Annotated in this window: 107 protein-coding genes, 1 tRNA gene and 1 pseudogene (2 of these 109 running past the window's edge); 40 read left to right on the forward strand and 69 right to left on the reverse strand. The window is 64.2% G+C overall.

Annotated elements, in window-relative coordinates; genetic code table 11:
- From pilV to topA, 13 genes are all read right to left on the reverse strand, one after another.
- Positions 1–308 carry the beginning of a shufflon system plasmid conjugative transfer pilus tip adhesin PilV gene (gene pilV, locus FHW81_RS24540; RefSeq protein WP_031801641.1) on the reverse strand. Its footprint begins 1,021 nt before the window's first position, so only the first 308 of its 1,329 coding nucleotides appear in the window; it begins with the start codon at positions 306–308; the stop codon falls past the left edge of the window.
- A gap of 4 nt (positions 309–312) precedes the next feature.
- Entirely contained in the window at positions 313–1,254 is a 942-nt protein-coding gene (locus tag FHW81_RS24545) for an ATPase, T2SS/T4P/T4SS family (RefSeq protein WP_003134125.1), read from the reverse strand.
- Positions 1,251–1,781, reverse strand: coding sequence for a type 4 pilus major pilin (locus tag FHW81_RS24550; RefSeq protein ID WP_003099765.1), 531 nt, complete (start codon positions 1,779–1,781; stop codon positions 1,251–1,253). Before FHW81_RS24550 ends, FHW81_RS24545 begins: the two co-directional genes overlap by 4 nt.
- 21 nt (positions 1,782–1,802) lie before the next feature.
- On the reverse strand, positions 1,803–2,882 hold the full coding sequence (locus tag FHW81_RS24555) for a type II secretion system F family protein (RefSeq protein WP_089030134.1): 1,080 nt from the start codon (positions 2,880–2,882) through the stop codon (positions 1,803–1,805).
- Entirely contained in the window at positions 2,882–4,462 is a 1,581-nt protein-coding gene (locus FHW81_RS24560) for a GspE/PulE family protein (RefSeq protein WP_003149523.1), read from the reverse strand. The genes FHW81_RS24555 and FHW81_RS24560 overlap by 1 nt, the downstream gene beginning before the upstream one ends.
- Before the next feature lie 8 nt (positions 4,463–4,470).
- On the reverse strand, positions 4,471–5,004 hold the full coding sequence (pilP, locus tag FHW81_RS24565; RefSeq protein ID WP_023119720.1) for a type IV pilus biogenesis protein PilP: 534 nt from the start codon (positions 5,002–5,004) through the stop codon (positions 4,471–4,473).
- The gene (gene pilO2 / locus FHW81_RS24570) at positions 4,994–6,319 is read right to left on the reverse strand and encodes a type 4b pilus protein PilO2 (protein ID WP_089030133.1); all 1,326 of its coding nucleotides are present in this window, start codon (positions 6,317–6,319) and stop codon (positions 4,994–4,996) included. Before pilO2 ends, pilP begins: the two co-directional genes overlap by 11 nt.
- Before the next feature lie 3 nt (positions 6,320–6,322).
- Positions 6,323–8,032, reverse strand: a complete 1,710-nt coding sequence (locus tag FHW81_RS24575; protein ID WP_020751093.1) for a PilN family type IVB pilus formation outer membrane protein — start codon at positions 8,030–8,032, stop codon at positions 6,323–6,325.
- The gene (locus tag FHW81_RS24580; protein ID WP_089030132.1) at positions 8,032–9,156 is read right to left on the reverse strand and encodes a TcpQ domain-containing protein; all 1,125 of its coding nucleotides are present in this window, start codon (positions 9,154–9,156) and stop codon (positions 8,032–8,034) included. Before FHW81_RS24580 ends, FHW81_RS24575 begins: the two co-directional genes overlap by 1 nt.
- An 86-nt stretch (positions 9,157–9,242) precedes the next feature.
- Complete coding sequence (locus FHW81_RS24585; RefSeq protein ID WP_089030131.1) at positions 9,243–11,216, reverse strand: DEAD/DEAH box helicase; 1,974 nt, start codon at positions 11,214–11,216, stop codon at positions 9,243–9,245.
- Positions 11,213–13,102, reverse strand: coding sequence for a hypothetical protein (locus tag FHW81_RS24590; RefSeq protein WP_031654200.1), 1,890 nt, complete (start codon positions 13,100–13,102; stop codon positions 11,213–11,215). Before FHW81_RS24590 ends, FHW81_RS24585 begins: the two co-directional genes overlap by 4 nt.
- 680 nt (positions 13,103–13,782) lie before the next feature.
- Entirely contained in the window at positions 13,783–14,529 is a 747-nt protein-coding gene (locus FHW81_RS24595; protein ID WP_228381725.1) for a hypothetical protein, read from the reverse strand.
- Between the two features lie 13 nt (positions 14,530–14,542).
- On the reverse strand, positions 14,543–16,462 hold the full coding sequence (gene topA, locus FHW81_RS24600) for a type I DNA topoisomerase (protein WP_023119716.1): 1,920 nt from the start codon (positions 16,460–16,462) through the stop codon (positions 14,543–14,545).
- Positions 16,463–16,779: 317 nt separating this feature from the next.
- Between topA and vapB the strand changes: the two genes are divergently transcribed.
- Genes vapB through FHW81_RS24620 form a run of 4 tightly spaced genes read left to right on the forward strand, consistent with a single transcriptional unit; the run spans position 16,780 to position 17,865 of the window.
- Entirely contained in the window at positions 16,780–17,010 is a 231-nt protein-coding gene (vapB, locus tag FHW81_RS24605) for a type II toxin-antitoxin system VapB family antitoxin (protein ID WP_031628173.1), read from the forward strand.
- Positions 17,010–17,420, forward strand: coding sequence for a type II toxin-antitoxin system tRNA(fMet)-specific endonuclease VapC (gene vapC / locus FHW81_RS24610; protein ID WP_003134109.1), 411 nt, complete (start codon positions 17,010–17,012; stop codon positions 17,418–17,420). The genes vapB and vapC overlap by 1 nt, the downstream gene beginning before the upstream one ends.
- 15 nt (positions 17,421–17,435) lie before the next feature.
- A complete protein-coding gene (locus tag FHW81_RS24615) occupies positions 17,436–17,633 on the forward strand; it encodes a hypothetical protein (RefSeq protein WP_023104169.1) in 198 nt (65 codons plus the stop codon).
- A 13-nt stretch (positions 17,634–17,646) separates the two neighbouring features.
- Positions 17,647–17,865 (forward strand): hypothetical protein, encoded by a 219-nt coding sequence (locus FHW81_RS24620; RefSeq protein WP_023104170.1) that lies wholly within the window; start codon positions 17,647–17,649, stop codon positions 17,863–17,865.
- Between the two features lie 65 nt (positions 17,866–17,930).
- Here FHW81_RS24620 and crpP read toward each other — a convergent pair whose 3' ends face one another.
- The 5 genes from crpP to FHW81_RS24645 form a co-directional block, all read right to left on the reverse strand.
- On the reverse strand, positions 17,931–18,128 hold the full coding sequence (gene crpP, locus FHW81_RS24625; RefSeq protein ID WP_079391506.1) for an ICE-associated protein CrpP: 198 nt from the start codon (positions 18,126–18,128) through the stop codon (positions 17,931–17,933).
- 180 nt (positions 18,129–18,308) lie between these two features.
- Positions 18,309–18,503: a hypothetical protein gene (locus FHW81_RS24630; protein WP_034063955.1), complete on the reverse strand. Its 195-nt coding sequence runs from the start codon at positions 18,501–18,503 to the stop codon at positions 18,309–18,311.
- 103 nt (positions 18,504–18,606) lie between these two features.
- Positions 18,607–19,095: a single-stranded DNA-binding protein gene (locus FHW81_RS24635; RefSeq protein ID WP_023104171.1), complete on the reverse strand. Its 489-nt coding sequence runs from the start codon at positions 19,093–19,095 to the stop codon at positions 18,607–18,609.
- 13 nt (positions 19,096–19,108) lie between these two features.
- Positions 19,109–19,642 (reverse strand): DUF3158 family protein, encoded by a 534-nt coding sequence (locus FHW81_RS24640; RefSeq protein ID WP_023104172.1) that lies wholly within the window; start codon positions 19,640–19,642, stop codon positions 19,109–19,111.
- A 5-nt stretch (positions 19,643–19,647) separates the two neighbouring features.
- On the reverse strand, positions 19,648–20,376 hold the full coding sequence (locus FHW81_RS24645; protein WP_089030130.1) for a PFL_4669 family integrating conjugative element protein: 729 nt from the start codon (positions 20,374–20,376) through the stop codon (positions 19,648–19,650).
- A gap of 198 nt (positions 20,377–20,574) precedes the next feature.
- Between FHW81_RS24645 and FHW81_RS24650 the strand changes: the two genes are divergently transcribed.
- Complete coding sequence (locus tag FHW81_RS24650) at positions 20,575–20,931, forward strand: hypothetical protein (RefSeq protein ID WP_217941763.1); 357 nt, start codon at positions 20,575–20,577, stop codon at positions 20,929–20,931.
- A 65-nt stretch (positions 20,932–20,996) separates the two neighbouring features.
- On the opposite strand, the gene FHW81_RS24655 is transcribed toward FHW81_RS24650, so the two are convergent.
- Genes FHW81_RS24655 through FHW81_RS24700 form a run of 10 tightly spaced genes read right to left on the reverse strand, consistent with a single transcriptional unit; the run spans position 20,997 to position 27,777 of the window.
- A complete protein-coding gene (locus FHW81_RS24655) occupies positions 20,997–22,322 on the reverse strand; it encodes an STY4528 family pathogenicity island replication protein (RefSeq protein ID WP_034063948.1) in 1,326 nt (441 codons plus the stop codon).
- Between the two features lie 2 nt (positions 22,323–22,324).
- A complete protein-coding gene (locus tag FHW81_RS24660) occupies positions 22,325–23,080 on the reverse strand; it encodes a DUF2857 domain-containing protein (RefSeq protein ID WP_034063945.1) in 756 nt (251 codons plus the stop codon).
- Positions 23,081–23,107: 27 nt separating this feature from the next.
- On the reverse strand, positions 23,108–24,844 hold the full coding sequence (locus FHW81_RS24665; protein WP_089030128.1) for a ParB family protein: 1,737 nt from the start codon (positions 24,842–24,844) through the stop codon (positions 23,108–23,110).
- Positions 24,841–25,089 (reverse strand): Arc family DNA-binding protein, encoded by a 249-nt coding sequence (locus tag FHW81_RS24670; RefSeq protein WP_019396767.1) that lies wholly within the window; start codon positions 25,087–25,089, stop codon positions 24,841–24,843. Before FHW81_RS24670 ends, FHW81_RS24665 begins: the two co-directional genes overlap by 4 nt.
- Before the next feature lie 2 nt (positions 25,090–25,091).
- Positions 25,092–26,108, reverse strand: a complete 1,017-nt coding sequence (gene yejK / locus FHW81_RS24675; RefSeq protein WP_425213070.1) for a nucleoid-associated protein YejK — start codon at positions 26,106–26,108, stop codon at positions 25,092–25,094.
- Entirely contained in the window at positions 26,108–26,341 is a 234-nt protein-coding gene (locus FHW81_RS24680) for a hypothetical protein (protein ID WP_003103841.1), read from the reverse strand. Before FHW81_RS24680 ends, yejK begins: the two co-directional genes overlap by 1 nt.
- A complete protein-coding gene (locus FHW81_RS24685) occupies positions 26,334–26,828 on the reverse strand; it encodes a hypothetical protein (protein ID WP_126587553.1) in 495 nt (164 codons plus the stop codon). Before FHW81_RS24685 ends, FHW81_RS24680 begins: the two co-directional genes overlap by 8 nt.
- Positions 26,821–27,078 (reverse strand): hypothetical protein, encoded by a 258-nt coding sequence (locus FHW81_RS24690; protein WP_049305835.1) that lies wholly within the window; start codon positions 27,076–27,078, stop codon positions 26,821–26,823. The genes FHW81_RS24685 and FHW81_RS24690 overlap by 8 nt, the downstream gene beginning before the upstream one ends.
- A complete protein-coding gene (locus FHW81_RS24695) occupies positions 27,075–27,602 on the reverse strand; it encodes a hypothetical protein (protein ID WP_089030097.1) in 528 nt (175 codons plus the stop codon). Before FHW81_RS24695 ends, FHW81_RS24690 begins: the two co-directional genes overlap by 4 nt.
- On the reverse strand, positions 27,592–27,777 hold the full coding sequence (locus FHW81_RS24700) for a hypothetical protein (RefSeq protein ID WP_089030096.1): 186 nt from the start codon (positions 27,775–27,777) through the stop codon (positions 27,592–27,594). Before FHW81_RS24700 ends, FHW81_RS24695 begins: the two co-directional genes overlap by 11 nt.
- A 177-nt stretch (positions 27,778–27,954) precedes the next feature.
- On the opposite strand from FHW81_RS24700, the gene FHW81_RS24705 reads away from it, so the two are divergent.
- Positions 27,955–28,401 (forward strand): hypothetical protein, encoded by a 447-nt coding sequence (locus FHW81_RS24705; protein ID WP_003117028.1) that lies wholly within the window; start codon positions 27,955–27,957, stop codon positions 28,399–28,401.
- A 438-nt stretch (positions 28,402–28,839) separates the two neighbouring features.
- Here FHW81_RS24705 and dnaB read toward each other — a convergent pair whose 3' ends face one another.
- The 10 genes and pseudogenes from dnaB to FHW81_RS24755 all read right to left on the reverse strand — a co-directional run bounded on the left by dnaB (position 28,840) and on the right by FHW81_RS24755 (position 40,615).
- Complete coding sequence (gene dnaB / locus FHW81_RS24710; RefSeq protein ID WP_089030094.1) at positions 28,840–30,183, reverse strand: replicative DNA helicase; 1,344 nt, start codon at positions 30,181–30,183, stop codon at positions 28,840–28,842.
- Entirely contained in the window at positions 30,180–30,404 is a 225-nt protein-coding gene (locus FHW81_RS24715) for a hypothetical protein (protein WP_023104179.1), read from the reverse strand. The genes dnaB and FHW81_RS24715 overlap by 4 nt, the downstream gene beginning before the upstream one ends.
- Positions 30,388–31,095 carry an HNH endonuclease signature motif containing protein gene (locus FHW81_RS24720; RefSeq protein ID WP_089030093.1) on the reverse strand — a complete coding sequence of 236 codons (708 nt, stop codon included), beginning with the start codon at positions 31,093–31,095 and terminating at the stop codon, positions 30,388–30,390. The genes FHW81_RS24715 and FHW81_RS24720 overlap by 17 nt, the downstream gene beginning before the upstream one ends.
- Positions 31,092–31,793, reverse strand: a complete 702-nt coding sequence (locus FHW81_RS24725) for a DUF2786 domain-containing protein (RefSeq protein ID WP_089030092.1) — start codon at positions 31,791–31,793, stop codon at positions 31,092–31,094. The genes FHW81_RS24720 and FHW81_RS24725 overlap by 4 nt, the downstream gene beginning before the upstream one ends.
- A pseudogene (locus FHW81_RS24730) lies at positions 31,793–32,332 on the reverse strand (Lar family restriction alleviation protein); the annotation flags it as partial. The pseudogene FHW81_RS24730 and the gene FHW81_RS24725, both read right to left, overlap by 1 nt.
- On the reverse strand, positions 32,304–32,822 hold the full coding sequence (locus tag FHW81_RS24735; RefSeq protein ID WP_217941751.1) for a hypothetical protein: 519 nt from the start codon (positions 32,820–32,822) through the stop codon (positions 32,304–32,306). The gene FHW81_RS24735 and the pseudogene FHW81_RS24730, both read right to left, overlap by 29 nt.
- The gene (locus FHW81_RS24740; RefSeq protein WP_089030089.1) at positions 32,819–33,556 is read right to left on the reverse strand and encodes a hypothetical protein; all 738 of its coding nucleotides are present in this window, start codon (positions 33,554–33,556) and stop codon (positions 32,819–32,821) included. Before FHW81_RS24740 ends, FHW81_RS24735 begins: the two co-directional genes overlap by 4 nt.
- A gap of 1 nt (position 33,557) precedes the next feature.
- Positions 33,558–34,418, reverse strand: coding sequence for a ParA family protein (locus tag FHW81_RS24745; RefSeq protein WP_023104184.1), 861 nt, complete (start codon positions 34,416–34,418; stop codon positions 33,558–33,560).
- A 365-nt stretch (positions 34,419–34,783) separates the two neighbouring features.
- The gene (gene tpsA4, locus FHW81_RS24750; protein WP_023090844.1) at positions 34,784–38,929 is read right to left on the reverse strand and encodes a two-partner secretion system exoprotein TpsA4; all 4,146 of its coding nucleotides are present in this window, start codon (positions 38,927–38,929) and stop codon (positions 34,784–34,786) included.
- A 48-nt stretch (positions 38,930–38,977) separates the two neighbouring features.
- Entirely contained in the window at positions 38,978–40,615 is a 1,638-nt protein-coding gene (locus FHW81_RS24755) for a ShlB/FhaC/HecB family hemolysin secretion/activation protein (RefSeq protein WP_020989303.1), read from the reverse strand.
- A 548-nt stretch (positions 40,616–41,163) separates the two neighbouring features.
- On the opposite strand from FHW81_RS24755, the gene zapE reads away from it, so the two are divergent.
- Positions 41,164–42,255 carry a cell division protein ZapE gene (zapE, locus tag FHW81_RS24760; RefSeq protein WP_049284759.1) on the forward strand — a complete coding sequence of 364 codons (1,092 nt, stop codon included), beginning with the start codon at positions 41,164–41,166 and terminating at the stop codon, positions 42,253–42,255.
- 39 nt (positions 42,256–42,294) lie between these two features.
- On the opposite strand, the gene FHW81_RS24765 is transcribed toward zapE, so the two are convergent.
- The 4 genes from FHW81_RS24765 to FHW81_RS24780 form a co-directional block, all read right to left on the reverse strand.
- A complete protein-coding gene (locus tag FHW81_RS24765; protein ID WP_003112837.1) occupies positions 42,295–43,602 on the reverse strand; it encodes an NAD(P)/FAD-dependent oxidoreductase in 1,308 nt (435 codons plus the stop codon).
- A 63-nt stretch (positions 43,603–43,665) separates the two neighbouring features.
- On the reverse strand, positions 43,666–43,836 hold the full coding sequence (locus FHW81_RS24770; RefSeq protein WP_003094672.1) for a DUF3094 family protein: 171 nt from the start codon (positions 43,834–43,836) through the stop codon (positions 43,666–43,668).
- A 25-nt stretch (positions 43,837–43,861) separates the two neighbouring features.
- On the reverse strand, positions 43,862–44,311 hold the full coding sequence (locus FHW81_RS24775; RefSeq protein ID WP_023084741.1) for an MOSC domain-containing protein: 450 nt from the start codon (positions 44,309–44,311) through the stop codon (positions 43,862–43,864).
- Positions 44,308–44,937: a DUF1780 domain-containing protein gene (locus tag FHW81_RS24780; RefSeq protein ID WP_003094668.1), complete on the reverse strand. Its 630-nt coding sequence runs from the start codon at positions 44,935–44,937 to the stop codon at positions 44,308–44,310. Before FHW81_RS24780 ends, FHW81_RS24775 begins: the two co-directional genes overlap by 4 nt.
- Positions 44,938–45,069: 132 nt before the next feature.
- Here FHW81_RS24780 and FHW81_RS24785 point away from each other — a divergent pair, with 132 nt between their 5' ends.
- The 4 genes from FHW81_RS24785 to FHW81_RS24800 all read left to right on the forward strand — a co-directional run bounded on the left by FHW81_RS24785 (position 45,070) and on the right by FHW81_RS24800 (position 46,963).
- Positions 45,070–45,495: a GNAT family N-acetyltransferase gene (locus tag FHW81_RS24785; RefSeq protein WP_003103865.1), complete on the forward strand. Its 426-nt coding sequence runs from the start codon at positions 45,070–45,072 to the stop codon at positions 45,493–45,495.
- Entirely contained in the window at positions 45,492–45,962 is a 471-nt protein-coding gene (locus tag FHW81_RS24790; protein WP_019486073.1) for a hypothetical protein, read from the forward strand. Before FHW81_RS24785 ends, FHW81_RS24790 begins: the two co-directional genes overlap by 4 nt.
- On the forward strand, positions 45,959–46,648 hold the full coding sequence (locus FHW81_RS24795) for an energy-coupling factor ABC transporter permease (RefSeq protein WP_003103868.1): 690 nt from the start codon (positions 45,959–45,961) through the stop codon (positions 46,646–46,648). The genes FHW81_RS24790 and FHW81_RS24795 overlap by 4 nt, the downstream gene beginning before the upstream one ends.
- A gap of 105 nt (positions 46,649–46,753) precedes the next feature.
- A complete protein-coding gene (locus FHW81_RS24800; RefSeq protein WP_020750398.1) occupies positions 46,754–46,963 on the forward strand; it encodes a hypothetical protein in 210 nt (69 codons plus the stop codon).
- 36 nt (positions 46,964–46,999) lie between these two features.
- On the opposite strand, the gene yacG is transcribed toward FHW81_RS24800, so the two are convergent.
- The 5 genes from yacG to pilB are packed head-to-tail and all read right to left on the reverse strand — an operon-like array spanning position 47,000 to position 51,599.
- On the reverse strand, positions 47,000–47,200 hold the full coding sequence (gene yacG / locus FHW81_RS24805) for a DNA gyrase inhibitor YacG (protein WP_003094656.1): 201 nt from the start codon (positions 47,198–47,200) through the stop codon (positions 47,000–47,002).
- Positions 47,197–47,808 carry a dephospho-CoA kinase gene (gene coaE, locus FHW81_RS24810; RefSeq protein ID WP_003112838.1) on the reverse strand — a complete coding sequence of 204 codons (612 nt, stop codon included), beginning with the start codon at positions 47,806–47,808 and terminating at the stop codon, positions 47,197–47,199. The genes yacG and coaE overlap by 4 nt, the downstream gene beginning before the upstream one ends.
- Complete coding sequence (gene pilD, locus FHW81_RS24815) at positions 47,805–48,677, reverse strand: type IV prepilin peptidase/methyltransferase PilD (protein WP_023084740.1); 873 nt, start codon at positions 48,675–48,677, stop codon at positions 47,805–47,807. The genes coaE and pilD overlap by 4 nt, the downstream gene beginning before the upstream one ends.
- On the reverse strand, positions 48,678–49,895 hold the full coding sequence (locus tag FHW81_RS24820; protein WP_003161763.1) for a type II secretion system F family protein: 1,218 nt from the start codon (positions 49,893–49,895) through the stop codon (positions 48,678–48,680).
- Positions 49,896–49,898: 3 nt separating this feature from the next.
- A complete protein-coding gene (pilB, locus tag FHW81_RS24825; protein WP_003107297.1) occupies positions 49,899–51,599 on the reverse strand; it encodes a type IV-A pilus assembly ATPase PilB in 1,701 nt (566 codons plus the stop codon).
- A gap of 230 nt (positions 51,600–51,829) precedes the next feature.
- Here pilB and FHW81_RS24830 point away from each other — a divergent pair, with 230 nt between their 5' ends.
- From FHW81_RS24830 to FHW81_RS24840, 3 genes are all read left to right on the forward strand, one after another.
- Entirely contained in the window at positions 51,830–52,294 is a 465-nt protein-coding gene (locus tag FHW81_RS24830) for a pilin (RefSeq protein WP_023090842.1), read from the forward strand.
- A 157-nt stretch (positions 52,295–52,451) separates the two neighbouring features.
- Positions 52,452–53,765, forward strand: a complete 1,314-nt coding sequence (locus FHW81_RS24835; protein ID WP_023090841.1) for an O-antigen ligase family protein — start codon at positions 52,452–52,454, stop codon at positions 53,763–53,765.
- Positions 53,766–53,817: 52 nt separating this feature from the next.
- Positions 53,818–53,893 (forward strand) — tRNA-Thr (locus tag FHW81_RS24840).
- A gap of 52 nt (positions 53,894–53,945) precedes the next feature.
- Here FHW81_RS24840 and nadC read toward each other — a convergent pair.
- Positions 53,946–54,794, reverse strand: a complete 849-nt coding sequence (nadC, locus tag FHW81_RS24845; protein WP_003122081.1) for a carboxylating nicotinate-nucleotide diphosphorylase — start codon at positions 54,792–54,794, stop codon at positions 53,946–53,948.
- Between the two features lie 285 nt (positions 54,795–55,079).
- On the opposite strand from nadC, the gene FHW81_RS24850 reads away from it, so the two are divergent.
- From FHW81_RS24850 to FHW81_RS24875, 6 genes are all read left to right on the forward strand, one after another.
- Positions 55,080–57,335, forward strand: coding sequence for a DUF1631 domain-containing protein (locus tag FHW81_RS24850; protein WP_411311238.1), 2,256 nt, complete (start codon positions 55,080–55,082; stop codon positions 57,333–57,335).
- A 150-nt stretch (positions 57,336–57,485) separates the two neighbouring features.
- A complete protein-coding gene (gene ampD, locus FHW81_RS24855) occupies positions 57,486–58,052 on the forward strand; it encodes a 1,6-anhydro-N-acetylmuramyl-L-alanine amidase AmpD (protein ID WP_016562336.1) in 567 nt (188 codons plus the stop codon).
- Positions 58,049–58,885, forward strand: coding sequence for a regulatory signaling modulator protein AmpE (ampE, locus tag FHW81_RS24860; RefSeq protein ID WP_003104909.1), 837 nt, complete (start codon positions 58,049–58,051; stop codon positions 58,883–58,885). The genes ampD and ampE overlap by 4 nt, the downstream gene beginning before the upstream one ends.
- Positions 58,886–59,074: 189 nt before the next feature.
- Complete coding sequence (locus FHW81_RS24865) at positions 59,075–61,096, forward strand: methyl-accepting chemotaxis protein (protein ID WP_023090839.1); 2,022 nt, start codon at positions 59,075–59,077, stop codon at positions 61,094–61,096.
- Positions 61,097–61,547: 451 nt separating this feature from the next.
- A complete protein-coding gene (locus FHW81_RS24870) occupies positions 61,548–62,711 on the forward strand; it encodes a type III PLP-dependent enzyme (RefSeq protein WP_003094617.1) in 1,164 nt (387 codons plus the stop codon).
- A gap of 115 nt (positions 62,712–62,826) precedes the next feature.
- Positions 62,827–63,252, forward strand: a complete 426-nt coding sequence (locus FHW81_RS24875; protein ID WP_003094613.1) for a VOC family protein — start codon at positions 62,827–62,829, stop codon at positions 63,250–63,252.
- A gap of 55 nt (positions 63,253–63,307) precedes the next feature.
- Here FHW81_RS24875 and FHW81_RS24880 read toward each other — a convergent pair whose 3' ends face one another.
- From FHW81_RS24880 to FHW81_RS24890, 3 genes are all read right to left on the reverse strand, one after another.
- Positions 63,308–65,110, reverse strand: a complete 1,803-nt coding sequence (locus FHW81_RS24880) for a phosphoethanolamine transferase CptA (RefSeq protein WP_003104902.1) — start codon at positions 65,108–65,110, stop codon at positions 63,308–63,310.
- 122 nt (positions 65,111–65,232) lie between these two features.
- Positions 65,233–66,048: a tetratricopeptide repeat protein gene (locus tag FHW81_RS24885; protein WP_003116242.1), complete on the reverse strand. Its 816-nt coding sequence runs from the start codon at positions 66,046–66,048 to the stop codon at positions 65,233–65,235.
- A gap of 2 nt (positions 66,049–66,050) precedes the next feature.
- Positions 66,051–66,731, reverse strand: a complete 681-nt coding sequence (locus tag FHW81_RS24890; protein ID WP_003145945.1) for a Fe2+-dependent dioxygenase — start codon at positions 66,729–66,731, stop codon at positions 66,051–66,053.
- A gap of 217 nt (positions 66,732–66,948) precedes the next feature.
- Between FHW81_RS24890 and piuD the strand changes: the two genes are divergently transcribed.
- Entirely contained in the window at positions 66,949–69,249 is a 2,301-nt protein-coding gene (gene piuD, locus FHW81_RS24895; RefSeq protein ID WP_003104896.1) for a TonB-dependent siderophore receptor PiuD, read from the forward strand.
- Between the two features lie 215 nt (positions 69,250–69,464).
- Positions 69,465–72,017 carry a PepSY domain-containing protein gene (locus tag FHW81_RS24900; protein WP_023090838.1) on the forward strand — a complete coding sequence of 851 codons (2,553 nt, stop codon included), beginning with the start codon at positions 69,465–69,467 and terminating at the stop codon, positions 72,015–72,017.
- A gap of 179 nt (positions 72,018–72,196) precedes the next feature.
- On the opposite strand, the gene lpxO is transcribed toward FHW81_RS24900, so the two are convergent.
- Entirely contained in the window at positions 72,197–73,096 is a 900-nt protein-coding gene (lpxO, locus tag FHW81_RS24905) for a lipid A hydroxylase LpxO (RefSeq protein WP_003094463.1), read from the reverse strand.
- Positions 73,097–73,225: 129 nt separating this feature from the next.
- Here lpxO and FHW81_RS24910 point away from each other — a divergent pair, with 129 nt between their 5' ends.
- The 3 genes from FHW81_RS24910 to FHW81_RS24920 are packed head-to-tail and all read left to right on the forward strand — an operon-like array spanning position 73,226 to position 75,581.
- Positions 73,226–73,981, forward strand: a complete 756-nt coding sequence (locus FHW81_RS24910) for a 5-oxoprolinase subunit PxpA (RefSeq protein ID WP_003112852.1) — start codon at positions 73,226–73,228, stop codon at positions 73,979–73,981.
- The gene (gene pxpB / locus FHW81_RS24915; protein ID WP_003161747.1) at positions 73,978–74,655 is read left to right on the forward strand and encodes a 5-oxoprolinase subunit PxpB; all 678 of its coding nucleotides are present in this window, start codon (positions 73,978–73,980) and stop codon (positions 74,653–74,655) included. The genes FHW81_RS24910 and pxpB overlap by 4 nt, the downstream gene beginning before the upstream one ends.
- Positions 74,652–75,581, forward strand: a complete 930-nt coding sequence (locus tag FHW81_RS24920; protein WP_017148534.1) for a biotin-dependent carboxyltransferase family protein — start codon at positions 74,652–74,654, stop codon at positions 75,579–75,581. Before pxpB ends, FHW81_RS24920 begins: the two co-directional genes overlap by 4 nt.
- 4 nt (positions 75,582–75,585) lie before the next feature.
- On the opposite strand, the gene FHW81_RS24925 is transcribed toward FHW81_RS24920, so the two are convergent.
- Positions 75,586–76,059: an Lrp/AsnC family transcriptional regulator gene (locus tag FHW81_RS24925; RefSeq protein ID WP_003094456.1), complete on the reverse strand. Its 474-nt coding sequence runs from the start codon at positions 76,057–76,059 to the stop codon at positions 75,586–75,588.
- A 141-nt stretch (positions 76,060–76,200) separates the two neighbouring features.
- Here FHW81_RS24925 and FHW81_RS24930 point away from each other — a divergent pair, with 141 nt between their 5' ends.
- A complete protein-coding gene (locus FHW81_RS24930; RefSeq protein ID WP_003161451.1) occupies positions 76,201–76,833 on the forward strand; it encodes a LysE family translocator in 633 nt (210 codons plus the stop codon).
- Between the two features lie 32 nt (positions 76,834–76,865).
- On the opposite strand, the gene FHW81_RS24935 is transcribed toward FHW81_RS24930, so the two are convergent.
- The 8 genes from FHW81_RS24935 to psdR all read right to left on the reverse strand — a co-directional run bounded on the left by FHW81_RS24935 (position 76,866) and on the right by psdR (position 86,619).
- Positions 76,866–77,837 carry a peptide ABC transporter ATP-binding protein gene (locus FHW81_RS24935; RefSeq protein ID WP_003094452.1) on the reverse strand — a complete coding sequence of 324 codons (972 nt, stop codon included), beginning with the start codon at positions 77,835–77,837 and terminating at the stop codon, positions 76,866–76,868.
- Positions 77,837–78,811, reverse strand: coding sequence for an ABC transporter ATP-binding protein (locus FHW81_RS24940; protein WP_003112857.1), 975 nt, complete (start codon positions 78,809–78,811; stop codon positions 77,837–77,839). Before FHW81_RS24940 ends, FHW81_RS24935 begins: the two co-directional genes overlap by 1 nt.
- 52 nt (positions 78,812–78,863) lie before the next feature.
- Complete coding sequence (locus FHW81_RS24945; protein ID WP_003105451.1) at positions 78,864–79,775, reverse strand: ABC transporter permease subunit; 912 nt, start codon at positions 79,773–79,775, stop codon at positions 78,864–78,866.
- An 11-nt stretch (positions 79,776–79,786) separates the two neighbouring features.
- On the reverse strand, positions 79,787–80,797 hold the full coding sequence (locus FHW81_RS24950; protein WP_003105448.1) for an ABC transporter permease subunit: 1,011 nt from the start codon (positions 80,795–80,797) through the stop codon (positions 79,787–79,789).
- Between the two features lie 67 nt (positions 80,798–80,864).
- Positions 80,865–82,460, reverse strand: coding sequence for an ABC transporter substrate-binding protein (locus FHW81_RS24955; RefSeq protein WP_003094445.1), 1,596 nt, complete (start codon positions 82,458–82,460; stop codon positions 80,865–80,867).
- A 49-nt stretch (positions 82,461–82,509) separates the two neighbouring features.
- The gene (locus FHW81_RS24960) at positions 82,510–83,964 is read right to left on the reverse strand and encodes an OprD family outer membrane porin (RefSeq protein ID WP_003120938.1); all 1,455 of its coding nucleotides are present in this window, start codon (positions 83,962–83,964) and stop codon (positions 82,510–82,512) included.
- 224 nt (positions 83,965–84,188) lie between these two features.
- Positions 84,189–85,790 (reverse strand): ABC transporter substrate-binding protein, encoded by a 1,602-nt coding sequence (locus tag FHW81_RS24965; protein ID WP_003116233.1) that lies wholly within the window; start codon positions 85,788–85,790, stop codon positions 84,189–84,191.
- A 265-nt stretch (positions 85,791–86,055) separates the two neighbouring features.
- Entirely contained in the window at positions 86,056–86,619 is a 564-nt protein-coding gene (psdR, locus tag FHW81_RS24970) for a transcriptional regulator PsdR (RefSeq protein WP_003094433.1), read from the reverse strand.
- Positions 86,620–86,786: 167 nt separating this feature from the next.
- On the opposite strand from psdR, the gene mdpA reads away from it, so the two are divergent.
- Positions 86,787–88,004, forward strand: coding sequence for a metallopeptidase MdpA (gene mdpA / locus FHW81_RS24975; RefSeq protein ID WP_003107426.1), 1,218 nt, complete (start codon positions 86,787–86,789; stop codon positions 88,002–88,004).
- Between the two features lie 67 nt (positions 88,005–88,071).
- On the opposite strand, the gene FHW81_RS24980 is transcribed toward mdpA, so the two are convergent.
- From FHW81_RS24980 to FHW81_RS24990, 3 genes are all read right to left on the reverse strand, one after another.
- Positions 88,072–89,670, reverse strand: a complete 1,599-nt coding sequence (locus FHW81_RS24980) for an ABC transporter substrate-binding protein (RefSeq protein ID WP_003107427.1) — start codon at positions 89,668–89,670, stop codon at positions 88,072–88,074.
- A 93-nt stretch (positions 89,671–89,763) separates the two neighbouring features.
- Positions 89,764–91,377: an ABC transporter substrate-binding protein gene (locus tag FHW81_RS24985; protein WP_003161454.1), complete on the reverse strand. Its 1,614-nt coding sequence runs from the start codon at positions 91,375–91,377 to the stop codon at positions 89,764–89,766.
- A 252-nt stretch (positions 91,378–91,629) separates the two neighbouring features.
- Positions 91,630–92,340, reverse strand: coding sequence for an SIMPL domain-containing protein (locus FHW81_RS24990; protein ID WP_003094423.1), 711 nt, complete (start codon positions 92,338–92,340; stop codon positions 91,630–91,632).
- 276 nt (positions 92,341–92,616) lie between these two features.
- Between FHW81_RS24990 and FHW81_RS24995 the strand changes: the two genes are divergently transcribed.
- The 8 genes from FHW81_RS24995 (at position 92,617) to FHW81_RS25030 (ending at position 104,905) form a co-directional block, all read left to right on the forward strand.
- Positions 92,617–93,885 carry an ATP-binding protein gene (locus FHW81_RS24995; protein WP_003094421.1) on the forward strand — a complete coding sequence of 423 codons (1,269 nt, stop codon included), beginning with the start codon at positions 92,617–92,619 and terminating at the stop codon, positions 93,883–93,885.
- Between the two features lie 25 nt (positions 93,886–93,910).
- Complete coding sequence (locus FHW81_RS25000) at positions 93,911–94,471, forward strand: response regulator transcription factor (RefSeq protein WP_003106283.1); 561 nt, start codon at positions 93,911–93,913, stop codon at positions 94,469–94,471.
- A gap of 162 nt (positions 94,472–94,633) precedes the next feature.
- Complete coding sequence (locus FHW81_RS25005; protein ID WP_171893921.1) at positions 94,634–95,443, forward strand: YfaP family protein; 810 nt, start codon at positions 94,634–94,636, stop codon at positions 95,441–95,443.
- Between the two features lie 38 nt (positions 95,444–95,481).
- Complete coding sequence (locus tag FHW81_RS25010; RefSeq protein ID WP_003161455.1) at positions 95,482–97,251, forward strand: DUF2138 domain-containing protein; 1,770 nt, start codon at positions 95,482–95,484, stop codon at positions 97,249–97,251.
- On the forward strand, positions 97,248–97,886 hold the full coding sequence (locus FHW81_RS25015) for a DUF1175 domain-containing protein (protein ID WP_003112865.1): 639 nt from the start codon (positions 97,248–97,250) through the stop codon (positions 97,884–97,886). The genes FHW81_RS25010 and FHW81_RS25015 overlap by 4 nt, the downstream gene beginning before the upstream one ends.
- A gap of 26 nt (positions 97,887–97,912) precedes the next feature.
- Positions 97,913–102,463 carry an alpha-2-macroglobulin MagD gene (gene magD / locus FHW81_RS25020; RefSeq protein WP_031637182.1) on the forward strand — a complete coding sequence of 1,517 codons (4,551 nt, stop codon included), beginning with the start codon at positions 97,913–97,915 and terminating at the stop codon, positions 102,461–102,463.
- On the forward strand, positions 102,460–104,109 hold the full coding sequence (locus tag FHW81_RS25025; RefSeq protein ID WP_079385683.1) for a YfaQ family protein: 1,650 nt from the start codon (positions 102,460–102,462) through the stop codon (positions 104,107–104,109). The genes magD and FHW81_RS25025 overlap by 4 nt, the downstream gene beginning before the upstream one ends.
- Positions 104,110–104,113: 4 nt before the next feature.
- Positions 104,114–104,905: a YfaP family protein gene (locus FHW81_RS25030; protein WP_003112868.1), complete on the forward strand. Its 792-nt coding sequence runs from the start codon at positions 104,114–104,116 to the stop codon at positions 104,903–104,905.
- Between the two features lie 124 nt (positions 104,906–105,029).
- On the opposite strand, the gene FHW81_RS25035 is transcribed toward FHW81_RS25030, so the two are convergent.
- From FHW81_RS25035 to gatC, 5 genes are all read right to left on the reverse strand, one after another.
- Positions 105,030–105,416, reverse strand: a complete 387-nt coding sequence (locus tag FHW81_RS25035) for a carboxymuconolactone decarboxylase family protein (RefSeq protein ID WP_003094405.1) — start codon at positions 105,414–105,416, stop codon at positions 105,030–105,032.
- 31 nt (positions 105,417–105,447) lie between these two features.
- Complete coding sequence (locus tag FHW81_RS25040) at positions 105,448–105,825, reverse strand: septal ring lytic transglycosylase RlpA family protein (RefSeq protein ID WP_003116225.1); 378 nt, start codon at positions 105,823–105,825, stop codon at positions 105,448–105,450.
- A 59-nt stretch (positions 105,826–105,884) separates the two neighbouring features.
- Positions 105,885–107,345: an Asp-tRNA(Asn)/Glu-tRNA(Gln) amidotransferase subunit GatB gene (gatB, locus tag FHW81_RS25045; RefSeq protein WP_228383337.1), complete on the reverse strand. Its 1,461-nt coding sequence runs from the start codon at positions 107,343–107,345 to the stop codon at positions 105,885–105,887.
- Positions 107,346–107,436: 91 nt separating this feature from the next.
- A complete protein-coding gene (gene gatA / locus FHW81_RS25050) occupies positions 107,437–108,891 on the reverse strand; it encodes an Asp-tRNA(Asn)/Glu-tRNA(Gln) amidotransferase subunit GatA (protein ID WP_003094399.1) in 1,455 nt (484 codons plus the stop codon).
- Between the two features lie 15 nt (positions 108,892–108,906).
- Positions 108,907–109,194, reverse strand: coding sequence for an Asp-tRNA(Asn)/Glu-tRNA(Gln) amidotransferase subunit GatC (gene gatC / locus FHW81_RS25055; protein WP_003094397.1), 288 nt, complete (start codon positions 109,192–109,194; stop codon positions 108,907–108,909).
- Positions 109,195–109,433: 239 nt separating this feature from the next.
- Between gatC and mreB the strand changes: the two genes are divergently transcribed.
- From mreB to rng, 5 genes are all read left to right on the forward strand, one after another.
- Positions 109,434–110,471, forward strand: coding sequence for a rod shape-determining protein MreB (gene mreB / locus FHW81_RS25060; RefSeq protein WP_003094393.1), 1,038 nt, complete (start codon positions 109,434–109,436; stop codon positions 110,469–110,471).
- A gap of 31 nt (positions 110,472–110,502) precedes the next feature.
- A complete protein-coding gene (mreC, locus tag FHW81_RS25065; protein ID WP_071534557.1) occupies positions 110,503–111,543 on the forward strand; it encodes a rod shape-determining protein MreC in 1,041 nt (346 codons plus the stop codon).
- Positions 111,543–112,037 (forward strand): rod shape-determining protein MreD, encoded by a 495-nt coding sequence (gene mreD, locus FHW81_RS25070; protein WP_003094389.1) that lies wholly within the window; start codon positions 111,543–111,545, stop codon positions 112,035–112,037. Before mreC ends, mreD begins: the two co-directional genes overlap by 1 nt.
- A gap of 89 nt (positions 112,038–112,126) precedes the next feature.
- Complete coding sequence (locus FHW81_RS25075) at positions 112,127–112,732, forward strand: Maf family protein (RefSeq protein WP_003110021.1); 606 nt, start codon at positions 112,127–112,129, stop codon at positions 112,730–112,732.
- 33 nt (positions 112,733–112,765) lie between these two features.
- Positions 112,766–113,341, forward strand: partial view of a ribonuclease G gene (gene rng, locus FHW81_RS25080; RefSeq protein ID WP_012614526.1) — the 5' portion only. Its footprint extends 882 nt past the window's final position; only the first 576 of its 1,458 coding nucleotides appear in the window; the start codon lies at positions 112,766–112,768; its stop codon lies off the right edge, out of view.

Genomic DNA, 113,341 nt, shown 5'->3' on the forward strand with positions numbered 1-113,341 from the left:
TATTGCTGGCCGTAGATGTTGGTGTCGCGGAAGCCTGCGGGCAGGTAACGGGTGTTGCGCAGCATCGGGACGGTGATCACCGCCGGGGCCGTGGCGCCGGCGCTGGCCAGAACCGTGCTGAAGTTGTCCTTCAGGTACTTCTCCGCTGCCTTGGCCACCTGCTGTTGCTGCTGGGCCGCGTGCTGCTCGTCCAGGCCGTCCAGGTAGCTCATCAGGACCGATATGCCGCCGGCGGTCGCGATGGCGATCACGACCAGGGCGATCATCAGTTCGATCGAGATGAATCCACTGCTGCGCTTACTCCTCATGGTGTTATCTCCACAGGCTTTGCCGGGACTGGCGAGCTTGGTCGTCCTGCAGCAGATGAGCCTCCTTTCGGCGGATCTTGTCGCGCATGGACGGGCCGTCGTCGCCGGTGAACAGCAGTGGCTCGGCGGTCAGGCGGCGCGAGGAGCCATCGCTCTCCAGCGCTTGGCAGATCACAGCTTGGATGCCTTCGGCAACCACGTCGTAGGCGTTTCTCGCCAGTGGCTGGGCGAGCGTCACCAAGCGCTCGATCGCCTGGTGACAGCTTTTCGCGTGAATGGTGGCGATCACCAGGCTGCCGGTCAGAGAGGCCTTGCAGGCCTGGTAGGCGGTGTCCTCGTCGCGGATCTCGCCAATCAGCACCAGGTCGGCGCCGGCCCGCAGCGTGCGCAGCAGGGCCTCGCTGTATCCGCCTGAGCGCCGTGAGGTTCTGACCTGGATGCAGCGGCCGAGCCCATGCTGACCGCTGAGGTTGGTTTCCTGCGGGTCCTCGACGGCGCAGCCTACCCCGCCCAACTCCTGCAGGCGGGCCAGGAGCAGAGAGGCGGCGGAGCTGGTCTTGCCTGTCGCCATCTCGCCGCAGAACAGGACCAGGCCCTGCAACTGCGGATCCATCAGTGCGGAAACCACTTCGCTCGGATAGCCGATCTCTTGGAACTCCCGCAATTGGGCGCTCGACCGGCGCAGCACGAAGACGCTGCCACTGAAAGCGTCCTCGAGGAGGGTGACGCGAAGCAGAACGCCGTCGACGACGATGGCGAACTCCGGATCCTGCAACTCCTCCAGCGTTTGCCTGCAGATCTGGAGCAGTTCCTGGGCGTGCGACTCCCACTCGCGAGGCACTTCGACTCGGCGCGCGCCGGCGCCGGCCAGGCCTTTCACGTCGGCGAAGCCTTCACCGAGGTAGAGGTCGACGAACTGAGCCTGGATGATCGGGTTCACACTCACGAACTATAGGTCCAGGTAATGCTGTTGCTGTCGCTGCTGCAGGCCTGGGTCGCGGCTGCGGTGGTCACTTCTCCGGTGATCGCGGATCCGCTGTTGATCTTGGTCTGCTCGAAGGTGTTCTTCGCGATCTTGGTGGCCAGCGTGATACAGGCGTCCTGGGGCAACTTGCTGGTGGTGATCGAGAAGCCCATCCCGGTGGACGAGACAGTGACCGATCCGCCGTAGACGTTGTAGACGACGCCAGAAGAGACACTCATGTTCTTCGGCACGCCGTTGATTGCGATCAGGCTCGGGATCAGGTTGGTGCCGCTGGAGCCGTAGCCCGAAGAGGTCTTCAGGGCCCGCGCGTTAGCCGCGATAACGCTGATGTTGCGCTGTTCCTCGTTGGCGTTGGACGAACTGAACATCCCAGCCGCTGCGGCCAGGCCCAGGCCGACCCCGATGGCGATGATGATCAGCACGATGATCATCTCGATGGAAACGAAACCGCCCTGCGTCGGACGGGAAGTGCGTTGCGTAGTGCTCATGGAGCGCTCCTTGGTGAGGTTTCAGTGGTTCATGGATTGGATGAGCTGCTGTGCCTGGTAGGCGCCGAGCAGGACCAGGATCATCAGCGCGCCGATGAAGATCAGGGCGAAGTTCTTCACCAGCCCGGCGGCCAGCTCGATCTGCTTGAGGCTGGTCTCCTGCCAGCGGCGGCTGAACTTGACCAGCGCTTCGGAGAAGCCTCCCCGGTTGGCGAGGATGCACAGGTACTGGATGGCCTGTCGGTCGGGGAAATCGTGACCGGCGCTGCGAAGGGCAACACCCAAGTTCTGGCCCAGGCCCACGCCGTAGCGGGCGGCTTCCAAGCGCTGCTTCAGCCAGGGCGGGGAGATCTTGATCATGCTGGCCAGGCTGTCGTAGGGGCGTATGCCGGCGTTGAGCATGACAGCCATGTTCAGCAGGAAGGTGGTGCCCTGGAGCGTGCGGTAGATGGACCAGGGCGGCAGCGTCCGGTCCAGCCAGACCCGGCCTTTCCAGCGGTAGGTCGGCAACGTGACGATGACCACCACCGTGAGGGTGATGACGGCGACCAGAACGTAGATACCAGGTCCTGTGACGAAGCTGGCAATGGCGTTGAGCGTGGCGAGCGGGCCGGTCCAGGTGACTGGGTCGGAGAGCCTGGCCAAGCTGGGGACCATGCGATAGGCCACGATGCACAGCAGGAACACCATCATGGCGGACAGCGCCGAGGGGTAGAGCAGCGCCTGCCAGATGGTGGCGCGGATCCTGGCCTGGGCCTCGACCAGGGAGACGGCATCGCCCATGGCCTGAACCAGGTTGCCGCTCATCTCGCCGGCCTCGATCAGCGCTCGCTCCTGGGCGGGGAGATAGAGCGCCATGGCGGTGGCCAGACGCTTGCCGTTGGACAGCCCCATCAGCGCTTCGCGACTGGCGATGGCCACCGGATGAAACGGATGCTGCCCCTCATGAGCGAAGATCTTGTGCACCTCTGCCACAGCGTCCTTCAACGGGACTCCGTTTTCGAGGAGGGTGGACATGCTTTCGTAGAACTGCAGGCGTTCCTTGCGGCCGAACTGCTTGCTGTAGACGGCGAACTGCAACTGCTCCCAGAAGCCCCCCATCAGCACGCCTCCTGCGAGTAGAAGCTGTCGTCGAGCAGATGCTCATCGAAGTCGAGTGGCCCAATGAAATCCTCGACCATCTGCGGGTCAAAGATGCCCTCGTTGATGCGGCGGATGGCGTGGGCGTGCTTGGTGATGCCCTGCATGGTCTTGACCCAGTAGTTGCGTGCCTCGGCTGGGCCGCCTTTGGCGAACACACGCATGAAGGCGAGGGTGGGCAGCACCACCTCGGCGACGATCGAGCGGCCGTTGACCCCGGAGCCACGGCAGGCCTGGCAGCCAGGCCCCTTGACATGCACCTGGGAAACATCGGTCAAGCGTCGGACCCGTTCGACCAAGTCGGGCGCGAGTTGGTCTTGGTGGTCTTGGAAGCGCAGCTTGCAGCGGGGGCAGAGCTTGGGCAGCAGGCTCTGGTTGATCAGGCCGGTCAGCAGGGCCGGATCGAACAGCAAGCCGGGGTCGACGCCCAGGTCCTTCAGGCGCTGGACAATGCCGATCGCGCTGTTGGTGTGCAGGGTCGACCATAGGCCGTGCCCGGTCATCGCACCACGGAACGCGGCGACAGCGGCGAAGAGGTCGCGTACTTCGCCGATCATCATGTAGTCCGGATCTAGGCGCATGCCGTTGGCGATGCCCGCGGCCCAGGCCTGGCGTTCTGCGTCTGGGTCGGTGGCGTCGTAGACCAGTGGGGTCTGGTTGATGCCTTCGCCGCGAATGCGGTATTCCGGCGGATCCTCGATGGTCAGGATGTGCTTGGATCCGCCATGGAGCTTGTCGAGGCCTTCCATGGTGACCTTCAAGGTCATCGACTTTCCTGACCCGGTGGGGCCGGACAGGATGTTGATGCCGTAGGGCATACGCATCATGCGATCGAACAGTGCGTTCTGCTCGGGCAGGTAGCCGAGCTGCTCCAGGCTGTCGAGGCCGGTGTCGTCGTAGAGCAGCCGCAGGATCATCAAGAACCCCCCGGCACGCGGGCGGGTAGCGATCCGGGCACCGAACAGGTTGAGCTTCTCGACGAAGGTCTGGCTCATCCGCGCATCCTGGTCCAGTTGCGGCTTGAAAAGTGGCTCGGCCACGTCGCACATGGATTGGTAGATGGTGGCGCAGAGTTCGTGCAACTCCTGGCTGCGGAACTGCTCGACGGTCTTCAGCAGGCCGTCGACGCGGAAACGGATCTTGCTGCCGGTGCCGGCGGGACTCACGACGAAATGCACGTCACTGGCGCGCAGCTCAGTGGCCTTACGAATGATCTTGACCACGCGCTCCTGCATCTGGGTGGCGCGCTGGCCATCGCTATCGACCAGGCCGTCCATGGCGACGGCGCGGTAAAGCTGGTGAATGGTCTGCAGGTCGGTGAGGTTGAGCTGGTATCGGAAGCCACGGCGATCGAGACGGTCGATGAACGACAGAACGTGTATGTCGTTCTGGTGGCTCTCCGATAGATAGAGCGTGCCGTCGGCGGCCAGGGCCATGATTTCCTGCAGGTGCTTCGATACCTCCCATTCACCACCGTCGGCGGTGAGCAGTTGGGTCACCATGGAGGGCTGCGCAAGCGCGGCAATCTGAAGGTTCGTCATGGCGGTGCCTACTGAATGAACGGCTGCGGTACAGCCCCGGGCAGCGCCGGCGGAACCGAGGCGCCTTGGGCCGTAGAGGAGGCTTGGGAGGGGGCAACGCTGGAGAAGCCCACGGGCACGCGGTTGCCGTCCTTGTCGGTGAGCACGACCTGGTCCAGCGAGATTGACTCGACGCGGTAGTTGCCCGGCAGCTCCGCGCCGCTGGCGGCGTCAACCTCGTACCCGCCCGGGAACAAGAACGTGGCAGTCATCTTGCCGCCGGCGCCGTAGATGGTCCGCACCACTGGCGGAACCGGCTGCGTGATCGTCGGCGCCGCCGCCGGCACCGGCATGGCGAATGTCTGCCCCTGGGCGCTGACGACCTGGCCGGTTTCGCCTTTGCCTTCCAATTGCCGCTGCGCCGTGGCCAGGCGCACCTTGGCCTCGGTGAGGATGGCCTGGGCCTGGATCTCCGCAAGTTCGCCAACGGTGCCAGCGCAGGCCTGGCCGGACGCGAGGAGGAAGAGCACGGCCACGGCCATGCCGATCGGCTCAGTTCGCATAGATTTCTCCTGTGACAGTCCAGTCCAACCGGCTGTCCTTGAGCGTGGTTTCGAGGTTGGTGATGCGGACACCGGCAGCGTTCAGCCCCTGGAAGGTCAGGTCTGCCGGGAGCCGGGTCTGGGCGCTGAAGGTGAATTTTTTCCAGGAAGGCAACACAACTTGCTGTTCAGTCGCAGCTTCCGCGCCAGGGAGGGGCGGAGTTGTTTCCTGGCTGATCGACAGCTTGGGCTCGACCCCTTGACGGTACAGGTGGCTGGTCAGCGCCTGCAGAACGTCGTCCGCCGGCAGTAGCGGCTCATCACTGCCGATGGCGACCTTCAGATCGACCTTCAGGGCCGCGGTGTTGCCGTTGTCGATGACGAAGGCGGGGCGGTCGGCGAACAGGTGCTGGCTGGCCGCTGTCAGGTCGGCTGCCGTGCTGTTGCCGGTACGGTGGTAGGTGGCGACCAGGACCCTGCCGTCGCACTTGCTGGATTCGAAGAGCCAGCCCTGGATCGACAGCGACAGTACCCCCGTTGCCTTGCTACAGGCGCGTAGCATGTCCTCGAGGTCAGGCATGAGCGTCCAAGGCTTCTGTAATGACGCCAGGTCCAGCGGCTGCTTGGCCTGGGCGTTCTTCTCGGCCAGCTCGGCGAGGCGCCTCTGCTCCTCGAGGAGCGCGGCTTGCCTGGCGAGCTCTTCCTGGTGGGCATTCCATAGGTAGTAGGCGGTTAGCGACCCACCTACCACGCAACCGAGCAGGGCCACTGCCGTCCACTCCCTGGCGGACAAGCCGAAGGTGAGTTGCCGGAGGCGGTAGTCGCGCCGCAGGCGCTTCGGCGCGAGCAGTTCCTCGATGTCGAAGTCCTTGACGGGGAAATCGAACCCTTCGGGAACGAAGACCTGTGCGTTTCGCAGCACGCCGCGCGTAGAGAGCTTCCTGACCCGGTCCCGGGCCTCGTCGAGGCTGGTGACCACATCCTGCCCGGGGACAATCGCGCCATCGAGCGTGGCGACCAGCGCGTAGCGGTCCTCCTCGACTTTCCAGCAGGCCAGGAAGTCGCCGTCGAACTGGCCTGAAAGCGCCGAGGCCAGGGAGTACATGCCCTTGACTGCGCCTTGCGACTTCGAAACGAAGCCGGCCTGGATCACCGTCGGCGAATGGCGGATGGCAACGATGTCCAGATGCTCTTCCTTGCCCAGCTTGCGCGCTTCCTTCATGTACTGCCGCTGGCTGGACAGCGGCCGCCAGAACAGGCCGCTGACGAACTTGTTGCCGTGGTAGCTCAGGATCGAGACGTCTGGTCCACGGCTGCCGAGGTCAGGCTTCTCCATGGTTCAGCCCAGCACGACGGGGGTGATCAGCACCACGATGACCTCGCGCTTGGTATTGCGGGTCAGCCCGCCGCCAAGCCCGAAGAACCCAGCGTCGCCGGTGCCGACCTTGTTGGTGTCCTCGGTGGTCTGGTCGAAGCCGGAGAGTACCAAGGTCTCGCCGCTGCGCAGGCGTACCTTCTGGTCGAACAGTTGTATGTCGTAGCTCGGGAACTGGGCTTTGGAGTCCCCGCTGGTCTGCATTTCGAACGTCGGCCGGGAGGTCATGTTGATGTTGATCTTCAGCAGCATCTCGCCGCTTTCCATCACGAACGGCAGCAGGCTCATGTTGTAGCCGCTGGTCACGGCGCCCGGGATCAGCGAGGTGGTACTGCCGACCTGGGCGACGTTGGAGATCTGGCTGGAGGCCAGGTAGCTGTCGTAGCGGCCGATCTGGATCGGCGCCGACTGGAGGTTGAGCGTGGTCACGGACGGGGAGCGGACAGTCGAAACGCGGCCCTGCTGGGCCAGCGCCTGGACCATGGCTTTGGAGCCAGCCCAGGCGCTGTTGGCGGTATCCAGGATGCTCACGGAGCCGGAGATCGCACTTTGGTCGATGCCCGGCATGGTGTTCTTCAGGCCGATGCCCCACTTGTTGTTGAGCGACTTGTAGACCAGGTTCCAGTCGATCCCCAGTTGATCCTTGTCGGTGAGGGCGACCGAGAGCACGTTGACGTTCAGCAGCACCTGCTTGGTGATGCTCTCGTTCTCCCGGTTGACCAGCTGCTGGACACGGTTGAGGACCTCTGGACGGTCGGTGACGGTCAGGGTGCCCGTGGCACGCGACAGCGACATGCGTCCCATGCTCGGCGTCAGCATCGAGTTGATGCTGTTCTCGATGTCGCTGAGGATCGATGTCTTCAGCTCCGAGCTGGTGGTCTGCTTGCTGCCGGAGTCGCCGCTGATGCCGGAGCTGCCATTCTGTCCGGTGGATCCGGAGCCGTCCCCGCTGATGCCGGCGGCCGTCGTCATACCGGAACGCACGGTAGAGTCCACCGTGTTGACGTCGTCGAAGGCGTAGATGCGGAAGGTCCGCGTGTCCAGGTAGTAGAACTCGACCCGTTTCTCGGTTGGGTTGTAGCGCCAGGACACGCCAGCGCGGGCGGCGATGAGATCGAGGAACCCGCTGACTTTGCCGTTCCATTTGATGTTGTACAGAGACCGCGGGCCGTAGGACCCGAAGCTCGACCCCATGCTGCCGCCGGCACCGAGCGACATGCCGTTGGCGACGGAGGCAGGAAACAGCATGGTGGCCATGTCCTGGCCGCCTTGGATGGGCGGCGGGGCGTTGCTCGCGCGCTGCTGAGGTTGTAGAGCGAAGGCGGCCGGGTTCAGCGCGTCGGGCGTGATACTGACCGCCATGTGGCATTGGTTGATGACTTCCTGGGCGGCCTCCTGCAGCGACGCTGCGCCTGCAGGGCGCCACGTCACGATGCAGTCACTGGACAAGGTGTGCGAAACGCTTAGGGGTTTCGTGCTGACCCAGGGTTTGTCGGAGAACACCACCGTATCGCGCCGATCCGGTCGGGTGTTGCGCACCTGGGCGGCGATCGATGACGCGGAGTCTGCCGTGGCTTCGACACGATCAGCCGACTCGTTCACCCGCGTGACTGAGCAACTGGCCAGTGCGGGGATCAGGAGGCAAGGCAAGAGGTTCTTCAGGGGGGCACGCATCAGTTCTTGCGCTCCTTGATGATGATCAGGGACTGCGGGCGGCTGGCGTTCACCAGGAAGGGCCGTTCGGCAGCGTCATACAGTGGGAACAGCTCGGATACCGCGTCCTCGAAGGAGCCGTGGAAGGTCAGGGGAGCTTCGATCGGATAGTTGAGATCCTGCGGCTCCCAGCGGACGGTCCAGCGTGCGCGCTTTGCCCAAGCTTCCAAGGTGTCGCGCAGGGTTGATCCCGTCTCGGCTGACCAGGCCTGTGCCAGCGGCCGGCTCGGTTCCGTCGGCGTGAGCACCTTGACCGGTGGGGCGGAAGCCATGGTGGGTGGAGTGGGCGGCGTGGACTTCACGGCGGAGGCCGCAGGCTTGGTCGGTGCCGAAGCCGCGGGAGGAGAAGAGGGGTGGCCATCCTTGGCCGGTGCGGCTGGGGGGAGCACAGTGGTGGATTCAGGCTTCTTGGCCGGAGCGGGGCTGGTTGTGATCGGCGCTGGTGTCGGCACCGAGGCGACCACGACGGGCGACTCCAGCGTGCTGACTTTTTCCGTGGAGGAGGGTTGCGCTACCGCCGCCGGAGTTGGGGCAGCGGGCTTCGCATACAGTTGCTGGACCGGTTTCGGCCTCGGCGCCGGGGGAAGTTGATAGCCCGGGCGCAGCACGAAGCAGACCTGCCGCGCGACCTCGTCGACCTTAACCTGCCAGGCTGGGCCGGAGAGGACCTGGAGGGTGTTGCGCAGGGTCATCGGGCCGAGCTTGTACTGAGCCGCCGGCAGTGGCCGGGTGTAGAGGATGTTCACATGACCGGCGTCTGCCGGGCACAGCGAGTAGCCCGAGCGGCTCATCACGTACTGCATGGCGTCCTTGACGCTCGGGTTCATGCTCGACGGGATGGTTACGTCGATGATCTGGGCCATCAGGTCGCGTTGACCGGCATCAGGCTGGGTGCTGATCAGGGTGTAGCGCCCGTAGCGCACTACGGGCTCTTTCTCCGGCTGCACACCGTTTGGGTACAGGTCCGGAGAGAGCAGGTCTGGATTGCGGCTGCTGTCGAAGGCTGGCCTGGCCGGCTCGGCCTTGTGGGTCGTGCAGCTGGCGAGCAGCAGGCACAGCGTGAGAGTGGTCAACTGCCTGGTCATTGAGGCCCCCTTTGATGATGGGCACACAGTGGCAGGCCATTCGCCGTGCTTCAGCAGGAAATACTCGGCGGAGGATCAGGGCTTTTTTATCCAGTTAGGCTTGCGGCTAAAAGCGCGCGGTTTCCGTCGACCTGCTCGGGCTCGATGAGATCCTGGGCAACCTGGCGTTTCGCGTTGAGCAGTTGCCACAGTTGCTCGTCGATCGTGGCCTCGACCAGTGGGATTTTCACCACGACCATGCGGAGCTGGCCGTTTCGGTACGCGCGGTCTTCGGCTTGTTCCTGCTGACCGGGAGTCCAGGGCAGGCCGAGGAAAAACACGTAGTTCGCCGCAGTGAGGTTGTTGCCCGTGCCTGCGGCCGCCGTAGTGCAGATGAACACCCGGCAGTCGGGATCCTGCTGGAAGCGATCGATCGCCTTCTGCCGCTTGGTGAGCGAGTCATTGCCCACCAGCGTGACGCAGCCGAGCCCGGCCTGCTCGCAGAGTTCCTTCAGCGCAGCCACGGTCGGCTTGAACTCGCAGAACAGGATCACCTTGTCCTCTGCGTCGAGCTCGCTTAACAGGTCCATCGCCACGCGCACCTTCACCGTTTCCAGGTAACGCCGCAGCGCGCCGAGTCGCGCGAAGACCGGTCGGTCCTCGAGGCGCAGCACGTCGTATTGCTGGCGTTCCTCGGTGGAGAGGGCCACCTTCAGTAACTGCCGCTGCTTTCCCTTGAGGCTGGGCAGCACGTCTTTGCGCCTGCGCAGCATCCAGTCACCCAGCTCCGCCCGCAGACTCTGGCGGAACTCCGGGTTGCCGGCGAAACGGTCGCAGAACTCTTTCAGCGGCAGTTGGCCGATGGGGTGGCCTGAGAGGCGCAGCAGGGTGTGCAGCTCGGTCTCGCGGTTGAGCACCGGCGTGCCGGTAAGCAGGTAGCGGTTCGGCACTTGGGCGGCAATGTCGAAACCGTACCGCGTGCATTGCGCCGTCGGTTCCTTCATCCGCTGCGCCTCGTCGATGACCATCACGGCGAAGCGCGAAGCGTTGGCAACGAAGGGGCTCAACTGCTCGTAGTTGACGAGGATCCACTGCGCCTCTGGGGTGTCCTGCTGGATGGCCACGGTGGCCGAGGGATAGACCTCCTGGATCTCCCGCTGCCAATTGATCAGCAGGGTGGCCAGGGTGATGACCAGAATTGGTCTGCCCGCCGCGCGGATCGAAGCGGCAATGACCGCCTGGCGGGTCTTGCCCAGTCCCATGTCGTCGGCCAGTAAGGCGCTGGTCCTCTGCAGCAGATGAGCGATACCGTCAGGCTGGTGGGCCAGTAGTGAGTAGCCCTGAAGCGCCGCCTCGATATCAGCCGAGCTGTACTCGGTGCGCTCGATCTCCGGCACCGCGGCGAGGTAGATGTCAGAGGCTGACTCGTCCTCCTGGGATCGCGCTGCCGGTTCCTGCTGTGGACCGCCGATGCTCATGCTGGGCAGCTCGGTCGACGGCGCGAAGCTGCCGTCGCTGAGCAGCTCCTGGACAGTATCCAGAATCTCGAATTGTTCCTCGACGAGGCCAAGCTCCAGGATCAGGTTGCTGCGAAGCAGCTCAGGTGTGGCGTCGATGCGCCAGGAGCTCGATGGGCGCAGGAACACCCCGCGCATCCGCCGAGCCACCGCCACCACACCGGGATGGAACTCGCCTGACAGTAGGACGCCTCCCTCGGCCAGGGGCGCGATGCGCATCAGCATCCCCCAGGTGAAGGCCTGTCGGTCAAGCGAGGCCTGCGCGGATTCGACCAAGGAGCTGAACTCCCGCCAGGACTGGGAGTGAAGGCCTCCAGCGAGCTCGGCGAGACGGTTGTACAGAGTGTCCAGTTCAGGCAGCAGTTTGCCCTTGGGGACCCGCCAGTAGCGGTGCAAAGGATGCTCCCGGGCGCTGATGAAGAAGCCGGACAGCTCCAGCAGCGCGCGGTTGCTGCCTGCGATGTAGGGGATCTTCAAGCCAAAGTCGTAGCCGTCGAAGATAGCTCGCTGCAGAAGCGTCGAAGGTGTCGCGGAGGTACGGTTAATCAGGCGTGGACGGTTCATCGGTCTTCCAACCGAGTGAGCAGCCACTTCGCCGTGGCTTCGGCGAGGCCCGCCTTCCAGCGACCATTGGCGAAGCGCGTCATGTGGACGGTCATGTCGGGCCAGTTCAGGTTCGTCGCTATGGCTCCAGAGCGAATTCGTTCCATGAACCAGCGGTATGCCTGGCCGGCAGGCGAGTCGGTCGGCACGGGGGAATTATCGAATTCGCGCAGTTGCACCGTGGAAAGGTGCTTGGGACTCCAGGGCCTACCTATAGGCTCGCCATGCTCACGCCTGAGCTCCAATTCGGCAGAGGCCAGCGGACGACCAGCCTCACGTATTGAGAGCAGTCGGCAGTCTCCTCGGTAGGCGGCCTGGTCGTAGCTATCGATGCAATGTGCCAGAGCGATATGTTCGGCATAGAGGTCGGCAGGGCAGCGGAGCTCGACGATCTGCAGGCCATTAGGGCAATCGATAAGGCCGACAGACAGCATTCCCTCCCAGGTGGTGTACTCGTCGGTGTCGACCAGATCGGGCAGGCTGCTCTGCACTGCGGCACGCAGCTCCCTCTGGACCTGGTGGTAGTCGTCCACCAGGTTGCCAGCCTGTCGGTAGGTACAATGACCCAGATACGCTTTCAGGGCGCTGCGCGCCTGCCGAACAACCTGTGAGTTCCCCTGGTCGAGGGCGGAATAGAACTCCTTGATGTCGCTCAGCCGTGCAGTGATTTCAAACCATGCCGGATCCTGCCAATCCGACGGGCAGCCGTTGAAGAGACGGTTGTAGTCGGGCTTGGCGTTGTGAATTTGCCAGGGGATCGCATTGTAGGCGGCATAGAATGCTGTCCATTGAGCGCGAGTGATCGGCCGCCGGTTACCTAGCGATGCAGCCAGTAGGAGAGCATGCCATCCCGAATATCGGCCTTCCCGTTTGCGATGGAAGAGAGCGCCTCCCGCACGGCCGGGACTGACGTGACTAAGAAATCGAATCGAGGCCCGTGGCGCCTGAAATAGCCAGGCGAAAAAGTTGATGACCGAGATCCCTTCGTCCGCGACCTGCCCAAGAATACGGCCCATATCGAGGTAAAAACCGCATGGCATGGCGGCGGCCTGCGGTCGTTCACTATCAATCAGGGAAAAGGGGCAAGGAAGGTAATGGTGGATGCTCTCGCCGTTGTCATTGGTCGTCGTGTGAGGCCAGACTCCCTCCTCGCAATCCACCAGTAGCGGCGTCAAGACCGGCTGAGCCTTCAGCATTTGCAGCCGGCGCACCTGGTTGCCTTGAGCCAGCCAGTTGTAGAGCTGGGGCGAGAGGCACCGAACCGAGCGGATGGCGAACAGCAGGTCTTGGTCCAGGACCTGTCTGAAGGTTCGCAAGACCGCTCCGATCTGCTTCAAGTAGAACTGGTGCCTTGGCGCGTAGTAGCGCTTGTTGCTGTGGCTCGGATACACGAGGCGATGTTGAAGTCCGAGATCGTCCCTGGCCATCTGTGTGGCTAAATCGTGCGCTCGCTTTGTGTATGAGCTGAGTACAGCAACTGCGTCGTCGAACTTCTGAAGGCGCTGTAGCAGCTTCAACGCCCCTGCCGGGGACGGCGTGCTTGCCGGGACACGATGGGCAGGCTTGCACTCCCACGCACCGATCAGTTGACCGTCGAACACCTGGAGTAGTGGCCCTGCACGCATGATGGTGTAACGCACACCGTTGTCAGCAGTGACGGTGATGCACCAGCACCTGGTCGTAGAGGTGCTGCGCAGGTAGTGACGGATGAACTTGGTTCGAGCTGTCCCTGCGAGGGAGAAATGCGTTGCCCAGGTGTTGGCGACGGCGAGCTGCCGCTCGCTGTAGCGGGCCAGGGATGGATCCTGTAGCGGCCCGCTAGGGGAGGCGTTGTCGAGTGGTGCCACGCGCATGCTCCTTTGTAAGCGAGCAGCACTGTGGCTGGTCGGTGTGCTACGGATCGATGGGAAATGTTCGGCCCACGCGAGCTGTATTTCTTTTTTCTAGAAAATTTGGAATATTAAGAAGGCGCTGGGAGTACTAGTTTGTCTCGCCCATATGCGGCATAATAGTTAGGGTTTTGTTAGGGTGGCTGTTCCTGCTTGTAAGATAGGCTGTTGGTTTCAGAATGGTCTGATGGATCTATATGTATATTTCTAGCACTAAAGCATCTATGCAGCACGGGAATGGCTTCGAGATTCTACGTACTCATGTAGAGGGGAAAGAAGTTTCTATACATGTGGCCTGCTCGATTAGCGGAGTGTCCGTGGTGTCGCGTAGTCATCTGCCTGACATGGCTATATGTATTTTACGGGCCGACGAGGTGGAATGTGTTTTGCTGGAAAGTCTCTCTATAGCTGCGGCTGATAATTTCTTGTTGGTCATGTGTGGCGACAATAATATCTACCAAAAGGTACTGTCGATTCTAGGGGCGGCTCCAAGAATTGGATTTTTTATTGCGTAGTTAGTCTTTGATTAAATGTTGTTCTATATGCGTTTGGGGCTTGAGATAGGGGGCGGCTACTGAGGAAAGGTACTGTCAGTGGAATATCCCAAGACGCGAATTGCATGCTTGGAAGGCAGTTGCTCACCCTGAGATAAGTAGTTTCAACCGAGCTTTCCAACCCAATGGTTGTCCCACAGACGGCTTTCCCCGCATGAGGTCGATGAGTTGCTCTCGCGCCTGGGCTTCGTTTAGAGATATTTGCTCCTGGGTTTTGAGGTCCAGCCAATTCAATGTTGTCTGGTAGGTATCCATCTTCCAGCCAGCAGTATCTTCCCGGCCCAACTGCACACGTTCCGGATGAATTTGCACAGGCAGACCCTGTAGCAGGATCTGTTGCCGAAGTTGCCCGTACAGGCGGTAGAAGCTGTCGTTGACCTGGTAGTGGTTGAGCGTCACGTCGTGAAGCTGGCTTTTCTGCTGTTCGGCCAGGAAGAATCGGGCAATACAGGTGCGGTGGTTGCCGTCGGAGCCGACGTAGAAGCTCAAGCCATCGAGCGTGTTGTAGTGGATCGCGGGCCTGCGCTCCGTTGGCTGCAGGTAGTAGCTCGGGTTGTCCAGCAAGGCCTGCAGGTTTCGCTGCATTCGCTTGCCGCCAGTGAGGAAGTCGAGCCAGGACTTTCCTTGGTAATCCCAGTGGTCCGTACCCACGACGCGGAACACATTGATCGATCCCGTCTCGGTCCAGTAGTGGCTTTGAAGGAAGGCGTGCTTTTCCTGAGGGTAGGCTTCCTCCCATGACAGCAGGACTTCAGAGGCCCAAGCTGGCGGTTGCTCGACTTGCCTGCGCACAAAGTCGAAATTGAGGTTCCTGTCGGTGCTGGTTTGCATGTTCATGTATTACCTATAGCCCGCGCGGGTTGTCGAAGTCAGGTTGGCCGTTCTTGGTGGGGTAGCTGACCTTGCACCCTGTGGTGCGAAAGCCGCTGCAACCCCAGAAGTCGAAGCCGCCCTTGCCGGCTTTCTTGCGGTGGACCAGGGGCAGACCGCACTTGCCGCAAAGGAAGTCGCTGGTCGGCGCCGAGGAGATATTGGTGGTGGAGCTTGCGCGTGGTTCGTCCTGTGCGCTGGGGAGCGCGCGGAGTGTCTGCAGCTCTGTCTGTAGTAGCTGGTAGAACTGCTGGACCACGTTCATGTAGGTATCCTCGCTGTTGGCGATCCGGTCCAAGGCGACCTCGAGGTTGCGGGTGAAGTCGAGGCTGAGGAAGCTGAAGTTGTGCTCCAGGAGCGCGATGGTGGCCTCGCCCAGCTCGCCGGGGACCAGGCTTCGCCCCTTCATCTGCACCTGGCCCTTGTCGATGATGTTCTTCACGATCGAGGCGTAGGAGGATGGCCGACCAATCCCGCGGCGCTTCATCTCGCCCACCAGACTGGCGTCGGTGAATCGCTTGGGAGGGGTGGTTTTCTTCTCCAGGATCTCGCCGCTGTAGACCTTGAGTATCTGGCCTGGCTCCAGCGCCGGAATGGGGTTTGAGGGCGTTTCGTTCTTCTGCTCCTCGGCGTCATCGCCCTGCAGCAGTTTTCTCCAACCAGGCACGTTCAACAGCTTCCCTTTGGCGCCGAAGCACAGCGGCTTTTTGTCGGGGCCGACGCCCAGGAGGGTGATGGTTCTCACTGCGTACACGGCAGCTTCGATCTGGCTGGCAAGCGCGCGGACTCGAATGAGCTGGTACAGCGCCTGCTCATCAGCAGTTTCACCGGCGGTAGCGGCCATCCAGTCGGTAGGGGTGATGGCGGGATGGCCTTCCTGGGCGTCTTGGTCCGCTTTGAACATCCGCTGTTGCTCTACACACTTCAGCCCCAATGCCTTGGCGACAGCACGGATATCCGGCATGGAGTCCTTCGAAATATTCGGGTTGTCCGTCCGGTGGTAGGTGATGAGCCCCTGTTCATACAGCCGCTGGGCGATCTTCATCGTCTTGTCGGGTGACCACTTCAGCGCATTCCCGGCGGCCATCTGGAGCGAGGAGGAGATGAAAGGTGGCGGAGGCGTATCGGTTTCTTCGCCATCGATGCAAGTCTCGACGATGACATTACGTGTAGCCCCCACCAGTTCTGCGAGTTGACGATCCTGGAGATACGGGAACTCCTTGCTGGCAAACACGGGCACTGGATCCCATTCCGCCGTCCAGGTACGGCCGTCGCTGGGCGAAACGAAGGTCAGTTCCACCCCGAAGTGTTTGATTGCTGTGAAGGCGCGGATCTCCCGCTCTCGCAGGACCACCAGGTACACCGCGACGGACTGCACGCGCCCGGCGGTGGTTGGCCTACCCATCACGCGCCGCAACTCTGGCGTGACCAGATACCCCACCAGGCGATCGATGACGCGACGGCATTCCTGCGAGGCGACCTTCGGGAGGTCCAGGCGACGCGGCGAGCTGAGTTCGGCGCTGATGCATGACTTGGTGATTTCTTTGAAGGCAACGCGCTTGTAGTTCTTGATCCCGGCAGCCTGGAGGATGTGCCAGCCAATGCTTTCGCCTTCGCGATCCGGGTCGGATGCGACGTAGATCTCCAGAGCTTTCTGCCGCAGCTCCTTCAGCCGTGCGACGGTTTTTTCCTTGCCCGAGAGGATCTGGTAGTGCGGTTTGAAATCCTGGCCCACGCCGACGGTGAGCATCTGCGGATCCTGGCCGTAAACGGGGAGGTCTCTGATGTGGCCGGCTGTCGCCTCGACCTGCCAGGTCACGTCGGGACGAATCGAGGGGAGAAGGGACCTCAGCTTTTTCAGCTTGCCCGGGGCTTCAATGATTACGAGGTGCATCGGCGGAATCTCTCGGAACAGTCGGTTGAACTGTCGCGATCAGAGAGCGGGCCAACAATGCGAAATGGACGGTGCGCTGTTGCAGTTTTCGGGAGGAACTGAAGGGTAAAGTCATCAGAAGTCGAGCTGCTGTTGCTGCTCCTGGGCAACGGGCACACCTGCCTGGACCATTCCAAGACCTAGCTTGGCTTGTGTCAGGACACCATCCGGCGGGCCTTCGAGGTCGCGTTATAAAGCCATTTTCGTATATCCCATTGACATATCCCGAGAGGTGAATACTATGGGATATACGTTTGATATATCCCGTGAGGTGTGTCGTGGAACAAGGTTCTGTTTTTCAGAGCAATCGTAGCCAGGCCGTAAGACTGCCCAAGGCCGTCGCGCTTCCTGATGACGTTAAGCGTGTGGATGTGGTCGCTGTGGGGCGCGCCAGAATCATCACGCCTGCCGGCGAGTCTTGGGATAGCTGGTTCGATAGCGAGGGCGTTACTGCCGACTTTATGGCAGAGCGTGAACAGCCTGCCGATCAGGAGCGCGAGACTTTCTGATGCTCAAGTTCATGCTTGATACCAACATCTGCATCTTCACCATCAAAAACCGCCCGCAAGAGGTGCGCGAGGCGTTCCTGCGCCACCACGACCAGATGTGCATCAGCACCGTGACGCTGATGGAGCTGATCTACGGCGCAGAGAAGTCCTCGAATCCCTCGCGCAATCTTGCGGACGTGGAAGGCTTCGCTGCTCGTCTGGAGGTGCTCAAGTACGACCAGGAAGCTGCCGCCCACACCGGCCAGCTCCGCGCTGAACTGGCCCGCCTCGGCAAGCAAATCGGCCCCTATGACCAGATGATCGCCGGGCACGCCCGCTCTCAGGGCCTGATCGTGGTCACCAATAACCGCCGCGAGTTCGACCGCGTACCCGGCTTGAGAGTTGAGGATTGGGTCACCCCAATCGTGTAGCCGAGGAAAACAGGAGTGGACAAGTTCACAAGCGTTCCCGAGATCGATGGCCTGTTTTGGTACTTCGAGAACGGTGTCTCCGAGCCTTTCCCGGTGCTGATCAACCAGGCGAAGTGGGGAAGGAAATTCAAATCGTTCAACGGCGCTGAGCAGTCTTGGCTCCGTGACGGCGAGTATCTGGTTGGCCCGCAGCCCACTCCGGCTGCTCAGTAACGAGGAAGCCAGCATGGCTACAAAGGATCACGAATTCACAGTAGGCAAAGGACAAACGATCTGGGCCAGAAAGTCCCACTACCCCGACCTAGTGCGTTTAGTTGTTCCGAAGGATCAAGCAGTTGCCCTGGCACATAAGATTCTCCGCGCCTATGAGCTGGCCCGTCCCGAAGACATGTACTTGGATGAAATCCCCCTCTATGGGGAGTTGGAACCCCTGGACGACGAATAAGTAGGACAAATGTCCATCTGCTAGGTCTCGCCGGGAAGAACCGAGGGGAAAAGGGAGCTCAGCTTTCAGAAATCGAGCTGTTGTTGCTGCTCCTGGGCAAACCCTTTCAACCAGGACGCCCGCATCGCAGGATGACTGTAGGGGCAGTCGAACACCTGTAGCCCTTTCCGCGCAGCCTCAGCACCAATAGCCCGTACAGTCCGGTGGGGATCGTTGAAGTGTCGTCTGTCCAGCTTGTCGGTATCGGTCGCTCTCTTTGACACACTGCACCTCGTACTGGTCGAAATTTCCGACGGGCGGCCAAAATTAAGGATGCTGGTTTATCAGCTTTTGCCGGCATAACTGTTCATTGCGGTTGCTCCAGTCGCTGGAATGCTTGTCGAGGCTGCGGGCGGCGAAGAGAGGTTCTTGCCACCTGCAACTTCACGAGTGGGCGCGGAAAATTAAGACCGGCGTTTCACCGTCGCGTCGGCAATGCCTTGGGCCATCCGTATGAAAGCTGCGCGATCTTCTTCCTCCATAAGCGCCATGCACTCCAGAACTGATATCTCGTCGGCGCTGAGGGGCTGCCTGGTCAACGGCTCATCGCGATCCCGAAATGAGCAATGTGAGCCTGCTTGGTCATCTTTGCTGTTCATGGCGGAGTTTCCTGCGGGGGGCTTTGTCGAAGCTGCGGGTGGCGAAGAGTGGTGCTTGCCACCCGCAGCTTCACGAATGGGCGGCCAAAAATTAAGCCACCTGCTACATGGGGATGTCGTCGTCGAAGGCGCTGTCGTAGTCCTGCTGCGAGTGCGCATCTTGCTGAGCAGGTTGCTGAGGCACCTGTCGAGACTGCTGATGTTGAGTCGATTGGCCGTTGGTAGACGGCAACAGGGTGACCTCGGCCAGGCGATGCGGAAGGATGGAAATGCGCGAGGCTTCGACCTTCAGCGCCTGGACTTCTTCGCCTGACTCTTTGTCCGGCCAGCGGTCCATAATGGCCCTGCCTTCGACCTTGACGCGCATACCTTTCGTGAACAGTTCGGCGAAGCGCTGGGCATCCTGATGCCACCATTCGACGCTGCACCAGAAGCCGCCGCGATCCTTGTAGCCACCTTGGCCATCGGGAATCGAGTTGTCGAACATCACGTTCAGTCGCAGCAACTGCCGCGGAGGATTGTTGCCGTTGGGGAAGCTGCGGTGCTCCGGCGCCGAGCCAATGTTGCCTTCCCAGAAGACGGGGGTAGCCATGATGAATCTCCAGTCAGTGGTGGTTGGTGCTCTGCTGCAGTCGGCCCATGAACTCGGCCTCGGCCTGGCCCATCTTTTCCGCGCACTCGGCGGCCTGCTTGCCGATGGAGTGGATCAGGCTGATCTGCATGTTGAGGGTGATGCGCTGCAGTTCCATCTCGTAGAGGTCTTGCAGCAGGTATTCCGGGGTCTTGTCCTGGCGCAGCATTTCCACCCACACCCCGACGCCCATCCGCCGGGTTGCAATGTGCTGCCAGCGAAGAAAGGTTGTGTGGGCGGATGTGCGCTGCTCGATGAGTCGGGTGGGCAGAAGAGTGAAGGGAGGGCGACGAACCTGGGCCAGCAGTCCCTGGGCAAGTTCACGCAATCCCTGCTCCAGGGCTTCGCACTGTTCCGCCAACTGGGCCAGCTCCCTATTACCTTTAAAAGGCTTTAAAAGGCCTTTTAGTGAGGCACTGTGTTGCAGCGCCTGGAAGGCAGTTTGTTGCAGTGGGCGGAAGGCACTTTGTTGCAGAGCGCCTTGCTGGTCCTTATCGAGCTGCCGCATTCCGATCAGTCCTCGAGCCCGACACGGTCAGCGTCATCATCGGCATCACTGTCAGAGCGGCCCCGGGTGATCGGCGGAGCGAAGTTCGAGCGTCGGGTGCCCTCAAGGATTTCCTGCGGGATCTCGCCGAACTTCTCGTACATCTTCCGCGCGGCTTCGGCGCGAGCATTGTTTGCGGCGAAGTCGTCGCGAGTGGCGCCCGAGAACTGGTAGCTCTGGGCCAGACCAAAGAGGCTGCGCAGCACCGACGCACCTTCGTCGAGCCAGACTTCCATGTCGCGGCGACCGACCAGCCCGACGTGCTGGGCCAGCAGGATTCGACGGGCGAGTTCGTCGTAGTTGGTCAGGAGATAGACCGCCTTGAAGCCCAGCGGGTTGGAAATGAACAGGGGGACCTTGACCGGAGTGACCGACAGGTTCTGGGAGATGTCGAGGGTCGCAGGCAGCTTGGCCATGACGTCATCCAGCCGCTGGTCGATGGCCTTGAGCGCGGCTTGGCAGCTCTCGACTTTCTCTTCGATCTGAACCAGCCACCAGTCGGAGTACGGATCGTCCTGTGCTGCCCCGCGGTGCATGCGATTCACGTATGCGCAGAAGCCGCTGAGGCCGAGGATGCTGTGCTTGGCATCCGACTTCTGCCGGCCGGTCCAGATGCGGGCGGCGTGATAGGTGTGAAGCGTCAGGGCGACATCGCTGCGGAGAGAGCCGATCTGAAGCCGATGGGTTTCAGCCATGGTGCAGTGTTCCTTTATAGGGAAGAGGTTCGGCACATCGTGCTGATTGGGGTAGGAGCGCGCAGTAGGAAATACATGGCTCGCCGCTGGGGAATTTCCCCTGGCGACTCGGAGTAAGGCACCCAGCTCGCCGCCGGCGCCGTGGCTTGGTCCTAGCAGAGTGGTGCGGCCCGCACCACCCAGCTCGTCGCCGGTGCCGTGGCTTGGTCCTGGCAGAGTGATTCGGGCCGAATCACCCAGTTCGCCGCCGGCGCCGAGGTCAGGACCTGGCGAAGTGATTCGGGCCGAATCACCCAGTTCGCCGCCGGCGCCGAGGTCAGGACCTGGCGAGGTGATTCGGGCCGAATCACCCAGCTCGCCGCCGGCGCCGAGGTCGTTCCTTGGCAGAGTGTTGCGGGCCGCAACACCCAGTTCGCCGCCGGCGCCGAGGTCGTTCCTTGGCAGAGTGTTGCGGGCCGCAACACCCAGTTCGCCGTCGGCGCCGAAGTCAGTTCCTGGTGGAGTGGTTCCAGTGGAACCAACCAGCTCGCCTTCGGTGCCGAGGTCAGGACCTGACTGAGTGTTTCGGGCCGAAACACCTAGGCCGCTGTGAAAACGCACAACGCCCGGCCGAGACTTTCTCATGGCTCATCACCCCGCTCGGATGGCACGCTCGATCCGTGCCTGGGCCGAATGAGGTCCTTGAGCCGGCTGAGGACCTCGCTCCCTGTCCGGGTATCACCCCGCATTTGAACCTGGTGCTGTTCAGGCGTCGTGGGGCTTGGTGAGGCCGGAGCACGACTGGGGCGTTCCGCTGCTGGGATGGCTCGTTCAGCCGGTTCTTCCGGAGCCCAAGAAGCGTTGAACTTTCCCTGGACTGCACGCTGGATGAGCGTCATGAGGTAGCCGAACGGATTACCGACGGTTCCGCCGGCACATCGGTGCTGCCACTGCTCGATGATGGGTAGCCGAAGATCCTCGGACACCCGTCGGAGCGCGCTTACGGCTTGGATCCGTTGCTCGGCCTCCAGTGCGTGCAAGAGGCCCTGCCAGTTCGGATGGGCTTCCTCGCGTGTTCGCGGTTGTACTGGCTTTTTACATACAGAATCTTGTTTGTATGTATACGTACTATATGAGTTCGGCATCCGAACCAAGGGCGTACTCGGCGGATTCTGTCTGGGTTCGGCATCCGAACTCAGCGGTAAAGCGCATTGCTTGCCGCTGATTTCACTGAGTTCGGCATCCGAACTCGGGGTTGAATGAGGTAGATCGGGCAGAGTTCGGATGCCGAACTCTGCCGCTGGATCCGCTTCGAGCTGACTATCGATAGCCCATTGCTGGTGGTTCAAGCGTCCCTCGAGCTTCTCCAGATGGGTTGGGAGGCGGCGACCAACGTCCGGGTCATCCCTGAACTCCCGCCAGGTGATCTGGCCGATTTCGCGTATGGCTCGGTTGCTGTGGCCGGTGGACTGGCTCAGCAACTGCATGTAGTCGGTGTCCAACTCCAAGGCTTCGGCTGGAGAGACAGGCTCGTCGTGAAGGATGTAGACGTTGCCCTGTACTTGTCCGTTGAGGTCGTTGCGCAGGCGTCGGCCGAGACTGAGCCAGCGTGTCAAACGAAGAACCGTGAGTGCCTTGGCGATGGTTTCGCGCGAGGCAATCTTGCCCGGTTGCATGCCGAGGTAGGGGCGCAACTGCTCGTATGTCGGGAACGCAGTCAGCCCGTCGTCGTTGATGAGCAAGCGGAACACTTGCCAACAGTTCCGCTCCAGCGGGGTGAGGCGTTTATCCAGCAGCAAGCGCCGAGGAACGGTTTCATGCGGGTTGCCGCTGAAAATGATGCCGGAATATTGTTGAGCCAGCGGTTCGCCGCTTTCGGCAGCAAGCCGCTTCTTAAACAAGTGGTCCTCGAGATGTCCCGAAGCCGAGTCCAGCAAGGTCGAAATGGGAAAGCGCGACAGCCTCATTGTCATGGTGTCGTATCGCCATCCGACTGAACCGGGTTGAGGAGTTTCTGCTGCGCAGACTCAATCTCCAGGGCGGGACTCTGTGGCGGGTGAGCCGCAGGCGAGGGGAGGTGAGCGCTGACGCTGGCCAGGTAAATGGTGGTGGGCTTGGCCTGTCCTTTCCTGTTTGGTTGATAGAGGTTGTCTTTCAACCAACTCTGGATGAGAGACCAAACGATGGCGAGGCTGATGAACTCTGGACTGTCTTGTTCGATTCCGGCGTTGATTTCCTCTGTGAGGATCATCGCGATGTCCAGCAACTCCATGCTGTCCTCAAGGCGGACCTGGTTTTCATGCATCAGATGCTCCCAGCGGAACCAAATCTGGCGCTCGATCTGTTCATCGAGCTGCCGCCAGCGACCGCGGCGCGGGTGGATCTCCAGGATCAAGCGCTTGGTGGCGGTGTCCTCCGGCGACAGGCCGAAGAAGCTCTGGATCATCGTGGTGGTGGCTCCTAGCTTCAGTGCGCGCTCGATTTGCAGCTCTTCCTGCGCGCTGCGCTCGGCGGTGGCCAGGATTTTCTCCATGACGTCGATGTTCACTCTGACGTCTACCCAGGAAACCGGGGTATTGGTCAGGATGCTCATGACAGCAGGCTGTTGGAGCTGAGCCAGAATCTCCGGCCGCAGCCCCATCTCGGCACAACGCCTGAGCTGGCCGTTGCGCAGGTGGTTGAGCACCTGGGTCAGCACCGCTTCATTGATCAACGACTTCGACATGTCGATCTCTCCCCAAATCGTGCGAAATCACTGGTCGGTAGCTGCTTGCTCGGAGGCGGCCGGCGGCAGCTCAAGGTCAACCAGACGTCGGGCAAGACGAATGATCCGGAACAGTTTCACCAGGGCTGCGTCATTGAGACGTCCTGCCTGGCTGGCTGGTTGATCGCTTGTGGTGGGTTGACCCAGCAGCAACTGAGCGAAGCCAGCTGAGAACTGGAATTCACCCAGTGCATCGCGGCAGGTCTGTTGATCGTGAGTGTTCAGAACGACTTGGACCTGGCCGCTGAGCGCTTGAAGCAGCGTCATGAGGTGCAGCGCTGAATCAGTAATCTCACGGTCTTCACTGGGCTCGCGATACGTGTAACCCACACCGCCCTGGATCCTGACGATTTCGCCAGGGGCGCCGACGTGCAGAGCGATCTCTTCAGCCAGGTCAGCGATGTGCTGTCGCAGGATCTCGGGGGTATCGATCGACCGCTCGATGTACCAGAGGTCGGTGATCGGGTGCAGACCGCCGACTTGCACTGGGACTGCCTGCAGGGCTGTTTCATCGAAGACAGGTAGATGTTCACCCTCAAGGCCGGCAAGCCGTTGGCGAGTCTGCTGGATCTTGGTCGATACCGGGCTCACGATATGGCCTGCCAAGACCGCTGCACGCTCCTCGTCGGTCAGTTGCTGTTGTTGGACTGGTGGCGGCGGAGCTGGCAGGGTAGATGTACCCGGGGGGCTCTTGGTCTTGGACGTTTGGAGGCCGGTAGCGGGGCTCTGTATTTGTGCTTGCCCAGTAGACGACGCAGCAGGGTTTTCCTGCCCAACTGGTGGAATTTCAGGTGGCCCGGCAGGTGTGGGCAGGTCGACCAGAGTGCTGCGGCGTTGTTCCTGCTGCCCGTTGGTGATCTCGAGCAGGATCTGGTCATAACGCAGGCCCAGGGGTCGCTTCATCTGGTCGATGAGTTCGTCCTGGAAACGCTCGAAAATGAATTCGTCAGGGCTACTGTCGAAGATTGCCAGCGTGTCCTGGAACAGCATCTCGAAGTCGATACCCTCGCCGGAGTAAAGGCGTTTCCAGCAGCTCAGAGAGGCCTTGCGCAGTGAGAGAATGCGAGAAACACGATCAACCCCCAGGCCCGAGTACAGCATGCTTGGTATGGCTGGAAGCAGGAACTCAACGGTATCCAGCATTTTGCTTATGTGGGACTGAGATACTGGGTAGCCATCCGCTTTTAGCCGACGTGCCAGCTCACGCTGGGAAATGCTTTCACCGCCGCTTTCTTGTTCATATAGGACTTTCGCTTTTTTTACTCCGATAGCTCGTTCAATGAACTTGAGGTCACCCTTCAGATCGTTCTCGGCCAAATGACCGGTCAGCGCGATGATTTCGCCGCGCTGCTTGTCCCAGGGCCTGAACAGGCAGTTGAAGCGGAAATAGCGCTTGTCTCCGGTCTCCTTGTAGAGCTCGTTGAGCGCCTCGAGGCGGGTGTTGCCGCCGTTGCGGATCCGGTACTTGTCTTCCCCGGGGCGCCGGGTCACCGGTGGTGGCGTATCGAGGCCTCGGTGCCGGATCGACTCTTTGATCTCGTCGAATTTGGGGTTGCGAGTGGTCCGGGGGTTATCGTGCCAGGGGAGGACCTGGTCGAGCGTCAGGACCATGGGCGTGTCGCTGACCGGGTCCGACAGCTGCTCCAGAACCTTGGGTGGCGCGGTGAAACCTGGGGCAAGTAGCCGGTCTTTCAGATCTTGCGGGTTGATCTTGGCCATACTCATGCCTCCGCCACCTGAGGCGTGTTCGCCGCCGCCAGCTCAGCCTGCAGGCGCTGGTTCTTGGCGAAGAGTTCGTCGACCATTCGGTTTGCTCGCGCGAGTTCTTCTTCGAGCGCGTTGCTGCGCTCCAGTCGGTAGACGATCTCGCTGTTGGCCGAACGGTGGTTATGCGCGGCTTTTTGCTTTAGCTGATCGCGCAAGCCCAAGGGCATACGGACAACGAACTTATCTTCGGTTTCTCGGGCCATGGTCATTCTCCAATTTGGGCCTTGCGCCGCTTGAGCTGGTCGCGGAGTTGAGTGGGGAGGCTGCTGATCTGCAGCGTGTCGCGCTCCTCGTCGTACTCGATCCTGGAGCCCAGCAGGTGCGCCTCGAAGCTGATCGACAGGCCTTCGGCGCGGCCGGTGAAGCGGCGGAACTGGTTGAGGGTGCGCTTGTCCGCCGGGATTTCCGGCGACAGGCCGTAGTCCTTGTTACGGATGTAGTCGTAGAACGCCCGCGGTTGCTGGTCGTCCATCAGTTCCGAAAGCGCGTCGAGGGTCATCGGCTCGCCGATGCGCGCCTGCGAGGTGGCGTAGTCGACCAGCGTCTCGGTCTTCTCGCGGGCCTGTTCCTCGGCCATGTCCTCGCTTTCCACGAAATCGCTGAAGGCTTTCAGCAGGGTGCGCGTCTCGCTCGGCGAATCCACCCCTTCCTGGCAGCCGATGAAGTCGCGGAAATAGTCGGAGACCTTCTTCCCGCCCTTGCCCTTGATGAACGAGATGTACTGCTTCGACTGCTTGTTGTTGCGCCATTCGGAAATGTTGATCCGCGCGGCCAGGTGCAACTGGCCGAGGTCCAGGTGGCGCGACGGGGTGACCTCCAGCGACTCGTTCACCGCCACGCCTTCGCTGTGGTGCAGCAGGGCGATCGCCAGGTAGTCGGTCATGCCTTGCTGGTAGTGGGCGAACAGGACGTGGCCGCCGGTGGAGAGATTGGACTCCTCCATCAGCTTTTGCAGGTGCTCGACCGCTTCGCGGCTGAAGCCGACGAAGTCGCGGTCGCCCTCCAGGTACTCGCCGAGCCAGCCGCTGAACGGGTAGGCCCCGGACTCGCCCTGGAAGAAGCCCCAGGCCTTGTTCTTGGCGTTGTAGCTTTCGTTGAGGTCGGCCAGCAGGTTCTCGATGGCCTGGGAGTCGCCCAGCTCGGCGTCGCGCGCGTGGAGCATGGCCGTGGTGCCGTCGGGCTTCTTCTCGATCAGGTGGACGATGGCGTGTTTGATAGGCATCAGAAAGACTCCTGGTTCAGGGAACGCTGCCTGTCGGCTCGACGGAGCAGGGCGCGGGCATTGAGCTCGCCGCGTGCGTCGCTTGGCGTGGAAGAAATGAAGATCGAGGCGCAGCCGATCTTGCTGAGCTTCAAGTGGCCGCCTGCGGAGCGGTCGACGCTCCAGCCTTCTGCTTGAGCGAAGGCCACCAGCCGGCGAACGCTTTCCCGGGCGCCGCGAAGGAAACTACGCATTCGTGGTCTCCTCGCTGTTGAGCTGCAGCCAGGTCTCCATCTCTGCAAGGGAGCGGGGAAGGTTATCGGTGGCGGCGGCATCCAGGAGACGTTTCACCAGCGCCTGAAGGCTGCGACGATCGCTCTGCCGGCTGCAGGCCAGGTCGTCATGCGCGGAACGCAGCATGCGGACCTCTGTGCGCAGTTGAGTGCATACGTCGTCAGTTGCTACTGGTGCCGTTGACGCGACAGGTGACCACGACCGTGTCCTGAGGCGGTTTTCCCACTCTTCCCTTGCTGCCGAGAAGCGATGGCCACGACCTACACTCCAACCGCTGGTCCAGTAGCGCGACTTTCCGCAGTCAGGGCAGGGCTGTGCGCCGCTGCCATCCAGGTGATAGCCGCAGTTCAGACAGATCCACGAAGGACCTTCACGCAACTTGAGCTCAAGCATCAGCTCGACTTTCTGGAAGTGCTCGAGCGGCCGGTAGGCAGTGACGTCAGGCATCGCGCGCTACCTCCTTGGGATTTCTACAGGACAGCGCCCAGCGGCTCTCGATGCGCTTTTCGTGGTCGCCTGCCTGTGCCGGCATACGGGTGATGTATGCGTTGTCCTCGCCAAACAGTCGTTCGGCAAGGCGGGAGGCTGCCACCTTGTCGCTCCAGGTGCAGGTCGCACGCTGCTTCTGAATGGTATTGGTCCAGAAACCGGCGCCATCGAACTTGACGATGCACTGATAGGTCTGGGACGCCTTCATGACTCGGCCTCCTTGCTGAGTGCATCACCGACCTGAACGGCCACCAGTTCGGGCAACTCCGGTTCATGCCCGGGATAGTTGTTGGCCAACTGATGCAGGAACTCACGCGCACCGTCCTTGCTGCCTGCAATGCGGAACACCGCAGTGAGGTGCTGGGAGTCCTGAGTGCCGCAGCAGAGGTGTGGCACCAAGCTCACCCTTAGCGAGCAGCTGAACAGGTACCGTGGGATCCATACCGACCAGAAGTAGGCCAAGAGCAGTTGCCCCGGAGCGCGCGTAGTGACCACCAGGGTCCCGGCCTGAGTGGTCGAGATCTCGATGTACCCCAGTTCCTCCAGCTCACGAAGCTCTCGCTCCATCGAGCTGGGTGCGACCGTGCTCTCGTCCCGAGAAAGGCGCGAGATCACTTGGCTGAAGGCGTCCAGCTCGATGGGGTTGACCCCAACGTGATTGGCATGAACCACCGCCGAGTCGGTGAACGCGGCCGAGGCGTGGATACTCGGAAAGCGGGCGTCAGTGTTCATCAAAGACAGCCTCCAACTGATGGATGTCGTAGCTCCCGCAGCAGGGGCAGACCAACACCTCGGCTTCTCCTTCTGGGGTGTTCTCGGCGGGGAGAACCTGGCGCACCAAATGGTGTCGGTGGTGCTGGTCACAATTCATGCACTGGTGGGTGACCAGGGGCTGGGAAGTGTTCATGCATGGGCTCCTTGCCGGCGTGGGCCGGCAACTGGCAGCGGAAGATGAGATGAAAAATGAGGTTGCAGGACCGGTAGCGCTGAAGGCGTGACGGTCGCTGCTAGAAGGGAGCCGGACACATCCAGTGGTAAGGTTGGCGTCGCCAAACAAACCCACCCAGACCACAGGAGGTCCGGCATGAAGAACGAATACCGCTTTGGATACGACGAGATGCTTATCCAGATCCAGGCATGCGTTCCTGACTCACAAAAGGGGGACGGATTGCCTATGACGATGGCCAGAGCGCAATGGATAAGCCAAGTCTTTGTGCTGTGTACCCTTGGTAACTCACTGGCACGTGACAAAGGCTGGAGGCTATGGGGAATGGATGCCATTGAGTATGCGCTCATGCGTCGCTACTCCTGGCCACTGGAAACCATTCGGGAGATGCCAATTCGGGATAGGTGGCTAGCACTGCATGAAGAACTGGCGGATTTGCAATGGGATGAAGAGGCTCAGCAGGTATGGCTAGCGAAGATCGAACCAGTGCTGCCAGGCGCACCGGGGACGGACTACGACGTCTGGCGTTCGGATGCGCCAGGATTTCAATTACCCCAAGCTCCTGGCTATCTAGTGGTCCGGTAACGAATGCTTCGGGTCTCGAGCGCTTATCGGGCCAAATCTGTTCGGGGTCGATCCTGACCACCGTGGAAAAGCGATAGCCGTGCTCCTGCCAGTGCAAGACTGCCCCGCACCGGTGACTAATCAATCCCTCCTGCTCGAGCCGCTGAGCTACCCAGCTTGGGCGTAGCCCTCCGTATGGTATGTCCTCACGGCTGTTAAGAACGTACTCGATGACACTGTGGATGAGGGCAGCACTGGGAACAAGTAGGCAGGCATCCAATAGCCAGGCATTGGCGGCGGACCCGTCATACACTCGTCCGTGGTGGCAGAAGTTCTGCAAGGCTTGTATCCATTCGGCGCTCGCTATCGAAAGGAGATTGTTAGCGGGCTGCTGGTCACGCATGACTAGACTCCTTGCCGGCTCCCGCCGGCGAGAGATCGGAAGTTCAATGAAGGGGCTCATGCAAGAGCTCCCTGCCAAGTTGGTGCAAGGTCGGCGAAGCGGGTCTGGTTGGCGATGAAGGCGGTGTGGACGGTGCCGATCGGGCCGTTGCGGTACTTGCCGATGATGATTTCGGCGATGCCCTTGGCCTCGGTGTTGGGGTGGTAGACCTCGTCGCGGTACACGAACATGATCACGTCCGCGTCCTGCTCGATTGCGCCGCTCTCGCGCAGGTCCGCGCTGTTCGGCCGCTTGTTCGGCCGGTTTTCCAAGCCGCGATTGAGCTGGGACAGGGCCACGACGGGGCAATCCATTTCCTTGGCCAGTGCTTTCAGCGCGCGGGAGATTTCCGAGATCTCGGTGGCTCGGTTTTCCAGGCCTGGGCAGCGCATCAGCTGCAGGTAGTCGACCAGGATCAGTACGGGGTGACCGTACTTCCTGGCTGCGCGGCGAACCTTGGCGCGCAGCTCTGTCGGCGTCAGGTTGCTCTGGTCGTTGATGACCAGCCGGCTGCCATAGTCGTTTATGCGCTGGATCGCGAGAGACAGCCTGGGCCAATCCTCCTCCTGCAGTTGGCCCTTCATCAGCTTGCCCAGGTCCAAGTGGCCGAACAGGGCGGTAAGCCTGAACAGCAACTGCTCTGCCGGCATTTCCATGCTGTAAACCTGAACAGACTTCTGTTGGTCGCTCTGCAGCGCCGCGTCGATCAGGTTGAGGGCAAACGACGTCTTGCCCATCGAGGGGCGGGCACCGACGATGATGAGATCCGATTTCTGTAGTCCGCCGGTGAGTTCGTCGAGATCCTTCAGGCCTGTCGGGACCCCCGTTACCGTCACGTTGTTGTTGAAGCGGTAATCGATGGTGTCGACGATCTTCGTGAGGCTCTTGTTGATATCGACGAAATCGGCGTTGTGGTGGTCCTGGCCGAGGGCGAACAGCTTCTGCTCAATCTCCTCCTGAACCTCAGAGGGATTTGCCTGGTGGTTCGAGGCGGTCCTGGTGCAGTGGTGCCCGAGAGACATCAACTGCCGCAGGTGCGCCCGATCGCGAACGATCTGCGCGTAAGCCTCGATATTGGCCACGGAGGGCGTGTTGTCGGCGAGCTGGCCGAGGTAGGCCAGCCCGCCAGCTTCTGGAAGGTCTTCGATCGCTTCCGACACAGTCACGACATCAAACGGAGCATCTTTTGCGGCCAGCTCGCTGATGGCGGTGAAGATCAGCCGATGCTCATGCCGGAAGAAGTCCTCCTTCTGCAACTGATCGCCGACAATGTCCCATGCCGCGTTGTCCAGCATCAGGCCGCCGAGTACCCCTTGCTCCGCCTCGACGGAGTGCGGCGGCGTAAGTTCCAGAACACTCACTTCGAGTCCTCCCGGCCGATCTGCAGAAACGTGCTTCCGCTTCCGTCCGGGGAGCCGAAGATCTCCAGCGCTTTCACTTCCACCTTGGCGGACTCGATGATCACCGAACCCACATGAGCCACCGCTTTCGCGCGTTCGATATCCAGGGGCTTGTCTTCGTCAAGCAGCCCTTCGATGGTGGCAAAGAGGTGATTTCGCAGATCCTCAATCTTGTTCTTCATGCTCGACCTCCTGAATGGTGCGCTTGAGCTTGCTGATGACGCGGATTGCGCTCTTCAGCTCAGGTGGATAGCGATGGATGGAGTTGCGGCGCATGCGTTCGGCCCGGGTGATGAGCTCCAGGTTGTCGATGACGACGTTCTGCTTGTTGTTGTCCTTGAGGCAGACGCAATGGCCGGCTGGGATGGGGCCGAAGTGTTCTTCCCAGAGCAGGATGTGGATGCCCTTCCAGTCCCGGGGGGGATAGCCGGTATCCGAGATCTTTCGTTGCAGGTAGCCATCAGCGCTGACCCGCGTGCTGCCGACTGGGAGCCATGTGTGGGGCTTTTGCCCCTTCTTGAACTGCGTTTCTGGTGCGCGTCCTCGCGCGGGCAGCCCCTTCATGCCGCAGTTCCATGGGGTGTTTCCCTTCTTGAACCGAGTTGCGCTACCCCAGTCCTGCCGGATCTTCTTGGAGAACTCGGGGCTTTTTTTCAGCCCGAGCCGATACGCTTTGGAGCAGATCTGCTGGAGCGTTTTGTTCAACCTGGCTGCCAGGACCTCGTTCGGCATATCCGGATACAGGCGCAGCAGCACCAGTTCCTGTTCGGCAGTCCAGGTTTCGCGGATGCAGTGCTCCTCTCGGTTGCTGAATTTGCGGCGGGCACGCACCAGGGCCACGTAGGCGAGGGTCGAGAGAGCAGAGCGAGTCATCGGGAACCTCCCTGCTCGAGCGCGCCCTGAACTCGCCGGCTGACGCTGCGGTGCAGGCGAGTGTTTTTGCCGTGCTCCCAGCCTGCTTGCAGCGAGGCCTGGTCATAGGCAAGGGCCTTCGTAAGCGCCGCTGGCTCCAGGTACTTCAACGCCGGATGGTGTAGTTCGAGGTAGGCCTTGATGGCTGCTTGAGTCGACTCGTCCGGCCTGCCAGCAAAGTCACGTACCAGCGAACGCACTGCGAGAAGCCAGCCTTCGACGAAGAGCTTGCTGCGACGACGCTTGGTCGACAGCTTGCAGCGCTTCTGTTGGGCGACATGAGCCGAGCGCGCCGCCACCAGTTGGTGGTGGAGCGTAGAGTAGGCGTGAGCGGCCAGCTCAGGGCCGATCCCTCGGCCCATGAACTTGAACGTCCAGCCCGCTGGCATCGCGTATGCCGCCAGGTAGTCGCAGCCGAAGGAACTGGCGCAGATCCCGGCCAGTTCATGCAGCCATGGGGCAGGAGAGCGCCTGGTTCGAGTGAGAACGCACGCGGTTTCCACCGTGTGGGCCGAGATCTCCGCATCGCTGAGGTCGAACTGGCGCTTCAGGATCGCGGCCTGGCGCAATGCGGTTTCCGCCTCGTTCGGCGTGGCCCCCTTGGCATTCGCCAGGGCCATCAGCTTCTCGACCTTGGCGAGGACTTTTTGCTTGTCCATTACGCGCCCCCCTTGCAGCAGGTTGAGCCCTGCTCGGTGGCGGAGTGGCTTTTTGCACTTGGGCGCCTGTTCCAGTCGACCTGTGCTGAATACCTCGCTGTTACCGGGTCTGGCTCGCAGTAGGACGGCCCCACGTGGACCTCGCAATCCAGACACTCAACGGCACAGTTCCAGGCACCAGAGTCAAACTGCTCGGGTTCCAGCATACGAATGTTCGTGCTGCCGCAGAGCGGGCAGGGCTTGAGCAATGGCGTGCGCGACAGACAATCGCGGCGAACGATGCCGCGTTCATCCCTGGCCTCAATTCGATAGGCTACCGGCTCCTGCTTCTTCAGCTCCGCTAGCTTGGACTCAAGCGAGGCGACCCTTGCCAGGGCGGCGTCGCGCTGATTCAAGGCCTTGGCCCAAGCCTCGCTGAGCAGGCGCTCATGCTGTTCTGCTGCCGCATCGATATCGATTGGGCTGAGGCTATCTGCGAGCGGCCTCACGTACTGGCACACCGGGCCGTTCTCAGTATCGTGGATAGACAGCACGAACCAGGCCCCCCACGCTCATGCCGAGCACCGCACTTGCCTCGGCGGCCAGTTGCTGGCCTTCAGTGCTTGGTGAGCTGCCGACGAAGAGCATCAGCCGTTCGATGACCCTCACAGTGTCCGGCGAGGGTTGGGCGAACTCGGCCAGGTGATCGATGGCAGTCGCTATGTTCCAGATGGCCCTGTTCATGTCCCGCTGGATCACTTGGATTGAGTTGGCATTGGTCGCGATGGCCAGTTGCGACTTCGTCTGCAACAGTAGGTCGTGGGCGATTTGGAGCAGGGCGTTCTGCAGAGGCTGTCCGCAGGCACGCTGCTGAGCGCGAACCGGAGCGATCAGGCCCTGCAACATCGCAGCACCTTCAGCCTCGATTTGCAGATTCTCGGAAGCACCGGCGGCAGCGCCTGCTTTGGCCATGTAGCCTTGCACGTAGGCGTCGAACTGGGTCTCGGCGATCAAGTTAAGGAGGAGGTTGTTGCGGTTCTGGAGGTTCATATGAGGCCCTCCGGAGCCGATTGCAGAGCGTCTTTCCAGAGCCGAAGGGTTTCCTGCTCCTCGCTGGTCAGAGCGATCTGAGCGGTGCAGTCAGCGACCTTCTGCTTGATGACGCGCAGGCGCTCCTCGACTTCACTGCCATCGTCGTACGCTATTTCGTTAGTCAGATGACTAATGAAGTCACATCGCAGGCTCCCCACCTGACTAGCGAAATACTCGGCTTCACTGCGCCATCCGATGAGCTGCTTGGGACGCTCCAGCCAGCGTTTGAGTTTTGAGTGGAGCTGGTGCGTGGAGTACAGGGGATCGAACACCTTGGCCCGGTTGTAGATCAACGCGATCTGCAGGATCTCCAGCCGCTCTTCGAGCGTATTTCCCGGAAGCGGGTAGTTCGAGGCGACCAGTTGCTTGGCCAGGCGCCCACGCAGCTCACGCCGTTTCTTGGCTTGTTTCTCGTCGCGATCACGCTTTTCCTTCGCATGCTCGATCTGCTTGTTCACCGAGTCGAGCAAGCGCGCTGCGTCTTGTAGGAGCTGCTTTTGTTCGAAGCTCAAGTAGCAACCCAGCTTCCCGAACAGGTCGGTACCGCCACCAGTCAGCTTGCGTATTTCTCGCGCAGCGCCGGTCAATTTGGCCTGCTGGCTCCGAAGGTCGGCGGCGCTGCCGAACTTGTTCAGTTGCAGCACAAGTTCCGCGTCGACGTCGCGGGCTTGGGTGATAGGAGTCTTCGCCATGTCAGCGCCCTCCCTTGACCAGTGCTGCAACCGCCTCCGGCGTCAGCGCCAGGAAGCGGTCAGTCCACTCGGGAAAGACCTCGATGGCCAGGTTGCGGATGATTTCCAGCGCGGGCGCTGATGTGCGATTTGAGGGTTGCCGCGTTTCGAGGCGGTGCGCTGGTAGCCCGCGCGATGCTGCGTTGCGAAACACGACGGCATCCGGGACAGTCGTTTCGAGCACAGAAATGTCCTGATGCTCATCGAAGATGGCACGCACATTCTCGTGAATTGCCCGGGAGTCATTGGTCTGGTCCAGGCAGTTGATGACGATCTGAACATTGGGGATCCGCATGCCGAGACGCTCATAGGGGCGTAGGCCGTCGAGCATTTGCATGGTGCCGCGGTTGAACTCACGGGCGGTAAGCATGTTGGGTTGGAGGGGGGAAACAACCAGGTCCGATGCAAGCACAACCATTTCGAGCAAAGCTGAGCGCGCACCCTGGGTGTCGATCAGCACCAGGTCGTAGCCTTCTTTCAGAGCGGGCATCAGGTTCGCCAGGCGTAGCCGGCCATCGGGCGCCTGGAGCAGTAGGTTGTTGAGCTGATTGTTCTGGTCGTTGGAAATCACGACGTCCAGATTGGGGATAATCGTCCTGGAGATGATCCTCGCCGGGTCCGTTATGTTGGCGGCGAGCAGGTCGTAGATGCCGCCCTGGGCAACTTCCGGAAGCTCGTAGTACGAGGATAGGGAGGGCTGGACGGGGTCCAGATCGATGAGGAGGGTTCGTATGCCTGCATCGGCGCAAAATGCACCGAGGTTGGCGGCGGTGGTGGATTTCCCTACACCACCCTTGGTGGATACAACCGAAGTCGCTTTCATTGAGATAGCCTCTAATGGGGTCATTAGAGGCTGCTCAGCTAAATCGGTACGAGGCTTTAAAACCCTTCCTAGAGAGACCTAGGCCAATTGTCTTTTAACCAATTGGTCGTAGGTTCGAATCCTACACGACCCACCATATTCAAGACGAAAAAGCCCACCTGCGAAGGTGGGCTTTTTCGTTTCTGTACCCTTATTTTCCGAATGCTGGCCTGTGGGAAGGAGGAGGGGCCGCTCTTCCAGCCCTGTTTCTCCGACGCCTGGCCTTCCCGCATGGCATTCATCGAGCGTCTGGAGGCGGCGGGCCCTGAGGCCCGGCCGCTCCATCGAACAGGAAGCCTCCCGGTACGGGTACCGGGAGAATCGATTCACAGGTTGTAGTGGCGACCTATCATTGGAACGGTCGCCGCAGCCCCGTATACCGAGTTCCAGGACTGCCAGCCAAAATTGATGCCGATCAGTCCGCCATGGATCTGGTTGGGGATTTGTGGCTCCAGCCTGCCGCTGGCCGAAGAACCTATGACATTCCCCTGGTTCCAGGCGACCAGGCCGCCCAGCAGACCCGAGCCTCCGACCTTGCCGGAAGCGGAAGCGCCGCTGATGGTGGCGGTGCTGAAGCCCACCAGCCCGCCAATATAGCTGTCGTAGCCCGCCGTCACATCGCCGCCGGCCGAGGCCCCCAGGATGAGAGCCTGCCAGCCCTCCAGGGAGCCGACCAGTCCGCCGGCCCTGATCCCGGCGCCTCCGCTCACCGCACCGCTGGCCTTGGCGGAGCGGATCGAGGTGTTTTCACCGCGGCCGACCAACCCTCCCAGGTTGTGGCCGGTCTTGTCGTTCACGATTCCATGACTGCTGGCGAGCATCAGCGAACCTCGCAGGTCACTGCCGATCAACCCGCCGATGGCCCTGGAACCACTGGCGCTGACGTTGCCCGAAGCCGAGACGTTCGTCAGCGAGGCGGCATCGTTATAGCCGACGAGTCCGCCGACGCGACTGCCCTTGCCCCCGGTGACATTGCCGGATGCCGCCAGGGTGCTGTGGTTGCCGCCCCGGTTGTGGCCGATCAGCCCTCCCACGTCACTGTTCTCCCCTGCGTTTACCCACCCGGAGGCCTTCAGGTTGGAATGATTGCCGCCGAGGTTGGACCCTATCAGGCCACCCAGGGTTTTGCCGCTGCCGTCGGTGACTTCGCCACTGGCGGAACCGTTGATGACGGAGCCGTACAGGTTTTCGCCGAGCAGACCGCCAACCGCTTCTGCTCCGCGGGTAGCGACATTGCCCTTGGCGGAGGCATTGACCAGCGAGGCATTGGCGTTGAGACCGATCAGGCCGCCGGCCTGAAGCAGCGACCCACCACTCAGGTTGCCGCTGGCACTGACGTTGGCCAGGTTGCCTGCCTGGTTGTGGCCGATCAGGCCTCCCAGGTAGCGACCGGCTTGCAGGCTGACATCGCCATGGGCGCTGGCGTTGTTGATGGCCGCGTTCAGGTTCCGGCCGATCAGCCCGCCCAGTGCTTCCGCGTCTGTGCCCCGGACCTTGCCGCTGGTCGTGGCGTGGGCGATACCACTGTTTACGTTGAGGCCGATGAGCCCTCCGTACAGGCCGTGCTGTCCGTTGCCTGAGACGTCGACGGAGGCGGATACGTCCGCCAGTCCGCCGGCGGAGCTGTATCCGACCAGTCCTCCCAGGTTCATCCCGTGACCGCTCAGCGACAGCGTTCCCTGACTGCCGCTGCTGCGGATGAGGCCGCCGCGGTTCCTGCCTACCAGGCCCCCCGCGCCGTAGTGGCTGGCATGGTCCTTCAACTGGCCGGAGATGGCAAAATCGGCCCGGCTGTTGGAGATGCTGGCCACGCCCCTGGCTGTGCTGATGTTTTCGGCTGCGAGTCCGCCCAGAGCATAGGTGTGGCGGTTGCCGACCAGCGTGCCGCTGGCGCTGGCGTTGTCGATACTACCCAGGTTCAGTGCGACCAGCCCGCCGAGGCTGTTCAGCTTCGAGGCCGCGGCGATACGGATGTCGCTGGCGTTCACATTGTCGATGCGACCGAGGTTGACGGCGGCCAGGCTACCGACCTGGACATTGTAGTGGGTGGCCTGTGCTCCATCGGCGGAAATGCGTTCCAGGTTCAGGTTGCGGAGGGTGCCCCGGTTGACGCTGAACAGGCCGGAGTAGGCGCCGGTGCCGTAGACGGCGAGATTATCGATGGTGTTGCCCAGGCCGTCGAAGGTACCGCCGAAGGCGCTGGCGTTGCCTATCGACAGGAAGCTGGAGTTGCCGCCTGCGATTCGATTGCCGAGGACATAGCTGCCGCCCAGGTCCCTATCGATGCCGCGCAACTGCTGCAGGTCCTGGATCACGCTGTAGTCCCGCCCATTGGCGCGGAATCCTGCGTTCTTGCCGGACAGGGTGATCCGGGTGCCTTCGGCCAGGGCATAACCCTTGTCCGAATTGAATTCGACCCGGGCTCCCTGGCCAGTGAGAGAGAGGCTGTCGTCGATACGGAGAGGGCGCTGCCCGGCATTGAGAGTAAGGCTGGCGTTTTCCCCCTGGGCCGTCAGCGCGCCATTGATCCTGAGGTCCCCGCGCTCGGCGGTTAGCGTCAGGCCGTTGCCGCTGTCCCAGGACAGCGGCGCGCCGACATGCGCGTTGCCCCGGGTGGCGACCACTTCGACGTTGCTTGTGGAAAGGTTGCGGGCCAGGGTATCGGCATGCAACGTCGGGCCTTTTCCCGCGCTGCTTGGATTCGCCAGGCCGGAACCGACATTCTCGTTGCTCCGGGCCTGAACGGTACGTGACCTGACGTTGGTGGCGGAGTTGCCGAAGACCTTGTTACCGCCGGTCTGGACCTGCACGACATGCACATTGCCGGCGTCGGCGGCGATATCGGGTAGCGTCTGGACCTGGACGATGCTGGAGCCATTGGCGCCTGGGCTCAGGTTGGGGAGAGTCTGGGTCTGGACGACATCGATTCCGCTGACGCCGGGGCCGATGTTGGCACCGCTCTGGCTCTGCACGATTGTGACGCCATTGACGCCCGAGCCGATGCTGGGGCCGCTCTGGCTCTGCACGACGCTGATGCCACTCGCGCCTGAACCGATATTTGCGCCATTCTGGCTTTGCACAACGGTGATGCCACTTGCGCCCGAACCGATATTGGCACCGTTCTGGCTCTGCACGACAGTCACGCCATTGACGCCCGAGCCGATGTTGGGGCTGTTCTGGCTCTGCACGACGCTGATGCCACTCGCGCCCGAGCCGATGTTGGCGCCGCTCTGGCTCTGCACTGCGGAGGTACCGTTGGCGCCGGCGGCGAGGTCGACGGCCGGCTGCTGCTGAACGATGGTCACGCCGTTGCTATCGGACGCATTGGCCCCGGCTGGGCCCTGCGCTACATGGACCTGGCCGGAACCATCACCGGCAGCGTTTGCCTGGCCGACAGCGGCTACGCTGACCTCGTGCGAGAGAATCCTCCAGGTGCCGGTTGCGCCCTGGTCGGCATGGGTGTCCACCTGCGCGGTTCGCTGTATCTCGACGTTCGCGCCCTGGTTCAGCACCAGGCCGCCATTGCCTCCGCCGATGGCGCTGGCGTCCTGCTTGCCGGCCACCCGCACGGTACCCTGTTCGCCGCCGTCGAGGACGATGCGTCCTTCCGCGCTGCGTAGCGTCCTGGCCTCGAGAGTGCCCTGGTTGTTGACGACGGTCTTGAGCAGGCTGTCGGCGCTGCGGGCGCTCATCAGCACCTGGCCGCCATCGGCGCGGATGAGGCCGCCGTTGTGTGCGAGAGCGTCGACCGAGCCCTTGTCCACCTGCAGGTTGAGCAGGCCGTCGCCGTCGAAATTGAGGTTGATGCCCTGGCCTGCGCCCAGGGCCACGTCGCCGAGTTGCGCCTGGATCACGCCGTCGTTGCTGACCCGGGCGCCCAGCAGGGCGATGCTGCCGCCTTCGCTGGCTTGCAGGCTGCCGGCATTGCTTACGGTTGCGCCGGAGTCGCCGGAGAACTGGTAGTTGCCGGCGAGGAAGTCCCTGTCGGCCAGGTCCAGGGTGGAAGCCACCAGGCCGCCTACGTTGACCTGGGCGGACTTGCCGAAGACCACGCCGTTGGGATTGACCAGGAAGACCTTGCCGTTGGCATCTATCCGCCCCTGGATATCGCTGCCGTTGCGGCCGATCACCCGGTTCAGGGCGACGGCGTCCTGGCCCGGCTGGTGGAAGCTGACCCGCTCATCGGCACGGACGCTGAACTCGTTCCAATTGGTGATCAGCTTGTGGCTCTGCTGGTCGATGACCATATGCCGGCCATCGGTGGATGTCTGGAATCCGGCATCGCCTGAAACGACCGTGGCGCCGCTGGGCAGGGCGAAGGCGGGGGCCTGGCAGAACAGGCCGAGCAGTGACGCTCCGGCGACTACGAGCGCCTTGCCGCGTCCGCTCTTGCTGCGCCGACGGGTACCTTCGCTTGCGACGTTCCAACAGCCTGTGGCCTGGTTCCAGACCAGCGTATAGCTCTTGTTCATGGCTTTTCCTTTCAGTGGGGCCCGCCGGCATGGCGGGCGGGAGCTTGCTCAGAAGTAGCGGGTCGCTTGCAGCCACAGCCGGGGAGTGCGCTCGGGCTCGATGTTGTTTTCCTGGCTCAGGGGCCAGGCTGCGGTCAGGCTGACCTGGTGATCCGTTCCGTACCAGGTTGCGCCGCTGCCGACGGCGGCCATGCGGTTGCGATTGCCTTCCGTGGTGTTGGGGTGCTTGAGGAATTTCACCGCGCCCTGGTCGACGAACGAACTCAGCTGCCAGCCCGGAGCCAGGCTGTAGCGCAGCTCCGCACTGGCTTGCCAGCCTTCGTCGCCGTAGCCCTTGTAGCTGCCCAGGGGGAACGCCCGAACGCCGTAGGGGCCGCCCATGTCGAACTGTTCCGCGCTGTCGAGGTTGCCGCCGCTCCACTGGGCGTTGAGTTGGGCGAACAACTGCAGGCGGTCGCCCAGGTGCTGCAGGCGTACGGCGTTGAGCATGATCTTGTCGAAGCTGCCGGCGGTACCGATGGTGTAGCGGTCCAGCAGCCGCTCTTCGGCGGAGTCGATGGCGAGCTGGCCGTGGGCATAGGCCAGCGAGAAGCCGCTCTGTCCACCGCCGAACAAGCGGTCCTGGGCGTTTCCGCTGATGCTGGCGGTCCACAGGCGGATCTCCTTGCGGCTATGCCTCCCGGTACGCTCCTGGTCATCGCGAAGTCGCTTGTTTTCATATTGCAACTGGGTGGACAGGCTTAAGCTGCGGCTACGCAGCAGGGGCTGGCTGACGAACAGACTGTCGGTAATGGCCCGGCCATGGGCATCCAGGCGCGAGAAATCGCGTACCAGTCGATAGGTCGTCTCGGCGTGGGCCAGTCCGATGCGCGTGCCTCGGGAACCAAGGGGCAGTTGATAGGCTGCACGGTAGTAGCGTTGGTGCCGGTCGCTGCCCAGCAGGCTCAGTCTCGCCTGGTCGCCCAGTCGCAGCGGGCTGTTGAAGTCGAGGGTGGTTCCCAGGCGATATTCCCCCATGTAGCGGCCGCCATAGTTGTCTGCCTCCAGCCTGCCGCCGACCAGCGGGCCGGGGCGGGCCTCGACGCGCAAGTCCGTGGTTCCCTGCGCCTGGCCCGGCAGCAGGGTGCCTTTGGCCTGGAGGCCGGGAATGTCGCTCAGGAGCAGAAGCGCACGCTCCAGCTCCGAGCCCTGGACCGCGGTATCTCGTTCGAGTGCGCTCAAGGGGCGGAGTAGAACGCGGTCCAGCGTTCGGGACGTGTTGTGCAGTTCGATCCTGCCGTAGCGTCCCTCGAGCACTTCGATGCGTACCGTTCCATCCTGGATTTCCTGTGCCGGGAGGAAGGCGCGCGCCAGCACATATCCCTTTTCCTGATAGAAATCGCCGATGCGGGCGGCGGCGGCGTGCAATTGGCTCAGATTGAGTTCCTGGCCCGGCAGGTCGTGCAGGAGCGCCAGCAGGCGTCGATCGTCGAACTGCCTGTTGCCGCTGAGTTGGAAGCGCTTGACCAGCACCGTCGGGCCGCCCTCTTCGGCAGCCCGTGATACGCCGTCCTCGGGGCTGGGGCGCTCGGCGTCCAGTTCCACCGGCGCGGGCAGGTTCAGGCGTCGGCTTTCCACGTCACGCAGCGCCTGCCCCGCATCCGGGGCGGCATTGGCAAGGCAGGACGACAACATGGCCATTCCCATGAGGCCCGTACGGAGCAGCGGTCCGGCCCTGAGGGATGGAACGATCGAAGTGGAACTGCCGGAAGGTTTTGGAGAGGGAGGTGGGAAAGAAAGGCTAGCCTGGTTACGCGGAAAAGCTGGATGCATGGTCAATCGGCCCGGAGCGCGGTTCTTGCAGAGAAAAGAAGCCGATATCCGCAGGCATGTGCAGAACGATCGGTTTCAAGGCGGAGAATCGAGTGGGCGATAGCCTGAGGCGAGGCTGAAACGGCGACAATCGTAGTTTTCTGGCTTTGGCCGGTAGAACTTCTTGGTTTTCGTAGGGGACTGGGAGGACTGCTGTAGGAAAAAACTCCGGTGATAATGGGCTCGGCAGCGGAAGCGGCGGAAACAGTGGGGCGGAAGTAGCGGCTGAGCGCGATTCCGTATCGCGACCGTGGCGGTCATGATCAAAGGGCCTGTCCGACTATCGCCCGCCGTTCGGTCTGGCGGCTGGAGCATGGGCAGGACGCAGCGCTAGAATGCCGTTCTCGGTTTAAGGGCCCTCTCAGGCTGAGCATCAACGGAGTGTGTCTTTCGGTTCTTTTTCGTGGCGTTCACCCATGACCGGCACCAAGCCCACAACGCCCGTAGCCCGCTATTTCCACCAAGAGGCGCAACGGCGCGGCTATGTGCTGGACGCAGCCCAGGGCAATGCCATTCTTCATCTCGATCGATTGGCGGAGCGCTTGCGTCGAGGTCCGTCGCTATTCCGGCAAGCGCCGCGCAGCCTCTACCTGTGGGGGCCGGTCGGGCGCGGCAAGAGCTGGCTGATGGATGGCTTCTTTCGCAGCGCCGATTTGCAGGGCCTGCGCCGGACGCATTTCCATGCGTTCTTTCGCCGGCTTCATGACGGTATGTTCCGCCGCCAGGGGCGGCCCGATGCCCTGGGCGGTGCGCTCGACGAACTGCTAGGAGACTGCCGGCTGCTTTGCTTCGACGAATTCCATGTCCACGACATTGGCGACGCGATGCTGATAACACGCCTGTTCAGGGAGCTGTTCCGCAGGAAGATCACCCTGGTCTGCACCTCCAACTACGCGCCGCGGCAACTGCTGCCCAATCCGCTCTACCACGAACGCTTCCTGCCGGCGATCCGGTTGATCGAGACGCGCATGGAAGTGCTGGAAGTAGCCGGCGCCCGGGACTACCGGACGATTTCGCCGCGGCAGGAGATCGCTTCCGGTTATGCCAGCGGCGGGTATTGCTGGCCAGCCTCATGCGCTTGCCTGGACGAGCTGGGCTTGTCCGCGCCCGAACCCTCGCAACGCGTGACCCTGCAAAGCGGCGCGAGGACGTTGCAGGCGCGCGCGGTGTGCGGCGACCTGGTGTGGTTCGCCTTCGCCGACCTTTGCGAGGCGCCAACCGCGGTGATGGACTACCTTGCCCTCGGCGAACGCTTCTCTACCTGGGTGCTGGAGGGCGTACCGCCGATGGCGCGCTGTTCGGTCGCCGCCCAGCAGCGCTTCATCAATCTCGTCGACGTCCTTTACGACAATGACCGGCGTTTTTTCCTGAGTGCCGAAAAGGCGCTGCCGGACCTGGTCGAGGGCAGCGACCTGCCTGCGGACATGCAGCGTACCGCCAGTCGGCTGGCGCAGTTGCGCCAGCTTCGCTGTTGAAGGAACGCCCCGCGCCGACGGCAAACGGGGCGTAATGGCTCAGTGCAGCTTGAGGCGTGGCTCGGTGCTGCGCAGGCGGCCGCTAAGCATCAGCATCGCGGTGCGCAGCGGACCGTACAACGCCATCTGGTGCATGCGGTATAGCGATACGTAGAACATCCGCGCCAGCCAGCCTTCGAGCATGACGCTACCCATCAGATTGCCCATCAGGTTGCCGACCGCGCTGAAGCGCGACAGCGAGATCAGCGAACCGTAGTCGCGGTAGTGATATTCGCCCAGCGGCTTGCCTTCGAGACGGGCACGTAGCGATTTCACCAGCAGCGAGGCCTGCTGGTGCGCGGCCTGGGCGCGTGGCGGCACGTTGCGCGGTTGCTCTCCCGGTTGCGCCGGCTGGGGACAGGCGGCGCAGTCGCCGAAGGCGAAGATGTCGTCGTCGCGGGTGGTCTGCAGGGTCGGGCGGACCACCAGTTGGTTGATACGGTTGCTTTCCAGGCCGTCGAGTTCCTTGAGGAAGGCCGGAGCCCGGATGCCTGCCGCCCAGACCTTGAGCGTCGCCGGGACGAACTCGCCGTCGCCGGTCCAGAGGCCGTCCGCATCTACCTTGCTCACCGCGGAGCCGGTCATCACCCGTACGCCGAGCTTGCTCAGGGTCTGGTGTACCGGCTGGCTGATACGCTCGGGCAGCGCCGGCAGCACCCGCGGGCCGGCTTCGACCAGGCTGATGTGCAGGTCTTCCGGGCGGATCCGGTCGAGCCCGTAGGCGGCCAGCATCTGCGCGGCGTGGTGCAGTTCCGCAGCCAGTTCGACGCCGGTGGCGCCGGCGCCGATGATGGCGATACTCACTGCGTTGTTGTTCGCGTCGTGCCCGGTATGCGCACGCAGGTACTGGCCGAGCAGCTGGCGGTGGAAGCGTTCGGCCTGGGCGCGGGTATCGAGGAAAATGCAGTGTTCCGCAGCGCCCTCGGTGCCGAAGTCGTTGGTGGTGCTGCCGACGGCGATCACCAGGGTGTCGTAGGCGATGTCGCGCTCGGGAACCAGTTCAACGCCATTCTCGTCCACCAGTGCGGCCAGGCGGACCCGCTTGCCGGCGCGATCCAGGCCCTGCATGCGGCCGAGCTGGAATTCGAAGTGGTTCCACTTCGCCTGGGCGACGTAGTTCAGCTCGTCCTCGGAGGAGTTGAGCGAGCCGGCAGCGACTTCGTGCAGCAGGGGTTTCCAGATGTGGGTGAGGTTGGCGTCGACCAGGGTGACCTGGGCCTTGCCGCGTTTACCCAGGGTGCGGCCGAGACGCGTGGCGAGCTCCAGCCCGCCGGCGCCGCCGCCGACGATCACGATGCGATGGGACATGTGGATATCTCATAGTGGGAATTCCGTGAGGCGGTCGTCGGGAGCGTGGCTCGACCGGACGACTCAGGCCAGGTAGCTGAGGAGGCGGCTGAGCAGGCCCAGGCCGATGACCACGGCGAGCAGGACGAACATCAGGAACCACGGGCGGAACGGCGCACGCTCGACCTGGTGCAGCGGCGAGGCGAGGTACTGCTCGACCTTCTGCTGGTCTTCGGGGCTCAGTCGGCTGGACATGGCAGGCCTCCGTTTTCGATGTCGGTCATTCTAGACAGACAGGGAGCTCGATCACCAGCGGGTCGTCGAGGCGGATCACTCCGCTGCCGATCACCCGCGCGGTGATGCCGCCCTGTTCGCGCACGCTCTTCAGCGTGCGGTGGTCGATGTGCTTTTCCAGGCGTCCGCAGGGTTGGTACCAGCCAGTGGTTTCCAGCAGCGCGCCGCCGAGGCGGAAGCGACGGTCCTTCAGGCTGAGCAGGTTGATGCCGGCGACGGCGATGTTGCGGCGCATCTCGTTGGGCAACAGCGGCCTGCCCAGCAGGGTACCGAGGGCCTCGATGTGTTCCCACTGCACCAGGGTGACCTGGCGCGGCGGGTGCGGGTGGTCGCCTGTCAGTCCCAGGCCGCGCCGTGCCTCCACCGCCTCCAGTTCCTGGATCGGCGCGCGGCTGCCGGAGCGCACGCCGATCCACTTCACCCGCCCTTCGCTCACAGGCCTACCCCGGCGTCGAACAGGATGCTGCGGCCGAGGTTGGCGCGCAGGAATTCGGGGGCGCCGGAGTGAGCGAAGAGCACCCGGGCAAAGGTCGGACCGACCATCGACAGAGAGCGCCAGCCTTGGCGCAGGTATTCGGTGGGCGGCGGGAAGGGCGTATTGAAATCGGGCACCGCGCGCTTCAGGTTGACGAAGGCCAGCAGGTCCAGTTCGCCGTGGTCGATGCCGCGCTCGCTATAGTTGTGCGCCTTCTTGCGCAGGGTTGGCGCCAGTCGTGCCTGCAGCTCGGCGGCGGCGATCCGTTGTGGCCGCTCTTCGCGTCGGATCAGTTGGCGCAGGCTGACGGCCTGGCGGCGACGGGTCAGTTCCTCGCGCCACTCCTCGTTCAGCCGGCGACCTTCATCGAGGACGAAGAACACCTCGAAGCCGGCACCCTTGAACAGGACGTCCGGCGGCTGTTCCCCGGGGGCGGCGAAATCCTCCTGGCGATAGGGCACGTTGAGGGCTTCGAGGAAGCGCTGGCAGACCCAGCGCTCGCGGTCCCATTTACGTGCGTTGGAGAGGAAGTCGTTGGCTTGTTCGGCCTGACGGGTGAGCAGGCGCAGATAATCCGCTTCGTTCATGGGCTCAGCTTAGTCTGCCGGCGGGCCCGCTTTCCAGCCCACAGGCGTTCCGGTTGCGACAATCCGTCCCGGAGCGCGCCAGCGGCGAGGCTCGGTGTACACTGCCGTTCCCCTTGGGCCGGAGCCGTTCCGATGCAACTTCGCAGCGTCATCGCCGCCGATCACCCGGCACTCTTCGCGCTATGGTCGCGAACGCCAGGTATCCGCCTCCGTGCGGAGGACGCCTATCCCTTCTTCCTCGCCTACCTTCAACGCAACCCCGGGCTGAGCCTGCTGGTCGAAACCGAAGGGGAGGTGATCGCCTGCCTGATGGCCGGGCATGACGGTCGCCGTGGTTACCTCCAGCACCTGGTGGTCGATCCCGGTTATCGAGGGCTGGGGCTGGCGCGGCGGATGCTCGACGAGGTGTTGGCGCGCCTGGCGAGGGAGGGGATCGGCAAATCCCATGTCTTCGTCCTGGATGCCGCCGAGGAGGCCCAGGCATTCTGGCGAGCCCAGTCGGACTGGGAGCGGCGCAAGGACATCCAGGTATTTTCCACTCGGGAGGGACACGCGTGAAACGATTGCATTGGGTTCTGCTGGCCATGCTGCTGCCCGGCCTGGCACTGGCCGTGGAGAAGGGCTCCACCCTGGAGCCCTGGACGTTGCAGGACCAGTTCGAAAAGGCGCACTCGCTGGACGACTCCACCCGGGTCCTGCTGGTGGCGCGGGACATGGGCGGCTCGAAGCTGGTCAAGGCGGCGCTGGCGGAACGCCCAAAGGGCTACCTGGAGGCGCGCCACGCGCTGTTCCTGGCGGACATCAGCCGCATGCCGGCGCTGATTTCCCGGCTTTTCGCGGTGCCGGCCATGCGTGACTACAGTTATCCGGTGCTGCTCGATCGCGACGCGGCCATCGCTTCTCGCTATGCCTCGGACGAGGGCAAGGTGCTCTGGGTCAGGCTGGAGCAGCGCCGCGTGTTGGAAACCCGCCAGTTGGATTCGCCGGTGGCCCTGCGCATCGCCCTGGAACAACTGCAGCCGTGATCGCTGCCGAGTTGCTGTCGGCGGAAAGCCTGGAACTGGGCTGGGCCATCTATGCACCGGTGCTGCTGCTCGCCGCCTGGCGCGCGCCCTGGGTCGAGCTGGTCAGCGATACCCGCCGCCAGCACCTGGTGTTCGGCACCATGCTCGGGCTGTTCCTGCTCTGGCTGGTGCGCCGGGACTTCGAATCGGGGCTGTCCTTCCATTTCATCGGCATGACCGCCGTCACCTTGCTGCTCGACTGGCCGCTGGCGATCGTGGTGGGGCTGGTGGCGCAACTGGGCTTGTGCCTGCTCGGCCGCCAGGATTGGCTGGCGATCGGCGTCAACGGCGTGCTGCTGGTGGCGATCCCCGCGCTGATCGCGGAGCTGGCGGCGTTGTTCGTGGAAAAGCGCCAGCCGCGCAACCTGTTCGTCTACATCTTCTGCTGCGGTTTCTTCCCGGCGGCCCTCACCGCGGTGGTGGTCCTGCTGCTCGGCCTTGGCGTGGTCTGGATCGACGGCCTTTTCCCGATGCCGCCCTGGCTGGAGGACTTCGCTGGTTACCTGTGGCTGATCATGTTCCCCGAGGCCTTCATCAACGGCACGGTGATCACCGGCCTGGTGGTCTACTACCCGGAGTGGCTGGAAACCTTCAATCGCACGCGCTACCTGCAGGCGCCCTGGAAGGACGAAGAGCGCAAGCCCTGATGAGCAGTCATTCGCCAGGTTCATGGCGGGCGGCGGCTGACTTGCGTCAGTGTTTCGGACGAAGCTGGCCGCGATCCTGCCGTTTTCCCAGGTGAGGAGCGGAACATGGGTGTCCATGAATGGGCCCGAGAGGGCCTGCGAGAGTTGCTGTCGAGGAGCGACGAGGCGGACCGGGCAATGCGCCTGCGCGCGTTGCTCAGCGCAATCATCGAACTGAACCGGGCGGAGCGCGATGCTGGCGACCTGGCCAGCGAACTGCAATTTCTTGCGGAGAATCTCGACGACCAGCGCGACTACGCTTTCATGCGTCCCTGAAGGAACGGGCCTGCCGGATTGGCTGGCCCGTTGCGTTCAATGCTCGCGAGGCGGCAGGTCGGCGGAGAAGATGTCGTCTTCCAGGGTATCGCCGGGGATCGCATGTTCCTCGGCGGCCCAGGCGCCGAGATCGATCAGCTTGCAGCGGTCGGAGCAGAAGGGGCGGTACTTGTTGTCGCTTTTCCATTCGACGGGCGCGCCGCAGGTCGGGCACTCCACGGTCAGGGGCTGGCTCATGCTCGGCCTCCTCGCAAGGTCAGGTAGAAGGCGTGCAGTCGTTCGACTTCACGCTGCAGGTGGGACAGGTCGCCGTCGTTGACCAGCACGTCGTCGGCGTGCTTCAAGCGCTCGTCGCGCCGGGCCTGGGCCTGGAGGATCGAGCGCACCTGCTCCTCGGAGACCTTGTCGCGAAGCATGGTGCGCTGTAGTTGCAGATGTTCCGGGGTATCCACCACCAGCACGCGGTGGGTCATCTGGCGCTGGCCGGACTCCACCAGCAGCGGCGAGACCAGGATGGCATAGGGCGATTCGGCCCTGGCCAGGTACTGGACGATCTCCGCGCCGATCAGCGGGTGCAGCAATTGCTCCAGCCAGCGCCGTTCCTCCGGCGCCTGGAAGATCCGCTCGCGCAAGGCGGCGCGGTCGAGCTGGCCATCGGGCAGGAGGATGCCGTCGCCGAAGCGTTCGACGATCTTCGCCAGGGCCGGACGCCCCGGCTCCACCACCCAGCGGGCGGCATGGTCGGCGTCCACCAGGTGGACGCCGAGGGAGATGAAGTGCTCGGCGGCTGCGCTCTTGCCGCTGCCGATACCGCCCGTGAGGCCTAGTATCCAGGGTTGGGTCATTTGAATCCGGCGAATTGCAGATAGGTCCGGGTTATTTGATCACCCCAGAGCAAAGCAATCCACCCGGCAATAGCCAGATAGGGACCGAAGGGGATCGGCGTGCCGCTTTCGGCGTTGCGCAGGCGCAGCATGATCACCCCGAGGATCGCCCCGACCAGCGACGACAGCAGGATGGTCAGCGGCAGGATCTGCCAGCCGCCCCAGGCACCGAGCATGGCCAGCAGCTTGAAGTCGCCGTAGCCCATGCCCTCCTTGCCGGTCACCAGCTTGAACAGCCAGAACACCGACCACAGGCTCAGGTAGCCGAACACCGCGCCGAACAGCGCATCGTCGAGGCTGGCGAAGAGGCCGAAATGGTTGGCGATCAGGCCCAGCCAGAGCAGCGGCAGCACCAGCACGTCCGGCAGCAGTTGGTGATCGGCATCGATCAGGCTCATCGCCAGCAGACCCCAGGTCAGCAGGAGCATCGCGCCCGCCTGCCAGGTGAAGCCGAAATGCCAGGCGACGTAGCCGGAAAGCAGCGCGGTGGCCAGTTCCACCAGGGGGTAGCGTTTGCCGATGGCGGCCTTGCAGGACGAGCACTTGCCGCCCAGCGCCAGGTAGCTGACCAGCGGGATGTTTTCCCAGGGGCGGATCTCGTGGCCGCAGCGCGGGCACGCCGAATTCGGCAGCACCAGGTTGTAGGTCGCCTGCTTGGGTTCCGGCTCCAGCCCGAGCGCTTCGCGGGCCTCGGCCTTCCAGTTGCGCTCCATCATCTTCGGCAGGCGATGCACGACGACGTTGAGGAAGCTGCCGACCAGCAGGCCAAGGAGGATGGCGCACAAGACAAAGGCCAGCGGATGGCTGGCCAGGTAGTCGAGGAGGGTCATTTAGACGACGTTGCCCAGCTGGAAGATCGGCAGGTACATGGCGATGATCAGGCCACCGACCAGGACCCCGAGGACCGCCATGATCATCGGTTCCATCAGGGCGGTCAGGTTGTCCACGGCATTATCCACTTCCTGCTCGTAGAAGCCAGCGACCTTGGCCAGCATGTCGTCCAGCGCGCCCGACTCCTCGCCGATGGCGGTCATCTGGATGGCCATGCTGGGGAAGATGTTGGTGGTGCGCATGGAGAAGTTCAGCTGCATGCCGGTGGACACGTCCTGCTTGATCTTGCCCACCGCGTCCCTGAACACCACGTTGCCGGTGGCGCCGGAAACCGAGTCGAGGGCTTCCACCAATGGCACGCCGGCGGCGAAGGTGGTCGACAGCGTCCGCGCGTAGCGTGCCACGGCGGATTTGTAGAGGATGGCGCCGACGATAGGCAGCTTCAGTACCGTGCGGTCGGTGGCGTCGCGGAACTTCTCCGAACGCTTGTAGGCGTGGTTCAGCAGGAAGCCGGCGCCGCCCATCATCAGCAGTACCAGGAGCCACCATTCCTGGAGCACGTTGGAGATATTGATGACCATTTGGGTGAAGGCCGGCAGTTCGGCGCCGAAGCCCTCGAACACCGACTGGAACTGCGGCACCACCTTGATCAGTAGGATCGCCGAAACGATGATGGCGACGACGATCACCGCGATCGGGTAGGTCATGGCCTTCTTGATCTTGGCCTTCAGCGCCTCGGTCTTTTCCTTGTAGGTGGCGACCCGGTCGAGCAGGGTTTCCAGGGCGCCGGATTGTTCGCCGGCGTCCACCAGGTTGCAGTAGAGCGAGTCGAAGTACTGCGGCTTCTTGCGCAGCGAGTTGGCCAGGCTGTTGCCGCCGGCGACTTCCTGCTTGATCTCCTCCACCAGCTTGCGCATGTTCGGATTGTCGAAGCCTTCGCTGATGATGTCGAACGACTGCAGCAGCGGCACGCCGGCGGCCATCATGGTGGACATCTGGCGGGTGAACAGGGCGATGTCCATAGGCTTGATCTTCTTCCCCGCCCCCAGCAGGGAGATGCCTTTCTTGCGGACCTTGACCGGCGTGATGCCCTGCTTGCGCAGTTGCGCCTTGACCAGGGTCGGGTTCTGGCTGGACAGCTCGCCCTTGACCTTGGTGCCTTTCTTGTCAGTGCCTTCCCATACGAAGACACTGGTCTTTAACGCTTTGTCCGCCATGGATTAATCCTTGGTCACGCGGTTGACTTCCTCCAGGCTGGTGATTCCCTGCATGGCTTTCAGCAGGCCTGAGGTGCGCAGATCGTTGAAGCCTTCTTTGCGGGCTTGCTCGGCGATCTCGATGGAGTTGCCTTCTTCCATGATAATCCGCTGCAGGGCGGGGGTGTTTTTAACCACTTCATAAATACCGACGCGACCTTTGTAACCGCCTTTGCAGTTTTCGCAGCCTACAGGCGAATACAGCTTGAAGGTGCCGATCAGCTCTTCCGGGAAACCTTCGTGAAGCAGGGTTTCCTTCGGCACGTCGTGTTCTTTCTTGCAGTGCGAACAGAGTTTTCGCGCAAGGCGCTGGGCGATGATCAGGTTCACCGAGGTCGCCAGGTTGAACGCCGGCACGCCCATGTTCAGCAGGCGGGTCAGGGTCTCGGCGGCGCTGTTGGTGTGCAGGGTGGACATCACCATATGCCCGGTCTGCGCCGCCTTGATGGCGATCTCGGCGGTCTCCAGATCGCGGATCTCGCCGACCATGATCACGTCCGGGTCCTGGCGCAGGAAGGCGCGCAGCGCCTGGGAGAAGTCCATGCCCTGGCGCGGGTTGACGTTGACCTGGTTGATGCCTTCCAGGTTGATCTCCACAGGGTCTTCAGCGGTGGAGATGTTGATGTCGGTGGTATTGAGGATGTTCAGACCGGTGTACAGCGAAACCGTCTTGCCCGAGCCGGTGGGGCCGGTGACCAGGATCATGCCTTGTGGCTGCTTGAGCGCGGCCAGATAGAGTTCCTTCTGGTCCTCCTCGTAGCCCAGGGCGTCGATGCCCATCTGCGCGCTGGAGGAGTCGAGGATCCGCATCACGATCTTCTCGCCCCACAGGGTCGGCAGGGTGTTGACGCGGAAGTCGATCGACTTGTTCTTCGATACGCGCATCTTGATCCGTCCGTCCTGCGGTTTGCGTCGTTCGGAGATATCCAGGCCGGCCATTACCTTGAGACGAGCAGAGATACGACTGGCCAACTGGATCGGCGGCTTGGCCACTTCGTGGAGCATGCCGTCGGTACGGAAGCGCACCCGATAGGTCTTTTCGTAGGGCTCGAAGTGCAGGTCGGAAGAGCCGCCGCGGATGGCGTCGAGCAGCATCTTGTTGACGAAGCGCACCACGGGGGCGTCTTCGGCATCGTCGCCGCCGTCGTCCTGGCTGGCGCTTTCCGCCTTGCCGACATCGACCCCGTCGAGATCGATATCGCCGAGGTCGCCGAGGGCGTCCATGGCGCCCTCGTAAAGCTTCTCGATGGCTACGCCGAGCTTGTCGTCCTCTACCAGCAGGGCTTCGGTGGTGAGGCCGGTGCTGAACTGGATATCGGTGACCGCCTGATGGTTGGTCGGGTCGGAGAGACCGATGAACAGTTTGTTGCCGCGTTTCCACAGCGGCAACACGCGGTGCTGGCGGACCAGGCGCTCGCTGATGACATCCTTCGGAATGCTTTCCCGATCCAGGCTGTTCAGGTCGCAATAGGCGATGCCGAACTGCTCGGCGGCCACCTCGACCAACGCCCGGCTCTGCACCAGCTTGGCCTGGACCAGGTGGCTGACCAGCGACTGCTTGTTGCGCGCGGCCTGCACCTGGGCCTGGCGGGCGGTCTTTTCGTCGAGGAGTTCGTTCAGGACCAGTTGCTTGGCAAGGCCGCTGAGAGGCGTGGAATCGTTCATTGGGGAACATCTGAAGAAGGCTTGGAGCGAGACTTATAACGCAGATGCCAAAGGCTGCCAAACCGACGATTCCGAGATGCCAAAAAGTGTCACATATTGCCGGCAGGGGAGAGCGGAACACTTTCGAAGTCTCCGCGAGAGTTGCGAAAGGAGGGCGTTTGAAAGGTTGGCATGCAACCTGCTTTGGAGGGGGAAGGCGTTTGGCCTATACATACCACATGGAGATATTCATGAAAGCTCAGAAGGGTTTTACTCTGATCGAACTGATGATCGTGGTCGCGATCATCGGCATCCTGGCCGCCATTGCCATCCCGCAATACCAGGACTACACCGCCCGTACCCAGGTGACCCGTGCCGTGAGTGAAATCAGCGCGCTGAAGACCGCTGCGGAGTCGGCGATTCTGGAAGGCAAGAAGCTCGTTTCCAGCGATACCCCCGGAAACAATGAATATGATCTTGGCTTTACCAGCTCTACTCTGCTTACTGGTAGCGGTAAGGGGCAGATCAAGATTGACAAAGCTGATACCGCAACTCCGGAGATTTCTGGTACTCTGGGCAACTCTTCTGGTAAGGGTATCGCTGGCGCTGTCATCACTGTCAAGCGTGATGATAAAGGAGTATGGACCTGCGGCATCACTGGTTCGCCGACCAACTGGAAAACCAACTACGCCCCGGCTAACTGCCCGAAATCCTAATAGGTTTTTCGGTATGGTCTAGTGGTAAAAGAGAAAACCCCGCATTGCGGGGTTTTTTCATTACGGACTCGCGATGAATCGAACAAGAGTGATCTGGCAAGGCGGGATTGCTTTGCCTTCTTTCGTAGGGCTTGCACTGCTATCCCTGATAGCAGCTATGCTGCTTTCGACTGTAATTCATTATGGGGTTTCTCCGAACTGGCACGACCAGCAGCGCATATTCCAGTTGCTGTTGCTGAGTGGCTCGTCACTGTTTTTTTTCTTGTATTTTCCTTCTTCGTTTATTAGGCGAAAGGTTTTTGCCGCTCTATTGTTGACTCTCGGGCTGGGTGTTTTTTCCTCCTTTCTTTCTGATAATTTTTCCTGGGCGCTCAAGGAGTGGTCGGTATTCGCCGGCCTGATGCTGTTCTCCTTCAATATTTCCGTCAGTCCGGAGTGGGTTCGCCGTGCCGCTATCTGGGGGCTGGTCGTGTTGGGAGGGTTCTTCTGCTACCAGTTCCTGCTTTCCTATCTCGCGGCCTTCGTCAGCGGACTCCGTGAGTTGAATCCCAGGGTTTTGCTCAGCGGCTTTTCCAACGTTCGGACCATGGGGCAGTTCCAGGCCATGCTGCTGCCGCTGATGGCTGCGCTGGGGCTGTACCTGCGAGAGACCGGGCGGTTCAGGCTGTCCCGGCTTGTCATGCTGCTGCTGGCCATTCAATGGTGCATCTCCGTCGCCTTGGCTGGACGCGGGCTCTGGTTGGGTTTCGCCGTCGCGCATCTCGCGCTTTGCTGGATCGGCCCCGTGGGGAGCCGCTTTTTGATCGTCCAGTTGTCCGCGGCATTCGTCGGACTGGCGCTCTATTTCCTGCTAATGGTTGCCTTGCCGACCTGGCTCGGTATCGACATGACCCTCATGTCCGGTATGCGCAGTGGTCTGTCTCTGCGCGACGTGTTGTGGCGAGATGCCTGGGGCATGTTCGTAGCCCATCCTTTGCTTGGGGTCGGGCCCATGCATTTCTCGGCGGTGCCGAACAGCGTCGGTGCCCACCCGCACCAGATGCTGCTGCAGTGGTTCGCTGAATGGGGCGGGGTCGCTGGCCTTCTGGTGGTTGGGCTGATGATCCTTGGTCTGCTTCGCGGCGCGCGTTACCTGCGTGAACAGGGCGATCCGATGGACGCCGGACTGTGGCTGGCCCTTGTTTCGGTCCTGGTCCTGGCCCAGGTGGACGGCGTGTTCGTCATGCCCTTCACCCAGACCGTATTGGCCTTGCTGGTAGGCATCGCCATGGCGCGCTGGTCGAAGCCGGTCGCGCCGTCCCCCGCACAGCGCTGGCTCTGTCGGGGCCTGGCTGTCGTTGTCATTGTCGTGCTGGGGCGCGTGTTGCTGCTCGAAGTGCCGGGGCTGACCGCGGCCGAGGAGCGCTACCTGGAAATCCACGGCGGCGGTGAGGCGCCACGTTTCTGGATTCAGGGTTGGATTCCCATGTGAGGGGGAATATCGGTTGAAATCCGGCTGCGCCGAGTGATACCTTCCCCGCGCCGCCGGATTAGCTCAGTCGGTAGAGCAGCTCATTCGTAATGAGAAGGTCGGGGGTTCGATTCCTCTATCCGGCACCAGTCGCATAAAAAAGCCCCGCTTCGGCGGGGCTTTTTATTGCCTGCGATTCGTTCAGAGGGTGAGGCGCATGGACAGGTCGACGGCCCTGACATCCTTGGTCAGGGTGCCGATGGAGATGTAGTCGACGCCGGTCTCGGCGATGTTGCGCAGGGTGCCCTCGTTGATTCCGCCGGAAGCTTCCAGCTTGGCACGGCCGGCGGTGAGGGCGACGGCGGTGCGCATGTCGTCCAGGCTGAGTTCGTCGAGCATGACGATATCGGCGCCGGCCTCCAGCGCCTGGCGCAGTTCATCGAGGTTCTCCACTTCCACTTCCACCGGCTTGCCGGGTGCTATGCGCCGGGCTTCGGCGATTGCCCGATCGATACCGCCGCAGGCGGCGATGTGGTTTTCCTTGATCAGGAAGGCATCGTAGAGGCCGATGCGATGGTTGTGGCAACCGCCGCAGGTGACCGCGTACTTCTGCGCCAGGCGCAGGCCGGGCAGGGTCTTGCGCGTGTCGAGGAGCTTCACCGCGGTGCCGGCGACCAGGTCGGCGTAGTGCTGGCTGCGGGTGGCGGTACCGGAAAGCAGCTGGAGGAAGTTCAGCGCGCTGCGCTCGCCGGTGAGCAGGGCGCGGGCCGGACCTTTTAGCTGGAACAGCATCTGGTTCGGCTCGACTCGCTGGCCGTCCTCCACCTGCCAGGTCACCAGCACTCGGGGATCGACCTGGCGGAAGACCTCGTCGACCCAGGCGCGGCCCGCGATCGTCGCGTGCTCGCGGGTAATCACCCGGGCCTCGGCCTCGCGCTGTGGATCGATCAAATGAGCGGTAAGGTCGCCGCCGCCGACGTCTTCCGCCAGGGCGGTGCGGACGTTGGCCTGGATTTCGCCTTGGAGGTCGGCAAGGGTGAGGTTAGGCATGGCGGGCTCCTGTACGAGATCGGGCGATTATACGGAGCGCAGCGGACGGCGTCTGTGCCTGCCTGGGCGCCGGTCGGGACGGCCGCCATTCATCGGCCTTCGCTTGTGTGAAGAGAGTCATGTCTATAGGAAAACCCTCTATCTAGATTTGAAAGTATCTCTATAATGAATGTAGATACTTGTTTTTGACGCCTGGAAATTGACGTTACGGACGACGCCAATCGATCCTCTGTGCCCGATTTTTGCCATTCCATGCGCGGCCGCGAGGGTGGCAGGAGAGTCCCGATGCAGAACGATGCCAATGTGGTGCACCTGACCAGGGTCGCTTCCGAGCCGTCGCCGAACGCCGGAGCGGGGCGCCTGCCGGTCATCCTCGTGCAGGTGCGCGACAAGGCGGCGTTGCAGCTGAAACAGGCGTTGCAGGTGTTGTTCGACAACGCCGACGACACCCTCTTCGAAATGGCCGACCGAGCCACCAGCAACCTCGAACAGAACGCTTTCTTCGAAGCCATGCGCGACCTGCGCCTCAAGCGCAAGAGTATCGAGCGGGTCTACCTGCAGAAGGTCTTCGAGGAGTTCTCGGCGCTCAACCAGGTACAGTCCGGCAAATCCGTGCCGACCCTGGATACCGTGTCCTTCGATAGCCTCAGCCTGGTACAGAACGAGGAACTGGAGGAGTCCGTCGCGGTGGACGCGATGGTGGCGCGGGTGATGAGCCGCGATGCCACCGCGCTGGCCCACCTGAGCACCCGCCTGAACACCCTGGTCGGGCGGAAGGTCGACGAGAAGAGCAATCCCCTCGCTCCGCGTCCGCTGACCGCGGCTTTCCTCGATGCCTGCCAGGGGCTCGGCGTCGAGATCAAGGTCAAGCTGATCATTCTCAAGCTGTTCGAGAAGTACGTCCTGGCCCATTGCGACCAGTTGTACGCCGAGGCCAACCAGATCCTGGTCGCTGCGGGCGTGCTGCCGGAACTCAAATCCGCACTGCCGCGGCGTCAGCCCGCTGTCCGTCCCGAAGCGGTACGCGATGCCGGGACCCTGCAGGCACAGGCTGCGCTACTCGACGGCGGCCAGCAGGAAGTCTTCGGCGCGCTGCAGGAACTGCTGGCGCAGGTCCGCGACAATCCTTCCTTCTACCGTCGCGAAACGCCTGAGAATGCCGCGCCGATTTCCAGCAACGACCTGATGCGCCTGCTTTCCCACCTGCAACAGCACTTGCCGGGCCCTGGCGCCGCGGAGTTCGACGTCCGCGACGGGGTCGACCAACTGCTCCAGCGGGTCAGCCACAAGAGCGGCCGTTCTCGGGTGGTCGGCCAGGTGGACGATGACGTCATCAACCTGGTGTCGATGCTGTTCGAATTCATTCTCGATGACCGCACCCTGCCTGATTCGCTGAAGGCCCTGATCGGTCGGATGCAGATCCCGATGCTCAAGGTGGCCCTGCTCGACAAGACCTTCTTCAGCCGCGGTAGCCATCCGGCACGTCGCCTGCTCAACGAGATCGCATCCGCGTCGCTGGGCTGGGCCGAACACAATGATGCCCGGCGCGACAGCCTGTACCAGAAGATCGAACAGGTCGTGATGCGGCTGTTGAACGACTTCGTCGACGACCCGGCGATCTTCGCCGAGTTGCTGGAGGACTTCATTGCCTTCACCGGCGACGAGCGCCGCCGCAGCGAGCTCCTCGAGCAGCGCACCCGCGACGCCGAGGAAGGCCGCGCCAAGGCCGAACTGGCCCGGCAGGACGTGGAGCAGGTGCTGAACCAGCGACTGCTCGGCAAGGTCCTGCCGGAGGTGGTGGTGCGCCTGCTGCGGGATGCCTGGAGCAAGGTGATGCTGCTGATCTGCCTCAAGCATGGCAAGGCTTCGGCCGAGTGGCGGGAGGCCCTGGATACCATGGACGAGTTGATCTGGAGCGTCGGCCCGCATGACGATCCGCTGTCCCGCCAACAGTTGCTGGAGCGTGTGCCTGGCCTGCTCAAGGCGCTGCGCGAGGGATTGGCCAGCGCAGCCTTCGATCCGTTTTCCACCGGAGAATTCTTCAGCCAGCTGGAAACCCTGCATGTCCAGGGTCTGCAGCGCGACAAGCGCGGCGAGGCGGCTATCGCGGACAGCCCCCTGCTCGACGAAGCGAGCCCGGGCACGGCCGCGGAAAAGCCCCGGGCGCCGGTCATGCTGCGGGTGGTCGAGGAAATCGTCCTGACCTCGCCGGACGCCGCCCCGGCGCCTGTCGAGAGCGAAGTGCGCCTGCCGGACAACGACGAGGCACTGCTGCGGGTCGATGCGCTGCGTGTCGGCAGTTGGGTGGAGATCCAGGAGGACGCCGAGCACAAGCTGCGCTGCAAGCTGGCGGCAGTGATCCGGCCCACCGGTCGCTACATCTTCGTCAATCGCACCGGGATGAAGGTTCTGGAAAAGACCCGCATGGGCCTGGCGGTGGAGTTTCGCCGGCAGGCGGTACGCCTGCTGGACGATGCCTTGCTGTTCGACCGGGCCCTGGAGTCGGTGATCGGCAACCTGCGGCGCCTCAAGGGCGCCTAGCCGCTTCTCGAGGACCCGGCGGATGCCGGGTCTTTTCGTTCTTGCGGGTAATACCTTTCCTCGACGCATGTCGAAGCGGCCGATCCAGAGCCCGCCTGATCGTCATTCCGGCGCCGCTGGATTAGAGTGGGGGCTCGTTCAGGAGCCCGTATGCATTTCGATTCCGTTACCGGCTGGGTCCGTGGCGTCCGCCACTGCCCTTCACCGAATTTCAACCTGCGTCCGCAAGGGGACGCGGTGTCGCTGCTGGTCATCCACAATATCAGCCTGCCGCCGGGACACTTCGGCACCGGCAAGGTCCAGGCGTTCTTCCAGAATCGCCTGGACCCGAACGAACATCCCTATTTCGAGGAGATCCGCCACCTGACGGTTTCCGCGCATTTCCTCATCGAACGCGACGGCGCCATCACCCAGTTCGTCTCCTGTCACGACCGCGCCTGGCATGCCGGGGTTTCCTGCTTCGACGGTCGCGAGGCGTGCAACGACTTCTCCCTTGGCATCGAACTGGAGGGGACCGACACGGAACCGTACACGGACGCGCAGTACACTGCCCTGGCCGGGCTGACGCGGCTGTTGCGCGCGGCCTTCCCGGCGATCACCCCGGAACGCATCCAGGGCCACTGCGATATCGCCCCGGAGCGCAAGACCGATCCCGGCGAGGCTTTCGACTGGTCGCGCTACCGCGCCGGATTGACCTATTCCAAGGAGGAAACATGACGTTCCTGGTGTTGCTGCTGGCCCTTGCGCTGGAGAAGTTCTCCGGCTGGCGCCGGCGTATCCAGCGCGATGGCGCCTGGCTCGCCTGGCTGGGCCTGGTCGAGGACCTGCCCTCGGTGTCCCGCCGCTCCTGGCTGGGGCTGCTGCTCGCGGTGGTCCTGCCGTTGCTGCCGCTGGCCCTGCTGCTGACATTGCTGCAGCCGCTGGCCTATGGCTGGCTGAGCCTCCCGCTGCATCTTCTGGTGGTGGTCTACAGTCTCGGCCGCGGCGACGTCATGGCCGACCTCGGGCCGTTCCGCGACGCCTGGCGGCGCGAGGAGGCCCAGGCTGCCTTCCATGTCGCCGAACGCGATCTGGGGATCCTGGGCGGCAGCGAGAGCGAACTGATCGGCCGGGTGCACGGCCATCTGCTCTGGCAGGGCTACCAGAGCTTCTTCGCGGTGATCTTCTGGTATGCCTTGCTCGGCCCGGTGGCGGCCCTGGCCTATCGCCTGCTGGCACTGGCGCTGGAGCACGCCCGCCAGCCGGCGTTGCGCGAACAGGCGGCGCGCGTCCGGCATATCCTCGACTGGTTGCCGGTGCGTGCGCTGGTGCTGAGCTTCGCCCTGGTCGGCAACTTCCTCGCGGTTATCCGCGTGTTGCTGCACTGGCTGCTGGCCTGGGACATCTCGGCGGCCGCGCTGCTGGGCAAGGCCGGACGGGTCGCCAGCGATGTCGAAGCGGTCGAACTGGGTGCCGCCGGCGTCGCCAGCCTGGATGCGCTCTGGCAATTGCTGGTGCGCGCGGCCGTGCTCTGGTATGCCGTGTTCGCCTTCTGCGCGCTGTTCCTCTGAGCGTAGCGACGGGGAATCCGCCTGCGATTCCCCGTTAACCTTAAGTTACAGAACACCAGGCCGATATCGGGTACACAGGTGAACGTGTCCGCATGATTTCGAAAGGCCATTGCCGAGCGGACTCCGTGCGTCAATGTCGTCACGCGGCGGCATCTCTCAGAACGATAAGAACAATCAGGAGACGTCTGGGTGAAGACCGTACTCTATCCCGCCATCGCGCTGATGAACCGGCTCAGCTTCGGCATGAAGTTCGGCCTGATCAGCGTGCTGTTCTTCCTGCCGCTGCTGATCACCAGCTTCTATCTGGTGCGCGATGCCTATCGCCAGTTCAGTGACACCCGGATCGAACTGCAGAGCTTGACGCTGCTGGGTAGCGGACTTCAGATCCGGCGTGGCCTGGAGTCCCTCAACGATCTGTTGCAGATCAATGCGGTCATCGGCCAGTCCGGCAAGGCCGGCGATCTGGAAGCGCGCATCGCGGACGTCCAGAAGGGGCTGCGCGGGCGGCTCGAGGCGCTGGCGCCGCTCAGCGAGGATGGTGCGGCGGTAGCCGAATTCGAGGCCCAGCGCGACCGGTTGCTCAACGGCTTGCAGGCCGTGGAGGCCGAAGGGTCCCTGCAGGGCAAGGGCGCACGGGCGGAGAAGCTGCTCGGTAGCGCACAGGTATTCATCAAGTTGCTCATCGCCCAGACCGGGCTCAGCCAGGACAGCCAGCGCCAGGTGCGCCAGCTCAGCGAGCTGGTCGGCTCGATAACGCCGGAGGTGACGGCGGCCATCAGCAAGGGGCGCGCCATCGGCGCCTACTCCCTGGGCCAGGGTTTCCTCAATTCGTCCTCCAGCGCGCGGCTCGACGAGCTGCTGCTGGAGTTCGAGAAACTGCACGGCGAGTATGGCCTGAAGCTGCAGGAGTCCCTGGCCGGCAGCCCACAGCTGCTCGAGGAGGCCGCCCAGGCCAGTCGCGAGACCCTGAAGAGCCTGGGGCAGTTGTTCGAGGACCGGGTGATCGTGGCCGAGACGCTGGATACCCCGTGGACGCAGTTCTACGATCAGGTCAGCGCGGCGATGGACAAGACCTACCAGCTCGACGACGCCGTTCTCGGCTATCTCGATACCCAGTTGCAAAAGCGCCTGCAACAGGTGCGCACGCAGATGCTGTTGCTAGTCGCCGCGCTGGCCGTGGTTTTCGCCGCGATCCTATACCTCTACGGCGGTTTCTACGTTTCCACCCGTGCCACCCTGAAGGATCTCGGGCGAATGATGGAGCGCGTCGCCGGCGGCGACATGACGGTCAGCTTCCAGGCCCGCAGCCGTGACGAGCTGGGCGAGCTGGGACAATCGTTCAACGAATCGGTGGCGAAGATCCACGACCTGATCGAGCGGGTCAGCCAGACCGTCGGCGAGGTCGAGCGGCAGACCCTGCGCGTCGAGTCGGTGTCGGCCGAAAGCAACCAGGCGGTAGCCGGGCAACGCAGCCAGATCGAGCAGGTGGCCACGGCGATGAACCAGATGGCCGCTACCGCCCAGGAAGTGGCACGCAGCGCGGCGATGGCGGTGAGCAGCGCGAACAGCGTGAACCAGGAAACCCTCAGCGGGCGCAGCCTGGTCGAGTCGCAGGTGGGTAGCATCCAGCGCCTGGCCGGCGAGATCGACCAGTCGGTGGCGGCGATCAATCGCCTGGCCAGTGACAGCGCCTCGATCAGCCAGGTGCTGGATGTGATCAAGGGCATCGCCGAACAGACCAACCTGCTGGCGCTCAATGCGGCGATCGAGGCCGCTCGTGCCGGGGAGCAGGGGCGCGGTTTCGCGGTGGTGGCCGACGAGGTGCGCACGCTGGCCAAGCGCACCCAGCAGTCCACCGCCGAGATCGAACAGATGATCCTGCGCCTGCAGGGCGGCGTCGATGCGGCGGTGAAGGCGATGGGCAGCAGCCACCATACCGCCGATGGCACGGTCAACGAGTCGGCGCAGGTGCAGCAGGCACTGGAGAATATCCTCGGCGCGGTGGGCATGATCGTCGACCAGAACCAGCAGATCGCCGCCGCCGCCGAGCAACAGACCGCCGTGGCCCACGATATCGACCAGAACATCGTCGAGATCAACCAGGCCGGCGAGCGCACCGCGGAAGGCGCCAGCCAGACCGAACGGGCCAGCCGCGAACTGGGCGCCCAGGTGACCCAGCTGAAACGCCTGATCGGCGCGTTCCGGGTGTAGGCGCAAGGCCTGCGCGGGACGTTTTTCGTCCATCCGATTGAACGCTGGGCGGACGGGGACATTCCACTGTCATGCACATGGGGTAAAGGCTGAGCAGGTCAATCCGGCGGTGCGACAGGCGGAGGCGAAATCGCGGCATTTTTTTATTGATCTCGCGTCCCCTTGGTCCTAAAGTTCGCGCCCGAACGTCCATGCTGGAAACGATCCATCCGGCTCAAGTACTGACGACGAGAGATCGCCTTGTGGCAAGGCGACGTCCGCTGCTCAAGCGGCCAGGTCGTCGCGCGGGACACGCGCGCGACCTACCAGGATGAACAGGCGGTGGCTGCCGGCAGGCAGGTGATACTCGGCGACATGCCTTGGGAAGTAGGCGAACCAAAGTGGGGAAACGGATTAGACGTTCAGCTTCACCCCTACGAATCCATGTGTTTTGCCATTGGGAGTCCCAACCATGTCCATCAAGGTCGAGGATTATTTCGCCCCTGAAACCTTCCAGCGCATGAAGGCCTTCGCCGACAAGCAGGAAACCCCCTTTGTAGTCATCGACAAGCAGACCATCGCCGATGCCTACGACCAACTGACCGACTGCTTCCCCTTCGCCAGGATCTACTACGCGGTGAAGGCCAATCCCGCTACCGAAATCACCGAGCTGCTGCGCGACAAGGGTTCGAACTTCGATATCGCCTCGATCTACGAACTGGACAAGGTGATGAAGACCGGCGTCGGTCCGGAGCGCATCAGCTACGGCAACACCATCAAGAAATCCAAGGACATCCGCTACTTCTACGAGAAGGGCGTGCGCCTGTTCGCCACCGACTCCGAAGCCGACCTGCGCAACATCGCCAAGGCCGCTCCCGGCGCCAAGGTCTACGTGCGTATCCTCACCGAGGGCTCGACTACCGCAGACTGGCCGTTGTCGCGCAAGTTCGGCTGCCAGACCGACATGGCCATGGACCTGCTGATCCTGGCCCGCCAGCTGGGCCTGGAGCCCTACGGCATTTCCTTCCACGTCGGTTCGCAGCAGCGCGACATCTCGGTGTGGGACGCGGCGATCGCCAAGGTCAAGGTGATCTTCGAGCGCCTGAAGGAAGAAGACGGCATCGTCCTGAAGATGATCAACATGGGCGGCGGCTTCCCGGCCAACTACATCACCAAGACCAACGACCTGGAAACCTATGCGGAGGAGATCATCCGCTTCCTCAAGGAGGACTTCGGCGACGACCTGCCGGAAATCATCCTCGAGCCGGGCCGTTCGCTGATCGCCAATGCCGGCATCCTGGTCAGCGAAGTGGTGCTGGTCGCCCGCAAGTCGCGGACCGCCGTGGAGCGCTGGGTCTATGCCGACGTCGGCAAGTTCTCCGGACTGATCGAAACCATGGACGAGTCGATCAAGTTCCCGATCTGGACCGAGAAGCAGGGCGAGATGGAAGAGGTGGTGATCGCCGGCCCGACCTGCGACAGCGCCGACATCATGTACGAGCACTACAAGTATGGCCTGCCGCTGAACCTGGCGAGCGGCGACCGCCTTTACTGGCTGTCTACCGGCGCCTACACCACCAGCTACAGTGCGGTGGAGTTCAACGGCTTCCCGCCGCTGAAGGCGTTCTACCTCTAGCGCAGTCGCCTCTGCTACGAAGAGCCCCGCCTCGGCGGGGCTTTTTCATGTCGCTCTGGAAGCCTCGCGGCGCTCGTGTCAGCCTTGTTCGACAACCCATGACAAGGACGCCGACATGACAGGCAATGGTGTTTCCCTGGTGACCCTCGGGGTCGCCGATCTGGCCCGCTCCTCTCTCTACTACCAGGCGCTGGGCTGGCAGCCCTCTTCGGACGGCAACGAGCAGGTGGTATTTCTCAAGGGCCGCAACCTGGTCCTCGGCCTCTACGGACGCAGCGCCCTCGCCGAGGATGCGCAGGTGGAAGATCGCCCGACCGGCTTCGCGGCTATCACCCTGGCCTGCAACTGCGCCTCGCGGGACGAGGTGGACCGTCTGTTCTCCGCAGCTACGGCGGCCGGCGGGCAGGCGACCAAGATGCCGCAGGAAGTGTTCTGGGGTGGCTACTCCGGATATGTCGCCGACCCGGATGGACACCTTTGGGAAATTGCCTACAACCCGTTCTGGCCGTTCGACGAGCAGGGCAACCTGGTCTTGCCCTGAGGGCGCTACGGATGGAAAAACGCCCCGCTCGGCGGGGCGCATTCCTTGGCGGCGGTCAGCCTTCGTTCGGCTGGCGGGACGGTGCGCGCGGCGTCGTTGGCGCGGGTCGTCCGGCCTGGGCTACCTGCTGCCCGGCGTCGGCCTTGTCCAGCGGCAGCTTGTCGAAGTCGCGCAAGCCATTGTGGGCATAGGGGTTGCCGATCCAGCGGACTTCATGCTGGAAGTCGTTGCTCACCAGGCTCTTGGTCGGATCGAAGAGGTCATAGTTGAGGCCGGCGAGGTCGGACCAGGTATGGATCAGGTCTTCGCTGCTGTAGCGTCGGTCGACCAGGGCCTGCAGGTCGCGCGGATGGGTCTGCTGCCAGCTGGGCGAAGTCCAGACCAGGAAGGGCACGGTGTACATGCCGCGGGTCGGGTCGCCTTCGTTGCGGCCGAGACGGTCGTGCGGGGCTTCGTCGAAGACTTCCTCGCCATGGTCCGAGAGGTAGACCAGGAAGCCGTTCGGATCGCTGTTGGCGAAGCCCTTGATCAGGCTGGAGACCACGTAGTCGTTGTACAGCACGGCGTTGTCGTAGCTGTTGTAGACCTCCACCTGGTCGTCGCTGAGGGCCGCCGGGGCGCCCTGGCGGTCGACGAAGCGAGCGTAATCGGCGGGATAGCGGTACTTGTAGTTCATGTGGGTGCCGAGCAGATGGACCACGATGAATTTCTTCGGCGCCGGGTCGTCCAGCACCTTGGCGAAGGGCGCCAGCACCGCGCCGTCCAGCTGGCTGGCGTTCTGGCTGCGCTGGTTGTTCAGGTAGAACTGCGCATCGGTCTGCTGGGCGAAGGTCGTCAGCATGGTGTTGCGCTTGGTCATGGTCTGCTGGTTGGTGATCCAGAAGGTCTTGTAGCCGGCCTGCTTCATCAGGTTCATCAGCGACGGATCGGTGAGGAAGCGGTCGGGATGCTCCTGGTCAGCGAACGTCAGCACCTGCTGCAGCACCTCGATGGTGTATGGCCGCGACGCCACCACGTTGTTGAATACCGTGAGGTTCCGGTTCGCGGCCTTCAGTGCGTCCAACTGCGGGGTCGTTTCGCGTGGATAGCCGTAGAGGCTCATGTGCTTGCGCGACGTGGATTCGCCGATCACCAGGACCAGCGTGCGCGGCGTATCGCCATTGGCATCGACGAGGTTCTTCAGCGGCGGTAGGGCCGCGTTCTTTTGCAACAGCGCCTGCATGCTGCCCAGTTGCTGGCGGTATTGCTGGTAGCCGATCAGCAATTGCCAGGGCACCGCCGGTTCCATGCGCGCCTGGACCTTGTCCAGGGCTTCGTCGAAGGGCCGGCCCTGGCTGACCAGTTGCTTGTAGAACGGATAACCGATGGTCGCGACGATCAGCAGCACCGCCACCGGCAGGGCGCTGAAGCGCGGCAGGTAGACCGGGCGCAGGCGGCGCCAGAGGAGGATGGCGACCAGGCTGTAGAGCACCAGGCCGAGGGTCATCCAGGGGTTGAAGTACTGGCTGAAATATTCGCTGGCCTCGGCGGTGTTCGACTCGAACATCACGAAGATCACGCTTTGCGAGAATTCCTGGTGATAGATGCCGAAATAGCTCAGGCCGACCAGCGAGGCGGCCCACAGCACCAGCCCGATGACGGCGGCCAGCGGCTTGGTCCAGCGCGGGAACAGCAACACCGGCGCAAGCCAGATGGTGCTCAGCACCATGGCGTTGCGGAAACCGGAGAAACCGCTGTTGCCGGAGGTCAGCAGGAGCAGTTGGGTGATGCCGGAGAAGAACCAGAAGAACAGGAACAGCCAGCCCAGGCCGGCCCAGTCGATGCGATTGCGCGTAACGCTTGGTGGAGTGGGGGACACGATAGCCTCGTACGATGGACCGGAGGCGCGATCGTCGCTCGCCTCGATGAAGCGGCGAGGGTAGGGAAAGGCTTGTCAAAAAAGTGTTATGTGGGTGTGAACAAAGGGTTGGGCGTTGTTCGTCAGACGGGCAGTCGTGCGTACCCGTGACGTTCGAGCGCCTGTTCCAGAGCCTCTCGATCGGTGTCGTCGCCCAACTGCGCCGCGCGTCGGTAGTAGGCCAGCGCCAGGCTGCGGAACGGCGGGTGGGCCGACTGCTCCAGGCCATGGCGGGCACTGCGCAGGAAGTTCAGGTTGCCGCCTTCGAGGGCACGCCGGAGCCAGGTTTCGGCTTCGGCATGGCGGCCCGAGGCGCTGAGCATCGCGGCGTGGCTGAACTGGCCGCGAAAATCGCCGCCCTCGGCGGAACGTCGATACCAGTGCGCAGCTTGCGCCAGGTCGCGAGCGACCACCAGGCCTTCTTCGTGGTAGCGCCCCACCAGGTTCATCGATTTCGCGTGGCCCTGCTCGGCCGCTTGCCGATACAGCGCATAGGCGCGCGGCTGGTCCTGGGACACGCCGCGGCCGGTGGCGTGGAGATTGGCCAGGTTGTAGCGGGCCCAGTCAAGGCCGGCCTGGGCGGCGATCCGATAGTGGACGGCTGCCGCGGCTGGATCCGCCGGGCCGCCCCAGCCATGTTCAAGACAGCGAGCGAGCATATTGCGCGCCATTGCGTGGCCGCGTTCGGCGGCGATCGTGAACCAGGTCCGCGCCAGGGTCGGGTCGCGCTGGATGCCTTGGCCGTCCAGAAGGATCTGTCCGAGCAGGGCCTGGGCTTCCGTCAGGCCCTCGCGCGCAGCGCCAAGGATGGCCTGGGCAACCTCGCCCGGGGTACCGGCCAGTTGTGCGGCGAAACCTTCGGCGTCCAGCGCGTCGTGACGAAGCAGCAGGTGGCGCATGTTCAGAGTTCCGACCAGCGCCGCAGGAGATTGTGGTAGGTACCGGTGAGGCGGATCAGCGAGGGATGGTCGGGGACGTCACGGGTGAGTCGCTGGATCGACTGGTCCATTTCGAATAGCAGGGTGCGCTGGCTGTCTTCGCGGACCAGGCTCTGGGTCCAGAAGAACGAGGCGTAGCGCGCGCCGCGGGTGACCGGATTGACCTTGTGCAGGCTGGTGCCGGGGTAGAGCACCAGATCGCCGGCGGGCAGCTTCACCTGTTGCAGGCCGTAGGTGTCCTGGATCACCAGTTCGCCGCCGTCATAGTCCTCCGGGTCGCTGAAGAAGAGGGTCGAGGACAGGTCGGTACGGACCCGCTCGCGGCCGCCATGGATGTCGCGCACGGCGTTGTCGATGTGGAAGTCGAACGAGCCCCCGCCGGTATAGCAGTTGAACAGCGGCGGGAAGACCTTGAGCGGCAGGGCGGCGGACATGAACAGGGGATGGTTCCACAGGCGCTGCAGCATGGCTTCGCCGATCTCCCGGGCCAGCGGGTGGTCCTGCGGCAGTTGCAGGTTGTGCTTGGCCTTGGCCGATTGGTAGCCGGCGGTCGCCTTGCCGTCGGCCCATTCCGCCTGCTCCAGGGCTGCGCGGATCCGGGAGACTTCCTCGGCGGTGAAGATGGCGGGAATATGCAGCAACATGGCGCTGTCCATGAAGGCGAAATGATTGCCAATGATATTGATTTGCATTGGCCATGTAAAACCGCCAAATGTTCCAGACGAGCGAGATGGGAAAAAATGTAATGAGAAAATTGTAAAGAATGTAAATTCCTGTCGAATGCGAATCCGTAATAATTGATAACAATTCTGATCTGCAATAAATTCCGCGACCTTCACAGCTCCCGGGGAGGGGTTTCGAATGTCGCGTCAGTCCACGGATACCGCCGTTTCTTCGCAACGTCTGCTGGCTTCGGCCATCGGTGTGGCCATCACCGCCATCGCCGCACCGCAGGCAGCCCACGCCGACGAGGCCGGGCAGAAAAAGACCGACAAGGACCGCGTACTGTCGCTGGATGCGGCCACCATCGTCGGCGAGCAGCAGGACGAAACCACCTACAACGTCGACCGCTCGGCGTCGAAGAAGTACACCGCGCCGCTCTTGGATACGCCGCGCTCCGTCACGGTAGTACCAAAGCAGGTGATCAAGGATACCGCCGCCGTGTCTCTCCAGGATGCACTACGTACCGTTCCAGGTATTACCTTTGGCGCGGGCGAGGGCGGCAATCCCACCGGTGACCGGCCATTCATTCGCGGCTTCGATGCGCAAAGCGATACTTACGTCGATGGTGTACGCGATACTGGTGCACAGACCCGCGAGATCTTCAACCTTGAGCAGATCGAGGTCAGCAAGGGCCCTAACTCGGCATTCGGAGGACGGGGCTCGGCCGGCGGCAGCCTCAATCTCGTCAGCAAGCAGGCCAAGGCTGGGAACTTCATCGATGGAGGCTTCACCTATGGTTCTGACCAGACTCGCCGGTACACCCTGGACCTCAACCAGGAATTCCTCGATGGCAATGCGGCATTCCGGCTGAATCTTCTCAAGCACGATGCCAATGTCGCGGGCCGCGATGAAGTCGATGTCAGTCGCTGGGGCGTAGCGCCGTCGCTCACCTTCGGTCTTGGCTCGCCGACCCGAGTGACCGTCAGCCATTATCACCTGGAAAGTGACGATACCCCGGATTCGGGCATTCCCTATGCCAAGAGTAGCGATCGCAGCAAGCACAATCCGGACAAACCGGTGAATGTCGATCGAGGCAATTTCTATGGGCTGACGGGGCGCGATTTCCAGAAGAGCCGCATCGATACCAGTACCATCACCGTTGAGCATGATCTGACTGACAGCCTCACTATTCGCAATACCTCGCGTTACGGCAACAGTCATCAGGACTATCTGTGGACACAACCGGATGACAGCCAGGGCAACATCAACAATGGCTCGGTCTGGCGCCGCCAGAACAATCGGGTAAGTACCACCACCACAGCAGTCAACCAGACTGACCTGTTTGGAGAGTTCTACCTGGGTGGCTTCAAGAACAGCTTCAGCACCGGCCTGGAGTTCAGCCGAGAAGACAGCAAGCGCGATGGGTATACCGTCGATACCAATACCGGCCTGGGCAGCAACAAGTGCAATCCATCGCTGATCGGGGCGCCTAGCGGCTATAACTGCACTAGTCTGGAAAATCCCAATCCGCACGATCCATGGAATGGCAGTATTACCCGGAAATATGCGCCGCTGAATACGGTCGGCACCACCAAGGCAATATATGCGTTCGACACCATCGACCTGAACGAGCAGTGGCAGGTCAATATTGGCGCGCGCTTCGATAGTTTCGAAACTACGGCGAAGAACCACGGTGTAAGACCCGCTACCAAACTCAGCGACAAGTCGAGCTTCTGGAACTGGCAGGCAGGCTTGGTGTGGAAGCCTGTACCCAACGGCAGCATCTATGCGTCCTACGCCACTTCGGCTACGCCGCCGGGTAGCATGCTCGATAATGGGGATACCTCGAATGCTGTCGACGGGTTCGCCATCAGCAACAACCTTGAGCCGGAAGAAACCACGAACTACGAGCTTGGTACCAAGTGGGCTTTCTTCAACGAGCGGCTGGAGCTGAGTGCCGCGATCTTCCGCACCGACAAGGACAATACCCGCATCCTGGTCGCCAACCAGACCTACGACAACGCCGGACAATCCCGCGTCGACGGCGTGGAGTTGAGCGCCAGCGGCAAGCTGACCGAGAAGTGGAAGGTGTTCGCGGGCTACAGCTACCTGGACAGCGAGTTGGTCGATGCCGGTAAGGCTGGGCGTAACGGCAATGTGAACGCATCGGCGGCTTCCAACAACGGCAACGAGATGCCAAATACGCCGAAGAACAGCTTCAGTCTCTGGACCACCTATGACATCTTCCCGAAGACCACCATCGGCGGCGGGGCTTTCTATGTCGACAAGGTCTATGGCGACGTTGGCAATACCGTCTATGTCCCCGATTACTGGCGCTATGACGCAATGGCCAGCTACAAACTGAGCAAGAACGTCGATTTCCAGTTGAACGTGCAGAATGTGTTCGACAAGAAGTACTTCGACAAAGCCTATGCGGCGCACTATGCGTCCCAGGCCGCTGGAAGGACGATACTGTTCAGCACCAACTTCCACTTCTGACAGCCGCTCTCGCTCCCCACGAAAGCCCCATTCCCTCTACGGGATGGGGCTTTCCCGCATCCAGGTGGGTAAATAGAGCGTAAAGAACGTTAATTCGGCTTTATCGCAACTGATTATCAAATAGAATTGCCCGCCGACGTCCTCGTGTCGTCTGGCCGGCGCTTGGCGTCGGCGTAGTCCCGTTGTTGCCGCGCGGCGGCCGTGAAGGTGATCCTGTGAAGAAAGTCTGGTTCCAGTTGCATTGGTTCTTCGGTATCAGCGCCGGCCTGGTGCTGGCGCTGATGGGCGTCACCGGAGCGACCCTGTCGTTCCAGGACGAGCTGATGCGCGCGCTCAACCCTGACGTGCTGGTGGTGCAGAAGCGCTCCGAGGGTGTGCTGCCGCTGGACGAACTGGTGCGCCGTATCGAAGGTGCCGAGCCGGGGCGGAAAGTGGCCTTCGTCTGGGTCGAGATGGACAGCGACAAGGCCGGGCGGATCTTCTATACCCCGCCGCCGGGACAGCGCCGCGGCGAGTCGCGCTGGATCGATCCCTACACCGGGGCTTTCGTCGGCGAGCCACGCGGCGAGGGTTTCTTCAACCTGATGATGCAACTGCACCGGTTCCTCGCCATGGGCGAGTACGGCAAGCAGGTCACCGCCGCCTGCACCCTGATCCTGATCTTCTTCTGCCTGTCCGGTCTCTACCTGCGCTGGCCGCGCAAGGTTTTCGACTGGCGCGCCTGGCTGACCCTCGACTGGTCGCGCAAGGGGCGCAGTTTCAACTGGGACCTGCATGCCGTGGCCGGCACCTGGTGCCTGGCGCTCTACCTGCTGGCTGCGCTGACCGGCCTGTACTGGTCCTACGAGTGGTACCGCAACGGCCTGTTCAAACTGCTCGACGACGCGCCCGCCGGCCAGCAGGCGCAGCGCGGCAAGCCGGGCGGACGTGGCGAGCGCCCGGCCGATGCGGCTCCGCTGGTGGTCGACTACGCGGCGGTATGGAACAGCATCCGCCAGGCCGGCGGCGACCGCTTGCAGGCCTACAACCTGCGCCTGCCGCCGGCGGGCGGCCAGCCGGCGACAGTGTTCTATCGCCTGACCGACGCGCCGCACGAGCGTGCCTTCAACACCCTGACCCTGGACCCGGCCAACGGCCAGGTGAAAAGCGACCAGCGCTATAGCGACCGTTCTTTCGGCAGCCAGTTGCTGGCCAGCGTCTATGCATTGCACGTAGGCAGCTATTTCGGCATAGCCGGACGCATCCTGATGATGCTCGCCAGCCTGGCGATGCCGCTGTTCTTCATCACCGGCTGGCTGCTCTACCTCGACCGCCGGCGCAAGAAACGCGCGGTACGGGCGAGCCGCGCCGACCTGGGCGGCAGCGCCGGCGCCAGCGGCGAGCCCTGGTTGATCGGCTACGCCAGCCAGAGCGGTTTTGCCGAGCAACTGGCCTGGCAGAGCGCCGGCCAGTTGCAGGCGGCCGGGTTGCCGGTGCGGGTCGAATCGCTGGCGCGCCTGGATGCCGGGCAACTCGCCGAGGCGCGCAAGGCGCTGTTCGTGGTCAGCACCTTCGGCGACGGTGAGGCGCCGGACAGCGCCCGCGGCTTCGAACGCAAGGTGCTTGGCCAGGCCGCCAGCCTCGATGGCCTGAGCTACGCCCTGCTGGCCTTGGGAGATCGCCAGTACGAGCAGTTCTGCGGCTTCGCCCGGCGCATGCAGGGCTGGTTGCAGGGGCAGGGCGCGCGGAGCCTGTTCGCCCCGGTGGAGGTCGATGATGGCGACGCCGCGGCCCTGCGCCAATGGCAGGAAAGCCTGGCCGAGGTGACCGGCGGTGCCGCCCCGGCGGCCTGGGAAGCGCCGGCCTTCGAGGTCTGGTCGCTGGCGCGGCGGGAGTGCCTGAATCCTGGCAGCCAGGGCGAGTCGACCTGGCTGCTGGACCTGCGTGCGCCGGCCAACAGCGCCATCCAATGGCGCGCCGGCGATCTGCTGGAGATCGTCCCGCACCAGGCGCCCGTGCGCATCCGCGAATGGCTGCAGCGGCATAACCTGGACGGCCAGGCGCGGGTGGCGGTCGAGGGCGTCGAGCAGAGCCTGGAGCAGGCCCTGGCTGGGCGCCTGCTGCCGGACTCTTTCGAACACCTGGTCGGCTTGCACCCGCAGGCGCTGCTGGATGCGCTGATTCCGCTTTCCGTGCGCCAGTACTCCATCGCGTCGCTGCAGAGCGATGGCGACCTGCAACTGATCGTACGCCAGGAGCAGCATGCCGACGGCAGCCTGGGCATCTGCTCCGGCTGGCTCACCGAGTACCTGCCGCTCGGCGCCGCGCTGACCCTGCGCCTGCGCCGCAACGCGGGCTTCCACCTGCCGGAGGATGATGTGCCGCTGATCCTCATCGGCAACGGCACCGGGCTCGCCGGCCTGCGCAGCCTGTTGCGCGCCAGCATTGCCGCCGGGCGCAAGCGCAACTGGCTGCTGTTCGGCGAACGCAATTTCGCCCACGACTACTACTGTCGTGCGGAGCTGGAGCAAGCCCTGGCCAGGGGTGAGCTGCAACGCCTGGACCTGGCCTTCTCCCGCGACCAGGCGGAGAAGATCTATGTCCAGGACCGCCTGCATGAAGCGGCGGATGAACTGCGGCGCTGGATTGACGAGGGTGCGGCCTTGTACGTCTGCGGCAGCCTGCAGGGCATGGCCGGCGGTGTCGACCGGGTGCTGCGCGAAGTGCTCGGTGAGGAGGCCTTGCAACGCCTGGCCGACGAAGGACGTTACCGACGCGACGTGTACTGAACGGATGAATGAAAAAGGCTCCCAAGGGAGCCTTTTCGTTGCCAACTGCCGGGACTGCTGGGCTTTCCGTGGCGTAGGGCGAATAACCGCAGAGCGGTTATCCGCCATTTCGGCTGGGTGTCGGCGGATGACGCCGTCATGCGCCCCACGGAGCTATCGGGGCCTTGCGTCGCCGGGCCTCAGATCCACAGGATGAAAGCCAGTACCAGGGCGAAGAAGCCCCATTTCTGCAGGTAGTAGAGCTTGCGGTTGCGCTTCTTCAAACGTTTGCCCTGCAGGCGGATCTTGTAGAGGCTGTCGAAGATCCGATTGAGTCCGCCGGTCCGGTCGCCTGCGTTGTTCGGGGCGGCCGCGGCAGCCATCACGTTGCGGCTGAACCAGCGGTTGAAGGCGGTGGCCCAGCCCTGGGTCAGCGGCCGCTCGATGTCGCAGAAGAGAATGATGCGGTTGTGTTCGGTGGCGTTTTCCGCGTAGTGGATGAAGGTTTCATCGAACACCACCGCCTCGCCGTCGCGCCAGTGGTAGCGCTCGCCGTCCACCTCGATGAAGCAGGCCGGGTCGTTGGGGGTGAACAGTCCCAGGTGGAAGCGCAGCGAGCCTGCGTAGGGATCGCGGTGTCGCACCAGCTTCGAGCCCGGCGGCAGTTCGGCGAACATCGCCGCCTTGACCGAGGGAATCTGCCGCAACAGGGCGGTGGTCTGCGGGCAGAGTTGTCCGGCGGAGGGATGGGCCTCGTCGTACCATTTCAGGTAGAAGCGCTTCCAGCCGCTCTTGAAGAACGAGTTGAAACCGATATCGTCGTACTGTTCGGAACGCTTGATGTTGCCGGCGTCGTGCAGGTGCAGCGCCTCGCTGCGGATGGCTTGCCAGTTGTCGACCAGAACCTGCAGTTCGGGGAAGGTCTGCGGTGCCAGGTAAGGGCGGTTCGGTACCTTCGAGAACAGGTACATCAGGCAGTTGATCGGAGCGAGGAAGCTGGAGTGGTCGCTCAATTGGCGCGACAGCTTGTGGCGTACCCGGCCGCGGAAATGGACATAGAGGATGCTCAGCGCATAGGCCGCCAGGATGAGAACTTTCATGAATGCAAGGTCGTCGGTGCAAAAGAGGAGAATTTACTCCTGTTCTCAGTGCCTGAGTATGCTACCTGACGCTAATTCGCCAGCACTGCGCTCATTTTTCCGTAATCCTGGCCTCGAAAGGAACGCACAATGAACGACACCGGCCGGCGTATCCTGCTCAACTGCGACATGGGCGAAAGCTTTGGCGCCTGGCGCATGGGCGACGATGTCCACAGCATGCCGCTGGTTGACCAGGCCAACCTGGCTTGCGGCTTCCACGCTGGCGACCCGCTCACCATGCGGCGCGCGGTGGAGCTGGCGGTACGCCATGGCGTGAGCATCGGCGCGCACCCGGCCTATCCCGACCTGAGCGGCTTCGGCCGGCGCTCGCTGGCCTGCTCTGCCGAAGAGGTGCATGCCATGGTGCTGTACCAGATCGGCGCGCTGGACGCTTTCTGCCGTTCCCTCGGTACCCAGGTGGCCTACGTCAAGCCGCATGGCGCGCTGTACAACGACCTGGTCGGCGACGATGAGCTGCTGCGCGCCGTGCTCGACGCCTGCGCCGCCTATCGCAAGGGCCTGCCGCTGATGGTGCTGGCCCTGGCCGACAACGGCCGCGAGCTGGAACTGGCCGACGAGGCCGACGTGCCGCTGCTGTTCGAGGCCTTCGCCGATCGCGCCTACCTGCCGGACGGCCGGCTGGCGCCGCGGCGGCTTGGCGGCGCGGTGCATCACGATCCGCAGCGGATCATCGAACAGGCCCTGGCCATCGCTCGCGGCGAAGCCTTCCCCGACTACGACGGCAACCCGCTGCGCCTGACCGCCGACAGTCTTTGCGTGCATGGCGATAACCCGCAGTCGCTCGCGGTCCTCCGGCGCCTGCGCGCGGCCCTGGACAGCCTGTGATCCGCATCGAACCCGCTGGTGCCGAAGCCCTGCTGCTGACGCTCGCCGAAGAGCCCGAAGTGGACCTGTCTGTGCGCCTGGCCGAGCTGGCCAGACGTCTGCGCGAGGGGCTCGGCGAAGGCGTCAGGGATCTGGTGCCGGGCTGGACCACCCTGATGCTGCATTACGACCCCTACCGCATCGCCCCGCAGATACTGGAAGAACGCCTGGGTCCGCTGCTGGCGGAGTGGCACGCCTGGCGTCCCGCCGAGGATGCCGGGCGCCTGCACGAAATTCCCGTCTGGTACGCCGGCGAGGACCTCGCGACGGTAGCGGTTGCCTGCGGATTGACTGGCGAAGGGGTGATCGAACTGCACAGCGCGGCCGAATACCGGGTCGGCGCGATCGGTTTCGCTCCGGGATTCGCCTACCTCGGCGGCCTCGATCCGCGCCTGGTCCTGCCGCGGCGGGCCACCCCGCGGGCGCGTGTACCGGCCGGCAGCCTGGCCATTGCCGAGGCGCAGACGGCGATCTATCCGCAGGCCTCGCCCGGCGGCTGGCACCTGCTGGGACGCAGTCCGTGGCGTCCGTTCGATCCGGCCGTCACTCCTCCGTGCCCACTGGCGCTGGGCGACCGGGTGCGCTTCGTCGCCATCGGGCGCGAGGCTTTCCTCGACCTGGGCGGGCGCGAATGAATGGTTTGCGGGTCGTCAAGGCGGGTCCGCAGAGCCTGCTGCAGGACGACGGCCGGCGCGGCTGGCAGCACCTCGGCGTATCCCCGGGCGGCCCTCTGGACCGCCAGGCGGCAGCCTGGGCCAATCGTCTGCTCGGTAATCCCTGGGGGACGCCGTTGCTGGAAATCGCTTTCGGCGGCTTGGTGCTGGAGTGCAGGGTGGAGGCGACCTGGCTGGCGTTGACCGGAGCGCGCCTGGCGCTGACGGTGGACGGTCGCGAATGCCTGCCCTGGAGTCGCTTCCGGGTCCGCCGCGGGCAACGCATCGAACTGGGCTTCGCCGAGGCCGGGCAGCGTGCCTACCTGGCCTGCGCCGGCGGTTTCCGGGCGAGGCCGGTACTGGGCAGCGTCGCCTGCCAGGTTCGCGACGGGCTCGGCGGTTTACAGGGCGATGGCCGGATCCTGGCGGAGGGCGATTGCCTGCCGTGTGCCGAAGCGGGAGCGGCGTGTCCGTGGGATGCCAGCGTGCCCTGGCGTTTCCAGCCGGACTACCGGCAGCAGCGGCCCTTGCGCGTGCTGTTCGGCGGCGATGCAGCGGCCTTCGACGCAGCCAGCCGGCAAGCCTTCTTCGCCAGCGCCTGGCGAATCAGCCCGCGGTCCGATCGCATGGGTGTCCGCCTGGCCGGCAAGCCACTGCGCGGGGCGCCGCGCGCCTGGTCGCAGGGCGTGGTGGAGGGCGCTATCCAGGTTCCGCCCGATGGCCAACCCATCGTGCTGATGGCCGACCGCCAGAGCATGGGCGGCTATCCGCTGCTGGGCTTCGTCCATCCACTGGACCTCTCGCGCCTGGCGCAAAGCCCCGCGCATAGCGAGGTAACCTTCGTCGAGAGCGACCTGGCGACGCAGCAGGCCGATCTGCTGCGCTTCTACCGCTTCTTCCGCGGCTGAGCGCTCAGCCGGCCAGGTGGCCGAGCGGCAGCGGCGAGGGCGCCTTGACCGTCTTGATCGCGAAGTTGCTGCGAATGTCGCTGACCCCGGGCAGGCGCAGCAGGGTCTCGCTGAGCAGGCGTTCGTAGGCGCGCAGGTCGGGGACCACCACTTGCAGGAGGAAGTCCGACTCGCCGGAGACGAGGTGCACCGAGATCACCTCCGGCAGGTCGACCACCGCACGGTGGAAGGCCTCGGCCTGCTCCTGGCGGTGGCGTTCCACCTTGATCCCGACGAACACCGTGAGGCCGAGGCCGACCTCGTCGCGGTCGATGCTGGCCTGGTAGCCGCGAATCACCCCGGCCTCTTCCAGCAGGCGCACGCGGCGCAGGCAGGGGGACGGGGAGAGACCGATCTCCTCGGCCAACTGGACGTTGCTCAGGCGGCCGTCGCGCTGGAGGGCGGCGAGGATGCGGTGGTCATAGGCGTCGAGTTTCATCTTGGCATATCCGGATGGATAGTCTCCAGAGAGTGGAATTTACTGCCAAATAGAATGGATAGGCTGGTGGAAAACGCAAGCACCTGCCCTGCCTTGCGGGCATAGAATCGTTATCCGGGTCACCTTCCTGGAGCCGATACGATGGACACGAGCGCTTTCCTGATTGCCCTGGCGGTGGTTTACCTGGTGCCCGGACCAGACATGCTCCTGCTGTTCCAGACCGGCGCCCGCCAGGGCCGTCGCGCGGCGCTGGTCACCGCCCTCGGCCTGGCGCTGGCTCGGGCCTGCCATGTGCTGATGGCCGCGACTGGACTGGCGCTGCTGTTCCGTACCGCTCCCTGGACCTTCGACCTGGTGCGCTTGCTCGGCGCCGCCTACCTCGCCTGGCTTGGCCTGCAGATGCTGCGCGGTGGCGGACTGGCCTTGCCGACCAGTGACGCGGGCTCCGCGCCGCTAGTCCCCCACGCCGACCGCCGGGCCTTGCTGCGCGGACTCCTGACCAACCTGCTGAACCCCAAGGCCCTGCTGTTCTGTTCGGTGCTGCTGCCGCAGTTCGTCAGTCCCGAGGCCGGTTCGCTGGCCGTCCAGTTCGCCGCGCTCGGTGCGGTCCTGGTCCTGGTTGGCCTGGCCTTCGACTGCGCCTATGCGCTGGCCGGTGGCCGCCTGGGCCGCTGGCTGGCGTCCCGGCCGCGGGCACAGCGCCTTCAGCAGTGGGGCTTCGGTGGGTTGTTGATAGGGTTCGGGGTAAGGCTGGCGCTGCTGCGCCAGCTCTGAAGGGCTGCGGGGCGGCGAGCGCCCCGTGGCGCTCAGCCGAGGAACTGCTCGGCGTGGTGGCAGGCCACCTGGCGCTGGTCGAGCAGGCGCAGCTCGGGCACCTCGCTGCGGCAGCGCTCGGTGGCGTAGGGACAGCGCTTGTGGAAGGCGCAGCCCTCCGGCGGGTTCAGCGGGTTCGGCAGTTCGCCCTGGATGCGGATCTTCGGCTTCGTCGGGTCCGGATGGATCGCCGGGGTCGCCGAGAGCAGCGCGCGGGTGTAGGGATGCAGCGGGTTCTCGTAGAGCTTGTCCGCCGGCCCCATCTCCGCCGGTCGGCCGAGGTACATCACCAGGACGTCGTCGGCGACATGGCGGACCACCGCCAGGTTGTGCGAGATGAACACGTAGGCGGTGCGGAACTGCTGCTGCAGGTCCATGAACAGGTTCAGTACCTGGGCCTGGATCGACACGTCGAGGGCCGAGGTCGGCTCGTCCGCCACCAGCACCTTGGGTTGCAGCATCATTGCCCGGGCCAGGGCGATGCGCTGGCGCTGGCCGCCGGAGAACATGTGCGGGTAGCGCTGGTAGTGCTCCGGCCGCAGGCCGACCTGGCGCATCATCTGCTGGACCTTTTCGCGGCGTTCCTCGCGCGACAGCGCGGTGTTGATCAGCAGCGGCTCGGCCAACTGGTCGCCGATCTTCTGTCGCGGATTGAGCGAGGCGTAGGGGTTCTGGAAGACCATCTGCACGTCGCGGCGCAACTGCCGGCGCTGGTCCTTGCTGGCGCCCTTGACCTCCTGTCCGGCGATTTTCAGCGAGCCGGAGGTGGGTTCCTCGATCAGGGTCAGGGCGCGCGCCAGGGTCGACTTGCCGCAGCCGGACTCGCCAACCACGGCGAGGGTCTTGCCGGCTTCCAGTTCGAACGATACGCCGTTCAGCGCGCGCACCTGGGCGTGGCCTTTGAACAGGCCGCGGGAGACTTCGTAGTGACGGGTCAGATCACGGGCGGTCAGAACGGTTTCCATCAGGCCACCTCGTTCAGCAGGTTCAACGGATAGAAGCAGCGCACCGCGCCGCGCTCGTGCGTCTCCAAGGCCGGCCGCTCCTGGCGGCAATGCTCCTGGGCATAGGGGCAGCGTGGCGACAGCAGGCAACCGCGCGGGCGGTCGTAGCGCCCCGGAACGATGCCGGGCAGGGTGGCCAGACGGGCTTCGCCGGCACAGTGCTCGGGGATCGCCTTGATCAGCGCCTCGGTGTAGGGATGGGTCGGGCGGTCGAACAGCGCCGGCACGCCGCCGATCTCCACCGCTTCGCCGGCGTACATCACGCAGACGCGCTGGGCGGTCTCGGCGACCACGGCGAGATCGTGGGTGATCAGGATCAGCGCCATGTCCTGGTCGCGCTGCAGGTTCAGCAGCAGCTCCATGATCTGCGCCTGGATGGTCACGTCGAGGGCGGTGGTCGGCTCGTCGGCGATCAGCAGCTTGGGCTCGGCGGCGATAGCCATGGCGATCGCCACGCGCTGGCTCATGCCGCCGGAGAGCTGGTGCGGGTAGGCGTCGAGACGGCTGGCGGCGGCCGGGATCTCGACCCGTTCGAGCAGTTCCAGGGCGCGCTGGCGCAGGGCCTTGCCGCGCAGGCCGAGATGCAGGCGGAGGACTTCCTCGATCTGGTAGCCGACGGTGTAGCTGGGGTTGAGGGCGGTCATCGGGTCCTGGAAGACCATCGCCATGTCCTTGCCGACGATGCGCCGGCGCTGGCGGCCCTTGAGGGTGAGCATGTCGTGGCCGTCGAAGCGCAGGTGATCGGCGGATACCCAGCCGGGGGCGTCGATCAGGCCCATCAGGGCCATCATGGTCACCGACTTGCCGGAGCCGGACTCGCCGACGATGGCCAGCACCTCGCCCTTGTCGACGCTCAGGTCGAGGCCGTCGACCACGGGCACGGCGGTGGTGTCGCCGAAGCGTACGCTGAGGTTCTTGATATCGAGGAGGCTCATGCGGCGGTCTCCTGTGGCGCGGATACGGATGCGCTGTTCATGGTTGTGCTCCTCATGCCGCGTTCTTCAGTTTCGGATCGAGGGCGTCGCGCAGGCCATCGCCCATCAGGTTGATCGCCAGTACGCTGAGCAGGATGGTCAGGCCGGGCAGGCTGACCACCCACCAGGCGCGCTCGATGTAGTCGCGGGCGGAGGCGAGCATGGTGCCCCACTCGGGGGTCGGCGGTTGCACGCCGAGGCCGAGGAAGCCGAGGGCGGCGGCGTCGAGGATCGCCGAAGAGAAGCTCAGGGTGGCCTGGACGATCAGCGGCGCCATGCAGTTCGGCAGCACGCAGACGAACATCAGTCGCAGGGTGCCGGCGCCGGCGAGGCGCGAGGCGGTGACGTAGTCGCGGTTTAGCTCGGTCATCACCGCGGCGCGGGTCAGGCGTACGTAGGCCGGCAGCGAGACGATGGCGATGGCGATCACGGTGTTGATCAGGCCCGGGCCGAGGATCGCCACGATGGCCACCGCCAGCAGCAGCGACGGCAGCGCCAGCATGATGTCCATCAGGCGCATGATCAGCGGCCCGGCACGGTTCGGCGAGAAGCCGGCGAGCAGGCCGAGGAGGATGCCGGGGATCAGCGAGATCACCACCGAGGACAGGCCGATCAGCAGCGACAGGCGGGCGCCGTGGATCAGCCGCGAGAGCAGGTCGCGGCCCAGCTCGTCGGTGCCGAGCAGGAAGCGCGCCTGGCCGCCTTCCAGCCAGGATGGCGGGGTCAGCAGGAAGTCCCGGAACTGCTCGCTTGGATCGTAGGGGGCGACCCAGGGGGCGAACAGCGCGCAGAACACGATCAGCAGCATGAACAGCAGGCCGCCGAGGGCGCCCTTGTTGTGCGCGAAGGCCTGCCAGAATTCCTTCAGCGGGGACGGGTAGACCAGGCTCGGGTCGCTGGCGGGAGCGTTGTGCATGGCGTTCATCGGCTGGCTCCTCAGCGTTGGTGGCGAATGCGCGGGTTGGCCAGGCCGTAGAGGATGTCCACGACGAAATTGACCAGGATGACGAGGGTGGCGACCAGCAGGATGCCGTTCTGCACTACCGGGTAGTCGCGACGGCTGATGGCGTCGATCAGCCACTTGCCGATGCCCGGCCAGGAGAAGATGGTTTCGGTCAGCACCGCGCCGGCGAGCAGCGTGCCGACCTGCAGGCCGAATACTGTCAGCACCGGAATCAGCGCGTTGCGCAGGGCGTGCACGAAGACCACCCGGGCCGGCGACAGGCCCTTGGCGCGGGCGGTGCGCACATAGTCTTCGCGCAGCACCTCGAGCATCGCCGAGCGGGTCATGCGGGCAATCACCGCCAGCGGGATGGTGCCCAGCACGATGGCCGGCAGGATCAGGTGGCGCACGGCATCGAGGAACGAGCCCTGTTCGTCGGAAAGCAGGGTGTCGATCAGCATGAAGCCGGTCTTCGGCTCGATGTCGTAGAGCAGGTCGAGACGGCCGGACACCGGCGTCCAGCCCAGCGACACGGAGAACAGCATGATCAGGATCAGGCCCCACCAGAAGATCGGCATCGAATAGCCGGCGAGGGACACCGTCATCACCCCGTGGTCGAACAGCGAACCGCGTTTCAGGGCGGCGATCACCCCGGCCAGCAGGCCGAAGGTGCCGGCGAAGAGCATGGCGGCCAGGGACAGTTCCAGGGTCGCCGGGAACAGGGTGAGGAATTCGTGCCAGACGCCTTCGCGGGTGGTCAGCGATTCGCCGAGATTGCCCTGTGCCAGGTTGCCCACGTAGTCCAGGTACTGCTGGTACAACGGCTTGTCCAGGCCCAGGCGGTGCAGGGCCTCGGCATGCATCTGCGGATCGACGCGACGTTCGCCCATCATCACTTCCACCGGGTCGCCGGGAATCAGGCGGATCAGCGCGAAGGTGAGCAGCGTCACGCCGAAGAAGGTGGGGATCAGCAACCCCAATCGTCGTGCAATGAAACTAAGCATGTTGGCGGGTAACTCCTCATCGCGGACCGTGCGCCCCGCTGGCGGCAGGGCTGTGGTCCTTGTTCTTCTAGGGCTTCACCGAGGTGGTGGCGAAGTTGTTGTTGCTCAACGGATTGATCACGTAGCCCTGCACCGTGTTCCGCCGGACGTTGAACAGCTTCGGGTAGGCCAGCGGTATCCATGGGGCCTGTTCGTGGAATACCACCTGGGCCTGCTCGTACAGTTTCGCCCGCTCGGCCGGATCGCTCACCTCGCGGGCCTTGCGCATCAGCGCCTCGAAGTCCTTGTCGCACCAGCGCGCCTGGTTTTCACCCGACTCGGCGGCGGCGCAGCTCAGGTTCGGGCTGAGGAAGTTGTCCGGGTCGCCGTTGTCGCCGGCCCAGCCAAGCAGCGACAGGTCGTGCTCGCCGGCCTTCGAACGCTTGAGCAGCTCGCCCCATTCCAGGGAACGGATGGTCAGCTGGATGCCGGCCTTGGCCAGGTCTGCCTGCAGCATCTGTGCCGCCAGGGCGGGGTTGGGGATGGTAGGCGAGGTGCCGTTGCGAATGAACAGGGTGATCCTGAGATTTTCCGCGCCGGCTTCCTTGAGCAGCGCCCTGGCGCGTTCGGGATCGTGCGGCCAGTCCTGGATCGAATGGTTGTAGCCGAGCAGGGTCGGGGGATAGGGACCGACCGCCGGACTGGCCGCGCCGGGGCCGAACACCGCGTCGAGCATGGCCTTCTTGTCCAGCGCGAGGTTGATCGCCTGGCGCACGCGCGGGTCGTCGAGCGGCTTGTGCTGGGTGTTGATGGCAATGTAGGTGGTCAGCAGGGCATCGATCTCGTCCACCGCCAGGTTCGGGTCCTGCTTCAGGCGCGGCACGTCCTCCGGTTTCGGGTACAGCGAGACCTGGCACTCGCCGGCACGGACCTTCTGCATGCGCACGTTGGGATCGAGGGTAATGGCGAACACCAGGTTGTCGATCGGCGGCTTGCCGGCGTAGTAGTCCGGGTTCGCCGTATAGCGGACCTGGGCGTCCTTGGCGTAGCGCTTGAAGACGAACGGCCCGGTGCCGATCGGCTGGTTGTTCAGCTGGCCCTGCTTGCCGGCGGCGAGCAACTGGTCGCCGTACTCGGCGGAATAGATGGACGCGAAGGGCATCGCCATATCGCGCAGGAACGGCGCTTCGGGACGGTTGAGGACGAAGCGCACGGTGAGCTCGTCGACCTTTTCCACCGACTTGATCAGCTCGCCCATACCCATCGCGTCGAAGTAGGCGTAGCCGCGCAGCGCCGAGGCATGCCAGGGATGCTTCGGATCGAGGGCGCGCTGGAAGGTCCACAGCACATCATCGGCATTCAGGCTCCGGGTCGGCTTGAAGTAGTCGGTGGTATGGAATTTCACGCCGGGGCGCAGGTGGAAGGTATAGCTCAGTCCGTCGGCGCTGACGTCCCAGCGCTCGGCCAGCCCCGGGATCACCTCGGTGGTGCCGGGGCGGAAGGCGAGCAGGCGGTTGAACACGGTTTCCGCGGAGGCGTCGGCGGTCACCGCGCCGGTGTACTGGACGATGTCGAAGCCTTCCGGGCTGGCCTCGGTGCAGACCACCAGGTTCTTCGCCTGGGCCGCGCCGGCGGCGCATAGCGCCAGGGCCAGGGGCAGGTGTCGGAGCAACGGATGGAGCATGGGGTCCTCCTCGTGGGCCCCGTCGCCGGGGCCGCCGGTTGTCGCAGGTTTACAGCAGGTTGAAGGGGAAGGTGCTGACCAGGCGCAGTTCGTTGACGCTGCCGTCGACCTGGTTCTGGCTGGCCTTGTGCATCATGTAGGTGAGCTTGAAGGTGCTGTCCTTGATCGGCCCGTTCTGCACCTTGTAGGCCGCCATCAGGCCCAGCTCGTGGTGCTTCTCGCCGTCCTGGGCGCGCACCTCGGCGTAGTTGCCGTAGGCACCGTTGCGATCGCCGTCGTAGTGGGTGCCGTCGATGTCCCAGCCCTTCACGTACCACACGCCGGTGCTCAGGCCGGGGACCCCGTAGTAGCTCCAGTCGGTCTCGTAGCGGATCTGCGCGGACTTCTCGTTGGGGCTGTTGTAGTCGGCCAGCATCGAGTTGGCCAGGAAGATCGCCGAGGTCTCGTGCACGTAGTCGAAGTATTCGTTGCCGTCGACCTGCTGGTAGGCCAGGGTCAGGGCGTGGGCGCGATGGCCGAGAGTGAAGGCCAGGCTCCAGGTGTCGTTGTCGATGTAGCCGGCCTCGCGCGCGCCGGTGTCGCCGGTGTGGTAGCCGTTGAAGGCGGTGCGCAGGGCGATGCCGTTCTCGAGGTCGCCGATGTCGTGGGTCACGCCCAGGTAGTACTGGTTCCAGACGTCCTGGAAATGCGAGCCATAGAGGGAGATTTCCAGCCCGTCGAGCGGCTTGTAGTTGCCGCCCAGGTAGTTCAGGCGGTCGCCCTTGACCTGGCGGGTGCCGTACTCGGTGGTCATGTCCTCGTCGCCGGAACCGGTCCGCGGGCTGACCTTGCGGAAGCTGCCGGCCTGCAGGCTGAGGTTGTCCAGCTCCTCGCTGGTCACGGCGAAGCCGGTGAAGCTGGAGGGCAGGGCACGGTTGTCGATATAGCTGAACACTGGAGTGTTGACCAGGAAGCGACCGGCCTTGAATTCGGTATTCGAGGCGCGCAGGCGGATGTTGGCGACGCCCAGCTTGGACCACTCGCCGATCGCCTCGCCATCGCTGTTCGCCAGGGTCCGGTTGCCGCCGCCGCCGATGCGGCCCTTGCCGCGCTCCAGGGCGATCTCGTTGAAGGCTGCGACGTCGAAGCCGAAGCCGATGCTGCCCTGGGTGTAGCCCGAGCTGTACTTGAGCACCGTGCCCTGGACCCAGGCGTTGCGCTGGTGGATGCGCTGGGAGCCGCCGCCGGCCTTGGGAATGCGGAAGGTGAAGCTGTCCTTCATGTTTTCCCGCGAGTAGAAGTTGCGGGTGGTCAGGGTCAGGCTCTGCCCCTCGAACAGCCCGCTGGCGCCGGCCTGGCCCTTGATCGGTTTCTCCACGCTGGGGATGCTCTGCACCTGGGCGGCGTAGCTGGGATTGTCCGGGGTCGGCGGGGTTGCCTGCTCGTCCGCCGCCCAGCCTGGCGCGGCCGATGCCATCAAGGCCAGTCCCAGCGTCGCGCCGGTCACTCGTTGGTATCTCATCACCTGATTGCTCCCTTTATTGTTGTCATGGCACCTGTTTTACCCACCAGGTTTGCGCCGGTTTCGCCCGCGCCTGGGCGCGGCGGTCGAATACGGCGAGGCGAGCGCTCCTGGCGGAACGCGCGCAGCGCCGTTCTGGAACACGGGCAGGAAAAGCAAAGAAATGAAGTACGGGTCGTGCCGTTCTTCTGCACCCCGGTCGTTTCACGACCGGGGTGGCGTCGGCATCAGGGCTGGTTGGCTACGCCATAGAAGGCGTTCCGCGAGAAGGGGCTGATCTTGAAGTCATGCACCGACTTGTTCATCGGCTGGTACACGGTGGAGTGGGCGATCGGGGTGATCGGCACCTGCTCCTTGAGGATGTGCTGGGCCTGCTTGTACAGCTCGCTGCGCTTGTCCTGGTCGGAGACCCGCTTGGCAGCCTTGACCAGCTTGTCGTAGGCCGCGTCGCACCATTTCGATACGTTGTTGCCGTTGATCGAGTCGCAGCCGTAGAGGGTCGCCAGCCAGTTGTCCGGATCGCCGTTGTCGCCGGTCCAGCCGAACAGCATGGCGTCATGCTCGCCGGCATGGGCGCGCTTGATGTACTCGCCCCATTCGTAGCTGACGATCCTGGCCTTGATGCCGATCTTCGCCCAGTCGGCCTGGATCATCTCCGCCATCAGCTTGGCGTTGGGGTTGTAGGGACGCTGCACCGGCATCGCCCACAGGGTGATCTCGGTGCCCTCGGCGACGCCGGCCTTCTTCAGCAGTTCCCGGGCCTTGGCCGGATCGAACGGGGCGTCCTTGATGGTTTCGTCATAGGACCACTGGGTCGGCGGCATGCCGTTCACCGCCAGTTGCCCGGCACCCTGGTAGACGGCGTCGATGATGGCCTGCTTGTTCACCGCCATGTCCAGCGCCTGGCGTACTTCGAGCTGGTCGAACGGCTTGTGGGTGACGTTGTAGGCGATGTAGCCGAGGTTGAAGCCTGGCTGCGAGGGCACCTTCAGGTTCGCCGCTTCCTGCAGGGCCTTGAGATCGGCGGGGCGTGGGTTGAGGGTGATCTGGCACTCGCCGGCCTTGAGCTTCTGCGCGCGCACCGCGGCGTCGGTGTTGATCGAGAAGATCAGGTTGTCGATCTTCACGTCTTCGGGTTTCCAGTAGTCCTTGTTGCCCTTGAAGCGGATCTGCGCATCCTTCTGGTAGCGGCTCAGGATGAAAGGCCCGGTGCCGATCGGCTTCTGGTTGATCTGCTGTGGCTTGCCGGCCTCGAGCAACTGCCCGGCGTACTCGGCGGACTGGATCGAGGCGACGTCCATCGCCAGGTTCTGGATGAAGGCGGCGTCGACCTCGTTGAGGGTGAACTTCACCCTGTGCTCGTCGAGCTTCTCGACCCTGGCGATGTTCTTGTCCAGGCCCATGTCGGTGAAGTAGGGAAACTCGGTGGGGTAGGCCTTGCGGAACGGATGATTCTTGTCGAGCATGCGCTGGAAGGTGAACAGCACATCGTCGGCGTTGAATTCGCGGGTCGGCTTGAAGTAGTCGGTGCTGTGGAACTTCACACCCTTGCGCAGGTGGAAGGTGTAGGTCTTGCCGTCGTCGCCGATGTCCCAGCTTTCCGCCAGGGCCGGGATCGCCCGGGTGCCGCCGCGCTCGAACTGGACGAGGCGGTTGAACAGGGTGACCGAGGTCGCGTCGTAGTCGGTGCCGGTGGTGTACTGGGCGGGATCGAAGCCGGCCGGGCTGCCCTCCGAGCAGAACACCAGGTTGCTGGCGGCGTGGGAGAACGGGGAGCCGAGGATCAGACCAGCTGCCAGCCAGGCCCGAAGGGGAAGGATCTTACGCATGCAAACCTCATTTTTTCTTTTTCTAAGGGCATCGTCTGAGGATCGGCCTTATGGGCCATGGCAACTCTCGCCTTTCCATGGATGGCGGGTGACAGCCATGGACCCTGTGCGGCGACAGCGATCGTCCGTTTGTTGTTGGTCGACGATTCGCTGATGCCGAAATTAAGTCATGCTGAAATTGTGGTCAACGAAAATTAAGCACGACTAACATTTCTCTTGCGAAAACGTTTGCCTGACAGGATGGGAAGGTGCGCTACGGACTGGCTCAGGGCGTCGGATGGTCGTCGAACAGGCCCATGGTGGTGATGGTCAGGACTTCCGCCACATCGCTGCCGACGTTGGCCAGGCAATGGGTCTTGGTCGCGTCGAAGTGCACCGAGTCGCCGGCGCCGAGGGGGTACTGGCGCCCCTCGATGGTGTAGACGATCTGCCCGGACAGGACGTAGGAGAACTCGGCGCCCTCATGGGAGATCAGCTCCGACTGGTAGCCCACCGGCATGTTCATCTTGACCGCATTGATCAGGTTGCCGGGGAAGGAGCTGGACAGGCGTTCGTAGGCCAGCGGCTGGCCCTCGATGGTGTAGCGTACCCGCTCGCCTTCGTGGGAGTCGGGCTGGGGTTGTGCCGGTTGGTCGAACAGGGCATTGAGCGGGATATTCAGCGACTTGGCGATGTTGGCCAGGGAAGAGATCGATACACCGGTGAGGTTGCGCTCCGCCTGGGAGAGGAAGCTCGCGGTGAGACCGGATTCGCTGGCGACTTGGTGCAGGGTCTTCTTGGCGGCGCGGCGATAGCGACGCAGGCGTTCGCCGATGCGGTCTACGGTCATTGGGGAGACTCTTGTTGAAAGGCGCAGTATACCCAGCGCGGGGCGTCAATAAAGTCTGACAGATGAACTACCCGAACCCCTATTTTTAAGTGTGACTGAAAATTTGTTTTGACCTGAATTTAAGCTCGACTTAAATTTCAGCCCGGTCCAGACGAGGAGAACAACAAATGACCGTGGGTGTTGGCGGGAGTACCCCTGCGCAGGCGCTGGAGCGTCTGCGGAACATGATGGACGGCGCGCAGCCGATCGGCCTGGCGTCTTACCGTGCGCGAATCGCCGCGGCCCAGGCGTGGATGGGCGAGCATGGCATCGCCGCGGCGTACCTGCATGCAGGCAGCAACCTGCGTTACTTCAGCGGCGTGCAATGGCACCCCAGTGAACGCCTGGTGGGTGCTCTACTGCCCGCCGAGGGCGCCCTCGAATACCTTGCGCCGGCCTTCGAGGAAGGTACGGTGCGCGACTTCCAGGTGGTCGATGGCGCCATCCACACCTGGGAGGAACACCAGGATCCCTATCGCCTGCTGCTCGATCGCCTGGAGGCGCTCGGCGTGGGCGAGCGCAGCACGGTCGCACTGTGTCCGAGCCTGCCGTTCGGCATGTTCGAGCGCTTGCGCCAACAGGCGCCGGGCAGGAACTTCGTCAGCGCCGCGCCGCTGATCGACCAGGGACGGATGCGCAAGTCGGCCGAGGAGCTGGCGCTGATGCAGCGGGCCAAGGACATGACCCTGGAAGTGCAGAAGGCCGCGGCGAGCATTCTCCGCGAAGGCATCAGCACCACCGAAGTCGCCGAGTTCATCCACCAGGCGCACCGCAAGGTGGGCGCGCCCGGTTCGACCTTCTGCATCGTCCTGTTCGGTGCCGCCAGTGCCTTCCCGCATGGGGTGAAGCATGCGCAGGTGCTGAAGGATGGCGACATGGTGCTGATCGATACCGGCTGCCAGGTCCACGGCTACCAGTCGGATATCACCCGCAGCTATGTGTTCGGCACGCCTAGCGCACGCCAGCGCGAATTCTGGGGGATGGAGCGCGACGCCCAACTGGCGGCCTTCGAGGCCGCGCGTCTGGGCCAGCCCTGCGAGGCGGTGGACGCCGCCGCGCGGCGTTCGCTGGAGGCCAACGGCCTGGGGCCGGACTACCGCCTGCCTGGCCTGCCGCACCGCACCGGGCATGGCATCGGCATGGACGTCCACGAAGGCCCGTACCTGGTGCGTGGCGATCGCACGCCGCTGGATGTCGGCATGTGCTTCAGCAACGAACCGATGATCTGCGTGCCCGGCGAGTTCGGCATTCGCCTGGAGGATCACTTCTACATGACGAAGGAAGGACCGCGCTGGTTCACCCAACCGAGCCCGTCCATCGACGATCCCTTCGGCCTCGGCGGCTGATCCGGCCGAACGATAACGCCGCACGCGGGAAGGCAAGGACCAGGGCTTCCCGCGTGCGGCGCAGCGATCAGTCCAGCTTCACCCGCGAAAAGTCCCGCGCCGACATCGGGCTCATGCGGTAGCCGCTGACGTTCTTGCGTTGCGCGTCGAACATCAAAGGATGCGCCAGCGGCAACCAGGGCATCTGCTCGTGGAAGATCCGCTGCGCTTCCTTGTACAGCGCTACCCGTTGGCTCTCGTCGTTGCTCATGCGCGCCTTGCGGATGGCTTCGTCGAAGCCCTTGTCGCACCAGCGCGCGCGATTTTCCCCGGACTCCACCGAGGCGCAGCCGAGGTTGTGGGTGAGGAAGTTGTCCGGGTCGCCGTTATCGCCGATCCAGCTGTAGAGCATCATGTCGTGTTCGCCGGCCTTGGTGCGCTTGACCATCTCGCCCCACTCGAACTGGCGGATGTTCACCCGGATGCCGATGGCGGCCAGGTCGGACTGGATCAGTTGCGCCACTCGCGCCGGGTTGCCGCCGGGGCCGCTGCCGGTGCTGATGTAGAGGTTCAGGGGTGTGTCCGGGGTGACGCCGGCTTCCTTCAGCAGGGCCTTGGCCCGTTCGGGGTCGTAGGGCCAGTCGCGGATGCTGTCGTCGTAGCCGAGCAGCATCGGCGGGTAGGGGCCGATGGCCGGGCGGGCCTGGTCGCCGAAGACGATCTTCAGGTAGGACGACTTGTTGAAGCCCATGGCGATCGCCCGGCGCACGCGCGGGTCGTCGAACGGTTCGTGCCGGGTGTTGATCGCGGCGTGTGAGGTGATCATCGCCGCTTCTTCCAGCACCGTCAGTTGCGGGTCCTGGCGTAACGCGGCGACGTCTTCGGGCTTGGGCGTCAGGGCGATCTGGCATTCGTTGCGGCGCAGGCGCTGCACGCGCACGTTGGGGTCGAGGGTGATCGCCAGCACCAGGTGGTCGATGGCCGGCTTGCCCTTCCAGTAGTCGGGGTTGGCTGCGTAGCGCACCTGGGCATCCTTGCGGTAGCGGGTGAAGACGAACGGGCCGGTGCCGATCGGCTTGCTGTTGAGTTCGTCGCCCTTGCCCCTGGCGATCAACTGGCCGGCATATTCGGCGGAGAGGATCGAGCCGAACGGCATGGCCAGGTCGGCGAGGAACGGCGCCTCCGGGTGCTTGAGGACGAAGCGCACCTGGTGCTCGTCGATCTTCTCGATGCGCTCGATGATGTCGCGCAGTTGCATGGCGTCGGCGTAGGGGTAGCCGCTGGGCGAAAGGTCGTGGGCGGGGTGCTGCGGATCGAGCATGCGCTGGAAGCTGAACAGCACGTCGTCGGCGTCGAATTCGCGGGTTGGCTTGAAGTAGTCGGTGCTGTGGAATTTCACGCCCTGGCGCAGGCGGAAGGTGTAGACGAGGCCGTCAGCGGAGACGTCCCAGCTTTCCGCCAGGGCCGGGATCACCGTGGCGCTGCCCGGAGCGAACGCGGCCAGCGCGTTGTACAGCGGATGGGCTGAGGCGTCGAAGGTGTAGCCGGAGGTATAGCGGGCCGGATCGAACCCTTCCGGCGCCGCTTCGGTGCACACCGCCAGGGTCTTCGGCTGGGCCTGGATGGCGGCGCTGGCGGCGAAGGCGAGCAGCAGCAGGCTGTAGCGCAGGGCAGAGCGTGGTCGCATGGATGACTCCTCTGGAGCGGGACGGCCGGGTCGGCCGCCCTGGGGAGAGGCGCCGCCTCGCTCGTGGCGGGGCGGCGCGGCTGGCAGGCGAAGCTACTTGCCGACGCTGACCTCGTAGAACGAGTTCAGGCCGAAGGGACTGATCCTGAAGTCGTGTACCGTCTTGCGCATCGGCTGGTACACGGTGGAGTGGGCGATCGGGGTGATCGGCACCTGTTCCTTGAGGATGTGCTGGGCCTGCTTGTACAGCTCGGTGCGCTTGCCCTGGTCGGTGGTGCGCTTGGCATCCTTGACCAGCTTGTCGTAGCCGGCGTCGCACCATTTGGAGAAGTTGTTGCCGTCCACCGCGTCGCAGCCGTAGAGGGTGCCGAGCCAGTTGTCCGGGTCGCCGTTGTCGCCGCTCCAGCCGATCAGCATGGCGTCATGCTCGCCGCCCTTGGCGCGCTTGATGTATTCGCCCCATTCGTAGGTGACGATCTTCGCCTTGATACCGATCTTCGCCCAATCGTTCTGCAGCATTTCCGCCATCAGCTTGGCGTTGGGGTTGTAGGGGCGTTGTACCGGCATGGCCCACAGGGTGATCTCGGTGCCTTCGGCGACGCCGGCCTTCTTCAGCAGCTCCCTGGCCTTGGCCGGATCGTAGGGCGCGTCCTTGATGGTCTCGTCGTAGGACCACTGGGTCGGTGGCATGCCGTTGCTCGCCAACTGGCCGGCGCCCTGGTAGACGGCGTCGATGATGGCCTTCTTGTTCACCGCCATGTCCAGCGCCTGGCGTACTTCCAGCTTGTCGAACGGCTTGTGGGTGACGTTGTAGGCGATGTAGCCGAGGTTGAAGCCGGCCTGCGACGGCAGGTTCAGGTTCGGGTCCTTCTTCAGCGCGTCGAGGTCGGCGGGGCGCGGGTTGAGGGTGATCTGGCACTCGCCGGCCTTGAGCTTCTGCGCGCGCACCGAGGCGTCGGTGTTGATGGCGAAGATCAGGTTGTCGACCTTCACCTCGTCCGGCTTCCAGTAGTCCTTGTTGCCCTTGAAGCGGATCTGCGCATCCTTCTGGTAGCGGCTGAACACGAACGGGCCGGTGCCGATCGGCTTCTGGTTGATGTCGCTGGCCTTGCCCTGCTTGAGCAGTTGCGCGGCGTATTCGGCGGACTGGATCGATGGGAAGGGCATCGCCAGGTTCTGGATGAAGGCCGCGTCGACCTCGTTGAGGGTGAACTTCACCGTATGCTCGTCGAGCTTCTCGACCCTGGCGATGTTCTTGTCCAGGCCCATGTCGGTGAAGTAGGGAAACTCGGTGGGGTAGGCCTTGCGGAACGGATGATCCTTGTCGAGCATGCGTTCGAAGGTGAACAGCACGTCGTCGGCATTGAATTCGCGGGTCGGCTTGAAGTAGTCGGTACTGTGGAACTTCACGCCCTTGCGCAGGTGGAAGGTATAGGTCTTGCCGTCGTCGCTGACGTCCCAGCTTTCCGCGAGGCCGGGAAGGACCTTGGTGCCGCCGCGCTCGAACTGGGTCAGGCGGTTGAAGACGGTTTCCGCCGCGGCGTCGAAATCGGTACCGGTGGTGTACTGGGCGGGATCGAAGCCGGCCGGGCTGCCTTCCGAGCAGAAGATCAGGTTGCTGGCGAAGGCCTGGGGAACGGCGGCGACCAGCGCTGCGCCGAGCAGCGAGGGCATGATCGCGGAGCGGATGACGGCGTTTCTACGCATGGAGTGACCTCTGGTTATTTTGATTGTCTGCGAGGGACAGCCTCGTGAGCTGTCTTGCGCGAAGCTATGCAGGGCGTGTGCCGGCCGCAAGCGTCGAGGTCGCTTCAGTGTAGATGTTGTTATCCGATTGAAAGGGAATGTCGCATTTTCGAATTTGCGCAAACGCGACGCAGGCCGCGTTTGCTGCGCGAGAGACAGTGGAAACGCAAGAGGCAGCCCGGAGGCTGCCTCTTGTGGTGCGCGCCGGCCGGATCAGGGCATCTGCACCTCGATCACACCGTCGGCGTTGACCGTGACCTGGCTGGTCCCGGCCTCGATCTCCGGCGCCTGGGCGCCACCGAAGCTGGCGTCGGCCTTCATCGCCGCCATCCGCATCACCGGGTACGGGCGCGGTGCGCCGGCGCTGTTCACGCTCAGGCTGACCAGCTTGTAGCCCTTGCCGCCGAGCGCCTCGGTGAGCAACTGGGCGCGCTCCTTGAACGCGTCCACGGCGCCTTTCATCAATTGGTCCTCGTTCTTCTTGCGGGTCGCATCGGCGATGCTGAAGTCCATGCCGCCCATCTTCAGCTTGCCCAGCAGGTCGGCGGAAAGCTGGCCGAGGGCGGCGAAGTCGGAGCTTTCCAGGCGCAGCTCGGCGCGCTCGCGCCAGCCGGTGATCTTCTGGCCCTTGTCGTCGTAGACCGGATAGCTGTTGCGACTGCCCAGGCTGATGGTCACGCCCTTGACCTTGCGCGCGTCGGCGACGGCGGCGTTGAGGACGCTGGTGGTCTCGGCGGCGAGCTTGGCCGGATCGCTGCCCTGGTTTTCGCTGTAGAGGGTGACCTGCATCAGGTCGTGGGCCACCTGCTGGCTGACTTCGGCGTGCAGCGAGACCTGGTTGTAGCGCGGCGCTTCCTCGGCGACGGCCGAGAGGCTGGCGGCGCAGAGGGTGACGGCGGCGGCCAGGCGGGAAATCGCAGACATTGGGCAACTCCTTGTACTAAGGCTGAATTCACACTGTAGAGCATCGTTCCGGCAGGCGCGGCAAACATGCCTATACGCCAGTCTTGGACCATGAGACGAAGGCTTTTCCCGGAACGGGTTAGGCGATTTCGGAAAAAACGTGAAATTTACTGATCTGAGCCCTGACAGCGCTCGGCGAAACAGGGCAGGATGGCGACCTGCGAGGTTTCTGAGTCACTTTGCCGCAGAGTTGCCGACAGCGTCTTGGCTATACTCGCGCTTATTCCGGAAGAAAACATGCGCGCACCGGTTTTCCTGCTCTCCGCCAGTCGCCAGAACCTTGGCCGTCTGCTCCTCATCCGTATTCTCGTGCTGGCCGCGCAGGCCGGCTCGGTGGGTTTCGCCTGGCTCTCCGACCTGTTGCCGCTGCCGTGGCTGGCGCTCGGCCTGACCCTTGGCCTGTCCGCCTGCCTGATCCTGTTCACCGCGCTGCGCCTGCGCGCGCCGTGGCCGGTGACCGACCAGGAGTACGCGGTACAACTGGCCTGCGACCTGATCATCCACAGCACCTTGCTGTATTACTCGGGCGGCTCGACCAACCCCTTCGTTTCCTATTACCTGGTACCGCTGACCATCGCCGCTGCGACCCTGCCCTGGATCTACTCCATGGTGCTCTCCGGCCTGGCCCTGACCGGCTACACCCTGCTGCTGATCTGGTACCACCCGCTGCACCTGCAGGCGGTTCAGCACGAGGCGATGCTGATCAACCTGCACCTGTTCGGCATGTGGCTGAACTTCGCCCTGTCGGCGGCCTTCATCACCTTCTTCGTGGTGAAGATGTCCGAGGCCCTGCGCTGGCAGGCGCACATGCAGGCCGAGCGGCGCGAGGAAAGCATGCGCGACCAGCAGTTGCTCGCGGTGGCCACCCAGGCGGCCGGTGCCGCGCACGAACTGGGTACGCCGCTGGCGACCATGAGCGTGCTGCTCAACGAGCTGCGCCAGGAGCGCCCGCAGGACCCGACCCTGCAGGAAGACCTGGCATTGCTCCAGGAACAGGTCAAGCAGTGCAAGCACACCCTCCAGCAACTGGTACGGGCGGCCGAGGCCGACCGCCGTCAGGCTATCGAGGAGCAAAGCGCCGCGGAATGGCTGGAATCGGTGCTGCGCCGCTGGCACCTGATGCGTCCGGAGGCTTCCTACCGCTACCAGTGCCTGGGCCTCGGCTCCGCGCCGCGCCTGACCCCGCCGACCGACCTCAGCCAGGCTCTGCTGAACCTGCTGAACAATGCGGCGGACGCCTGTCCCGACGACCTCGACATCCGCCTGGACTGGGACAGCAGCAGTATCTGCCTGAGTATCCGCGACCACGGCGTCGGGGTGCCCCTGGCGATCGCCGAACAGATCGGCAAACCGTTCTTCACCACCAAGGGCAAGGGCTTCGGCCTCGGCCTGTTTCTCAGTCAGGCCAGCGTGACCCGCGCTGGTGGAACGGTGAAGTTGTATAACCACGAAGATGGCGGCACTCTGACCGAACTGCGCTTGCCGCGCAGCTACGGAATGGCTTGAGTGATCCGTCTGAGAGGCCCTGCCTATGTCTGAAGAGCTGCTCTTCGAAGGGGAAGAACAACCCCATCTCCTGCTGGTGGACGACGATCCCACCTTTACCCGGGTCCTGGCGCGGGCCATGAGCCGTCGCGGCCTGCGGGTCAGCACCGCCGGCTCCGCCGAGGAAGGCCTGGCGCTGGCCCAGCAGGACACGCCGGACTATGCCGTGCTCGACCTGAAGATGGAAGGCGACTCCGGCCTGGTGCTGCTGCCGAAGCTGCTGGAGCTGCACGCGGACATGCGGGTGGTGATCCTCACCGGCTATTCCAGCATCGCCACCGCGGTGGAGGCGATCAAGCGCGGCGCCTGCAACTACCTGTGCAAGCCGGCGGATGCCGATGACGTGTTGGCCGCGCTGCTCTCCGAGCACGCCGACCTGGACACCCTGGTGCCGGAAAACCCGATGTCGGTGGATCGCCTGCAATGGGAGCACATCCAGCGCGTGCTCGCCGAGCACGAGGGCAACATCTCCGCCACCGCCCGCGCCCTGGGCATGCATCGACGGACCTTGCAGCGCAAGCTGCAGAAGCGGCCGGTACGGCGCTGAAGCGTAAATGACAACGGGGGCGCCGCATGGCGCCCCCTATACTTTCCGCTTTCCGTCGAATCGCGGTGGATTTCGCACATTCCGCCGGTCGCCGGGGATATCCAGCGGACAGCGCAATCGTTAAGATGCAACTTTCATGAATCGCACGACCAGGGATTGATCATGCGTATCTTCGGTTCGAGTGCCGGTTGCCTGTCGGTGCTGTTCGGACTGGCCTTCGGGCTGCCTGCACTAGCCGAGCCTTCGGTGGACCTGGATGGTCCGACGGCAGGCTGGCGCTATTCCGGCCTGCTCGAGCAGCCCGATGCCCCGCGTGTCGCCTATCCGACTCCGCCCATCGATCGCGGCGGCCAGCGCGGCCGCAGCCTGATCGAAGGACACCTGCGCGAACTGGTCGGCACCGAGCGCGCCCAGCGCCTGGTGGTCAACGGCAATCCTCTCCCTCTCTATTCCGACGGCGCCGGGCGCTTCGTCCGCCCCTATGCGTTCGGCCACGGCTCCAACGGCGTCCAGGTCGGCAGCGCCGACGGCAAGATCCTCAAGCGCGTACAGTTCTACGAGGCCAATCGCTCCCAACTGCCGCCGCGCGTGCGCGTGGTGCTGGGTTGGGACGATCCGAAGGCCGAGCTTGACCTGCATATCGTCACCCCCGATGGCCAGCACGCCTACTGGGCGCATCCGCGCCTGAGCAACAGCGGCGGCCTCGATCCGGACGGCGTCGACGGGCCCGGCCCGGAGATGTTCACCATGGGCGCGCCGCTGCACGGCACCTACCTGATCTACGTGAACTACTGGGGCAACCTCAACAACCAGGGCTACAACTTCCAGGCCGGCAGCAACGTACAGGACGTGATCACCGCGCAGGTCAACCTGGTGTTCAACGAAAACAGCGTCGACGAGAAGCACGAGACCTTCGTCGTGCCCCTGCGCACCATCGGCGACCTGGTGCTGGTCAAGACCTTTACCTACTGAAGCATCCCCTCGTACGGATGACACGGGATTAGCGAACCATGAGCGAGAACAACACCCCCAGCCCTGCCAACGGAACCCCTGCGCCCGCCGCTGCGCGCACCCGAAGCGCCCTGTGGCCGGTGCTGGGGATCGTCGCCGCGCTGGCCGCCGGCGGTGTGCTGGCCTGGCAGATGGGCTGGCTGGAGCGGCTCGGCGGAGGGCGCCCGGCCGAAGAGGACCTCGGCCAGCCGATCGGCGCCCAGGCACCCGCGGACGCCGACGCGCCACGTGCCTACCGTGACCTGCGCAAGCCCGACGCGCTGATCGAGAGCGTGTCGCTGAGCCGCCTGCCGAAGGAAATCCTCGAGGTGCCGTTGCTGCGCGATACCCTGACCGAGGACTTCGTCTTCTATTACGAGAACAATGGCGACCGCCTCGGCCTGACCGGTACGTTGCGGCGGATCATCTACGAGCACGACCTGACCCTGAAGGACAGCCTGGTCGAGGAACTGCTCGACCAACCGGCCCAGGTCGCCCTCTGGCGCGGCGCCGACGGCCGCCTGCGCGACTTCGTGGTGGTGCTCAAGCGCGGCGGCCTGGCGCGGGTGCTCGAGCCGCTGGCCCATATCGCCGCCGACGACCAGCAGTTGCGCAAGGTCGGCGAGTTGGCGGGAACCTCGGTCTATCGCCTGCGCTACGGCAACGACAAGGCGATGCTGTTCCTGTCCAAGGGCGACCGGCTGTTGTTGCTGTCGAACCCACGGATGCTCTTCGACGATGGTGGCGAAAGCGACGACAGCCCGCTGAACGCTCCGGCCAGCGAAGACGTGGAGGCACTGCTCGACGGCGACGAACTGTTCCCCGAGCGCTTCGGCCTGCCGGGCCGCGGCGAGCTGCGCCAGCGCATCACCCTCAATGCCAGCGTCCTGGCCATGGGCTACCAGCGCTTCATCCCGAGCTTCGCCGGGGTGCGCTTCGAGAAGGGCGAGCAGGGCTGGAGCAGCTACCTGGCGCTGAACGAGGTGGAACGCCAGCCGCCGCTGGACTTCGCCCCGGTCTGGCAGGCCATGCCGATGGGCGCCAGCGCCTGCGTGGCGCTGCCGGTCACCCCTGGCCTGTACGGGGTGATGCTGGAGCGTCTGGGGGCCGAGCAGAAGATGGCCCAGGCCTTCTCCGAGCATCTCAGCGGCGCTGCCGGTCTCTGCTGGTACGCCAGTTCGCGGCTGCATTCGCCGCTGCTGGTGGGCCAGTTGAGCGCGCCGGCCAGTGCCGAACTCGACGACGAGCTGGGCAAGCTGTTCGGTCGCGTGATCGGCGCGAAGGAAGCCAAGGTCGAGGGTGGCAGCTTCCCGGTGGAAGACCGGGTGGATGGCCAGACCCGCCGCTGGACCCGCCAGGTCAGCTCGAACTTCGGCGCCTATCCGGCCAGCCAGGCGGACAACCCGGAGAGCATCAGCGGCCGCGCGTTCTTCCGCATCGGCATGGCGCGCCATGGCCAGACCCTGCTGTTCTCCCTCGACGACCAGTTGCTCGGCAAGGCCCTGGACACCCTCGACAAACGCTATCCGCCGCTCGCCGAGGTGTTGCCGAAGGATGCGCTGGTACCGGCCTACCTGGCGCCGCAGCCGCTCTCCGAACTGCTGCAACGGGAAACCCTCGACAGCCTGCCGCAGGACATTGAGCCGGTATTCCGCAATGCCGCCGACACCTACCTGATGCCGCGCCTGAAAACCCTCGCCGGCAAGGGCAGCTACGCCCTCGGGCTGCCTGCCGGAAGCCAGGCCAACGCACCGTGGCAATGGCTGCCGCTGGAATGGCGGTCGCTGTGAGACGCCTGACTGCCTTCGGCCTGGCGCTGCTCCTGCTGGCCAGCGGCGTTGCCCGCGGCGAGCCCGCGGTAACGCTCGACCCGCAGCAATCGCAGGTATTCCGCGCCTGGTTCGTGCGCATCGCCCAGGAACAGTTGCGCCAAGGGCCGAGTCCGCGCTGGCACCAGCAGGACTGCGCCGGCCTGGTGCGCTTCGCCGCCAACGAGGCGCTGAAAGTCCACGATGGCAAGTGGCTGCGCGCCAACGGCCTGTCCAACCGCTACCTGCCCCCGGAGCTGGCGCTCAGTCCCGAGCAACGGCGCCTGGCGCAGAACTGGCAGCAGGGTGGCGGCCAGGTCGGGCCCTACGTGAATGCGATCAAGCTGGTGCAGTTCAACAGCCGGCTGGTCGGTCGCGACCTCAACCAGGCGCGCCCCGGCGACCTGATGTTCTACGACCAGGGCGACGACCAGCACCTGATGATCTGGATGGGCCGCTCCATCGCCTATCACACCGGCAGCAGCACCCCGACCGATAACGGCATGCGCTCGGTCAGCCTGCAACAACTCATGACATGGAAGGACACCCGATGGATCCCCGACGAATCCAATCCCAACTTTATCGGCATCTATCGGCTGGCTTTCCTCTCTCAATGAATCGCGTCCCAGTGAAGACCACAGCAATGAGCAACCTGCGCCGTTTCAGCCGTAGCCTGGCGGTCGCCGCCCTGGTCCTGCTGCCGTTCGCCGCCGTCCAGGCGGAAGACACGGTGGAACCGAGCGGCTACACGCCGATGGCCGGCGAATCCTTCTTCCTGCTCGCCGACAGCAGCTTCGCCACCGACGAGGAAGCGCGGGTCCGTCTCGAAGCGCCCGGCCGCGACTACCGGCGCTACCGCATGGAGCCCTATGGCGGGGTCGACGTGCGCCTGTACCGGATCGAACAGCCGCTGGAGTTCCTCAAGCGGCAGAAGAACCTGCACCGGGTCCTGGCCGAGGGACAGTTCAAGGGCGAAGGCCTGTCGAACACCCTGGCCTATCTCTGGGACAACTGGTATCGCAAGTCGCGCCGGGTGATGCAGCGCGCCTTCTCCTACGAGTCGCGGCAACAGGTCACCGAGGCGGTGCCCGAGCTGAAGATGGGCAACGCCATGACCGCGCCGACGCCCTACGACGCGCAGCCGCAATACGCGCCGATTCCCGGCCTGCCGCTGGTCAGCCAGTTCCGCTATCCGCTGTGGGACGCCAAGCCCATCGAGCCGCCGCAGGACGTAAAGCTGGCCGGTTCCTCCAGCGAGTTCATCAACGTCGTGCCGGGCAATGTCTACATCCCGCTGGGCAAGCTGAAGCCGGGCCTGTACCTGGTCGAGGCGCTTGTCGGCAAGTACCGCGCCACCACCGTGGTGTTCGTCTCCAACAGCGTGGCGGTGAGCAAGGTCGCCGGCGACGAGCTGCTGGTCTGGACCGCACGCAAGCACGAAGGCACCCCGGTGCCCGACACCAAGGTGCTGTGGACCGACGGCCTGGGCGTGATGAGCAGCGGCAATACCGACGCCGACGGCCTGCTGCGGCTCAAGCACGCCAGTCCGGAGCGCTCCTACGTGATCGGCGAGGACCGCGAGGGCGGGGTCTTCGTCTCCGAGAACTTCTATTACGACAGCGAGATCTACGACACCAAGATCTACGCCTTCACCGACCGCCCGCTGTACCGGCCGGGCGACTGGGTCTCGTTGAAGATGGTCGGCCGCGAGTTCAAGGACGCCCGGCAATCCCAGGCCGCCGCCAGCGCGCCGGTGCGCCTGAGCGTGATCGACGCCAGCGGCACGGTATTGCAAAGCCTGGACCTCCGCTTCGACGCGAAGAGCGGCGCCAATGGCCGCTTCCAACTGCCGGAGAACGCCGTCGCCGGCGGCTACGAGTTGCGCTTCGACTACCGCGGGCAGACCTACAGCAGCGCCTTCCGCGTCGCCGAATACATCAAGCCGCACTTCGAAGTCGCCCTCGACCTGGCCAAGCCGGACTTCAAGACCGCCGAGCCGGTGAAGGGCGAGATCGTCCTGCTCTATCCGGACGGCAAGCCGGTGGCCAACGCGCGCCTGCAACTGAGCCTGCGCGCCCAGCAGTTGTCGATGGTGGACAACGAACTGCAGTATCTCGGCCAGTTCCCGGTGGAACTGAGCAGCACCGAACTGACCACCGACGGCAAGGGCCGCGCCGCCATCGAATTGCCGCCGGCCGAGAAACCCAGTCGCTACATGCTGACCATCTTCGCCAGCGACGGCGCCGCCTACCGGGTCAAGACCAGCAAGGAGATCCTCATCGAGCGCGGCGCCGCGCGCTACCGCCTGAGCGCGCCGCAGCGCTTCAGCGCCGCCGGCGAGAAGGTCGAGTTCAGCTATGCCAGCGAACAGCCGACCCCGCTCAAGCCGAGCAGCTACCAGTGGATCCGCCTGGAGGACCGCGCCACCGACAGCGGTCCGGTCGCCGACGGCCGCTTCGCGCTGGCCTTCGAGCGCCCCGGTACCTATTCCGTGGAGCTGCGCGACGACAAGGGCCAGCTCCTTGGCGCTACCGGCCACTCGGTGAGCGGCGAGGGTGTGAAGTCGGTGCCGGGCACCGTCGAGGTGGTGTTCGACAAGCCCGAGTACCGCACCGGCGAGGAAGCCTCCGCACTGATCACCTTCCCCGAGCCGGTGGAGGATGCACTGTTGTCCCTGGAGCGCGACAAGGTCGAGGCCACCGCCCTGCTGTCCAAGGGCGCCGACTGGCTGCGCCTGGAAAAGCTCAATCCGACCCAGTACCGCGTGCGGATCCCGGTGCGCGAGGAGTTCTCGCCGAACCTGACCTTCTCGGTGCTCTACACCAAGGGCGGCGACTACAGCTTCCAGAACGCCGGGATCAAGGTCGGCATGCCCCAGGTGGAGATCGACATCGCCACCGACAAGGAGCGCTACGAACCGGGCGAGACGGTGACCGTGACCCTGGCCACGCGCTTCGCCGGCAAACCGGTTTCCAGCCACCTGACCGTCAGCGTGGTGGATGAGATGGTCTATGCCCTGCAGGCGGAGATCGCCCCCGGCATCGACCAGTTCTTCTACCATCCGCGGCGCAACAACGTGCGCACCAGCGCCAGCCTGGCCTTCATCAGCTACGACGTGGCGTTGCCCGGCAGCACCAGTGCACCCGGACGGGCGAATCGCAGCGAGCGCGGCGTCAAGGTACTGGAGCGGCCGCGCCGCGAGGACGTCGACACCGCCGCCTGGCAGCCGGAGCTGGTCACCGACGCCCAGGGCAAGGCCAGCTTCAGCTTCCGCATGCCCGACTCGCTGACCCGCTGGCGGATCACCGCACGGGCCATCGACGACAACGGCCAGGTCGGCCAGAAGAAGCAGTTCCTTCGCTCGGAGAAGCCGCTGTACCTGAAATGGAGCGGGCCGACCCGCTTCCGCCAGGGTGACCAGCCCGACCTCGGCCTGTTCGTCTTCAACCAGGGCGAACAGCCGGTCAAGGCCGAGCTGCTCAGCGGGCCGCCTGGCAGCCAGCGCAGCCAGCCCCTGGAGCTGGCCAAGGGAGTCAACTACATACCGCTGGCGCAACAGCCGCTCAGCGATGGCGACTGGAGCGCCGAGCTGCGCCAGGACGGGCAGGTCCGCGACCGCCTGGCGGTGCGCTTCAACCTGCTGGCCGACGGCTGGCAGGTGGAGCAGGCGCAGAACCTCAGCCTGGCGGCGGCGAGCAACCCGCTGCAACTGCCGGCGGACGCGCGCGACGTACGCCTGCGCCTGGCCGATGGCCCGGCCGCGGCCTACCTGGGCAATCTCGATGACCTGCTGGAATATCCCTACGGCGGCGTCGAGCAGACCGCCAGCCAACTGCTGCCGCTGAGCATCGCCTATCCGGCGCTGGCCGGCGGCGAGCCGCGGATTCGCGACCGCCTGCGCCTGATCATGCAGAACAGTCGCCTGCGCCTGGTGCAGATGGCCGGCCCGGACGCCTGGTTCGCCTGGTGGGGCGGCGACGTCGATGGCGACGCTTTCCTCACCGCCTACGCCTACTACGCCGATTGGTACGCCAGCCGCGCACTGGAGATCCAACTGCCGGCCGAACACTGGCAGCGCATCCTCGAGCCCTACGCCAAGCAGGCGACGCAGACCCCGCTGCTGCAGCGCGCGCTGATCCTGGCTTTCGCCCGCGACATGCAGTTGCCGGTGAACACCCTGCTCGGCGGCCTGCTCAACGATCTGGCCAACGCCGGCGAAGGGCAGGCGCGCGCGGAGCCGCTGGAGGCCGACGACGGCCTGGTGCTGGGCGACCCGGACTCGGCCGTCGGCCTGGCCGCGGCGCGAGTGCTGGCGGTGGACCTGGCACGGCAACTGCGGGTCGCGGTGCCCGCGCCGCTGGCCGCCCAGGCCGAGACGGCGACGCAGCGCCTGCGTGAGGCCGGCTTGCCGTTCACCGATGCCTTGCTGGCCTCTCGCTCGGCCGTGGATGGCCAGCAGGCCAGCGCTCTGCTGCAACGCCTGGCGCCGGCGCAATCGACCCTGGAACGCGCCCTGGCCCTGACCTGGCTGCAGGGCGCCCTGGCCCAGGCGCCGCAGGGCAAGCTGCCGCAGCCGCCGAAGGACTGGCAGGCGCAGCGCGGTGCTACCGGCGAAACCTACTGGCAATGGCGCGGCCGCGGCATTCCGAGCTGGGTCGACCTGGACGAGGCGCCGGCCCGGCCGTTGCCGGTTGCGCTCAGCTACCGCAGCGCCCAGGCGCCGAGCGGGCAACTGCCGGTGCAGATCAGCCGTCGCCTGCTGCGCCTGGTGCCCGGCGAGGGGGCGTTCGAGTTCAAGGTCGAGGAGGTCGGCGACAAGCCGCTTTCCAGCGACGAACTGTATCTCGACGAAGTGACCCTGACCGTTCCGGAAGACACCACTCTACGCTACGGCATGCTGGAACTGCCGCTGCCGCCCGGTGCGGATGTCGAGCGCACCACCTGGGGCATCAAGATCAGCGGCCTGGCCGGCGACGAGGCGACCACCCTGGAGCGCGCGCGCAACGAACCGGGCGAGCTGTTCTACGGAGTGCCGGTGGACAGCCTGAGTGGCGAGCAGCGTTTCCGTCACCTGGTGCGTTTCTCCCAGAAAGGCAGCTTCAACCTGCCACCGGCCCGCTACCTGCGTCTCTACGCGCCGGAACAGCAGGCCCTGGAAGCCAAGCCGGCGCTGGCCAAGGTCAAGGTCGAGTGATTGCGTTGCGCGCCTGGCTGGTCCTGCTGTGCGCCGTGCCGTTGCTGCTTCGCGCAGCGGAGGCGCCGGTCCAGCTGGCCTGGCGCACGACCCAGGGCTACGAACTGGTGAGCCTGGATCGCCAGCGGGTGCTCGAGCGCCGGCCGTTGCCGGCCGATTTGCAGGCTCCGCTGGGCAGCCTGTGGAAACTGTTCGTCTTCGCCTGGCTGAGCGACATCGGCCAGGCCGAGTCGCCCTATGCCTGCCAGGGGCGCAGCCGCGAGGAGGTCTACTGCTGCGAGAATGGCCAGACGATCGGTCGTGACCGCGCCCTGGTGCGCTCCTGCGGGCTGTATTTCGAGCCGCAGCGCCTCGCCTTGCGGCCGGAGGCCTGGCGCGGCTACTGGCAGGCGCGCCAGGCACCGGCCTGGTTGCTCGATCTGGAACGGCTGCAACCGCAGACGCGGGTGCCGGTTAAGGAGCTTCTGGAGCAGTTGCAGCAACTGCCGGCCCAGGGCGAGGCGCGGCGGGTACTGCTCGACGTGGCGTTGCAGGCCGGCGACGGCCATGCCGTGGCCAGCCTTGGCGGCCGCCTGCGGGTGAAGACCTGGAGCTGGCTCGACGACCATGACCCGCAGGCGCGCCAGGGCGGTTTCGCTGGCTGGCTGGTCGATGGAACGCCGCTCTGGCTCGGCGGCCCGGGAACCAGCAAGATGATTCTGGACCGCTACGCCGAGGTGCTCGGGCGCTTCCTGCCGAGTCCGTGGCCGGCCGATCCGGGCCGTTGCGTGGAAGTGAACCTGTTCAGCCGCTATCCGCTGCGCTCGGTCAGCGATCCCTCCGGCCACCCGGCCGCCGAAGGCCTGCTGCATGGTCCGCAGCAAGTGCTCTTCGCCAACGGCAATCGACTGGACATCGCCAGCGCCGGCGACCTCTTCCTGCAACGGGTGGATGGCGTGCCGCGCCTGGTCGCGCGGGTTTCGCGCGAAGAGTACGTGGCGCGGGTGCTGGAGCGCGAAGCCTCGGCGCAGCCGAAGGAAGCCGCTCGCGCGCTGGCGGTGACCATTCGCACCTATCTATTGCAAAACGCCGCGCCGCGCGGCGAATGCCTGGCCATCGATGACAGCAGCCAGCGCCAGCGCGTGGCGCCGCGCCCGGCCAGCGCGCCGACGCGGCGGATCGCTGCCTGGAGCGCCGACCTGGTGCTGGCCGGGGCGACCGTCAACTATCACTCCGACCAGCCTGGTCCGGCGCGCCTGTCCTGGAAGCACGCGGTGGAGCAAGCCGGGCAGGGACTGGGCTACGACAGCATCCTCGCCCAGGCTTTCCCGCGCAGCAGCCTGAGCCGCTGGGACAACCCGGTGGCCGCCTGCCAGCCGTTGCCGGCTGCCGAAGACTGGCTGCGCAAGCAGCGCCGGCAGTGGCGCGAGCGCCTCGACCGAGAGCCCGGCTACGAGGAGATTCCGAGTTTTTCCGTGTGCCGCCTGGCTTCCGGGCGGCCCTATGTCGATCGCGAGCGCGAACGCATCTTCGTCCGCGGCCTGTATTCCCTACAGGAACGCTTGGACCTCACCCACGAATACCTGCACCTGGCCTTCCGCGCCCATCCCAGCGGCCAGGACGAAAACTATGTCGAAAGCCTGGCCCGGCGCCTGCTACTGGAATGACTCCATGAACCGAATGTCCCTTGCCGCCCTGCTCAGTTGCCTTCCCCTCGTCGCCTGGGCGGACAACCCCGTGAAACTGGATACGCCGGTCTCCGGCTGGCGTGCCGGCGACGGTTCCGCCGCCAATTACCGGCAGGTGGTGAACTACCCGGCGTCCTCGGTCAACGTCGCCGCCGACCAGGCGACCACCGCGCGCATTCGCGGCGCGATCGAGAGCCAGCCCAAGGACCGCCCGGCGACGCTGGTGGTGAACGGTGTGAGCATGCCACTGAAGGTGGACGCCGATGGCAGCTTCGACCGCCCGTTCGCCTTCCCGTCCGGCAGCAACAGCGTCGAGGTGCGCAACGCCGCCGGGCAGTCGCGACGGGTCCAGTTCTATCACGGTGGCGGCGGCGGGGAAGTGCCGGCCAAGCTGCGCGTGCTGCTGTCCTGGGACAGCGACAACACCGACCTCGACCTGCACCTGGTGACCCCGGACGGCGACCATGTCTGGTATGGCAATCGTTCGCTGGCCAACGGCGCGACCCTGGATGTCGACGTCACCACCGGCTACGGCCCGGAAATCATCGCCACGCCGACGCCGCAGAAGGGGCCCTACCTGGTCTACGTCAACTACTTCGGCGGTGGCTACGGCAGCAGCGAGGATGGCGCCGAACAGGCCGCCCAGGACCTGACCACGGCGCGCATCACCCTGGTCACCGAAGAGGGCACGCCGAACGAGAAACAGGAAACCTTCCTGGTGCCGATGCGCAAGCCTGGCGAGCTGACGCTGGTGAAGCGCTTCAGTTATCCGTAGGCGCCTGCGCTCGGTCCCATAGGGCGGATAACGCCCCTGGCGTTATTCGCCGTCGCTCAGGCATCGGTGTTATCAACCCGTGGCCTGACGGCGGCGCTCATGCCGCTGCGAATGGCTCCTGGGCTCAGGCGGGCTGTTCGCCCTGCCAGGTATCGATCGCTTCCTGCGCCGCACGGAACGCATCGATCGCCGCCGGCACCCCGGCATAGACCGCGCAGTGCAGCAGTGCCTCGCGGATTTCCTCCACCGTGCAGCCGTTGTTCAGCGCACCGCGCACGTGCCCCTTGAGTTCCTGCGGGCACTTCAGGGCGGTCAGGGCGGCCAGGGTGATCAGGCTGCGGGTCTTGCGCGGCAGCGCCTCGCGGGCCCAGACCGAGCCCCAGGCATGCTCGTTGACGAAGTCCTGCAATGGCTGGGTGAAGGCGGTGGCGTTGCCCATGGCGCGCTCGACGAAGGCGTCGCCCATGACTTCACGTCGGATCTCCAGGCCGGTCTTGCCTTGTTCGCTCATCGGAAGGTTCCTGTCGTGGGTAGAAGGTGGCTCAATCCAGCGACTCTATCCGAACCGGCGCCACGCCGCTGCGGATCATACCCAGGCCTTCGGCGGCCTTGCGCGATACATCGATGATCCGTCCGCGGCGGAACGGCCCGCGATCGTTGATCCGCACCACCACGCTGCGGCGGTTGTCGAGGTTGGTTACCCGCACGCGGGTACCGAACGGCAACGTGCGGTGGGCAGCGGTCATTGCGTTGGGGTTGTAGCGCTCGCCGCTGGCGGTACGCAGGCCTGCGTGGCGGCTGCCATAGTAGGAGGCTTCGCCGGTATCCGCGGAACCGCTGCCGGCGAGGCTGGAGCAGCCGGCGAGGAACAGGGGCAGGACGGCGAGGGCGAGGCGCGCGGCGGCGGATGGGGTGGGCATGGACAACAGGCTCCTGGCGGACAAGAAGACGCCGGGCGAACCCGGCGTCTGGCTTTGACTCACGCTTCGAGCTTTTTCTTCAGCAACTCGTTCACCTGCTGCGGGTTGGCCTTGCCTTTCGAGGCCTTCATCGCCTGGCCGACGAAGAAGCCGAACATCTTGCCGCGCTTGGCCTCGTCGGCAGCGCGGTACTGCTCGACCTGCTCGGCGTTGGCCGCCAGCACCTCGTCGAGCATCTTCTCGATGGCGCCACTGTCGGTGACCTGCTTCAGGCCCTTGGCCTCGATGATCTGGTCGGCGGAACCCTCGTCGTTGGCCATGGCTTCGAAGACCATCTTGGCGAGCTTGCCGGAGATGGTGTTGTCCTTGATGCGCAGGATCATGCCGCCCAGTTGCTCGGCGGACACCGGGGACTGCTCGATCTCCAGGCCGTCCTTGTTGAGCAGGCTGCCCAGCTCGACCATCACCCAGTTGGCCGCCAGCTTGGCGTCGCCGCAGATGCCCTGGACCTTCTCGAAGTAGTCGGCCATCTCGCGGCTGGCGGACAGCACGCTGGCATCGTAGGCGGACAGGCCGTACTGGCTCTCGAAGCGTTCGCGCTTCTGCACCGGCAGTTCCGGCAGTTGCTCGCGCAGCTTCGCCAGGTACTCGGGCTCGATGACCACCGGCAGCAGGTCGGGACAGGGGAAGTAACGGTAGTCGTTGGCTTCTTCCTTGCCGCGCATGGAGCGGGTCTCGTCCTTGTTCGGGTCGTACAGGCGGGTTTCCTGGACTACCTTGCCGCCGTCCTCGATCAGCTCGATCTGGCGCTGAATCTCGTGGTTGATCGCCTTCTCGATGAAGCGGAAGGAGTTGACGTTCTTGATCTCGGCGCGGGTGCCGAATTCGGCCTGGCCCTTCGGTCGTACCGAGACGTTGCAGTCGCAGCGCAGCGAGCCCTCGGCCATGTTGCCGTCGCAGATGCCCAGGTAGCGCACCAGGGCGTGGATCGCCTTGACGTAGGCCACGGCTTCCTTGGCGCTGCGGATGTCCGGCTCGGAAACGATCTCCAGCAACGGCGTGCCGGCGCGGTTCAGGTCGATGCCGCTCATGCCCTGGAAGTCTTCGTGCAGGCTCTTGCCGGCGTCCTCCTCCAGGTGCGCGCGGGTGATGCCGATGCGCTTGGTGGTGCCGTCTTCCAGGGTGATGTCGAGATGACCCTTGCCGACGATGGGATGGTCCATCTGGCTGGTCTGGTAGCCCTTCGGCAGGTCGGGGTAGAAGTAGTTCTTGCGGGCGAACACGTTCTGCCGGTCGATCCGTGCGTCGATCGCCAGGCCGAACAGGCAGGCCATGCGTACGGCCTCCTCGTTGAGCACCGGCAGGGTGCCCGGCATGGCCAGGTCGACCAGGCTGGCTTGGGTATTCGGCGCGGCGCCGAAGGCGGTCGAGCTGCCGGAGAAGATCTTCGATTGGGTGGCGAGCTGTGCGTGGATTTCCAGCCCGATCACGGTTTCCCATTGCATGTGGTGTTCCTCAATCCTTCTGTGCCTGCGCAGTCCCGCTGCCGACCCTGCGGGTCGCCCTCTCCGCGCCGGGAGAGGGGAGGGGACTGCGTGGCGTTGCCATGGCTTAGAAGCCGGCCGGGGTGCGGGTGTGCCAGTCGCTGACCTGCTGGTACTGGTGCGCGACGTTGAGCAGGCGGCCTTCCTGGAAGTAGGGCGCGAGCAACTGGACACCCACCGGCAGGCCGTCGACGAAGCCGGCGGGCATGGACAGCCCCGGCAGGCCGGCGAGGTTGGCGGTGATGGTGTAGATGTCTTCCAGGTACTGGGAAACCGGGTCGTCGTTCTTCTCGCCGATCTTCCAGGCCGGGTTCGGCGTGGTCGGGCCGAGGATCACGTCCACTTCGGCAAAGGCGCTGACGAAGTCGTTCTTGATCAGCCGGCGAATCTTCTGAGCCTGCAGGTAATAGGCATCGTAGTAGCCGGCCGACAGTGCGTAGGTGCCGACCATGATGCGGTTCTTCACTTCGCTGCCGAAGCCTTCCGCGCGCGAGCGCTTGTACAGGTCTTCCAGGTTCTGCGGGGCGTCGCAACGATAGCCATAGCGCACGCCGTCGAAGCGCGACAGGTTGGAGGACGCCTCGGCCGGCGCGATCACGTAGTAGGCCGGGATGGCGTGCTGCATGTTCGGCAGGGAAATGTCCTTCACCGTGGCGCCGAGCGTCTTCAGCTCCTCGACCACGGCCAGCACCGCGTCGGCGATGCGGCTGTCGAGGCCGGCGCCGAAGTATTCCCGCGGCAGGCCGATGCGCAGGCCGCTCAGCGGCTTCTGCAGGGCGGCCAGGTAGTCGTCCACCGGCTGTTCGACGCTGGTCGAGTCCTTCGGATCGAATCCGGCCATCACCCCCAGCATCAGCGCGCAGTCCTCGGCGGTGCGCGCCAGCGGGCCGCCCTGGTCGAGGCTGGAGGCGTAGGCGATCATGCCCCAGCGGGAAACCCGGCCGTAGGTCGGCTTGATCCCGGTGAGGTTGGTCAGCGCCGCCGGCTGGCGGATCGAGCCGCCGGTATCGGTGCCGGTGGCGGCCGGCAGCAGGCGCGCGGCGACTGCCGCGGCGGAGCCGCCGGAGGAGCCGCCAGGCACACGGTCGAGGCTCCAGGGGTTGTTCACCGCGCCGTAGTGGCTGGACTGGTTCGACGAGCCCATGGCGAATTCGTCCATGTTCAGCTTGCCGAGGGTAACGGCGCCGGCGGCGGCGAGCTTCTCGACCACGGTGGCGTCGTAGGGCGAGACGAAGTTGTCGAGCATCTTCGAACCGCAGCTGGTGCGTACGCCCTGGGTGCAGAACAGGTCCTTGTGGGCGATCGGCGCGCCGAGCAGGGCGCCGTTCTCGCCGTTGGCGCGCCGCTCGTCGGCTGCCTTGGCCTGGGCGATGGCCAGGTCGTCGGTGATGCTGATGAAGCTGTTGAGCTGGGGGTCCAGCTGCCGGATGCGACCGAGCAGGGTGCGGGTCAGCTCTTCGGCGGAAAATTGCTTGTCGGCGAGGGCGCGGGCGATCTCGGCGAGGGTCAATTGATGCAGCATGTGTCCGCGTCCTTATTACTCGATGACTTTCGGAACCAGGTACAGACCTTCTTCCACGGCGGGGGCGATGGTCTGGTAGGCGTCGCGGTGATCGGTCTCGGTGACCGCGTCCGGACGCAGGCGCTGGGTGGCTTCCAGCGGGTGGGCAAGCGGTTCGACGCCGCTGGTGTCGACCGCCTGCATCTGGTCGATCAGGCCGAGGATGTTGTTCAGGGTCTCGGTGGTGCGCGGAAGATCGGCCTCGCTCAGGCCCAGGCGGGCGAGATGGGCGATTTTTTCCACGTCGGAGCGTTCAAGCGCCATCGGGAGTCTCCAGCAAAAGCGGCCTTGGAAGGGCGGCGGGGCGCCATGCGTTATATAAGGCAGGGAACGGATGCCGCGGTCGGCGGTCTAATTCCGCCTGGACGGGCCTTGTGGGGCCGGGAAAAGCCTGCAATTTAGCATATTGCCCGCCTTGCCCAAAATCCCCGTCGTTGTTAGAGTTTGCCGCACTTTTTTACCCGCGTATTTTTCACCCACGCTTCGCCTAGGGTTTCTTTCCCATGTTCAAAAAATTGCGTGGCATGTTTTCCAGCGATCTGTCGATCGACCTGGGTACTGCCAATACCCTTATTTATGTGCGCGAGCGCGGCATCGTCCTGAACGAACCGTCCGTGGTCGCCATTCGCAGCCATGGCAGCCAGAAGAGCGTCGTCGCCGTGGGCACCGAGGCCAAGCGCATGCTCGGCCGTACCCCGGGCAACATCGCCGCCATCCGTCCGATGAAAGACGGCGTGATCGCGGATTTCAGCGTCTGCGAGAAGATGCTGCAGTACTTCATCAACAAGGTTCACGAGAACAGCTTCCTGCAGCCCAGCCCGCGCGTGCTGATCTGCGTACCGTGCAAGTCCACCCAGGTCGAGCGCCGGGCCATCCGCGAATCCGCCCTGGGCGCCGGCGCCCGCGAGGTGTTCCTGATCGAAGAGCCGATGGCTGCTGCCATCGGCGCCGGCCTGCCGGTCGAGGAGGCCCGCGGCTCGATGGTCGTAGACATCGGCGGCGGCACTACCGAGATCGCCCTGATTTCCCTCAACGGCGTGGTCTACGCCGAATCCGTCCGCGTCGGCGGCGACCGCTTCGACGAAGCCATCGTCACCTACGTGCGCCGCAACTACGGCAGCCTGATCGGCGAATCCACCGCCGAGCGCATCAAGCAGGAGATCGGCACCGCCTTCCCGGGCGGCGACGTTCGCGAAGTCGACGTCCGCGGCCGTAACCTGGCCGAAGGCGTACCGCGCAGCTTCACCCTGAACTCCAACGAGGTCCTCGAGGCCCTGCAGGAGTCCCTGGCGACCATCGTCCAGGCGGTCAAGAGCGCCCTCGAGCAATCGCCGCCGGAGCTGGCCTCGGATATCGCCGAGCGCGGCCTGGTGCTGACCGGCGGTGGCGCGCTGCTGCGCGACCTGGACAAGCTGCTGGCACAGGAAACCGGCCTGCCGGTGATCGTCGCCGAGGAGCCGCTGACCTGCGTGGCTCGCGGCGGTGGCCGTGCGCTGGAGATGATGGATCGCCACTCCATGGACCTGCTCTCCACCGAGTAAGGTGGCGAGCATCGTCGCCTAGGAGCGGATCATCAAACCGCTATTCTCCAAAGGCCCGTCGCTGGGCGTTCGCCTGTTGGTGCTGGCCGTGCTGTCGGTCAGCCTGATGGTGGTGGACGCCCGGTTCGACTATCTGGAGCCCGTCCGCAGCAAGCTGGGGATGGTGCTCACGCCTTTCTACGGCCTGGCGGAAATGCCGGTGCGCGCCTGGGAAGGCGTGCGCGACCAGTTCAGCAGCCGTAGCGAGCTGATCGCCGAGAACGAACGCCTCAAGGCCGAGTCCCTGCTGATGCAGCGCCGGGTGCAGAAACTCGCCGCGCTCACCGAGCAGAACGTGCGCCTGCGCGAGCTGCTCAATTCCGCCGCGCTGGTCGACGACAAGGTACTGGTCAGCGAGCTGATCGGCGTCGATCCGAACCCCTTCACCCAACGCATCATGATCGACAAGGGCGAGAACGACGGCGTCTTCGTCGGCCAGCCGGTGCTCGATGCCAGCGGCCTGATGGGCCAGGTGGTCGAGGTGATGCCCTATACCGCGCGGGTCCTGCTGCTCACCGACACCACCCACAGTATCCCGGTGCAGGTCAATCGCAACGGCCTGCGCGCCATCGCTGTCGGCACCGGCAATCCCGAGCGCCTGGAATTGCGCTACGTCGCCGACACCGCCGACATCAAGGAAGGCGATCTACTGGTCAGCTCCGGCCTGGGGCAACGCTTCCCCGCCGGCTATCCGGTGGCCACGGTCAAGGAAGTGATCCACGATTCCGGCCAGCCATTCGCCGTGGTGCGCGCGGTGCCGACCGCGAAGATGAACCGTAGCCGCTACGTGCTGCTGGTGTTCAGCGACAGCCGCACCCCGGAACAGCGCGCCAACGACGCCGCCGAGGCCCAGGAAGAGGCGGACAAGAAAGCCGCCGCCGGCGCCCAGGCGCCCCAGCCTGCCGCGCAACCGGCCGCCGCGCCGTCGCCGGCCACCCCGGCAGCCCAGGGCGCTGCGCAGCAGCCCGCCGCCGCGCCCGCGCCAGCCCCCACGCAGCCTGCCGCTCCGGCGGCCAACGGGGGACGCCACTGATGGCTCGCGCGACTCAAGGTTCGAACAATGTCTGGGTGATCTGGCTGAGCCTGCTGGTCGGGCTGGTGCTGGCCGTAGCGCCGATGCCTACCTTCACCGAGATCGGCCGCCCGCTGTGGCTGGCGATGCTGCTGACCTACTGGGTGTTGCTGCTGCCCGAGCGCGTCGGGATGGTCACCGCCTGGCTGCTCGGCCTGGCCCAGGACGTGCTCTACGGCAACCTGCTCGGGCAGAACGCGCTGATCCTCGGCCTGATCACCTTCCTCGTGCTGTCCCTGCACCAGCGCCTGCGCATGTTCCCGGCCTGGCAGCAGTGCCTGGTGCTGGTGGTGGTCTACGGCCTGGCGCAGCTGCTCCAGCTCTGGCTCAACGCCCTGACCGGCAATCGTCCGCCGACCCTGACCTTCCTGCTCCCGGCCCTGGTCAGCGCGCTGCTCTGGCCCTGGGTGTACGCCCTGCTGCAGTTCGTCCGCCTGCGTCTCAACGTGAGGTAGGTCCGCTTCGCAGCTATGCTGCGGCGGATATCGTCATTCTTCGAAACGGGTGATCGGCGCATCGCCCGACGCGTTTCCCGGGAGCCTCCATGCCGTCGCTGTATCTCGCCTCCGCCTCGCCCCGTCGCCGTGAATTGCTGACCCAGATCGGCGTGCCGCTGTCCGTGCTCGCCACCGCTATCGACGAGTCCCCCTTGCCGAACGAAGCGCCCGCCGCCTACGTCGAGCGCCTGGCGCGCTGCAAGGCGGCCGCCGGGCTGGCTATGCTGGAAGGGCGCGGCGAGGACGGTTGTGTCCTGGGCGCGGATACCTCGGTGGTGATCGACGGGCGAATTCTCGGCAAGCCCGTGGACCAGGCCGACGGGCTGGCCATGCTGGCTGCGCTGTCCGGGCGCGAACACCAGGTTCTCACCGCCGTGGCCCTGGCCGCCGCTGGCGGCGTCGAGGCGCGGGTGGTGGAGTGCCGGGTGCGCTTCCGCCAGGTCGCTCCGGAAGAAGCGCTGCGCTACTGGCAGAGCGGCGAGCCGGCGGACAAGGCAGGCGGATATGCGATCCAGGGCCTCGGGGCGATATTCGTCAGTCGCATCGAAGGCAGTTACAGTGCGGTGGTCGGGCTGCCTTTGTGTGAAACTGCGGAACTGTTGAGGGAATTCGGCATCCCTTGCTGGCAGCCCGTGGGTGGCAACCCGCCGTAACGCCTAACGCGCCGAAATAAGGACAGTGGACGCATGAGCGAAGAGATCCTGATCAATATCACGCCGATGGAGTCGCGCGTGGCGGTGGTGGAAAACGGCGTCCTGCAGGAAGTGCATGTCGAACGCACCCAGCGGCGCGGCATCGTCGGCAATATCTACAAGGGGCGGGTGGTACGGGTACTGCCGGGGATGCAGGCGGCGTTCGTCGACATCGGCCTGGAACGTGCGGCGTTCATCCATGCCGCCGAGATATCCAATCGCGAAGGCAGCGCCGTGGAAAGCATCAGTGCCCTGGTCCATGAGGGGCAGGCGCTGGTGGTGCAGGTGACCAAGGATCCGATCGGCACCAAGGGCGCACGGCTGACCACCCACCTGTCGATTCCTTCGCGCTATCTGGTGTACATGCCGCGCACCAGCCATGTCGGGATATCCCTGCGGATCGAGGACGAAGACGAGCGCGAGCGCCTGAAGAAGGTGGTGGCCGACTGCGTGGCGGCGGAAGGCATCGAGGGACAGGGCGGCTTCATCCTGCGCACCGCCGCGGAAGGCGCGGGCGAGGACGAGATTCTCGCCGACATCCGCTACCTTCGCCGGCTATGGGACCAGATC

Source organism: Pseudomonas sp. RC10-4-2, from assembly GCF_050433085.1.
In the GTDB taxonomy this organism is placed as follows: domain Bacteria; phylum Pseudomonadota; class Gammaproteobacteria; order Pseudomonadales; family Pseudomonadaceae; genus Pseudomonas; species Pseudomonas aeruginosa.

Coding starts and splice junctions, on each gene's coding strand:
- FHW81_RS24780 (WP_003094668.1), bottom strand. CDS start 44,937: ATGAACGAAGCGGATTATCTGCGCCTGCTCACCCGTCAGGCCGAACAA.
- pilB (WP_003107297.1), bottom strand. CDS start 51,599: ATGAACGATTCCACGCCTCTCAGCGGCCTTGCCAAGCAACTGGTCCTG.
- FHW81_RS24620 (WP_023104170.1), top strand. CDS start 17,647: ATGGCTACAAAGGATCACGAATTCACAGTAGGCAAAGGACAAACGATC.
- FHW81_RS24800 (WP_020750398.1), top strand. CDS start 46,754: ATGGGTGTCCATGAATGGGCCCGAGAGGGCCTGCGAGAGTTGCTGTCG.
- FHW81_RS24720 (WP_089030093.1), bottom strand. CDS start 31,095: ATGACTCGCTCTGCTCTCTCGACCCTCGCCTACGTGGCCCTGGTGCGT.
- yacG (WP_003094656.1), bottom strand. CDS start 47,200: ATGAGCCAGCCCCTGACCGTGGAGTGCCCGACCTGCGGCGCGCCCGTC.
- FHW81_RS24930 (WP_003161451.1), top strand. CDS start 76,201: ATGGACACGAGCGCTTTCCTGATTGCCCTGGCGGTGGTTTACCTGGTG.
- FHW81_RS24630 (WP_034063955.1), bottom strand. CDS start 18,503: ATGAACAGCAAAGATGACCAAGCAGGCTCACATTGCTCATTTCGGGAT.
- magD (WP_031637182.1), top strand. CDS start 97,913: ATGAGCAACCTGCGCCGTTTCAGCCGTAGCCTGGCGGTCGCCGCCCTG.
- FHW81_RS24560 (WP_003149523.1), bottom strand. CDS start 4,462: ATGACGAACCTTCAGATTGCCGCGCTTGCGCAGCCCTCCATGGTGACC.
- FHW81_RS24870 (WP_003094617.1), top strand. CDS start 61,548: ATGTCCATCAAGGTCGAGGATTATTTCGCCCCTGAAACCTTCCAGCGC.
- FHW81_RS25040 (WP_003116225.1), bottom strand. CDS start 105,825: ATGCCCACCCCATCCGCCGCCGCGCGCCTCGCCCTCGCCGTCCTGCCC.
- FHW81_RS24550 (WP_003099765.1), bottom strand. CDS start 1,781: ATGAGCACTACGCAACGCACTTCCCGTCCGACGCAGGGCGGTTTCGTT.
- gatC (WP_003094397.1), bottom strand. CDS start 109,194: ATGGCGCTTGAACGCTCCGACGTGGAAAAAATCGCCCATCTCGCCCGC.
- FHW81_RS24945 (WP_003105451.1), bottom strand. CDS start 79,775: ATGAACGCCATGCACAACGCTCCCGCCAGCGACCCGAGCCTGGTCTAC.
- gatA (WP_003094399.1), bottom strand. CDS start 108,891: ATGCTGCATCAATTGACCCTCGCCGAGATCGCCCGCGCCCTCGCCGAC.
- FHW81_RS24585 (WP_089030131.1), bottom strand. CDS start 11,216: ATGAACCGTCCACGCCTGATTAACCGTACCTCCGCGACACCTTCGACG.
- topA (WP_023119716.1), bottom strand. CDS start 16,462: ATGCACCTCGTAATCATTGAAGCCCCGGGCAAGCTGAAAAAGCTGAGG.
- FHW81_RS24940 (WP_003112857.1), bottom strand. CDS start 78,811: ATGAGCCTCCTCGATATCAAGAACCTCAGCGTACGCTTCGGCGACACC.
- FHW81_RS24580 (WP_089030132.1), bottom strand. CDS start 9,156: ATGACCAGGCAGTTGACCACTCTCACGCTGTGCCTGCTGCTCGCCAGC.
- FHW81_RS25075 (WP_003110021.1), top strand. CDS start 112,127: ATGCCGTCGCTGTATCTCGCCTCCGCCTCGCCCCGTCGCCGTGAATTG.
- FHW81_RS24660 (WP_034063945.1), bottom strand. CDS start 23,080: ATGTCGAAGTCGTTGATCAATGAAGCGGTGCTGACCCAGGTGCTCAAC.
- tpsA4 (WP_023090844.1), bottom strand. CDS start 38,929: ATGAACAAGAGCTATACGCTGGTCTGGAACCAGGCCACAGGCTGTTGG.
- FHW81_RS24835 (WP_023090841.1), top strand. CDS start 52,452: ATGCTGCTTTCGACTGTAATTCATTATGGGGTTTCTCCGAACTGGCAC.
- FHW81_RS24850 (WP_411311238.1), top strand. CDS start 55,080: ATGCAGAACGATGCCAATGTGGTGCACCTGACCAGGGTCGCTTCCGAG.
- FHW81_RS24965 (WP_003116233.1), bottom strand. CDS start 85,790: ATGCGTAAGATCCTTCCCCTTCGGGCCTGGCTGGCAGCTGGTCTGATC.
- FHW81_RS24685 (WP_126587553.1), bottom strand. CDS start 26,828: ATGCCTGACGTCACTGCCTACCGGCCGCTCGAGCACTTCCAGAAAGTC.
- pilO2 (WP_089030133.1), bottom strand. CDS start 6,319: ATGGAGAAGCCTGACCTCGGCAGCCGTGGACCAGACGTCTCGATCCTG.
- lpxO (WP_003094463.1), bottom strand. CDS start 73,096: ATGAAAGTTCTCATCCTGGCGGCCTATGCGCTGAGCATCCTCTATGTC.
- FHW81_RS25030 (WP_003112868.1), top strand. CDS start 104,114: ATGAACCGAATGTCCCTTGCCGCCCTGCTCAGTTGCCTTCCCCTCGTC.
- FHW81_RS24655 (WP_034063948.1), bottom strand. CDS start 22,322: ATGAGGCTGTCGCGCTTTCCCATTTCGACCTTGCTGGACTCGGCTTCG.
- mreB (WP_003094393.1), top strand. CDS start 109,434: ATGTTCAAAAAATTGCGTGGCATGTTTTCCAGCGATCTGTCGATCGAC.
- FHW81_RS24765 (WP_003112837.1), bottom strand. CDS start 43,602: ATGTCCCATCGCATCGTGATCGTCGGCGGCGGCGCCGGCGGGCTGGAG.
- piuD (WP_003104896.1), top strand. CDS start 66,949: ATGTCGCGTCAGTCCACGGATACCGCCGTTTCTTCGCAACGTCTGCTG.
- psdR (WP_003094433.1), bottom strand. CDS start 86,619: ATGACCGTAGACCGCATCGGCGAACGCCTGCGTCGCTATCGCCGCGCC.
- FHW81_RS24885 (WP_003116242.1), bottom strand. CDS start 66,048: ATGCGCCACCTGCTGCTTCGTCACGACGCGCTGGACGCCGAAGGTTTC.
- FHW81_RS24830 (WP_023090842.1), top strand. CDS start 51,830: ATGAAAGCTCAGAAGGGTTTTACTCTGATCGAACTGATGATCGTGGTC.
- FHW81_RS25005 (WP_171893921.1), top strand. CDS start 94,634: ATGCGTATCTTCGGTTCGAGTGCCGGTTGCCTGTCGGTGCTGTTCGGA.
- pilP (WP_023119720.1), bottom strand. CDS start 5,004: ATGCGAACTGAGCCGATCGGCATGGCCGTGGCCGTGCTCTTCCTCCTC.
- FHW81_RS25010 (WP_003161455.1), top strand. CDS start 95,482: ATGAGCGAGAACAACACCCCCAGCCCTGCCAACGGAACCCCTGCGCCC.
- FHW81_RS24695 (WP_089030097.1), bottom strand. CDS start 27,602: ATGAACACTGACGCCCGCTTTCCGAGTATCCACGCCTCGGCCGCGTTC.
- FHW81_RS24785 (WP_003103865.1), top strand. CDS start 45,070: ATGCAACTTCGCAGCGTCATCGCCGCCGATCACCCGGCACTCTTCGCG.
- FHW81_RS25035 (WP_003094405.1), bottom strand. CDS start 105,416: ATGAGCGAACAAGGCAAGACCGGCCTGGAGATCCGACGTGAAGTCATG.
- FHW81_RS24920 (WP_017148534.1), top strand. CDS start 74,652: ATGAATGGTTTGCGGGTCGTCAAGGCGGGTCCGCAGAGCCTGCTGCAG.
- FHW81_RS24925 (WP_003094456.1), bottom strand. CDS start 76,059: ATGAAACTCGACGCCTATGACCACCGCATCCTCGCCGCCCTCCAGCGC.
- FHW81_RS24555 (WP_089030134.1), bottom strand. CDS start 2,882: ATGGGGGGCTTCTGGGAGCAGTTGCAGTTCGCCGTCTACAGCAAGCAG.
- FHW81_RS24950 (WP_003105448.1), bottom strand. CDS start 80,797: ATGCTTAGTTTCATTGCACGACGATTGGGGTTGCTGATCCCCACCTTC.
- FHW81_RS24690 (WP_049305835.1), bottom strand. CDS start 27,078: ATGAAGGCGTCCCAGACCTATCAGTGCATCGTCAAGTTCGATGGCGCC.
- FHW81_RS24700 (WP_089030096.1), bottom strand. CDS start 27,777: ATGAACACTTCCCAGCCCCTGGTCACCCACCAGTGCATGAATTGTGAC.
- FHW81_RS24990 (WP_003094423.1), bottom strand. CDS start 92,340: ATGTCTGCGATTTCCCGCCTGGCCGCCGCCGTCACCCTCTGCGCCGCC.
- vapC (WP_003134109.1), top strand. CDS start 17,010: ATGCTCAAGTTCATGCTTGATACCAACATCTGCATCTTCACCATCAAA.
- FHW81_RS24875 (WP_003094613.1), top strand. CDS start 62,827: ATGACAGGCAATGGTGTTTCCCTGGTGACCCTCGGGGTCGCCGATCTG.
- FHW81_RS24665 (WP_089030128.1), bottom strand. CDS start 24,844: ATGAGTATGGCCAAGATCAACCCGCAAGATCTGAAAGACCGGCTACTT.
- nadC (WP_003122081.1), bottom strand. CDS start 54,794: ATGCCTAACCTCACCCTTGCCGACCTCCAAGGCGAAATCCAGGCCAAC.
- FHW81_RS24575 (WP_020751093.1), bottom strand. CDS start 8,032: ATGCGTGCCCCCCTGAAGAACCTCTTGCCTTGCCTCCTGATCCCCGCA.
- pilD (WP_023084740.1), bottom strand. CDS start 48,677: ATGACCCTCCTCGACTACCTGGCCAGCCATCCGCTGGCCTTTGTCTTG.
- FHW81_RS24735 (WP_217941751.1), bottom strand. CDS start 32,822: ATGAACCTCCAGAACCGCAACAACCTCCTCCTTAACTTGATCGCCGAG.
- FHW81_RS24995 (WP_003094421.1), top strand. CDS start 92,617: ATGCGCGCACCGGTTTTCCTGCTCTCCGCCAGTCGCCAGAACCTTGGC.
- FHW81_RS24770 (WP_003094672.1), bottom strand. CDS start 43,836: ATGTCCAGCCGACTGAGCCCCGAAGACCAGCAGAAGGTCGAGCAGTAC.
- FHW81_RS24980 (WP_003107427.1), bottom strand. CDS start 89,670: ATGCGACCACGCTCTGCCCTGCGCTACAGCCTGCTGCTGCTCGCCTTC.
- FHW81_RS24985 (WP_003161454.1), bottom strand. CDS start 91,377: ATGCGTAGAAACGCCGTCATCCGCTCCGCGATCATGCCCTCGCTGCTC.
- FHW81_RS24705 (WP_003117028.1), top strand. CDS start 27,955: ATGAAGAACGAATACCGCTTTGGATACGACGAGATGCTTATCCAGATC.
- FHW81_RS24680 (WP_003103841.1), bottom strand. CDS start 26,341: ATGCGTAGTTTCCTTCGCGGCGCCCGGGAAAGCGTTCGCCGGCTGGTG.
- yejK (WP_425213070.1), bottom strand. CDS start 26,108: ATGCCTATCAAACACGCCATCGTCCACCTGATCGAGAAGAAGCCCGAC.
- FHW81_RS24910 (WP_003112852.1), top strand. CDS start 73,226: ATGAACGACACCGGCCGGCGTATCCTGCTCAACTGCGACATGGGCGAA.
- FHW81_RS24645 (WP_089030130.1), bottom strand. CDS start 20,376: ATGGCTGAAACCCATCGGCTTCAGATCGGCTCTCTCCGCAGCGATGTC.
- FHW81_RS24725 (WP_089030092.1), bottom strand. CDS start 31,793: ATGGACAAGCAAAAAGTCCTCGCCAAGGTCGAGAAGCTGATGGCCCTG.
- mreD (WP_003094389.1), top strand. CDS start 111,543: ATGGCTCGCGCGACTCAAGGTTCGAACAATGTCTGGGTGATCTGGCTG.
- FHW81_RS24635 (WP_023104171.1), bottom strand. CDS start 19,095: ATGGCTACCCCCGTCTTCTGGGAAGGCAACATTGGCTCGGCGCCGGAG.
- FHW81_RS24670 (WP_019396767.1), bottom strand. CDS start 25,089: ATGGCCCGAGAAACCGAAGATAAGTTCGTTGTCCGTATGCCCTTGGGC.
- FHW81_RS24820 (WP_003161763.1), bottom strand. CDS start 49,895: ATGGCGGACAAAGCGTTAAAGACCAGTGTCTTCGTATGGGAAGGCACT.
- FHW81_RS24745 (WP_023104184.1), bottom strand. CDS start 34,418: ATGAAAGCGACTTCGGTTGTATCCACCAAGGGTGGTGTAGGGAAATCC.
- FHW81_RS24935 (WP_003094452.1), bottom strand. CDS start 77,837: ATGGAAACCGTTCTGACCGCCCGTGATCTGACCCGTCACTACGAAGTC.
- FHW81_RS24715 (WP_023104179.1), bottom strand. CDS start 30,404: ATGAAGAACAAGATTGAGGATCTGCGAAATCACCTCTTTGCCACCATC.
- coaE (WP_003112838.1), bottom strand. CDS start 47,808: ATGACCCAACCCTGGATACTAGGCCTCACGGGCGGTATCGGCAGCGGC.
- ampD (WP_016562336.1), top strand. CDS start 57,486: ATGCATTTCGATTCCGTTACCGGCTGGGTCCGTGGCGTCCGCCACTGC.
- FHW81_RS25000 (WP_003106283.1), top strand. CDS start 93,911: ATGTCTGAAGAGCTGCTCTTCGAAGGGGAAGAACAACCCCATCTCCTG.
- FHW81_RS24640 (WP_023104172.1), bottom strand. CDS start 19,642: ATGCGGCAGCTCGATAAGGACCAGCAAGGCGCTCTGCAACAAAGTGCC.
- FHW81_RS24595 (WP_228381725.1), bottom strand. CDS start 14,529: ATGCAAACCAGCACCGACAGGAACCTCAATTTCGACTTTGTGCGCAGG.
- mdpA (WP_003107426.1), top strand. CDS start 86,787: ATGACCGTGGGTGTTGGCGGGAGTACCCCTGCGCAGGCGCTGGAGCGT.
- FHW81_RS24955 (WP_003094445.1), bottom strand. CDS start 82,460: ATGCTCCATCCGTTGCTCCGACACCTGCCCCTGGCCCTGGCGCTATGC.
- ampE (WP_003104909.1), top strand. CDS start 58,049: ATGACGTTCCTGGTGTTGCTGCTGGCCCTTGCGCTGGAGAAGTTCTCC.
- FHW81_RS24890 (WP_003145945.1), bottom strand. CDS start 66,731: ATGTTGCTGCATATTCCCGCCATCTTCACCGCCGAGGAAGTCTCCCGG.
- FHW81_RS24740 (WP_089030089.1), bottom strand. CDS start 33,556: ATGGCGAAGACTCCTATCACCCAAGCCCGCGACGTCGACGCGGAACTT.
- FHW81_RS24755 (WP_020989303.1), bottom strand. CDS start 40,615: ATGGGAATGGCCATGTTGTCGTCCTGCCTTGCCAATGCCGCCCCGGAT.